The sequence below is a fragment of the Streptomyces sp. NPDC052225 genome (assembly GCF_040679615.1).
In the GTDB taxonomy this organism is placed as follows: Bacteria; Actinomycetota; Actinomycetes; order Streptomycetales; family Streptomycetaceae; genus Streptomyces.
In genome coordinates this window covers 1-98,883 of the sequence record NZ_JBFAVD010000028.1, presented here as the reverse complement: position 1 = coordinate 98,883, position 98,883 = coordinate 1, and the positions used below count along the sequence as shown (strand labels likewise).

At 71.6% G+C, this 98,883-nt stretch carries 81 protein-coding genes and 1 riboswitch; of the genes, 48 read left to right on the top strand and 33 right to left on the bottom strand.

Translation table 11 applies throughout. The features are described 5' to 3' along the window. Positions 1-123: 123 nt before the first annotated feature. The 5 genes from AB0L37_RS31865 to AB0L37_RS31845 form a co-directional block, all read right to left on the bottom strand. Positions 124-1,434 (bottom strand): DUF58 domain-containing protein, encoded by a 1,311-nt coding sequence (locus tag AB0L37_RS31865; protein ID WP_365513235.1) that lies wholly within the window; start codon positions 1,432-1,434, stop codon positions 124-126. Between the two features lie 25 nt (positions 1,435-1,459). Then, positions 1,460-2,449 carry a MoxR family ATPase gene (locus tag AB0L37_RS31860; protein ID WP_365513233.1) on the bottom strand — a complete coding sequence of 330 codons (990 nt, stop codon included), beginning with the start codon at positions 2,447-2,449 and terminating at the stop codon, positions 1,460-1,462. Beyond that, the gene (locus tag AB0L37_RS31855) at positions 2,449-3,657 is read right to left on the bottom strand and encodes a DUF4350 domain-containing protein (RefSeq protein WP_365513247.1); all 1,209 of its coding nucleotides are present in this window, start codon (positions 3,655-3,657) and stop codon (positions 2,449-2,451) included. The genes AB0L37_RS31860 and AB0L37_RS31855 overlap by 1 nt, the downstream gene beginning before the upstream one ends. Positions 3,658-3,743: 86 nt before the next feature. Beyond that, positions 3,744-4,433 carry a DUF4129 domain-containing protein gene (locus tag AB0L37_RS31850; protein ID WP_365513230.1) on the bottom strand — a complete coding sequence of 230 codons (690 nt, stop codon included), beginning with the start codon at positions 4,431-4,433 and terminating at the stop codon, positions 3,744-3,746. 4 nt (positions 4,434-4,437) lie between these two features. After that, positions 4,438-5,748 (bottom strand): glycerophosphoryl diester phosphodiesterase membrane domain-containing protein, encoded by a 1,311-nt coding sequence (locus tag AB0L37_RS31845; protein ID WP_365513227.1) that lies wholly within the window; start codon positions 5,746-5,748, stop codon positions 4,438-4,440. 140 nt (positions 5,749-5,888) lie between these two features. Between AB0L37_RS31845 and mtnA the strand changes: the two genes are divergently transcribed. The 7 genes from mtnA to AB0L37_RS31810 all read left to right on the top strand — a co-directional run bounded on the left by mtnA (position 5,889) and on the right by AB0L37_RS31810 (position 14,604). Beyond that, positions 5,889-7,076, top strand: a complete 1,188-nt coding sequence (gene mtnA / locus AB0L37_RS31840; protein WP_365513224.1) for an S-methyl-5-thioribose-1-phosphate isomerase — start codon at positions 5,889-5,891, stop codon at positions 7,074-7,076. A gap of 4 nt (positions 7,077-7,080) precedes the next feature. Next, positions 7,081-7,770 (top strand): two-component system response regulator MtrA, encoded by a 690-nt coding sequence (gene mtrA, locus AB0L37_RS31835; protein ID WP_199836122.1) that lies wholly within the window; start codon positions 7,081-7,083, stop codon positions 7,768-7,770. Between the two features lies 1 nt (position 7,771). Further along, the gene (gene mtrB / locus AB0L37_RS31830; protein WP_365513220.1) at positions 7,772-9,793 is read left to right on the top strand and encodes an MtrAB system histidine kinase MtrB; all 2,022 of its coding nucleotides are present in this window, start codon (positions 7,772-7,774) and stop codon (positions 9,791-9,793) included. A gap of 5 nt (positions 9,794-9,798) precedes the next feature. Then, on the top strand, positions 9,799-11,652 hold the full coding sequence (locus tag AB0L37_RS31825) for an LpqB family beta-propeller domain-containing protein (protein WP_365513217.1): 1,854 nt from the start codon (positions 9,799-9,801) through the stop codon (positions 11,650-11,652). A gap of 138 nt (positions 11,653-11,790) precedes the next feature. Then, a complete protein-coding gene (locus AB0L37_RS31820) occupies positions 11,791-12,573 on the top strand; it encodes a ComF family protein (protein WP_365513214.1) in 783 nt (260 codons plus the stop codon). 292 nt (positions 12,574-12,865) lie between these two features. Next, on the top strand, positions 12,866-13,606 hold the full coding sequence (gene raiA / locus AB0L37_RS31815; protein WP_365513244.1) for a ribosome-associated translation inhibitor RaiA: 741 nt from the start codon (positions 12,866-12,868) through the stop codon (positions 13,604-13,606). A gap of 242 nt (positions 13,607-13,848) precedes the next feature. After that, on the top strand, positions 13,849-14,604 hold the full coding sequence (locus AB0L37_RS31810) for a response regulator transcription factor (protein WP_365513211.1): 756 nt from the start codon (positions 13,849-13,851) through the stop codon (positions 14,602-14,604). Here the strand turns inward: AB0L37_RS31810 and AB0L37_RS31805 are convergent. Both AB0L37_RS31805 and AB0L37_RS31800 read right to left on the bottom strand, forming a co-directional pair. Then, positions 14,601-15,776, bottom strand: a complete 1,176-nt coding sequence (locus tag AB0L37_RS31805) for a crosslink repair DNA glycosylase YcaQ family protein (RefSeq protein ID WP_365513208.1) — start codon at positions 15,774-15,776, stop codon at positions 14,601-14,603. The two genes, AB0L37_RS31810 and AB0L37_RS31805, sit on opposite strands and share 4 nt — an antisense overlap. Before the next feature lie 68 nt (positions 15,777-15,844). Beyond that, entirely contained in the window at positions 15,845-16,417 is a 573-nt protein-coding gene (locus AB0L37_RS31800) for a GNAT family N-acetyltransferase (protein WP_365513206.1), read from the bottom strand. A gap of 197 nt (positions 16,418-16,614) precedes the next feature. Here AB0L37_RS31800 and secA point away from each other — a divergent pair, with 197 nt between their 5' ends. Next, positions 16,615-19,431 carry a preprotein translocase subunit SecA gene (secA, locus tag AB0L37_RS31795; protein ID WP_365513204.1) on the top strand — a complete coding sequence of 939 codons (2,817 nt, stop codon included), beginning with the start codon at positions 16,615-16,617 and terminating at the stop codon, positions 19,429-19,431. A gap of 84 nt (positions 19,432-19,515) precedes the next feature. Here secA and AB0L37_RS31790 read toward each other — a convergent pair whose 3' ends face one another. Then, on the bottom strand, positions 19,516-19,938 hold the full coding sequence (locus AB0L37_RS31790) for an Rv3235 family protein (RefSeq protein ID WP_365513201.1): 423 nt from the start codon (positions 19,936-19,938) through the stop codon (positions 19,516-19,518). Positions 19,939-20,219: 281 nt separating this feature from the next. On the opposite strand from AB0L37_RS31790, the gene AB0L37_RS31785 reads away from it, so the two are divergent. The 3 genes from AB0L37_RS31785 (at position 20,220) to AB0L37_RS31775 (ending at position 23,851) form a co-directional block, all read left to right on the top strand. After that, entirely contained in the window at positions 20,220-20,741 is a 522-nt protein-coding gene (locus tag AB0L37_RS31785) for a hypothetical protein (RefSeq protein WP_365513198.1), read from the top strand. A 34-nt stretch (positions 20,742-20,775) separates the two neighbouring features. Then, positions 20,776-21,453 (top strand): HAD hydrolase-like protein, encoded by a 678-nt coding sequence (locus AB0L37_RS31780; RefSeq protein ID WP_365513195.1) that lies wholly within the window; start codon positions 20,776-20,778, stop codon positions 21,451-21,453. Positions 21,454-21,568: 115 nt separating this feature from the next. Further along, the gene (locus tag AB0L37_RS31775; RefSeq protein ID WP_365513192.1) at positions 21,569-23,851 is read left to right on the top strand and encodes a LuxR C-terminal-related transcriptional regulator; all 2,283 of its coding nucleotides are present in this window, start codon (positions 21,569-21,571) and stop codon (positions 23,849-23,851) included. 499 nt (positions 23,852-24,350) lie between these two features. On the opposite strand, the gene AB0L37_RS31770 is transcribed toward AB0L37_RS31775, so the two are convergent. Beyond that, positions 24,351-24,917 (bottom strand): DJ-1/PfpI family protein, encoded by a 567-nt coding sequence (locus AB0L37_RS31770; RefSeq protein ID WP_365513189.1) that lies wholly within the window; start codon positions 24,915-24,917, stop codon positions 24,351-24,353. Positions 24,918-25,361: 444 nt separating this feature from the next. Here AB0L37_RS31770 and AB0L37_RS31765 point away from each other — a divergent pair, with 444 nt between their 5' ends. The 4 genes from AB0L37_RS31765 (at position 25,362) to AB0L37_RS31750 (ending at position 33,202) form a co-directional block, all read left to right on the top strand. Continuing rightward, on the top strand, positions 25,362-30,287 hold the full coding sequence (locus AB0L37_RS31765) for an NAD-glutamate dehydrogenase (protein WP_365513187.1): 4,926 nt from the start codon (positions 25,362-25,364) through the stop codon (positions 30,285-30,287). Positions 30,288-30,487: 200 nt separating this feature from the next. Then, the gene (locus AB0L37_RS31760; RefSeq protein WP_365513184.1) at positions 30,488-31,270 is read left to right on the top strand and encodes a polyprenol monophosphomannose synthase; all 783 of its coding nucleotides are present in this window, start codon (positions 30,488-30,490) and stop codon (positions 31,268-31,270) included. Continuing rightward, positions 31,243-31,728 carry a GtrA family protein gene (locus AB0L37_RS31755; RefSeq protein ID WP_365513181.1) on the top strand — a complete coding sequence of 162 codons (486 nt, stop codon included), beginning with the start codon at positions 31,243-31,245 and terminating at the stop codon, positions 31,726-31,728. Before AB0L37_RS31760 ends, AB0L37_RS31755 begins: the two co-directional genes overlap by 28 nt. Continuing rightward, positions 31,712-33,202 (top strand): hypothetical protein, encoded by a 1,491-nt coding sequence (locus AB0L37_RS31750; RefSeq protein ID WP_365513179.1) that lies wholly within the window; start codon positions 31,712-31,714, stop codon positions 33,200-33,202. Before AB0L37_RS31755 ends, AB0L37_RS31750 begins: the two co-directional genes overlap by 17 nt. Before the next feature lie 257 nt (positions 33,203-33,459). Here AB0L37_RS31750 and AB0L37_RS31745 read toward each other — a convergent pair whose 3' ends face one another. After that, a complete protein-coding gene (locus AB0L37_RS31745) occupies positions 33,460-34,083 on the bottom strand; it encodes a DNA-binding response regulator (RefSeq protein WP_365513177.1) in 624 nt (207 codons plus the stop codon). A 73-nt stretch (positions 34,084-34,156) separates the two neighbouring features. On the opposite strand from AB0L37_RS31745, the gene AB0L37_RS31740 reads away from it, so the two are divergent. Then, on the top strand, positions 34,157-35,014 hold the full coding sequence (locus AB0L37_RS31740; RefSeq protein ID WP_365513175.1) for an aldo/keto reductase: 858 nt from the start codon (positions 34,157-34,159) through the stop codon (positions 35,012-35,014). 12 nt (positions 35,015-35,026) lie between these two features. On the opposite strand, the gene AB0L37_RS31735 is transcribed toward AB0L37_RS31740, so the two are convergent. The 5 genes from AB0L37_RS31735 to AB0L37_RS31715 form a co-directional block, all read right to left on the bottom strand. Next, complete coding sequence (locus AB0L37_RS31735; RefSeq protein ID WP_365513172.1) at positions 35,027-36,700, bottom strand: glycosyltransferase family 2 protein; 1,674 nt, start codon at positions 36,698-36,700, stop codon at positions 35,027-35,029. After that, on the bottom strand, positions 36,700-38,889 hold the full coding sequence (locus AB0L37_RS31730; RefSeq protein ID WP_365513169.1) for a CDP-glycerol:glycerophosphate glycerophosphotransferase: 2,190 nt from the start codon (positions 38,887-38,889) through the stop codon (positions 36,700-36,702). The genes AB0L37_RS31735 and AB0L37_RS31730 overlap by 1 nt, the downstream gene beginning before the upstream one ends. Before the next feature lies 1 nt (position 38,890). Continuing rightward, the gene (locus tag AB0L37_RS31725) at positions 38,891-42,469 is read right to left on the bottom strand and encodes a bifunctional glycosyltransferase family 2 protein/CDP-glycerol:glycerophosphate glycerophosphotransferase (RefSeq protein ID WP_365513167.1); all 3,579 of its coding nucleotides are present in this window, start codon (positions 42,467-42,469) and stop codon (positions 38,891-38,893) included. 93 nt (positions 42,470-42,562) lie between these two features. Continuing rightward, the gene (locus tag AB0L37_RS31720; RefSeq protein ID WP_365513164.1) at positions 42,563-43,432 is read right to left on the bottom strand and encodes an ABC transporter ATP-binding protein; all 870 of its coding nucleotides are present in this window, start codon (positions 43,430-43,432) and stop codon (positions 42,563-42,565) included. Further along, complete coding sequence (locus AB0L37_RS31715; protein ID WP_365513161.1) at positions 43,425-44,348, bottom strand: ABC transporter permease; 924 nt, start codon at positions 44,346-44,348, stop codon at positions 43,425-43,427. The genes AB0L37_RS31720 and AB0L37_RS31715 overlap by 8 nt, the downstream gene beginning before the upstream one ends. Before the next feature lie 169 nt (positions 44,349-44,517). On the opposite strand from AB0L37_RS31715, the gene AB0L37_RS31710 reads away from it, so the two are divergent. Next, on the top strand, positions 44,518-45,141 hold the full coding sequence (locus AB0L37_RS31710; RefSeq protein ID WP_365513158.1) for a TetR/AcrR family transcriptional regulator: 624 nt from the start codon (positions 44,518-44,520) through the stop codon (positions 45,139-45,141). Positions 45,142-45,310: 169 nt separating this feature from the next. On the opposite strand, the gene AB0L37_RS31705 is transcribed toward AB0L37_RS31710, so the two are convergent. Both AB0L37_RS31705 and AB0L37_RS31700 read right to left on the bottom strand, forming a co-directional pair. Then, positions 45,311-46,231, bottom strand: coding sequence for a sigma-70 family RNA polymerase sigma factor (locus AB0L37_RS31705; protein WP_365513155.1), 921 nt, complete (start codon positions 46,229-46,231; stop codon positions 45,311-45,313). 45 nt (positions 46,232-46,276) lie between these two features. Further along, positions 46,277-47,365 (bottom strand): NlpC/P60 family protein, encoded by a 1,089-nt coding sequence (locus tag AB0L37_RS31700; RefSeq protein WP_365513153.1) that lies wholly within the window; start codon positions 47,363-47,365, stop codon positions 46,277-46,279. A gap of 324 nt (positions 47,366-47,689) precedes the next feature. Between AB0L37_RS31700 and AB0L37_RS31695 the strand changes: the two genes are divergently transcribed. After that, the gene (locus AB0L37_RS31695) at positions 47,690-48,043 is read left to right on the top strand and encodes a hypothetical protein (protein ID WP_365513152.1); all 354 of its coding nucleotides are present in this window, start codon (positions 47,690-47,692) and stop codon (positions 48,041-48,043) included. 13 nt (positions 48,044-48,056) lie between these two features. Here the strand turns inward: AB0L37_RS31695 and AB0L37_RS31690 are convergent, their stop codons facing one another. After that, entirely contained in the window at positions 48,057-49,238 is a 1,182-nt protein-coding gene (locus tag AB0L37_RS31690; protein ID WP_365513149.1) for an NlpC/P60 family protein, read from the bottom strand. Positions 49,239-49,245: 7 nt separating this feature from the next. Then, positions 49,246-49,428: riboswitch (cyclic di-AMP (ydaO/yuaA leader) on the bottom strand. 208 nt (positions 49,429-49,636) lie between these two features. Between AB0L37_RS31690 and AB0L37_RS31685 the strand changes: the two genes are divergently transcribed. The 3 genes from AB0L37_RS31685 (at position 49,637) to pcrA (ending at position 52,821) form a co-directional block, all read left to right on the top strand. Beyond that, entirely contained in the window at positions 49,637-49,873 is a 237-nt protein-coding gene (locus AB0L37_RS31685; RefSeq protein WP_365513146.1) for a hypothetical protein, read from the top strand. 5 nt (positions 49,874-49,878) lie between these two features. Then, on the top strand, positions 49,879-50,256 hold the full coding sequence (locus tag AB0L37_RS31680) for a hypothetical protein (RefSeq protein WP_365513143.1): 378 nt from the start codon (positions 49,879-49,881) through the stop codon (positions 50,254-50,256). A 93-nt stretch (positions 50,257-50,349) separates the two neighbouring features. Further along, entirely contained in the window at positions 50,350-52,821 is a 2,472-nt protein-coding gene (gene pcrA / locus AB0L37_RS31675; RefSeq protein ID WP_365513141.1) for a DNA helicase PcrA, read from the top strand. 29 nt (positions 52,822-52,850) lie between these two features. Here pcrA and AB0L37_RS31670 read toward each other — a convergent pair whose 3' ends face one another. Together AB0L37_RS31670 and AB0L37_RS31665 are read right to left on the bottom strand one after the other, a co-directional pair. Further along, positions 52,851-54,221 carry a peptidoglycan DD-metalloendopeptidase family protein gene (locus tag AB0L37_RS31670; protein WP_365513138.1) on the bottom strand — a complete coding sequence of 457 codons (1,371 nt, stop codon included), beginning with the start codon at positions 54,219-54,221 and terminating at the stop codon, positions 52,851-52,853. A 208-nt stretch (positions 54,222-54,429) separates the two neighbouring features. After that, positions 54,430-55,359 (bottom strand): alpha/beta fold hydrolase, encoded by a 930-nt coding sequence (locus tag AB0L37_RS31665; protein WP_365513135.1) that lies wholly within the window; start codon positions 55,357-55,359, stop codon positions 54,430-54,432. 347 nt (positions 55,360-55,706) lie between these two features. Between AB0L37_RS31665 and AB0L37_RS31660 the strand changes: the two genes are divergently transcribed. Next, the gene (locus AB0L37_RS31660; RefSeq protein WP_365513133.1) at positions 55,707-56,123 is read left to right on the top strand and encodes a cobalamin B12-binding domain-containing protein; all 417 of its coding nucleotides are present in this window, start codon (positions 55,707-55,709) and stop codon (positions 56,121-56,123) included. Here AB0L37_RS31660 and AB0L37_RS31655 read toward each other — a convergent pair. Together AB0L37_RS31655 and AB0L37_RS31650 are read right to left on the bottom strand one after the other, a co-directional pair. After that, positions 56,120-57,760, bottom strand: coding sequence for a DUF5691 domain-containing protein (locus tag AB0L37_RS31655; protein WP_365513130.1), 1,641 nt, complete (start codon positions 57,758-57,760; stop codon positions 56,120-56,122). The two genes, AB0L37_RS31660 and AB0L37_RS31655, sit on opposite strands and share 4 nt — an antisense overlap. Before the next feature lie 193 nt (positions 57,761-57,953). After that, entirely contained in the window at positions 57,954-59,297 is a 1,344-nt protein-coding gene (locus tag AB0L37_RS31650; protein WP_365513128.1) for an SWIM zinc finger family protein, read from the bottom strand. Between the two features lie 120 nt (positions 59,298-59,417). Here AB0L37_RS31650 and AB0L37_RS31645 point away from each other — a divergent pair, with 120 nt between their 5' ends. The 7 genes from AB0L37_RS31645 to sucD all read left to right on the top strand — a co-directional run bounded on the left by AB0L37_RS31645 (position 59,418) and on the right by sucD (position 68,860). After that, positions 59,418-60,527 (top strand): AAA family ATPase, encoded by a 1,110-nt coding sequence (locus AB0L37_RS31645; RefSeq protein WP_365513126.1) that lies wholly within the window; start codon positions 59,418-59,420, stop codon positions 60,525-60,527. Then, on the top strand, positions 60,524-62,764 hold the full coding sequence (locus tag AB0L37_RS31640) for a DUF5682 family protein (protein WP_365513124.1): 2,241 nt from the start codon (positions 60,524-60,526) through the stop codon (positions 62,762-62,764). Before AB0L37_RS31645 ends, AB0L37_RS31640 begins: the two co-directional genes overlap by 4 nt. 228 nt (positions 62,765-62,992) lie before the next feature. Then, positions 62,993-64,171 (top strand): VWA domain-containing protein, encoded by a 1,179-nt coding sequence (locus AB0L37_RS31635; protein ID WP_365513121.1) that lies wholly within the window; start codon positions 62,993-62,995, stop codon positions 64,169-64,171. A 59-nt stretch (positions 64,172-64,230) separates the two neighbouring features. Beyond that, a complete protein-coding gene (locus tag AB0L37_RS31630; protein WP_365513118.1) occupies positions 64,231-65,127 on the top strand; it encodes a hypothetical protein in 897 nt (298 codons plus the stop codon). Between the two features lie 111 nt (positions 65,128-65,238). Beyond that, on the top strand, positions 65,239-66,342 hold the full coding sequence (locus AB0L37_RS31625; RefSeq protein ID WP_365513117.1) for a hypothetical protein: 1,104 nt from the start codon (positions 65,239-65,241) through the stop codon (positions 66,340-66,342). Between the two features lie 436 nt (positions 66,343-66,778). Then, positions 66,779-67,957, top strand: a complete 1,179-nt coding sequence (sucC, locus tag AB0L37_RS31620) for an ADP-forming succinate--CoA ligase subunit beta (protein ID WP_365513114.1) — start codon at positions 66,779-66,781, stop codon at positions 67,955-67,957. Positions 67,958-67,978: 21 nt separating this feature from the next. Continuing rightward, positions 67,979-68,860: a succinate--CoA ligase subunit alpha gene (gene sucD, locus AB0L37_RS31615; RefSeq protein ID WP_365513111.1), complete on the top strand. Its 882-nt coding sequence runs from the start codon at positions 67,979-67,981 to the stop codon at positions 68,858-68,860. 66 nt (positions 68,861-68,926) lie between these two features. Here sucD and AB0L37_RS31610 read toward each other — a convergent pair whose 3' ends face one another. After that, positions 68,927-70,069 (bottom strand): sigma factor-like helix-turn-helix DNA-binding protein, encoded by a 1,143-nt coding sequence (locus AB0L37_RS31610; RefSeq protein WP_365513108.1) that lies wholly within the window; start codon positions 70,067-70,069, stop codon positions 68,927-68,929. A 122-nt stretch (positions 70,070-70,191) separates the two neighbouring features. Between AB0L37_RS31610 and AB0L37_RS31605 the strand changes: the two genes are divergently transcribed. Beyond that, on the top strand, positions 70,192-71,670 hold the full coding sequence (locus AB0L37_RS31605; RefSeq protein WP_365513241.1) for a DUF6350 family protein: 1,479 nt from the start codon (positions 70,192-70,194) through the stop codon (positions 71,668-71,670). Positions 71,671-71,676: 6 nt separating this feature from the next. Here AB0L37_RS31605 and AB0L37_RS31600 read toward each other — a convergent pair whose 3' ends face one another. Further along, positions 71,677-72,465, bottom strand: a complete 789-nt coding sequence (locus AB0L37_RS31600) for a hypothetical protein (RefSeq protein ID WP_365513105.1) — start codon at positions 72,463-72,465, stop codon at positions 71,677-71,679. 260 nt (positions 72,466-72,725) lie between these two features. On the opposite strand from AB0L37_RS31600, the gene purN reads away from it, so the two are divergent. After that, positions 72,726-73,355, top strand: coding sequence for a phosphoribosylglycinamide formyltransferase (gene purN / locus AB0L37_RS31595; protein WP_365513102.1), 630 nt, complete (start codon positions 72,726-72,728; stop codon positions 73,353-73,355). After that, positions 73,352-74,917, top strand: a complete 1,566-nt coding sequence (purH, locus tag AB0L37_RS31590; RefSeq protein ID WP_365513099.1) for a bifunctional phosphoribosylaminoimidazolecarboxamide formyltransferase/IMP cyclohydrolase — start codon at positions 73,352-73,354, stop codon at positions 74,915-74,917. The genes purN and purH overlap by 4 nt, the downstream gene beginning before the upstream one ends. A gap of 57 nt (positions 74,918-74,974) precedes the next feature. On the opposite strand, the gene AB0L37_RS31585 is transcribed toward purH, so the two are convergent. From AB0L37_RS31585 to AB0L37_RS31570, 4 genes are all read right to left on the bottom strand, one after another. Continuing rightward, positions 74,975-75,547, bottom strand: coding sequence for a peptidoglycan-binding domain-containing protein (locus AB0L37_RS31585; protein WP_365513097.1), 573 nt, complete (start codon positions 75,545-75,547; stop codon positions 74,975-74,977). 87 nt (positions 75,548-75,634) lie between these two features. Continuing rightward, on the bottom strand, positions 75,635-77,047 hold the full coding sequence (locus AB0L37_RS31580; RefSeq protein ID WP_365513094.1) for a serine/threonine-protein kinase: 1,413 nt from the start codon (positions 77,045-77,047) through the stop codon (positions 75,635-75,637). Next, on the bottom strand, positions 77,044-77,799 hold the full coding sequence (locus tag AB0L37_RS31575) for an FHA domain-containing protein (protein ID WP_365513091.1): 756 nt from the start codon (positions 77,797-77,799) through the stop codon (positions 77,044-77,046). Before AB0L37_RS31575 ends, AB0L37_RS31580 begins: the two co-directional genes overlap by 4 nt. A gap of 209 nt (positions 77,800-78,008) precedes the next feature. Further along, entirely contained in the window at positions 78,009-78,659 is a 651-nt protein-coding gene (locus AB0L37_RS31570) for an RDD family protein (RefSeq protein ID WP_365513088.1), read from the bottom strand. Between the two features lie 141 nt (positions 78,660-78,800). Between AB0L37_RS31570 and AB0L37_RS31565 the strand changes: the two genes are divergently transcribed. The 9 genes from AB0L37_RS31565 to AB0L37_RS31525 all read left to right on the top strand — a co-directional run bounded on the left by AB0L37_RS31565 (position 78,801) and on the right by AB0L37_RS31525 (position 90,192). Continuing rightward, a complete protein-coding gene (locus AB0L37_RS31565) occupies positions 78,801-79,664 on the top strand; it encodes a bifunctional methylenetetrahydrofolate dehydrogenase/methenyltetrahydrofolate cyclohydrolase (RefSeq protein ID WP_365513085.1) in 864 nt (287 codons plus the stop codon). After that, on the top strand, positions 79,654-80,070 hold the full coding sequence (locus tag AB0L37_RS31560; RefSeq protein ID WP_365513083.1) for a DUF3017 domain-containing protein: 417 nt from the start codon (positions 79,654-79,656) through the stop codon (positions 80,068-80,070). Before AB0L37_RS31565 ends, AB0L37_RS31560 begins: the two co-directional genes overlap by 11 nt. 345 nt (positions 80,071-80,415) lie before the next feature. Next, on the top strand, positions 80,416-81,438 hold the full coding sequence (locus tag AB0L37_RS31555) for a DUF2690 domain-containing protein (RefSeq protein ID WP_365513080.1): 1,023 nt from the start codon (positions 80,416-80,418) through the stop codon (positions 81,436-81,438). Positions 81,439-81,704: 266 nt separating this feature from the next. Then, positions 81,705-82,697 (top strand): malate dehydrogenase, encoded by a 993-nt coding sequence (locus AB0L37_RS31550; RefSeq protein WP_365513078.1) that lies wholly within the window; start codon positions 81,705-81,707, stop codon positions 82,695-82,697. Between the two features lie 336 nt (positions 82,698-83,033). Further along, positions 83,034-84,536 carry an aldehyde dehydrogenase family protein gene (locus tag AB0L37_RS31545; protein WP_365513075.1) on the top strand — a complete coding sequence of 501 codons (1,503 nt, stop codon included), beginning with the start codon at positions 83,034-83,036 and terminating at the stop codon, positions 84,534-84,536. A gap of 70 nt (positions 84,537-84,606) precedes the next feature. Beyond that, complete coding sequence (locus AB0L37_RS31540) at positions 84,607-86,157, top strand: GMC oxidoreductase (RefSeq protein ID WP_365513072.1); 1,551 nt, start codon at positions 84,607-84,609, stop codon at positions 86,155-86,157. After that, positions 86,157-87,251 (top strand): glycine betaine/L-proline ABC transporter ATP-binding protein, encoded by a 1,095-nt coding sequence (locus AB0L37_RS31535; protein WP_365513069.1) that lies wholly within the window; start codon positions 86,157-86,159, stop codon positions 87,249-87,251. The genes AB0L37_RS31540 and AB0L37_RS31535 overlap by 1 nt, the downstream gene beginning before the upstream one ends. Continuing rightward, positions 87,252-89,225, top strand: a complete 1,974-nt coding sequence (locus AB0L37_RS31530; protein ID WP_365513067.1) for an ABC transporter permease subunit — start codon at positions 87,252-87,254, stop codon at positions 89,223-89,225. A gap of 25 nt (positions 89,226-89,250) precedes the next feature. Then, positions 89,251-90,192 carry an ABC transporter substrate-binding protein gene (locus AB0L37_RS31525; RefSeq protein ID WP_365513064.1) on the top strand — a complete coding sequence of 314 codons (942 nt, stop codon included), beginning with the start codon at positions 89,251-89,253 and terminating at the stop codon, positions 90,190-90,192. A 292-nt stretch (positions 90,193-90,484) separates the two neighbouring features. On the opposite strand, the gene AB0L37_RS31520 is transcribed toward AB0L37_RS31525, so the two are convergent. Beyond that, a complete protein-coding gene (locus AB0L37_RS31520) occupies positions 90,485-90,997 on the bottom strand; it encodes a GNAT family protein (RefSeq protein WP_365513238.1) in 513 nt (170 codons plus the stop codon). A 79-nt stretch (positions 90,998-91,076) separates the two neighbouring features. Between AB0L37_RS31520 and AB0L37_RS31515 the strand changes: the two genes are divergently transcribed. From AB0L37_RS31515 to AB0L37_RS31490, 6 genes are all read left to right on the top strand, one after another. After that, complete coding sequence (locus AB0L37_RS31515) at positions 91,077-91,448, top strand: hypothetical protein (protein WP_365513061.1); 372 nt, start codon at positions 91,077-91,079, stop codon at positions 91,446-91,448. A 47-nt stretch (positions 91,449-91,495) separates the two neighbouring features. Further along, the gene (locus AB0L37_RS31510) at positions 91,496-92,023 is read left to right on the top strand and encodes a hypothetical protein (protein ID WP_365513058.1); all 528 of its coding nucleotides are present in this window, start codon (positions 91,496-91,498) and stop codon (positions 92,021-92,023) included. Between the two features lie 100 nt (positions 92,024-92,123). Continuing rightward, complete coding sequence (locus AB0L37_RS31505) at positions 92,124-92,960, top strand: DUF6461 domain-containing protein (protein ID WP_365513056.1); 837 nt, start codon at positions 92,124-92,126, stop codon at positions 92,958-92,960. 62 nt (positions 92,961-93,022) lie between these two features. Then, complete coding sequence (locus AB0L37_RS31500; protein WP_365513053.1) at positions 93,023-93,427, top strand: hypothetical protein; 405 nt, start codon at positions 93,023-93,025, stop codon at positions 93,425-93,427. 436 nt (positions 93,428-93,863) lie between these two features. After that, positions 93,864-94,373: an ATP-binding protein gene (locus tag AB0L37_RS31495; protein ID WP_365513050.1), complete on the top strand. Its 510-nt coding sequence runs from the start codon at positions 93,864-93,866 to the stop codon at positions 94,371-94,373. A 47-nt stretch (positions 94,374-94,420) separates the two neighbouring features. Then, a complete protein-coding gene (locus AB0L37_RS31490; RefSeq protein WP_365513047.1) occupies positions 94,421-95,023 on the top strand; it encodes a Uma2 family endonuclease in 603 nt (200 codons plus the stop codon). Positions 95,024-95,039: 16 nt separating this feature from the next. On the opposite strand, the gene AB0L37_RS31485 is transcribed toward AB0L37_RS31490, so the two are convergent. From AB0L37_RS31485 to AB0L37_RS31470, 4 genes are read right to left on the bottom strand one after another with little or no spacing between them, the layout of a single operon-like run. Next, complete coding sequence (locus AB0L37_RS31485; protein WP_365513045.1) at positions 95,040-95,561, bottom strand: hypothetical protein; 522 nt, start codon at positions 95,559-95,561, stop codon at positions 95,040-95,042. A 43-nt stretch (positions 95,562-95,604) separates the two neighbouring features. Beyond that, the gene (locus tag AB0L37_RS31480) at positions 95,605-96,348 is read right to left on the bottom strand and encodes an isocitrate lyase/phosphoenolpyruvate mutase family protein (protein WP_365513042.1); all 744 of its coding nucleotides are present in this window, start codon (positions 96,346-96,348) and stop codon (positions 95,605-95,607) included. Further along, positions 96,342-96,791 (bottom strand): carboxymuconolactone decarboxylase family protein, encoded by a 450-nt coding sequence (locus tag AB0L37_RS31475; protein WP_365513039.1) that lies wholly within the window; start codon positions 96,789-96,791, stop codon positions 96,342-96,344. Before AB0L37_RS31475 ends, AB0L37_RS31480 begins: the two co-directional genes overlap by 7 nt. Next, positions 96,788-97,294, bottom strand: a complete 507-nt coding sequence (locus tag AB0L37_RS31470; protein ID WP_365513036.1) for a carboxymuconolactone decarboxylase family protein — start codon at positions 97,292-97,294, stop codon at positions 96,788-96,790. The genes AB0L37_RS31475 and AB0L37_RS31470 overlap by 4 nt, the downstream gene beginning before the upstream one ends. Positions 97,295-97,341: 47 nt before the next feature. Between AB0L37_RS31470 and AB0L37_RS31465 the strand changes: the two genes are divergently transcribed. After that, the gene (locus tag AB0L37_RS31465) at positions 97,342-98,766 is read left to right on the top strand and encodes a PLP-dependent aminotransferase family protein (RefSeq protein ID WP_365513033.1); all 1,425 of its coding nucleotides are present in this window, start codon (positions 97,342-97,344) and stop codon (positions 98,764-98,766) included. Positions 98,767-98,883 lie beyond the last annotated feature (117 nt).

Genomic DNA, 98,883 nt, shown 5'->3' with positions numbered 1-98,883 from the left:
TACTGCAGGGGGGACCCTGTGGGAGAGTAGGACGCCGCCGAACAAATTTTAGGGAAAAGCCCGGACCGGGATACGGTCCGGGCTTTTCTGCGTTTAGGGGCCGGGCTCATTGAGCCCTTCCCGTTAAAGACGGCCGGCTGCCTTGAGGGACAGGTAGGCGTCCGCTAGGGCGGGAGCGAGTTCGGATGGGGTGGCGTCGACGACTGTCACGCCGTGGCGGGTGAGTTGTTCTGCGGTGCGGAGACGTTCCGCCTTTGCCTGGGCTGCTGACGCTGCGTTGTAGAGAGCCTCTGTGGTGCCTCGGGCTGTTGCCATTCTTTCGATTTCCGGGTCCGCGACTGAGGCCACGATGACCGTGTGGCGCTTTGTCAGGCGTGGGAGGACCGGGAGGAGGCCCTCTTCGACGGGGGCCGCGTCCAGTGACGTAAGAAGAACGATGAGGGAGCGGCGGGGGGCCGTGTGGAGGGCAGTTGTCGTCAGGCCGCGGGCGTCTGTTTCGACGAGTTCGGGTTCCAGGGGGGCCATCGCGTTGACCAGTGCGGGGAGGACTTCGCCCGCGGCGCGGCCCTGGACGAGAGCGCGGATGCGTCGGTCGTAGGCCAGGAGGTCCACGCGGTCGCCGGCGCGTGAGGCGAGGGCGCCGAGGAGCAGGGCGGCGTCCATCGAGGCGTCGAGGCGGGGGGCGTCGCCGACGCGGCCGGCGGACGTGCGGCCGGTGTCGAGGACCAGGAGGATGTGGCGGTCGCGTTCCGGGCGCCAGGTGCGGACGGCGACCGCGGACTGGCGGGCTGTCGCTCGCCAGTCGATGGAACGGGTGTCGTCCCCGGGAACGTACTCGCGAAGGCTGTCGAACTCCGTGCCTTCGCCGCGCGTCAACAGACTGGTACGGCCGTCGAGTTCACGTAGGCGGGCCAGTTTGGACGGGAGGTGTTTGCGGCTGTGGAACGGCGGCAGGACGCGGACGGTCCAGGGGGCGCTGTGGGTGCCCTGGCGGGTGAAGAGGCCCAGGGGGCCGAAGGAGCGGACGGTGATGCGGTCCGCTGTGCGGTCGCCTCTGCGGGTGGGGAGGAGACGGGTCGTGACGCGACGGCGTTCGCCCGCGGGGATCGTCACGCGATGGCGGGACGACTCGTACTCCGTGCCCGGGCGCCAGCTGCTGGGGGGCCAGGCGTCGCGGAGTTGGGCGCGCAGGGCGCGGCGCGACGGGTTGGTGATCGTGAGGGTGACGTCGGCCGGGTCGCCGAGGCGTACCGATGTGGCGCCGGAGCGGGTCAGGCGTAGGCGGCGTACGGGGGCGGCCAGGGCGAAGTCGCAGGCGCAGGCGAGGGCCAGGGGGGTGTTGACGGCCAGGATGCCGGTCCAACTGGGCTCCCAGATTCCGATGGGGAGGGAGCCCAGGGCGGCTAGCAGGGCCGTACGTCCGGTGAGGGCCATGTGGGGTCTCTCGTCTCCGGCCTCGTCAGCGGGGGACGGGGACGTGGGTGAGGATCGCGTTGATGACCGAGTCGGGGGTGACGCCCTCCATCTCGGCCTCCGGGCGTAGTTGGACGCGGTGGCGGAGGGTCGGGAGGGCCAGGGCCTTCACGTCGTCCGGGGTCACGTAGTCGCGTCCGGTCAGCCAGGCCCAGGCGCGGGCCGTGGCGAGGAGGGCCGTGGCGCCTCGTGGGGAGACGCCGAGGGTGAGGGACGGGGATTCGCGGGTCGCGCGGCAGATGTCGACCACGTACGCCGTGATCTCGGGGGAGACCGCCGTCTTCGCTACTGCTGCCCGGGCTGTTTCGAGGTCTGCGGCCGTGGCTACGGGACGCAGGCCGGCCGACGCCAGGTCGCGGGGGTTGAAGCCCGACGCGTGGCGGGTCAGGACGTCGATCTCGTCCTGGCGGGTGGGGAGGGGCACGTTCAACTTGAGGAGGAAGCGGTCCAGTTGGGCCTCGGGGAGGGGGTACGTGCCCTCGTACTCGACCGGGTTCTGGGTCGCTACGACCATGAACGGGTCGGGGAGGGGGCGTGCGGTCCCGTCGACCGTGATCTGGCGCTCCTCCATCGCTTCGAGGAGGGACGACTGGGTCTTGGGGGGCGTGCGGTTGATCTCGTCCGCGAGGAGGAGGTTCGTGAACGCCGGGCCCGGCTGGAAGGAGAAGCGGGAGGTGTGGGTGTCGTAGACGAGCGAGCCCGTGACGTCGCTGGGCATCAGGTCCGGGGTGAACTGGACTCGCTTCGTGTCGAGTTCGAGGCTTGCGGCGAGGGCTCGTACGAGGAGGGTCTTCGCCACGCCGGGGACGCCTTCGAGCAGGACGTGGCCGCGGCAGAGCAGGGCCACGACCAGGCCCGTGACGGTGGGGTCCTGGCCGACCACGGCCTTCGCGATCTCGGCGCGCAGGGACTCCAGAGAAGCCCGTGAGCTGCGGGGATCGGTCGTGGGCCCGGCGTTGTCAGTGGTCGGGTCCATCATGAATTCCGTACCTCTCTTTCGAGGGCGTCGAGGTGGTCGGCGAGTGCGATGAGCGCTGCGTCGGTGGTCGGCGGCGGGCCGAAGAGGAGGGTGTGCGGGTCCTGGCCGGGCGTGGGGAGCCGGCGGGTCAGGGCCGGGAGGAAGGTCTCGGGCGAGTGCGCCTGGGAGACGGGGACGCCGATGAGGGGGGCGAGCCGGGTGCGGGTGGAGATACGCAGGGCGGTGGCGGCGCGGTCGCGGGCGTTCGCCTTGCGATAGAGGCGGGCGCGGCCTTCGACGGTTTCGGAGGCGCGGATCGCGACGGGCAGGCGCTCGGGGACCAGGGGGCCGAGGCGGCGTGCGCGCCACAGGGCGGCGAGGGCTGCCGCGATGAAGAGCTGGAGCGTGCCCCAGAGCCAGCCCTTGGGGATCAGGTCGAAGAAGCTGCGGTCGTTCTGTGCGTCGGTGGCCGCGGCTTCGTCGGAGAGGGAGGGGAGGTACCAGACCAGATGCGGGCGGGTACCGAGGAGTTGAAGGGCGAGCGAGGCGTTGCCCTGCTGGTCGAGGCGGTCGTTGAGAAGGATGTCGGGGGCGCCGATGATCACCGTGTCGCCGTCGCCGGTCGCGGCGGGCAGGCGCAGGAGGGTGGCGGCGCCGTCGCTCGGGTAGCAGGAGTCGGCGTCGGAGAGCGTCGTGTCGTAGCGGTGGCCGCCGCCGGTGTCGGCCGTGCCGGCGGTGCGGGCCGCGGGCAGGGAGCAGTCGGGGGCGAGGGCCTTCTCCGTACTGGGGGCGGTGGTCGCGGTGACCCCGGGGGCCAGTCGTTCGACGGAGGCCGCGCCGGGGGCGACGAGGACCGTGCGGCCGCGGGAGTCCGTGGTGGCGGCCTGGATCTGGTCCTGCTGATGGGGCGTGAGCAGGCCGGGGGCGGCGACCAGGAGCGTGGTGTCGGGGCCCGTCGCGGCGCGGGCTTGCGCGGTGGTCGTGACCACGCGCGTGGACACGCCCCGCTCGGCGAGGAGTTGGGCGACCGCGTGGCTGCCGTACTGGCCGGTGGAGCGCGGGTCGAGGCTGCCGTGCTTCTCGCCGGAGCGGACGGCCGCGATGACGACGGCGGCGACCAGGAGGACCACCAGGGCGAGGGCGATGCCTCGGGTGCGGGTCCAGACCTGGCGGGCCGTCGGGGTGATGGAGGTGCCGTCCGGCGCGGGGGCCGGTGGTGGGGGCACGGTGAGGGTGGTCGTGGCGGCTGGGCGGCCGCTCTGATCCGGCTCGTGCTCCGGGTGCTTGGCGGGGTCCGGGGTGCGGGGCTCGGTCACCGGGGCGCTCCCGGGGCGGTGAGGGACGGCGTCGTGCGCTCCACCTCGGTGTCCAGGGCGGTCAGGCGCTGGTACGTCTCGGGGGTCGCGGTGCGGCCTCCGTACGTGACGTCGTCGAAGTCGTGGGCGGCGGTGCGCAGTCGGTCCGCGTGGCCGGGGAGGGGACGGGAGGCCTCGGCGGCCGCCTCGTGGGCGGTGCGGCCGGGGCGCGGGTCGAGGAGGGCGCGTTCCTCCAGGGCGCGGACCAGGGCGCGCATCCGTTCCTGGACGGCCTGGTTCCAGTGGCCCTGGGCGGCGTGCGCCTCGGCGGCCGCGCGGTGTTCGGCGGCGCTGCGGGGCCGGTCGTCGAAGAGCGGGGCGGCGGAGGCGGGGGAGCGGCGGGGGGTGCCCAGGCGCCACCAGAAGGCGGCGGCCACGCCGATGACGCCCAGGACGATGACGAACAGGCCGAGGGTGCCGCCGGGGGCGGCGCCGGACGCGGCGGAGAACAGGTCGTCGACCCACTCCCAGAACTTGTTCAGGGCGCGCATGAACCAGCTCGGGTCGTTCTCGTGGTACGCGGCCTTGGACAGCTCGCGTCTGGCCGCCTCGCGGGCGGGATCGCGCGGGATCGTCACCGGCGGCTCGTCACCGCCGGCCCGCGTCAGCCACGACGCTGCCCTGAGCACTCCCCCGGACGCGCTCACCGCATCAGCTCCCCGGGGTGGCGCCGGGGGTGTCCCCGTAGCCCTGGAGGCCCGCGGCGCGGGCGAGTTCGAGGTCGAGGGCCTCGCGGCGGATGCGCTGGTCGATGTAGAGCAGCACGGTGACGCCGGCGGTGATCGGGAAGGTGAGCGTCGAGCCGATGACGGCGCCGATGCCGGTGACGATCAGGAAGGCCCAGCCGACGTCGCCGGTGGTGTCGAGGATGCCGCTGATGCCGTCGCCGCTGACGACGCCGGCGATGGCGGTGAACGGTATGAGGATGATCTCCGAGACGATCCCGGCGATGAGCGACGCCAGGATCTGGATGCCGAAGACCCGCCACCAGGAGCCGCGTACGAGCTTCACGGAGCGGCCCATCGCCTTGCGGACGGTCTGCTTCTCCAGCATCAGCGCGGGCGAGGCCAGCGAGAGGCGGATGATCATCCAGACCGCGACGACGAAGCCGACGATGCCGCCGATGACCGCGAGCGCGGTGCCCGCGTCGGTGGGGCCGAGTACGGCGACGAGGATGCCGGGAGCGGTGCCCACGAGGACGATGGCGACGGCGATCAGCGGCAGCAGCAGGGTCAGGCCGAGCAGCTTGAGGAGCTGCGGGCGGGCGTCGCGCCAGGCTTCCCCGATGGTGACGTCCTTGCCGAGCACGGCACGGCTGGTGACCATCGTGAGCAGGGCCGTGGCGACGATGGTGCCGAGCAGCGTGACCACGAGGACGACGCCGGTACCGACGAAGATCTCGCCCATCGCGCGGAAGATCTCGCCGGCGGTGGCGTCGGGGTTGTCGAGGGCGTCGGTGGTCGCGGAGTCGTTGAAGAGGAAGCCCTGGAGGAGGACCGTCAGGAGCTGGGTGACCACGGCGACGGTGAGCGAGATGCCGAGGACGGTGCGCCAGTAGGTGCGCATCGTGGACACCGCGCCGTCGAGGATCTCGCCGACGCCGAGGGGGCGCAGCGGGATGACGCCGGGCTTGGCGGCCATGGGCCTGCCCTGCCAGCCGCCCCAGCCGGGGTAGCCGCCGGGGGCGCCGTTGCCGTGGCCGCCGGGGCCTGCGCCCCAGCCCGGGCCGGGCGGCGGGGGCGGCGGCGGCGGGGCCTGGCCGGAGCCGGGCGGCGGGCCGGAGGGGGCGGACCACTGGGCGGGCGGCGGCTGCTCCTTGGACCACTGGGGGCCCTGGCCCGCGGCGTCCTGCGGGCCGGTGCCCTGAGCGTCGCCGCTCTGGCCCTGGCCGTCCTGACGCTTGTCGTCGGGGCCGTCGGAGGGGGCAGATCCGGGCGATGCCCAGCCCGGAGTGTCGTTCATCGTCGCTCCTTCAAGGTGCCCGTCCGCGGTCGCGGCGGCAGGTTGGCTGCCATCGTGCCATGGGGTGGGCACAGGGTGACCTGGCCCCGTAGTGGCTGCACACCTTCAATTGTCGGCCTCCTACGGGGCAGACTGGGCGGATGGCTGATCAGTACGCGCAATCCGGCGAGGACATACGGCTCAGCGAGGACATACAGACCAAGGCCAACGACATACCGGCGCTCCGCTGGGAGGAACCGGCGGAAGGTCCCGTTCTGGTGCTGCTCGACCAGACGAGGCTGCCGGCCGAGGAAGTCGAGCTGGTCTGCACCGATCCGCAGGCCCTGGTGCAGGCGATCCGATCCCTGGCCGTGCGCGGGGCTCCGCTGCTCGGCATCGCCGGGGCGTACGGGGTGGCGCTGGCGGCCGCCCGCGGGTTCGACGTGCAGGACGCGGCGGACGCGCTGGCGGACGCACGGCCCACCGCGGTCAATCTGGCGTACGGGGTGCGCCGGGCGCAGCGGGCCTACCTGGCCGCGCTCGGGAACGGGGCGGGGGACGCGCAGGCGGGGCAGGAGCGGGCCGCCGCGGCAGCGCTCGCCGCCGCGCGTGAGCTGCACCGGGAGGACGCCGAGGGCAGCTCCCGGATGGGCGCGCACGGGCTGCAGCTGCTCGACGAGCTGCTGACCGGGGGCACGCACCGGATCCTGACCCACTGCAACACGGGGGCGCTGGTCTCCGGCGGTGAGGGCACGGCGTTCGCGGTGGCGCTCGCCGCGCACCGGGCGGGGCGGTTGACCCGGCTGTGGGTGGACGAGACCCGGCCGTTGTTGCAGGGCGCGCGGCTGACCGCGTACGAGGCGGCGCGGCAGGCGATGCCGTACACCTTGTTGACGGACAGTGCCGCGGGATCGCTGTTCGCCGCCGGTGAGGTGGACGCGGTGCTCGTCGGGGCTGACCGGATCGCGGCCGACGGTTCGGTGGCGAACAAGGTGGGGAGCTATCCGCTCGCGGTGCTGGCGCGTTATCACCACGTGCCGTTCATCGTGGTGGCGCCGGTGACGACGGTGGACCTGGAGACTCCCGACGGTGCGTCCATCGAGGTGGAGCAGCGGCCAGGGCATGAAGTGACGGAGGTCACGGCGCCGCAGGCGCCGTTGGCCGGAGTGGAGGCGGGAGGCGGAATCCCGGTGGCACCGCTGGGGACGCAGGCGTACAACCCTGCGTTCGACGTGACGCCGCCGGAATTGGTGACGGCAATTGTCACAGAGTGGGGCGTAGTAGCCCCTGTGACAGCTGAGGCCCTGAGTGAGCTGTGTGACAGGTCACGCCAGGCAACGATGAGCTAATGGGATGATGTGGTCCATGAAGGGACGAGTCCTTGTCGTCGACGACGACACCGCACTGGCCGAGATGCTCGGCATTGTGCTGCGTGGTGAAGGTTTTGAGCCGTCGTTCGTAGCTGACGGCGACAAGGCGCTGGCCGCTTTCCGTGAGACCAAGCCCGATCTGGTGCTCCTGGACCTGATGCTCCCCGGTAGGGACGGTATCGAGGTGTGCCGCCTGATCAGGGCGGAGTCCGGGGTTCCGATCGTGATGCTCACGGCGAAGAGCGACACCGTCGATGTCGTCGTCGGCCTGGAATCAGGTGCGGACGACTACATCGTCAAGCCGTTCAAGCCGAAGGAGCTGGTCGCCCGTATCCGCGCCCGGCTGCGGAGGTCCGAGGAGCCCGCGCCCGAGCAGCTCGCCATCGGCGATCTGGTCATCGACGTGGCCGGGCACTCGGTGAAGCGGGACGGGCAGTCGATCGCGCTGACGCCGCTGGAGTTCGACCTGCTGGTCGCGCTCGCGCGCAAGCCGTGGCAGGTGTTCACGCGTGAGGTGCTCCTGGAGCAGGTCTGGGGCTACCGGCACGCGGCGGACACCCGTCTGGTGAACGTGCATGTGCAGCGGCTGCGTTCGAAGGTCGAGAAGGACCCGGAGCGGCCCGAGATCGTGGTGACCGTTCGCGGCGTCGGTTACAAGGCAGGACCGAGCTGACGTGTCCCGGAACAGTGCCGCTTCGGCGCCCGGGAAGCCGGGGTCTCGCACGGAGCGGCCTGTGGGACCGGCGGCCGTGCGCGGCTCCTGGCTGCGCCGGGCCGTGGACGGAGGTCTGCTGCTCAAGGGCGGGATGAACGGCAGCCCGGTGCTGCGTCTGTTCACCCGCTGGGTGAGGCGTCCGCTGCTGCCCGCGATGCGGCTGTGGCGGCGCAACATCCAGCTGAAGGTGGTCGTCACGACGCTGCTGATGTCGCTCGGTGTCGTGCTGCTGCTCGGCATCGTCGTCATCGGCTCGGTGCGCAACGGACTGCTCGACGCGAAGGTGAAAGCATCGCAGAGCCAGGCCGAGGGCGGTTTCCGCGCGGCCAAGGACAAGGCGGACGCCCAGGCCGCCGAGGTGCGGGCCGGGGCGGCCGGTGACAGCCGCACCACCCAGAACTCGAACACCTGGATGAGTGACCTGGTCACGCAGCTGTCCAGTGGCGGCAACGGCGCGTTCGCCGTCGTCACGCTCAGCTCCAAGGACCCCGACAGCGGGAACGGGCGGGCGCTGCGCGGTTCGGGGCTCGTGGAGCCGGACCGCAGCGTGCCCGACGCGCTGCGGGACCGCGTCGACCAGCGCACGGGCGCGTCCCAGGAGTACACGCGGATCGTCTACGACGGCGGCCGCGAGTCGCAGCCCGGCCTGGCCATCGGCAAGCGGCTCAACGACCCGCAGGGCGATCCCTACCAGCTCTACTACCTCTTCCCGCTCACGCAGGAGGAGAAGTCCCTGGGGCTGGTCAAGGGGACGCTCGCGACGGCGGGACTCTTCGTGGTCGTGCTGCTCGGCGCCATCGCCTGGCTCGTCGTACGGCAGGTGGTGACGCCTGTGCGGATGGCGGCCGGGGTGGCCGAGCGGCTTTCCGCGGGCCGCCTTCAGGAACGTATGAAGGTCACCGGCGAGGACGACATCGCGCGGCTCGGTGAAGCCTTCAACAAGATGGCGCAGAACCTGCATCTGAAGATCCAGCAGCTGGAGGATCTGTCGCGGATGCAGCGGCGGTTCGTCTCCGACGTCAGCCATGAGCTGCGGACGCCGCTGACGACCGTACGGATGGCCGCCGACGTCATCCATGAGGCGCGGGGCGACTTCGATCCGGTGACCGCGCGGTCGGCGGAGCTGCTCGCCGATCAGCTGGACCGGTTCGAGTCGCTGCTGGCCGACCTGCTGGAGATCAGCCGGTTCGACGCCGGCGCCGCGGCGCTCGAGGCCGAGCCGATAGATCTGCGGGAGGTCGTGCGGCGGGTCGTCGGCGGTGCCGAGCCGCTCGCCGAGCGCAAGGGCACGCATGTGCGGATCGTGGGCGACGAGCAGCCGGTGGTCGCGGAGGCGGACGCGCGGCGCGTGGAGCGCGTCCTGCGCAACCTGGTCGTGAACGCGGTGGAGCACGGCGAGGGCAAGGACGTCGTGGTGCGGCTCGCCGCCGCCGGTGGCGCGGTCGCCGTCGCGGTGCGCGACTACGGAGTCGGGCTCAAGCCCGGCGAGGCGACCCGGGTCTTCAGCCGCTTCTGGCGGGCCGACCCGGCTCGCGCGCGCACGACGGGCGGCACCGGTCTCGGCCTGTCCATCGCCCTGGAGGACGCGCGGCTGCACGGCGGCTGGCTCCAGGCGTGGGGGGAGCCGGGCGGCGGTTCGCAGTTCCGGCTCACCTTGCCGCGGACGGCGGACGAGCCGCTGCGCGGGTCGCCGATACCGCTGGAGCCCGAGGACTCGCGGCGCAATCGCGGGCTCGGGGACGCGGGCCTGCCGGGCGCCGACGGTTCGAAGCTGGCGACGGTGCCCTCGCAGGCACCGCCGGTGTCGGCGAACGCCCCGATGGCGTCGCGTCACGCGCAGTCGTCGGTGCCCGCGGACCCCACGGCGCTGCCGGGCAGCGGCGCGCGCGTGGTGTCGCGCGGCGGCGCGGCCGGCACGACCGGTGTGCCACGGCAGCCCGCGGACCCGCAGGAGCGCGGTGACCAGGACAGGGGAGCGTGACGGGCGTGGGTGAGCAGCGGGTGCCGCGGCGGCGGCGCGGGGTACGGGCCGGCGCGCTGGCCGGGTGCGGGGCGATCGTGCTCGCCGGCTGCGCGTCGATGCCGGACAGCGGCGGGCTCGAGTCGGTCGAGGCGTCGCAGCGGCCGGACTCGCAGGTGCGTGTCTTCGCGCTGCCGCCGCGGGACGACGCGGGGCCCGAGGCCATTGTGGAGGGGTTCGTCGAGGCGCTGACCAGCGACGATCCCTCGTATGCGATGGCTCGCAAATACCTGACGCCGAAGGCGGCGAAGAACTGGAACCCGATGCAGCGGACCGTCGTGCTCGATGACGGTCCCAGTACGCGCCCGCTCGGCCGGGCCGACACCGGGGACGAGGGGCGCATCTACCAGCTGTCGGGCCGGCAGGTCGCCACCGTCGACACCAAGCAGGCGTACACGCCGGACACCGGCGCGTACACGGAGAATCTGCACCTGAGCCGGGTGGAGACCGCCAAGGGCAAGCAGTGGCGGATCGATTCCCTGCCCAAGGGCGTGGTCCTCGGGCAGTCCGACTTCCAGCGGATCTACCAGTCCGTCAACAAGTACTACTACGCGGTGGATTCGGACCCCGGTGAAGAGGGCTCCGAGAAGCGTCTGGTTGCCGACCCCGTCTTCGTACGGCAGTGGACCGACCCCTTGACGGAGACCGTCAAGGAGGTGCTCGCCGGGCCGACGAACTGGCTGAACCCCGTGGTGCGGACGGCGTTTCCGTCGGATGCCGGGCTGAAGGAGGGCGTCGGCTCGCTGACCCCGGACGACGCGAACAAGCTGACGGTGCCGCTGAACGAGGCGGGCAGCAAGGCCGGGGCGGGCAAGTGCAAGGAGATGGCGGCCCAACTGCTGTTCTCGCTGCGGGACTTGTCGTCGTCGGGCGTGAGGCAGGTCGAACTGAAGCGCTCCGACGGCCGCCTGATGTGCGCGCTGACCGACAACGACGCCGACGCGCTCGTGCCGTCGCGGGTCTCGGGGCGCCTGGACGACCAGTATTTGCTCGACGCCAAGGGCCGGCTCGTACGAATGGCGGGGCACAGCACGTCCAACCGGACCCTCGAGCAGGTCCTCGGGCCGCTGGGCGAGGGCGGGCAGCGATTGCGGTCCGCGGCCGTCTCGCGCGACCAGGAGCGCGCGGCGGGTGTGTCGAACGACGGGCGCTCGCTGTACGTGGCCTCCATGGTCAACGGTGCTTCGCTGGGCGACGCCCTCGTGCACAGCCACGCGAAGTCGGAGAAGGACGGCCTGACGACGCCCAGTTGGGACGGGCGCGGCGACCTGTGGGTGGCCGACCGTGACGCGAAGAGCTCGCGGCTGCTGATGTTCGGTGAGGGCCGCGCCGACCGGATGCAGGAGGTCCGGGTCGACGAGCTGGACGACACCTCGCGCATCGAGTCGGTGAAGATGTCCGCCGACGGGGCGCGCGTCGCGCTGCTCGTGACGGAGAAGGGCAAGACCAAGCTGCGCATCGGCCGGGTGGAGCGCGAGCGCGACGCGAGCGGCGAGACCGTGGCCTCGGTGCACGAACTGCGCCCGGCGGCACCGGAGATGGACGAGGTCACGGCCGTGTCGTGGGCGGGCGGCAGCAAGCTCGTGGTGGTCGGCCGGGCGGCCGGCGGGCTGCAGCAGATCCAGTACGTGCCGAGCGACGGCTCGGCGGCGACGGGGCAGGCGCTGCCCGGGCTGACGCGGGTGAGCGAGATCGCCGCGTCCGCGAACGACGGGCTGCCGCTGCTCGCGCACTCCGACGACGGTGTCGTACGGCTGCCGTCCGGTACGGCGTGGCAGCCGGTGCTGAAGACGGGGACGGCCCCGATCTACCCGGGGTGACGTCCGGCCGGGGCAGGTGCTTTCAGCCCCGTTCCGTCACTCACACGAGTGCAACACCACGTCACTGACGCCGAGTTGTCCACAGGGCGTTGTCCACAGGGGTGGTCTCGCGGCGCGCGTGTTGGCACAGTGGTCGGTATGCGGGGGTGGTGGCAGGACCTCTCCGACCTGGTGCTGCCGGCCCAGTGCGCAGGCTGTGGCAGGTCGCGTACGACGCTGTGTGCGCGGTGCTCGGCGGCGTTGCTCGGCGCTGCGGCGAGCCGGGTGCGGCCGCGGCCCGAGCCGCCGGGGCTGCCCGTCGTGCACGCGGCGGCGCCCTACCAGGACGCGGTGCGGGCCGTGCTCCTCGCCCACAAGGAGCGGGGAGCGCTCGGGCTCGCGGCGCCGCTCGGCGCGGCGCTGGCCGCCGCGGTGCGCGAAGGGCTGCGGATGCCCGGTGGGACGGGTGCTGTCGCGCTCGTGCCGGTGCCGTCCGCGCCCCGGGCGGTGCGGGCGCGCGGGCACGATCCGACGCGGCGGATCGCGTACGCGGCGGCCGCCGAGCTGCGTCGCGCGGGCGTGGCGGTCAGGGTGCTCGCCGTGCTGCGCCAGCGGCGCGAGGTGGCCGACCAGGCGGGGCTCGACGCCCGGCAGCGGCGGGCGAACGTGACGGGTGCGATGGAGGCGGTGGGCGGTGGAGCCGGGCTGCTCACCGAAGTTGGCCGGATTGTGCTGGTCGACGACCTCATGACGACCGGCGCGTCGTTGGCGGAGGCGGCCCGCGCGATACGCGTCGCGGTGGAGAGTTCGCGAACGGGCGGCGCCGTGGGGAGCGCGGGGTCGGCACGCCCCGGATCCGCTTCCGGAATGGCGGGGCCGGTCACGGTACAGGCCGCAGTGGTCGCCGGTTCTCCGGATTCCTTCGAAATAAACCGGAACTGATCGGGAATCTGCATCGTTGCAGGTAGTAAGAGGATCCATTCACCTGAATGGAGGTACGCGTCAGTAGAGGGTGACGACATCCGTCCGGGCGAGATATGTTCGGTTGTGAGGAACTCGGCGTGAAAGCCGGGTGCTGCACCTCGCATATCGGAATGCCGCGCCGTGGGTTTGCACAGAGATTTTCGCAATCATCCGACGCGATGGGGTGGAGATCTTGTCCACGGGGGAGGAGGAGGTGGAAGTCACCGAGTCCGAGGCTCCGGAAGTGGCCGGAGCCTGGTGCAAGAGGGAGATGCTCCGCCAACAGGAGCGGAGCTATCCGGGAACGGAGTTCTGCGTGGACATCGTCGTCAAGGGCCGCAAGACCGAGGTACCGGAGCGGTTCCGCAAGCACGTGGCCGAGAAGCTGAACCTGGAGAAGATCCAGAAGCTCGACGGCAAGGTGATCAGCCTCGACGTCGAGGTGTCCAAGGAGCCCAACCCCCGGCAGGCCGACCGGTGCGACCGCGTGGAGATCACGCTGCGCACGCGCGGCCCCGTGATCCGGGCGGAAGCCGCTGCGAACGACCCGTACGCCGCGCTCGACCTGGCCACGGAAAAGCTGGACGCACGTCTGCGCAAGGAGCACAGCAAGCGGTCCACACGGCGCGGCGCGAAGCGCATCTCGGCAGCCGAGGTCGCCGAGCGCGTCCCGGGCGTCGCCCAGCTCAACGGGGACGGCTCGCTCGCCAAGGACGAGTCCGAGTCCGACGGTGTACCGACCACCAAGATGGGATCGCTCGAGGTCCAGGGCGAAGGCCCGCTCGTCGTGCGAGAGAAGACCCACGTGGCGGCACCCATGACGCTCGACCAGGCGCTCTACGAGATGGAGCTGGTCGGGCACGACTTCTATCTGTTCGTCGACTCCGAGTCCAAGGAACCCAGCGTCGTCTACCGGCGTCACGCCTACGACTACGGCGTCATCCACCTCAGCACCGACCCCATGGTCGCCGAGGTGCGCGGCGCCGACGGGGGCGACGCCATCGGCGGCTGAGCCGGCCGGACGGCCGAGGGTCCGCACCCGACCCGAAGGCTGTCCGAAAACCTACTCATCCGGTGCCCCTGGAGTGCGCGTGCGCCCCCAGGGGCACCCTTGTGCGACCCCCCGGTGCACCGCACCGTCCGCGCGCGCAGGCCGCGGCATGAAATCATGGCCGTGCCGGGTCAACCGGTGTGCTGGCGCCTCGGGTTGGCCCTGCACAGGAAGACGGGCCACGGCCTTCAGGGGGAGGAACGATGGCGGACAGCTTCGGACCGATGCGGGGCGAGGGCGTCGGCGCGGCCGACGACGGCGTCGCGGGACCGGTGCCGGACGCGGGCTCCCCGCGCAAGGAGCCCATCCGGGTCCTGGTCGTGGACGACCACGCTCTGTTCCGGCGGGGCCTGGAGATCGTCCTCGCTGCCGAGGAGGACATCCAGGTCGTCGGCGAGGCGGGCGACGGTGCGGAGGCGGTGGACAAGGCGGCCGATCTGCTGCCGGACATCGTCCTCATGGACGTACGGATGCCCAAGCGGGGCGGCATCGAGGCGTGCACCTCCATCAAGGAGGTCGCGCCCAGCGCCAAAATCATCATGCTGACGATCAGCGACGAGGAAGCGGACCTCTACGACGCGATCAAGGCGGGCGCCACCGGATATCTCCTCAAGGAGATCTCCACCGACGAGGTCGCCACGGCGATTCGGGCCGTCGCCGACGGGCAGTCGCAGATCAGTCCGTCCATGGCGTCCAAGCTGCTCACGGAATTCAAGTCGATGATCCAGCGCACCGACGAGCGCCGGCTCGTGCCCGCGCCCCGGCTGACCGACCGGGAGCTGGAAGTTCTCAAGCTGGTCGCCACCGGGATGAACAACCGGGACATCGCCAAGGAGCTGTTCATCTCCGAGAACACCGTGAAGAACCATGTGCGCAACATCCTGGAGAAGTTGCAGCTGCACTCTCGGATGGAGGCCGTGGTGTACGCGATGCGGGAGAAGATCCTCGAGATCCGCTAGGCGAGGGCTCTGATCAGATCCGCCTTCAGGGCCGGGGGGTCCATGCGCTCCACGCGCACGCTGTCGCAGCCCACCCAGCCCGCCGCCTCGACCAGCGCCTGCGCCACGGCCGGTACGGCCTTCGGGCCGTCCAGGGACACCTGTTTGGCGACCAGCGTCGTGCCCTCGCGGGCCGGGTCCACGCGTCCCACCAGACGGCCGCCCGCCAGGACCGGCATCGCGAAGTAGCCGTGGATCCGCTTCGGCTTGGGGACGTACGCCTCCAGGCGGTGCGTGAAGCCGAAGATCCGCTCGGTGCGCGCCCGCTCCCAGATCAGGGAGTCGAAGGGCGACAGGAGCGTCGTACGGTGACGGCCTCGCGGGGCGGATTCCAGCGCCGCCGGGTCGGCCCAGGCCGGCTTGGGGCCCCAGCCCTTGACTGTCACCGGGACCAGGCCGGTGCCCTCGATCACCGCGTCGAACTGCTCGCTCTTGAGGCGGTGGTAGTCCGCGATGTCCGCGCGGGTGCCGACGCCCAGGGCCTGGCCGGCCTGGAGGACCAGGCGGCGCAAGCACTCGGCGTCGTCCAGGTCGTCGTGGAGCAGGTCCGACGGGATCGCGCGCTCCGCCAGGTCGTAGACCCGCTTCCAGGAGCGGCGCTCCACGCAGACCACGTCCCCGTACATCAGCGCGCGCTCGACGGCGATCTTCGAGTCCGACCAGTCCCACCACTCGCCCTTGTTCTTGGCGCCGCCCAACTCCGTGGCGGTGAGCGGGCCTTCGGCGCGCAGCTGCTTGATGACCTGGTCGTAGGCGCCGTCGGGGAGGTGGTGGTGCCAGTGCGGGCGCGTGCGGTAGGCGCGGCGGCGGAACGCGAAGTGGGGCCACTCCTCGACGGGCAGGATGCAGGCGGCGTGCGACCAGTACTCGAAGGAGTGACCCTCGGTCCAGTACGCCGCCTCGACCTTCTTGCGGCCCACCGCGCCGAGGCGCGCGTACGGGATCAGCTCGTGCGAGCGGGCCAGGACCGAGATCGTGTCGAGCTGGACCGCGCCGAGGTGACGCAGGACGCCGCGCACTCCGGCTCTGCGGTCCGGGGCGCCGAGGAAGCCCTGTGCGCGCAGGGCGATGCGGCGGGCTTCGTCGGCGGACAGGGCGACGGTGGTGGCGGGACGCGGCGAGGTCGTCGTCATGGGCGAAACCCTAGGGGGCGGCACTGACAATCGGCACGGACGATCCGCGGAGGAACGATCAAGGAGCGTCAGGCCGGCGTGGGCAGGTACGGGAGCGGGCACGGCAGGCCCAGGTCCGAGGGCAGGAGGGCGCCGATCCAGCAGTCGCGGAGCACGCCCTTGTTCAGCAGGCCCGAGCGCAGCACGCCCTCGATGGTGAAGCCGGCCTTCTCGGCGACCGTGCGCGAGGCCGCGTTGCCCACTTCGGCCCGCCACTCCAGGCGCGTACAGGCGAGGTCGGTGAAGGCCCAGCGGGCCAGCTCCAGGACCGCCTCCGTCACGTAGCCGCGGCCGCGGTGCTCCTTGGCCGCCCAGAAGCCGACCTCCCACGTGCCCACGCGCGGGTGGTGCAGCGAGATCGCGCCGAGGATCGGGCCGCGCTCGTCCGCGCGTATCGCGAAGGTGTACTCGGTGTCGGCGCGCCAGCCGTCCGCGGCGACCCGGTGCACGAAGTACTCGGCGTCCTCGCGCGCGTACGGCGAGGGGACCGGGACCCAGCGCTGGATGTCGGGATCCTGCACCGCGGCGCACACCTCGTCGATGTCGGCGGCTACGAAGGTACGCAGTTGCAGGCGGTCGGTGGTCAGCGTCACGGGGTCCATTGCCCGATTCTGCTCGGGTACGGGTGGGGACGCCATCACTTTTCGTGGCCGTTACCGGCACCTTCGACGGGCCCCGGCCGTTGGACCTGTTGGCAGACCTCCCGGCGCGGCGGGGTCCTCGCATACGATGGCCGTTGCTCCGGCTGTCGCCCGAGTAACCGACCGTGCCAGGCCCGACCGGCAAGGAGACCAACCGCGTGTCCGTCCTCCAGAAGATCATGCGTGCAGGCGAAGGCAAGATCCTGCGCAAGCTGCACCGCATCGCGGACCAGGTCAACTCCATCGAAGAGGACTTCGAGAGCCTCTCCGACGCCGAGCTGCGCGCGCTTACGGACGAGTACAAGCAGCGCCTCGAGGACGGCGAGACCCTCGACGACCTGCTTCCCGAGGCGTTCGCCACCGTGCGCGAAGCCGCTCGACGCGTGCTGGGCCAGCGGCCCTACGACGTGCAGCTGATGGGTGGCGCAGCCCTCCACCTCGGCTATGTGGCGGAGATGAAGACCGGTGAGGGCAAGACCCTCGTCGGCACGCTGCCGACGTATCTGAACGCGCTGTCCGGCAAGGGCGTCCACCTGATCACGGTGAACGACTACCTGGCCGAGCGCGACTCCGAGATGATGGGCCGCGTCCACAAGTTCCTGGGCCTCACCGTGGGCTGCATCCTGGCGAACATGACGCCGGCGCAGCGCCGCGAGCAGTACAACTGCGACATCACGTACGGCACGAACAACGAGTTCGGCTTCGACTACCTCCGCGACAACATGGCGTGGTCCCAGGACGAGCTCGTCCAGCGCGGCCACAACTTCGCGGTGGTCGACGAGGTCGACTCCATCCTCGTCGACGAGGCCCGTACGCCGCTGATCATCTCCGGCCCCGCCGACCAGGCCACCAAGTGGTACGGCGACTTCGCCAAGCTGGTCACCCGCCTCAAGAAGGGCGAGGCGGGCAACACCATGAAGGGCATCGAGGAGACCGGCGACTACGAGGTCGACGAGAAGAAGCGCACCGTCGCCATCCACGAGTCGGGCGTCGCCAAGGTCGAGGACTGGCTGGGCATCGACAACCTGTACGAGTCGGTGAACACGCCGCTCGTGGGTTACCTGAACAACGCCATCAAGGCCAAGGAACTCTTCAAGAAGGACAAGGACTACGTCGTCATCGACGGCGAAGTCATGATCGTCGACGAGCACACCGGCCGTATCCTCGCCGGCCGCCGCTACAACGAGGGCATGCACCAGGCGATCGAGGCGAAGGAAGGGGTGGACATCAAGGACGAGAACCAGACCCTGGCGACCATCACCCTCCAGAACTTCTTCCGCCTCTACGACAAGCTCTCCGGCATGACCGGTACGGCGATGACCGAGGCCGCCGAGTTCCACCAGATCTACAAGCTCGGCGTCGTCCCGATCCCGACCAACAAGCCGATGGTCCGCAAGGACCAGCCCGACCTGATCTACCGCACCGAGGTCGCCAAGTTCGACGCGGTCGTCGACGACATCGTGGAGAAGCACGAGAAGGGCCAGCCGATCCTGGTCGGCACGACCTCGGTCGAGAAGTCCGAGTACCTCTCGCAGCAGCTCTCCAAGCGCGGCGTCCAGCACGAGGTGCTGAACGCGAAGCAGCACGACCGTGAGGCCTCGATCGTCGCCCAGGCGGGCCGCAAGGGCGCCGTCACCGTGGCCACGAACATGGCAGGCCGCGGTACCGACATCAAGCTCGGCGGCAACCCGGACGACCTCGCCGAGGCCGAGCTGCGCCAGGCGGGCCTCGACCCGGTCGAGCACGTCGAGGAGTGGGCCGCGGCGCTGCCCGCCGCCCTGGAGAAGGCCGAGCAGGCCGTCAAGGACGAGTTCGAAGAGGTCAAGGAGCTCGGCGGGCTCTACGTCCTCGGCACGGAGCGGCACGAGTCGCGGCGTATCGACAACCAGCTGCGTGGTCGTTCCGGCCGTCAGGGCGACCCCGGCGAGTCCCGCTTCTACCTCTCCCTCGGCGACGACCTGATGCGTCTGTTCAAGGCGCAGATGGTCGAGCGCGTGATGTCGATGGCCAACGTGCCGGACGACGTGCCGATCGAGAACAAGATGGTGACCCGCGCCATCGCCTCCGCCCAGTCGCAGGTCGAGCAGCAGAACTTCGAGACGCGTAAGAACGTCCTGAAGTACGACGAGGTGCTCAACCGCCAGCGCGAGGTCATCTACGGCGAGCGCCGCCGCGTCCTGGAGGGCGAGGACCTGCACGAGCAGGTGCAGCACTTCATGGACGACACGATCGACGCGTACATCGGCGCCGAGACCGCCGAGGGCTTCGCCGAGGAGTGGGACCTCGACCGGCTGTGGGGCGCCTTCAAGCAGCTCTACCCGATCAAGGTGACCGTGGAGGAGCTGGAGGAGGAGGCCGGCGACCGTGCCGGGCTCACCGCCGAGTTCATCGCCGAGGCCGTCAAGGACGACATCCACGCGCAGTACGAGGAGCGCGAGGAGCAGCTCGGCTCGGAGATCATGCGCGAGCTGGAGCGCCGCGTGGTGCTCTCCGTGCTCGACCGCAAGTGGCGTGAGCACCTCTACGAGATGGACTACCTCCAGGAGGGCATCGGCCTGCGGGCCATGGCGCAGAAGGACCCGCTGGTCGAGTACCAGCGCGAGGGCTTCGACATGTTCACCGCCATGATGGAGGGCATCAAGGAGGAGTCCGTCGGCTACCTGTTCAACCTGGAGGTCCAGGTCGAGCAGCAGGTCGAGGAGGTGCCGGTGGAGGACGCCGCGCCCGCCACGTCCCTGGACAAGGCCGAGGACACCGTCCCCGCGCAGGCCGGCGCGTCCCGCCCGGAGATCCGCGCCAAGGGCCTGGAGGCCCCGCAGCGCCCGGACCGCCTGCACTTCCAGGCGCCGAACGCCGAGGGCGGTGTCGACGAGGGCGACTTCGTCACCGAGGACGGCCCGACGCGCTCCGAGGCCGACGGCCTGACCCGCGCCGAGCGGCGCAAGCAGCAGAAGGGCCGTCGTCGCAAGAAGTGACGTCGCGCCAGCGAGCGGAAGAGGGGCCGGGCGGCGCATGCCCGGCCCCTCTGCGTTGCGTTGGGCCCCTCTTCGTCGGCGCCCCTATTCGTACGTGTCCCTCGGCGGGCGCGTGTCCAGTTCCACGGCCGTGCAGCGCCAGCGGCGGTCCTCCGTGAAGGTCATGCGGAACGCGAGCGCGTGCAGGCGCGGGCCCACCGCGATCCGGGCGAAGACCTCGTAGACGCCGGTGTCCGGTTGGCACCGGCCGATGTCGTGGACCCTGGGGCGGGGCCCGGTGCGCGGCAGCGGCCGGTGGGCGAGGAGCCACAGCAGGTCCTCGAAGGCGTGGCCGGTGGTGTGGCGGGCGAACCAGTGCAGCGGTTTGTGCCCGGTCAGGACCAGCAGGATCCGGTCCGCGAAGAGCTCGGTGGGGTGCGGCGGTGGCTGGGGCGTGATGCGGGCCGGGCGGCGTGAGTCGCGGCGCGTCGGCGGGCGCGTCGTCCGCCGGGGACCCTGCCTGTTCATGACCTTCTCCACGCTGCCTCCGGGTACCCGTCGGTAACTTCTCGTGGGGATCTTGTACGGGGGCCAGGGCCGGGACGGCAAGGGGCTGCGGGGCCGGTGAGCGGCCCGGGAAACATTCACTCATCAGGGTGGCGAGCGGCCGAGGCGGGCGTGCGGTTGCCGGGTGCGGCCGGGTGAGCGGGCGGCCCGGGGGTGACGGCCCGGGTGTCAGGTCCGACAGCCCGAAGGGGGACTCCCGCACGTATCCTGAGGGTCTTGTCGACTACGAAAGCGGCTGGCCCATGCGTGTGTACGTACCTCTGTCCCTGCCTCGACTCGCAGAGGCGTACAAGACGGGTGAGCTGGGGCCCGCGCCGCTCACCGCCTATGCCGTGACGCCCGCGCTGCGCGAGTGGTACCTCTCCGACGACATCGAGGAGCTGGAGTACGCCGCCCTGAACCGGGCCGCGCTCGCCTCCCTGCGGATGCTGGCGGGGGAGCCGGACGCCGCGCGGCGCCGGGTCGTCGTCGCCGTGGACGTCGCCGACAAGATCGCCGTCGCCGACCCCGACCGCGGGCTGGACCCGACGGCTCTGGGCGAGGTGTCCGTGCGCGAGATCGTCCGGCTGAGCAAGGCGGCCGCCGTGCACGTCGACGCCGATGACGCCGAGGCCGATGTGACGGCCGCCGCCGATGCGCTGGGCGCCGCCGACCAGGGTGACGACGACGCGCAGTTCGTGGTGGACGGGGCCGAGGACCACGAGCTGCTGTGGTTCGCGACGCAGGAGATCCCGAACCTGGTGGGGGCCAAGGACGGGGCCTGAGGGATCGGCCGGTGTGCGGGGTACTTTCTTAGGCATGGGGAAGCACATAGCCGCGCACATCGTCTGGGACTGGAACGGGACGCTGTTCCACGACAACGACGCGATCATCCGCGCCACGAACGCCGCCTTCGCGGAGATCGGGCTCGCGCCGATCACGCTGGAGAGGTACCGCGAGCTGTACTGCGTGCCCGTCCCCAAGTTCTACGAGCGGCTGATGGGGCGGCTGCCCACCGACACCGAGTGGCTCGCCATGGACGAGGCGTTCCACCGGCACTACACCGAGCACTCCGCGGCGTGCGGGCTCGCCGACGGGGCCGAGACGCTGCTCGCCGGATGGCAGGACGCCGGGCGCAGCCAGTCCATCCTCAGCATGTACGGGCACGACCAACTCGTGCCGCTGGTGCGGCAGTTCGGGATCGCCGAGCGGTTCGTACGGGTCGACGGACGGACCGGTCCTTCCGGTGGCAGCAAGGCCGAGCACATGGTGCGGCACATCGGCGTGCTCGCCCGGGAGGGCGTCGCGCCCGAGCGGACCGTCGTCATCGGGGACGCCGCCGACGACGCCGTGGCCGCGCTGCACGTGGGTGCCCACGCCGTGCTCTACACCGGCGGTTCGCACAGCAGGGCCAGCCTGGAGGGTGTCGGCGCGCCCGTCGTGGACAGCCTTGCCGAAGCGGTGGGTGTGGCCGAGGAGATCGCCGCGGCGGCCTGAAGCACTCCTTCCGCCGCGGTCGGCTTTTGAGCGGAGTTCGTTCACGCTCCGCGTGTGGCTGCGTACGCTGTGGTGGGATCGGTGGTGTGGGCATACGTGACGGGGGACGGCAACCATGGGTTTCGGCTTCGGGCAACGGCGCGGCGGTCAACTCCCCGTCGAAGTCACCACGTTCGTCGGCAGGGCGGCCGAACTCGCCCAGGTGCAGGGCGCGTTCGAGCAGGCCAGGCTGGTCACCCTGGTCGGCCCCGGCGGAGTCGGCAAGAGTCGTACGGCGATGCGTGCGGCGGCCGGGCTCGCCGAGCGGTTCCCCGACGGGGTGTGGCTCGTCGAGCTGAGCGCGCTGCGGGACCCCGAGCTCATCCCCGCCACCCTCGCCGCCGTGCTCGAACTGCCCGAGCAGGCGGGCATGGAGCCGCTCGACGCGGTCGTCGCCCATCTGCAGGGGCGGCAGCAGCTCATCGTCCTCGACACGTGCGAGCACCTCGTCGACGCGTGCGCCATGCTCACCGACGTGCTGCTGCGCGAGGCCGCGGGCGTGAGCGTGCTCGCCACCAGCCGGCAGCCCCTCGACGTGCCGGGCGAGCACTGCTGCGCCGTCGCGCCGCTCGGGCCCGAGGACGCGCTTGAGCTGTTCGTGCAGCGGGCGGCGTCCGTCGTCCCCGGCTTCGCGGTCACCGACGCCAACAAGGGGCAACTGGCCGCATTGGCGGGCCGGTTGGACGGTATTCCGCTTGCCCTTGAGCTGGCGGCGGTGCGGCTGCGGGCCGTACCTCTGGAGCAGCTCGTGGAGCGGCTCGGGCACCGCTTCGAGGTGCTCACCGGCGGGCGGCGCACCGCGCTGACGCGGCACCAGACGCTGCGGACGGCCATCGGCTGGTCCCATGAACTGTGCACCCCGCAGGAGCGGTTGCTGTGGGCGCGGCTCTCGGTGTTCGCCGGGTCCTTCGAGCTGCCCGCCGCCGAATATGTGGGCGCCGGTGGCGAGTTGGGGCCCGGTGAGGTCCTCGAACACCTCATCGGGCTCGTCGACAAGTCCGTCGTCCAGCGGATCGGGGAGAACGGCAGCCGCTACCGGCTGCTCGACACCATCCGCGAGTACGGCGCCGAGTGGCTGGAGGAGTCCGGGCAGGGCGCCGCCGTGCGGGCGCGGCACTTCGCGTACTACCGCGACCTCGGGCAGCGCTACTGGGACGAGTTCCTCACGGCCGCCCAGCCCGGCCACTACCGGGTGCTGCGCGCCGAGAGCGCCGATCTGCGGGCCGCGCTCGAATACGCGTACCAGAGTGGGGAGTCGGCCGCGGACGGGCTGTGGCTCGCCTCGCAGCTGGGCCCGTACTGGCGGGCCTGCGGGGCGATCTCCGAGGGGCGGTACTGGGTCGAGAAGGGGCTCGCGCTGCTGCCGGAGACGGGCGAGGAGCAGGCGTGGGGGCGGTTCATGTGCGCCCTGTTCTCCGTGTGGACCGGGGACCTGCCCGGTGCGCTGGAACTCTTCCACCGGGCGGTCGGCGTCGCGCGCGAGGCGGGCAACGACCGGGTGGAGCTGTTCTGCGAGGCGTACCTGGGCGGCCTGAACGCGCTGTGCGGTGACCCTGAGGGGCTCCCCGCGCTGGAGGACGCGCGGCAGCGGATCCTCGCGCGCGGCGACGGGCTCGGCATAGGAGTCATCCACTACGAAGGCGCGCTGGTGCTCGGGGTGCTCGGCGACACCGAGGGCGCCCTGGAGCTGTGCCGTACGGGGCTCGCGTATCTGGAGGGCACCGGCGAGCGGCAGCTGTACGGGTCGACGCTGATGGTGCAGGGCCTGATCCTGTGGCTGACCGGGGAGCGGGAGGACGCCGTCGCGGCCCTGTGCCGGGGTCTGGAGGCCGTCGCCGAGATCGGCGAGGTGCTCATCGCGGCGATGTGCTGCCTCGTTCTCGCGTGGGCGGCGGCGCACGACAAAAGGTTCGTGCGGGCGGCCTGGCTGATCGGGTACGCGGAGAACGCGCGGCGGCTCGGCGGCGGCGACCCGGTCGGGATGCTGCCGTCCGTCTTCGAGGAGCAGGAGAGCGCGCGGCAGGCGGTGCAGCGGGCGCTGGGTGACGCGGAGTTCCGGCGGTGGACCGAGACGGGGGCGCGGCTTTCGGGGGACCAGGTGCTCGAGGCTGTCCGCTCGGGGGCCGAGGTGCCGGGGGCGCCGATGCCTGTGCCTGCGGCGCGGCGGGGCGGGGTGGACGCGTTGACGCGGCGCGAGCGGGAGGTCGCCGCGCTGGTGGAGCAGGGGCTGTCCAATCGGGAGATCGCCGAGCAGCTGGTGATCTCCAAGCGGACGGCTGACGCGCATGTGGAGCACATCTTGGCGAAGTTGGGGGTGGGGTCGCGGACCGAGGTGCAGGTGGAGAGTTCGGGAGGCTGACAGCTCGGGTCGGGGGAGGCGGGGGAGGCGTCGTCGTGTGCGGGTTCGGTGGGGGCTGAGCGCGCAGTTCCCCGCGCCCCTGTCGGCGCGGCTTCGCCGCAGCCTCAAGGGGGGCTGGTCGCGCCCGCGCGGCGGAGCCGCATAGTGGTACAGCCCCGCGCCCCTGTCGGCGCGGCTTCGCCGCAGCCTCAGGGGGCGTCGTCTCCGGGGCCGCGTAGGTATACGGATCACCGCCCCCGCGCCCCCATATGCGTATACCGGTCTTCCGGGATACCGATGCCCCGGGCATTCATCCTGCGGGACGCTGTCCGTGTGCCGGTGCTGCGGGAGGAAGCGGTGCGGCGGGGTGTCGGGCAGTAATGGTCAACTCCCCACGGCTGTCGTGGCAACGGACCTCCGCCGTGGCGCCCGGAGCACGGCACACCGGGGTGGCTGCCCTCGTCGGCGGGGCAGCCACCTCCCCCCTGCACGGCCCGCCCGGACCCCGCGGGCTGCGTGTTCAGAGCGCCGGTGACTTCGCCCGCAGCACCGTGAGGAACTCGCGCATCCACGCCGAGTGGTCCGGCCAGGCGCGGGCCGAGACCAGCGTGCCGTCGACGACCACCTCCGCGTCCTGGAAGGTGGCGCCGGCCGACTGCATGTCCGGTTCGAGCGCCGGGTACGAGGTGACGCGCCGGCCTCGCAGTCCGTCGACCGCCGCCGTCAGGAGCGGGCCGTGACAGATCTGGGCGACGGGCTTGTCCGCGTCGAAGAAGAACTTGACGATCTTGCGGAGCTCGGGGTCGCCGCGCAGGTACTCGGGGGCCCGGCCGCCCGGGATCACCAGAGCGGCGTACTGGCCCGGGTCGACTTCGGAGAAGGCGATGTCGGCCGGCCAGGTGTACCCGGGCTTCTCGGTGTACGTGTCGAATCCGGGCTCGAAGTCGTGGACGACGAACCGCAGCGTCTTGACCTCGGGTGCCGCGATGTCGACCTCGTACCCCTCCTCGCGCAGCCGCTGGTACGGGTAGAGCACTTCCAGCGACTCCGCCGCGTCGCCGGTGACGATCAGGATCTTGGGTGCCATGGGTCACACACTCCCCTCGCCGGACTGGTCCGAGCTGCTCTGCTCACGGTGTCGCCGCCCCTGTCTCCTGGCAAGAGGCCGTGCGTGGCCGCGGTTCTGTGCAGAGTGTCAAAGTTCGACCCCAGGTTTTGTACACATACGGCTCATGACGGGTCCCCCGGGGAGAGCGATAGCCTTGTCCCGTGATCAGCGCGATATCTCGCGGGGGCATCGTCGCCCCCTGCCCGCGCCGGGAGCTCACGGGTCGCCACAGCGACCGTGCCCGGCGCTCAGATGCTGATCGTTTCCGGCGGATGGCCAGTACGTTGAAAATGGCGCATTCCCGTCCGCTCTTCTCTCATTCCGGCATAACGTCGTCGCAGACCGGAGACCCCGCGTCGCGGCGTTACGTCGTACCGATCATTTCTACGTCACGCAACGGCGCGCGACAGGAGCCAGAGGACAATGCAGACCAAGCTGGACGAAGCCAAGGCCGAGCTGCTCGCACGGGCCGCCCGGGTAGCTGAGAACAGCCCGGTAGGGGGGCACCTACCGACTGGGGCGACGGACGAGGGCACTCCTGACCGGGACACCGTGCTCGCGTTCCTCCAGCGCTACTACCTGCACACCGCACCCGAGGACCTCACGGACCGCGACCCGGTCGACGTCTTCGGCGCCGCGTACTCGCACTACCGTCTCGCCGAGGCCCGTCCGCAGGGCACCGCGAACGTGAAGGTCCACACGCCGACCGTCGAGGAGAACGGCTGGACGTGCAGCCACTCCGTCGTCGAGGTCGTCACCGACGACATGCCGTTCCTCGTGGACTCCGTGACCAACGAGCTGTCCCGGCAGGGCCGCGGCATTCACGTGGTGATCCACCCGCAGGTCGTGGTCAGGCGTGACGTCACCGGCAAGCTCCTCGAAGTGCTTCCGGCCGGGACCGAGGCCAGCGGCCACGACATCCTCACCGAGTCGTGGATCCACGTGGAGATGGACCGCGAGACCGACCGCGCCGACCTCAAGCAGATCACCTCCGACCTGCTGCGTGTCCTGTCCGACGTACGCGAGTGCGTCGAGGACTGGGAGAAGATGCGCGACGCGGCGCTGCGGATCGCCGACGAGCTGCCGAGCGAGCCGACCGCGGGCGACCTGCCCGAGCAGGAGGTCGAGGAGGCCCGCGAACTCCTTCGCTGGCTGTCCGCCGACCACTTCACGTTCCTCGGGTACCGCGAGTACAACCTCACCGACGACGACTCGCTGGCCGCCGTGCCCGGCACCGGACTCGGCATCCTGCGCTCCGACCCGCACCACGAGGCCGAGGACCACCACCCGGTCTCGCCGTCGTTCAACCGGCTTCCGGCCGACGCCCGTGCCAAGGCCCGCGAGCACAAGCTGCTCGTCCTGACCAAGGCCAACAGCCGTGCCACCGTGCACCGCCCGAGCTACCTCGACTACGTCGGCGTCAAGAAGTTCGACGCGGACGGCAACGTCGTGGGCGAGCGGCGCTTCCTCGGCCTGTTCTCCTCCGCCGCGTACACCGAGTCCGTGCGCCGCGTCCCCGTCATCCGCCGCAAGGTCGCCGAGGTCCTCAAGGGCGCGGGCTTCTCGCCCGCCAGCCACGACGGCCGCGACCTGATGCAGATCATGGAGACGTACCCGCGCGACGAGCTCTTCCAGACGCCGGCCGACGAGCTGCGCGAGATCGTCACCTCCGTCCTCTACCTCCAGGAGCGGCGCCGGCTGCGCCTGTACCTGCGCAAGGACGAGTACGGGCGCTACTACTCGGCGCTCGTCTACCTGCCCCGCGACCGCTACACCACCGGCGTGCGGCTGCGGATCATCGACATCCTCAAGGAGGAGCTCGGCGGCACCAGCGTCGACTTCACCGCGTGGAACACCGAGTCGATCCTGTCCCGGCTGCACTTCGTCGTCCGCGTCCCGCCGGGCACCGAGCTGCCGCAGCTCTCGGACGCCGACAAGGACCGCATCGAGGCCCGTCTCGTCGAGGCCGCCCGCTCCTGGGCCGACGGCTTCGCGGAGGCGCTGAACGCCGAGTGCGGCGAGGAGCGCGCCGCCGAACTGCTGCGCCGTTACGGGCACGCGTTCCCCGAGGGCTACAAGGCGGACCACACGCCGCGCGCCGCCGTCGCCGACCTGGTCCACCTGGAGCAGCTCAGCCGCGGCGAGAAGGACTTCGCGCTCTCCCTGTACGAGCCGGTGGGCGCGGCCCCCGGCGAGCGCCGCTTCAAGATCTACCGGACCGGCGCGCCCGTCTCCCTGTCGGCCGTCCTGCCGGTCCTGCAGCGCCTGGGCGTCGAGGTCACCGACGAGCGCCCGTACGAGCTGCGCTGCGCGGACCGTACGACCGCGTGGATCTACGACTTCGGCCTGCGCATGCCGAAGCCGGGCAACGGCAACGACCTCGGGGCCGACGGCCGCGAGCGGTTCCAGGAGGCGTTCTCCGCGACCTGGACCGGGCTCGCCGAGAACGACGGGTTCAACGCCCTGGTGCTGCGCGCCGGTCTCAACTGGCGTCAGGCGATGGTGCTTCGCGCGTACGCCAAGTACCTGCGCCAGGCGGGCGCGACGTTCAGCCAGGACTACATGGAGGACACCCTCCGCAACAACGTCCACACGACGCGTCTGCTCGTCTCCCTCTTCGAGGCGCGGATGTCGCCGGACCGGCAGCGCGCCGGGACCGAGCTCATCGACGGGCTGCTCGAAGAGCTCGACGGCGCGCTCGACCAGGTCGCCTCGCTGGACGAGGACCGGATCCTGCGGTCCTTCCTCACCGTCATCAAGGCCACGCTCAGGACGAACTTCTTCCAGGAGGCCGGGGGCGGCCTGCCGCACTCGTACGTCTCGATGAAGTTCGACCCGCAGGCCATCCCCGACCTGCCCGCGCCGCGGCCCGCGTACGAGATCTGGGTGTACTCGCCGCGCGTCGAGGGCGTGCACCTGCGGTTCGGCAAGGTCGCGCGCGGCGGTCTGCGCTGGTCCGACCGGCGCGAGGACTTCCGTACGGAGATCCTCGGCCTGGTCAAGGCGCAGATGGTGAAGAACACCGTCATCGTGCCGGTCGGCGCGAAGGGCGGCTTCGTCGCCAAGCAGCTGCCCGACCCGAGCGTGGACCGGGACGCGTGGCTGGCCGAGGGCATCGCCGCGTACAAGACGTTCATCTCGGCGCTGCTCGACATCACCGACAACCTGGTCGGCGGCGAGGTCGTGCCGCCGGCCGACGTCGTGCGGCACGACGAGGACGACACGTACCTCGTGGTCGCGGCCGACAAGGGCACGGCGACGTTCTCGGACATCGCCAACGAGGTCGCGAACAGCTACAACTTCTGGCTCGGTGACGCCTTCGCGTCCGGTGGCTCGGCCGGTTACGACCACAAGGCCATGGGCATCACCGCGCGCGGCGCCTGGGAGTCCGTCAAGCGGCACTTCCGCGAGCTGGGCGTCGACACGCAGTCCGAGGACTTCACCGTGGTCGGCGTGGGCGACATGTCCGGTGACGTGTTCGGCAACGGCATGCTGCTGAGCGAGCACATCCGGCTCGTCGCCGCCTTCGACCACCGGCACATCTTCATCGACCCGAAGCCGGACGCGGCCACCTCGTACGCCGAGCGCCGCCGCATGTTCGAGCTGCCGCGCTCCTCGTGGGCCGACTACGACAAGGATCTGATCTCCGCGGGCGGCGGCATCTTCCCGCGCTCCGCCAAGGCGATCCAGATCAACGCGCACATCCGCGAGGCGCTCGGCATCGAGTCGGGCGCGGCGAAGATGACGCCGGCCGAACTGATGAAGGCCATCCTGCACGCGCCGGTCGACCTGCTGTGGAACGGCGGCATCGGTACGTACGTGAAGTCGTCGGTCGAGTCGAACGCGGACGTCGGCGACAAGGCCAACGACGCCATCCGCGTCGACGGCCAGGACGTGCGCGCCAAGGTCATCGGCGAGGGCGGCAACCTCGGCGCCACGCAGCTCGGCCGGATCGAGTTCGCCCGGACCGGCGGCAAGGTGAACACCGACGCGATCGACAACAGCGCCGGCGTGAACACCTCCGACGTCGAGGTCAACATCAAGATTCTCCTCAACGGCCTGGTGTCGGACGGGGACCTGACCGTCAAGCAGCGCAACAAGCTGCTCGCCGCGATGACCGAAGAGGTCGGGCACCTGGTGCTGCGCAACAACTACGCGCAGAACACCGCGCTCGGCAACGCCGTGGCCCAGTCGCCGTCCCTGCTCCACGCCCACCAGCGCTTCATGCGCCGCCTGGGCAAGCAGGGCCACCTCGACCGGGGTCTGGAGTTCCTGCCGAACGACCGGCAGATCAAGGAACTCCTCAACGGCGGGCGCGGGTTGAGCCAGCCCGAACTCGCCGTCCTCCTCGCGTACACGAAGATCACGGCCGCCGACGAGCTGATCACGACGTCGCTGCCGGACGACCCGTACCTGCGCCGGCTGCTGCACGCGTACTTCCCGCAGCCGCTGCGCGAGAAGTACCTCGACGCGATCGACGCGCACGCGCTGCGCCGCGAGATCATCACGACGGTCCTGGTCAACGACACGGTGAACACCGGCGGTTCGACCTTCCTGCACCGGCTGCGCGAGGAGACCGGCGCATCGCTGGAGGAGATCGTGCGGGCGCAGCTCGCCGCGCGCGAGATCTTCGGGCTCAGTGAGGTGTGGGACGCGGTGGAGGCGCTCGACAATGTCGTCGCCGCCGACGTCCAGACCCGGATCCGCCTGCACTCGCGGCGACTCGTGGAGCGCGGCACCCGCTGGCTGCTCAACAACCGCCCGCAGCCGCTTCAGCTGGCCGAGACGATCGACTTCTTCAAGGCGGGTGTCGCCGAGGTCTGGGCGGCCATGCCGAAGATGCTGCGCGGTGCCGACGCCGAGTGGTACCAGTCGATCCTCGACGAGCTGACCGGCGTCGGGGTGCCGGAGGAGCTGGCGCAGCGCGTCGCCGGGTTCTCGTCCGCGTTCCCGACGCTCGACATCGTGCAGATCGCCGACCGCACGGGCAAGGACGCGCTGGCCGTCGCCGAGGTGTACTACGACCTCGGTGACCGGCTCTCCATCACCCAACTCATGGACCGCATCATCGAGTTGCCGCGGGCCGACCGCTGGCAGTCGATGGCCCGCGCGTCGATCCGCGAGGACCTGTACGCGGCGCACGCCGCCCTGACGGCCGATGTGCTGGCCGCCGGGAACGGGACGTCGACGCCGGAGCAGCGGTTCAAGGCGTGGGAGGAGAAGAACGCGCCGATCCTGGGCCGGGCACGCTCGACCCTGGAGGAGATCCAGGGCTCGGACGCCTTCGACCTGGCGAACCTGTCGGTGGCGATGCGGACGATGAGGACGTTGCTGCGCACGCATTCGTAGACACGGTGCGCACGCATTCGTAGACACGGTGCGTACGCATTCGTGATCACGCGCTGAAGCGGGGCGTGTCGGGCCGGACGGCTCGGCGCGCCCCGTTTTTTTGCGGCCCATGACCCTCGGCGTCGCCCCGGATATGCCTTGAAAGCGGGCATTACGTCTAAAGTGGACCTGATTGTCTGACTGATTATCAGGGAGAGCCGATGCCGTCGAAGTCGCCGAAGCCGACGAGCCGCGCCGCCGCGCTGCCCCACGACTGGGCCGCGACACCGCTCACCGTCGTCATGCCCACGTACAACGAGGCGGGGAACCTGCCCCGGATGGCCGAGGCGCTGATGGCGCTCGACCTGCCGGGGCTGCGGCTGCTCGTCGTCGACGACGCCAGCCCGGACGGGACGGGGGACATCGCCGAGGGGTACGTCCGCAGATTCGGGCCCGAACGGATGGCGGTCCTGCACCGGGCCGGCAAGGAAGGGCTCGGGCGCGCCTACGCGGCGGGCATGGCCCGGGCCGTCGCCGACGGCGCCCGGTACGTGCTCCAGATGGACGCCGACGGCAGCCACCCGGTGCCAAAGGTCCCCGAAATGCTGGGAGTTGCGCTGTCCACCGGCGCCGGGGTCACCATCGGCAGCCGGTATGTGCAGGGCGGCACCCTCTCCGACGCGTGGGGCGCGCACCGCCGGCTGCTGTCCCGCTGGGCCAACGCGTACGCGGGCACCATCCTCGGCACCCGGGTGCGCGACATCACCGGCGGCTTCAACCTGTGGCGCGAGGACGCGCTGCGCGCCATCGACCTCGGCTCGGTCGACAGCGCGGGCTACAGCTTCCAGGTCGAGATGAAGTACCGGGCGCTGCGCCGCGGTTACGGCGCCATCGAGGTCCCCATCCACTTCGAGGACCGTACGGTCGGCGAGTCGAAGATGAGCCTGATGGTGCAGCTGGAGTCCGTGGCGATGCCGTGGAAGCTGCGCGCGAGGTCCCGGTGACGGTCGCCTCGTTCATGACGCCCCGCCCGGCCCTGCTCCGTCTGCGCCGCCTCTCCTACGAGATCGTGAAGTTCGGCGTGGTCGGCGGCAGCGGCGTCCTCGTCAACCTCGTCGTCTTCAACCTCCTTCTCCAGGGCCTGGGTTCGGGTGCCATGGCGGCGACGGTCGTCGCGAGCTGTGTCGCCATGGGCACCAACTACCTGGGCTTCCGCTACTTCGCCTACCGCGACCGGGCGGCCCGCACCCGCCGGCAGATCCTGCTCTTCTTCGTCTTCAGCGGGCTCGGCGTGCTGATGGAGAGCCTGCTGTTCTACGCGGGCTACCGCGGGGCCGGGATGACCGGGCCGCTCGCGTCGAACGTGGCGAAGGGCCTGTCGATCCTGCTGGCCTCCGCGTTCCGCTTCCTGGTCTACCGGACGTGGGTCTTCCAGCACCGGCACCATGCGCGGCACGGGTAGCGCGCTCGCGCGGATCGGCGCCCTGCTCGTCCTCGTCCTGCTCGTCGGCGTCGTCGTACGTCTGCCGTGGGCCGGTGACCTGGGTATTCATGCCGCCACGGTCGAACGGCTGCGGCACGATCTGCTCGCCCCCGGTGATCCGCTGGTCGCGGCCGACGCGCCGTCCCCGTACTACACGCCGTGGACGCTGCTGCTCGGATGCGTGGCGAAGGCGAGCGGGCTCGGGGTCTTCGTGGTGCTGCGGGTCGCGGCGCTCGTCTCGCTGGCGGTGCTCGCCTCCGGCGTGTGGGCCTTCGTGGGGGTGTTCGCGGAGGCTCTTGCGCGGGGGGCCGGGCGGGGCCTCGCCACCGCGCTCGTGCTGCTCTGCCTGGTGCTGCTGTGGGGCACGACGCTGTTCAGCTGGAGCGGGTTCCTCGGGCTCAACTCCCTTGCCCTGACGGTCGCTTACCCCAGCACGTTCGCGCTCGGCGCCTCCTTCTGGCTGTGGGCGCTGCTGCGGCGGGCGACGGGCTGGTGGCACTTCCTCGGCGCGGGCGTGCTGTGGGCGGTGATCCTGCTCAGCCACCAATTCACCGGCGTCGTCGCGTCGTTGGGGGCACTCGCGATGGTGGTGGGGGTGCGGCCGTGGCCGGCGCGGGCGTACTGGATCAGGCTCGGCGGCGGCCTCGCGCTCGGCCTCGCCCTGCTGGCCGTATGGCCGTACTACTCGTTCTTCGGCCTCTTCGGCGTCGGCGGTCTGGAGGAGATCCACCGGTCGCTTTACCGGGAACTCGCCGGGCGGTTCTGGCTGGTGGCGGTGGTCGGCGGGGCCGCGCTCGTGCTGCGGTGGCGGCGCGAACGGCGCGACCCGCTGGTGCTGTTCTGCCTGCTGGGGCTCGTGGTGTTCGCGGCGGGCGGGGTGAGCGGGCACTGGTCGTGGGGGCGGGTGCTGCCCGCCGTGCTGATCCCCGCGCAGGTCGCGGCGGCCCTGGAGGTGTGCTGCGCGCCGCGCCGCGCCGTGCGCACCGCCTTCGGCTGGGCGGTCGCCGGCGCGCTCGCCGTGGGGGCGTGGACGCAGGCCGGGACGCTCGGCTACGTCGTCCCGCGCGGCGCACTGCCGGACGCGGTCGCCGCCAAGTACCGGGAGCCGTGGGCGGGTTACCACTGGATCACGCGCTGGACGGCGTACGGGGACGTGGTCCTCGCCAAGACGTTCCCGGCCCGGCAGATCCCCGCGTACGGGCCCTACACGGTCGCCCCCGGCTACCCCGACGTCTTCCTCGGCGACGAGGGCGCGCGCGACGCGGCGGTGCGCACGTACTTCGCGGCGGGCTCGACGCGGGCCGAGCGCCTTGCCGTCCTGCGCCGCTACGACGTGCGGTGGGTCGTGGCGTACCGCAGCGACGGCGGCCTCCCGGCCACGGACCCGGCGCTGGAGAAGGTGGCGACGGGGCCGCGGGGGCAGGTCTTGTATCGGGTTGTCGTCAGTCGCTGAGGCCGAGGGGACCGGCGCGGAGCCCTGCCCGCGTCGGCGCTGGAGTCGCTGGTGGCGGTGGCGGTGGCGGTGGCGGCCGGGCCGCGCGGGCGCGTCCTGTCCCGCGTCGTCGTCACCCGGTGAGGCCGGGCGTGCCGGGTTCGCGTGCGGGCGTGGTGTCGGTGGTGTCGGCGTCGAGGGGTCGTGGCTTGCTTCGGTGCTGGGGAGGGTGGTCGTGGGGCCGCGGGGGGGGGGGCAGGCCCTGTGTCGGGTAGTCGTCAGGGGGTGAGGCCGAGGGCGCCCGCTCGTAGGCCGGCCTGGAAGCGGGAGTCCGCGCCCAGGATGTCGAGGAGTTCCGCGACGCGGCGGCGGTACGTGCGCACGGACATGCCGAGGTCGCGTGCGGCCGTCTCGTCGGTGGCGCCCGAGCCGAGCGCCCGCAGGATGCGGCGGGACTCGGGGGACAGCTCCGGCTGCTCGGTGCGCAGCAGGTCGGCGAGGTCCGAGGCCGACTCCCAGGCCGCCTCGAAGAGCGCGTACACCCCGCCGACGAGCGTCGGGGAGACGGTCAGCGTGTACTCCTGACGCGGCCCGGTCAGGATCATCGTGCGCCGGTCGAGGATGATCGTGCTGCGCGGCAGCGGCGTGGCCGCGACCCTGACCTGTGTGCCCTGGTCGGCGATCTGGCGCAGGTGCCTGCGGTGCTCCTCGTTCGCGAGGGCGGCCGGGCTGACCAGTTTGCGGGACCGGTGTGCATGGTGGGTGCGGGGCCGCCGCCGGGCTCCGCGCCATGTGTCGAGATCGCACGCGGCGACGAGGAACTCCTCGGACACCGCGTCGAAGAGGGGCGCCGTGCGGGCGAGCATCTCCTGCTCGCCATGGAGGGTCACGGTCTCTGCCATCGCTCCAGTGTGCCGCATGGCAGGTTGTTGCCACGGGTCGCGGCCGTGGCCCGTACCGGCGCAGGGTGGAGCCATGACCCAGACACTGCGCCTCGGCGGCGATCTCACCGTCCACCGCGTCGGCTTCGGCGCGATGCGCCTGCCCCGCAACAGCTTAACCGGCCCCGCCCGCGACCCGGAGACCGGCCGCGCCGTGCTGCGCCGGGCCGTCGAGCTGGGCGTGAACCACATCGACACCGCCGACTTCTACCGCAGCGGCGGCGACGCGGACGTCCGCGCCAACACCCTGATCCGCGAGGCCCTGCACCCGTACGCGGACGGTCTGACCATCGCCACCAAGGTCGGCCCCGTCTTCAGTGGCGGGGGCCCGGTGGGCGAGGCGGCCCCCGAGCAGTTGCGCGGGCAGGTCGAGGCCAACCTGGAGGGCCTCGGCCTGGACCGGCTCGACCTCGTATACCTGCGGATCGGCAGCTCTCTTGAGGTGCCGCACGGCGACTCGCTCGCCGCCCGCTTCGAGGCGCTCGCCGCCCTGCGCGAGGAGGGCCTGATCCGGCATCTCGGCATCAGCAACGTCGACACCGCGCACCTCGCGGAGGCGCGGGCCATCGCCCCCGTCGCGGCCGTCCAGAACCACTTCAACGCGGTCGACCGGGACGCGGCCGAGCTGCACGCCGCGTGCGCGGACGCGGGCATCGCCTTCGTGCCGTTCGGTTCCCTCGGGATGGGCATGGCCGACGTCTCCTCGACGGCGGTCGAGAAGGTCGCGGCCCGGCACGGCGCCACGGTCAACCAGATCGCCCTCGCCTGGGCGCTGTCCCTGTCGCCGGTGACGCTGGTGATCCCGGGCACGGGGTCGACGGCTCACCTGGAGGAGAACGTGGCGGCCGGTTCGCTGACGCTGACGGACGAGGACCTCGCCGACCTCGGCTGAGCCGTCGTGCCGTCAGCGGGTCACGCTCGCCACCAGCCGGGCCGCGCGCCGCACCCGCCGGCCCACCGGGCCGCGCCCGACCCGCCGGGCGACCGGCCGGACGACCTTCGCGGTCACCCCGACCGGTGCGAACCGCACCTGGAGGCGTCCGGCCCCGCGCCCCTCCGGCTCCACGGTCACGCGGTGCCGGTGGACGGTGGCCGAGAACGCGGGGAAGTCGAGGGGCGCGAGCAGCAGGCCGGTGTTGCGCAGGCCACCCGGTGCCTGGAGCTGGAGCAGGGGGTGGCGGACGCCGTCGAAGCCCTGCGGGGGCAGCGGCGCCGCCCGCAGGTCGAGCACGACCCGCCCCTCGAAGATCCCGGGCCGCACCGGATCGAGCCGGAACCGTACGGTCATCCGCTTGCGCCCGGGGGACAGGAGCAGCGACGCGACCTGCGGGCCCACCGGCAGCCGCAGCCCCGGGTCGTACGTGCGCACGTGCAGCGCGACCGACGCGGGGCCCGGTCCCCGCTCGACGGTCAGGATCTCGTGCCGGAACTGGGCCCGCGGGAAGGGCCGCGCGTCCAACGCCAGCTCGCTCAGGGCGAGTTCGCGCCGTCCGTCCGCCGAGTCGGGCACCCGGTCGCCCCAGTAGACGGCGCCCCGCGCGTCGGCCGAGGTGACCCGCGGGGCGACGCCGTGGCCGAGTCCGCGCGCCGCGAGCCGCGCCTCGTCGAGCCGGCCGTCGCGCACCAGCTGGATCACGACCCGCTCGGGGCGCGGCAGCCGGGCGAAGGCGCCGGGCGCGAGCCGCGCCAGGTACGGGTTCACGAGCGCGGCGAACCCGGTCAGCCACTCCTCGTCGCGGTACGGCAGATCACCGGCGTACATCCGGAAGTCGTGCTTGAGGAACTTGTAGTCCTTGGCCTCGCGCAGCGCCGCGCTGTACCCGCCCTCGGCGAGGAAGTCGTCGATGAGCTCCTGTACGTGGACGCGGTCGCGGACATTGCTCAGCTTGTGCCGCTGGTTGGAGATGGAGGCCGCGGTCTCCTCGACGTACGGCGCGATGTACCAGCGGTAGACCGGCTCCGGGATGATGGTGAAGGACTTCGCGAGGCAGTAGGCCTGCGCGGAGAAGAGCTGGTCCTCGTAGTGGATGCCCTCGGGGAAGCGCAGGCCGTGCCGGTCGAGGAAGGCGCGCGCGTACATCTTGCTCGTCGACAAGTGCTCGAAGAACAGGCCGGGTTCGGCCTCGATCCCGTCGACCGTGCGCCGCTCGGCGACCAGGTGCGGCATCCACAGCGACGTGCGGCCGGTGTCGACGCGGACCCGCTCCACCGCGCCCATCGCGAAGTCGATCTCGCGCTCGCGGTGCGCGGCGAGCAGCAACTCGACCGCGTTGGCCGGGAGTTCGTCGTCGCTGTCGAGGAACATCAGGTACGGGGCGCGGGCGATGTCGAGGGCCCGGTTGCGCGGGGCGCTGCACCCCCCGCTGTTCTCCGGCAGCCGCAGATACGTGATGCGGTGGTCGGCGGCGGCCAACTCCCGTGCGACCTCGGGAGTGTTGTCGGTGGAGTGGTCGTCGCTGATGACGATCTCGATGTTGGGGTGGGTCTGCGCCTGGAGGGAGGCGATGGCGCGGGGCAGGCGTTCGGCGTCGTTGAAGACGATGACCGTGACGGTCACGTCGGGGGTGCGCGCGGGCATCAGCGGGTCGCCTCCTCGGGCGTCGGGGCGGGCGTGCGGGAGTCGACCGGGACGACGCGCGGCAGCGCCTCCTCCGGCTCGCCGAGGAAGACGCGGCGCACCACGCGCTCGGCGGCGCGCCCGTCGTCGAACTCGCAGAACCGGCGCCGGAAGTGCGCGCGGGCCTTCGCCGACGTCTCGTCGCGCCACGCGTCCGTGGCGAGGATCTCCGTCAACTCGTCCTGGGTGCGCGCCACATGGCCCGGCGGCTCGGCCATCAGGTCGAAGTAGACGCCGCGTGTCTTCGCGTACGTCTCCCAGTCGTCGGCGTAGCTGATGATCGGCCGGTCGAGGTTGGCGTAGTCGAACATGATGGACGAGTAGTCCGTGATCAGCGCGTCGGAGGCGAGCGCCAGCTCCTCCACCGGGTCGTACGTGGAGACGTCGATGACGTGGCCGCTGCGCCGCAGACCGGCGAGCGGGGAGGCGGCGCCGCCGTAGAAGTAGTGGCCGCGCACGAGCAGCACCGTGTCGTCGCCGAGGCCGGCGGAGAGCGCGGCGAGGTCCAGGCGCGGGTTCCAGTTCGCCTCGTAGTCGCGGTGGGTCGGCGCGTACAGGACGGCACGCTTGCCGGGCGCGATGCCGAGCCGGTCGCGGACGGCGCGGATGTCGGCCGAACTCGCGCTGTAGTACACGTCGTTGCGCGGGTAGCCGTGGTCGAGGGACGTGTAGTGCGACGGGTAGGCGTGCTCCCACATGCGCGTCGAGTGGCTGTTGGCGCTGACGCTGTAGTCCCACTTGTCGACGCGGGCGAGCAGCGCGTCGAAGTCGAGGCCCTTCGACGCCGTCGGGTGGTCGATCTGGTCGAGGCCCATCTTCTTCAGCGGGGTGCCGTGGTGCGTCTGGAGGTGGACGGCGTCCGGTCGCTTCACGACGGCGTTCGGGAAGTTGACGTTGTTGACCAGGTACTTCGCGCGCGCCATCACCTCCCAGTAGCGGCGGGTGCCGGGCACGACGTGGTCGGTGCCGGGCGGCAGCAGCGGCTCGGTCGCCTTCGACACGACCCATACCGGGCGGATGTGCGGCGCGAGCTCGGTGAGCTTCGCCGCGACGGCGCCGGGGTTGCACGCAACCCCCCGGTCCCAGTAGGCGCTGAATACAGCCAAGTTCGGGTCGACGGGCTCGCGCAGGGCCCGCCGGTAGTAGTGGTCGCGGACCTTGACGCCGACCTGCCGCTTGCGTTCCCGTACGGCCGCCTTGAGGTCGCGCCGCTTGTGGTTCGCGGCCTGGAACGCCCGGTACTTCGTGTACGCGTCCTCTTCCAGCAGCCGGCGCCGCACGCCCTCCAGGCCGCCGGGCCGCCGGTACCCGGCCGGCTCCCAGCGCACCGCCGCGGCCGACGCGCGGTGGAAGAACTCCCGCGCCACGTCGTCCGGCATCGTCTCGCGCGCCACGACCCGCATCGTCTCCGTGGCCATCAGGTCGTACAGGACGGCCCGCGGCCGGGCCGCGGTGCCCCGCCGCTGCATGAGCAGCTGGAGCTTCTCGTACGCGTCGACGAGCGCGTACCGCTCCTCGGCCGTCACCGGCGGCAGACTCTCGGGCCGCAACTCCCGTACGTCGACGATCACTTGCTCCAGGCAGGCGATCCGGTCGGCGAGGACGAGGGCGGCCCGGGCGGCGAACATCTCGCCGGAGCCCCTGTCGTGCGCCCTCCAGAACGAGGAGCGCAGCGCGCGGTTGCCGAGGATCGGCGTGACCCGCAGCAGGTCCGGGGCTTCCGACAGGGGCAGATCGCGGCGGCCGACCCGGGTCAACTGCCGTGCGTCAGGGCTGAGTCCGCCGCTGGAGCGCCACGTCGAGCGGGCGTGGTCGGCGACGACCACGTCCACCGCGTCCGGCACCTCGGCGAGCCGGTCGAGCAGCGCCCGCACCCCGCCCACCGGCAGCCGGTCCTTGGCGTGCACGAACCACAGCCACTCGCCCCGGGCCCGCTCGGCACCGGCGGTCCGGGCGGCGGCGTCCGGCGTCCCGGCCGGCAGCGGCACCACGGCGGCGCCGTGCCGCACGGCGACGTCCTGCGCGTCGTCGCCGACGGCGGCCGCCAACAGCTCGACCTCATCGGCGAGTTGGGCGGTCACGCTGTCGAGGCAGACCCCGAGCAGGCCCTGCACGTCCCTGCCGTACACGACGACACTCAGCTTCGGCATGTCACACCCCGCCCTTCTCCAGCATCCGGTCCACCACGCGGCGCGCCGCCTGCCCGTCGTCCAGGTCGCAGAACGCCGCGCGGAAGTCCTCGTACGCCTTCTCGTACGGGGCGGTGGCCGCCGCCGTGTCCCGCAGCGCCGCGATCAGTGCGTCCGACGTCGCGAGCAGCGGGCCCGGCGCGCGCTCCTCGAAGTCGAAGTAGAAGCCGCGCAGCCGGTCCCGGTAGTGCTCCAGGTCGTACGTGAAGAACAGCATCGGGCGGCCGGTCACCGCGAAGTCGAACATGATCGACGAGTAGTCGGTGACCAGGACGTCCGTGACGAGCAGCAGGTCCATCACGTCCGTGACCCCGGCCTGTGCGGAGACGTCGAAGACGAACCCGTCCCCGGCGCCCGGCACCGGCTCGGCGATGTGCGCGTGCGGCCGGACGAGCAGCACGTGGTCCTCGCCCAACACCCGCTTCGCCGCGTCGAGTTCGATGCGCAGGTCGAGCAGGAAGCCGCCCCGGTGACGCTGCTTGTCCTCGCGCCACGTCGGCGCGTACAGGATGACCTTCTTGCCCTCGGGCAGGCCGAGCCGCTCGCGGACCTCGGCGGCGCGCTTGGCGCGGTCGGGGGCCAGGAGGACGTCGTTGCGCGGGTAGCCCGCCTCGACGAGGTCGCCCTCGTAGCGGAAGGCGCGGCGCAGGATCGGCGTCGAGAACCGGTTCGGGGACAGGAGCATCGACCACTGGTGGCGCTCGCGGTCCAGGTCCTCCAGGTACGCCGTCGACGCGAAGTGCTCGTTGTCGAAGTCGAATCCGATGCGCTTGAGCGGGGTGCCGTGCCAGGTCTGCACGATCTGCTGCCCGGGGCGCCGCGCCAGCCACGTCGGGAAGTGCGTGTTGCCGACGATGTACCGGGAGCGGGCGAGTGCCTCGTAGTACTCGGGGCTGTGCACGCGCAGCGCCCGCGCGGTCGGCGGCACCTCGCACTGCCCGTCGCGCACCACCCACAGGTGGTCCAACTCCTCGCCCCTGCGCACCAGTTCCTCGTGGATGGCGCGGGGCGAGTCGCCGTACATGCGGCCGCCGAAGACGTCGTAGACGACGGCGTCGCGCAGCGGCTCGTGCCGGGCCAGCGGGTACGTGTGCTCGCGCAGCCGGGTCTGGCGGTGGCGGCTGCGCTCGGCGGGCCGCAGTTCGGAGTGGGCGAGCAGGGCGAGCTGGTCGTACTGGCGGGCCTGGAGCTCGATGCGTTTGCCGCCCGCGGTCACCTCGGCCGGCAGGTCGCGCTGGGCGGCCGGGGCGAGCTGCACCGAACTGCGGGTGCCGTCCGCGTGCTCCACCGACGGCCACCAGAAACCGGAGCGCAGGGGAAGCCCCGCGTGCGGCGGCGCCGGGGTGAAGGCCGCGCGGAAGGTGCCGTCGACGGCCTCGGCGGGGAACGCGTACTCGTGCCCCGACCACGTCTGGCGCAGGATCAGGCGCAGGGCGTGCGCGCCGGCGGCCGGGTAGGTGCCGGTCAGCGTGACGGTGCCGTCGGCGTCGGCCGTGACCCGCTCCACCAGCGGCTGGGCGGGCTGGTCGACGAGCTGGAGGTAGCCGCCGGGGGAGCGCCGCGCGTACAACGCCCTCTCACCGTTGGGGAATTGGGCCCCGCTGTACCCCTCGCGGTCGTCGAGCACGAGAGCGAGACGGACGGGCCGCTCGGCGTCCTCGGGCCCGAGGAGCACGGACGTGTCCCAGCGGGCGATCGACCGCTCGGCCTGCGTCGGGCGAAGCCGTTCGTGGCCGGCGCGCGCCTCGCGCAGATCGGCCTCCCGCACCCGCGCCGTGAACGGCACCCGGCCGTCGCCGTCCGGCAGGCCGAGCTCCAGCGGCGCGAGCAGCACCCGGCCGGCCTCGCGGTAGCGCAGACGCAGCGCGGCGGGGCCTTCCGGCGCGGTCCGCAGCACACCTCGTACGGTCAAGTCCCCGTCCTCGTACCGGACGTCGAGGGCGCGGGCCTGTGCCGTCTCCACGCGGAGCTGGAGGATGCCGCCCTGGATCTGCGGGGCGACGCGGACGTCGGGGGAGACCCAGTGGGCGGGCGGCGTCTGGCCGGTGCCGGTGCGGGCGCCGTGCAGCGGGCCGCGGCGGGGCGTCGCATGCGTGCCGCCGACCGCGATCCGCACGTGCCAGATCCCGTCGGTCCACCGGCCGCGCCGCTTGAGCCGCTCCGGGTTGACGGTGGCCGTGAACCCGGCCCAGTCCGCGTGCCGGAACTCCGCGCCCGAGGCGACCGTGGCCTCCGGGTCGTAGTGGCTGCGCGCCGGGACGACGACCTTCTTGCGGCCGCCCTTCTCGCTCAGGACCAGCGTCTTCAGTGACTGCGCGCGTGACTCGGCGCCGAGCTGCCGCGCGAAGGCCCAGCCGCTCAACCGCAACTTTCCGTCGTCCCACGTCGCCGTGTCGAGGCGGCTGCGCAGCCCCAACTCCCGGTGGTCCAGGCGCAGTACGGAGTCCGGCACGGGCCGCGACGCGTCCAGGAACGGGTACGCGGCGCGCGGCTTCAGGACCCCCGCCACCGGGATCGAACCGCCGTGCTTCTTCTCGTACTCCAGGAGCGCGATCAGCTCGTCGACGCGCCGGTGCACCGTCAGATAGATCTTCAGCTTGTGCGGTACGGGCAGCGCACGGACCTTGTCCTGTCCGATGTCCCGCGCGAGCTGCCCCACCTGGTCGAGGAACGCCGTCCGGTACGCCGGGTCCGAGCCCGGCAGCACCTTCCAGAACAGCGGCATCTCCTCGTACAGCGCGTTGTGGTCGTAGACCGCGAGGTGGTCCGCGTACATCGGGTCGGAGCCGGTCCGCTCGCCGAGGAAGTCGCGCACCATCCGGATCGAGCGGACCCGGTCGGTCAGGCCGCGCGGGTCGGTGCGGTTCTGGGTGATGGAGCGCTCGCCGATCTCGCGCTCGCGCCAGTGGTAGATCGGCTCGCTGAGTACGTCGACGGCGTCGGCGAGGTAGTGCGCCGGGATGCTGACCGGCGCGTCCTCGTAGAGCATCCCCTCGGGATACGCGAGCGCGTGCCGCTCCCAGAAGGTGCGGCGGTAGACCTTGTTCCAGGCGGTGCGGTCGGTGAGCAGCGGCCGGAACTTCGAGATGTGCGTGCGCAGGCGGGTCGCGGCGAACGGGGCGCGGTGCACGGGGGACTGCACGTGGCCCGCGGATCTGAACCGCGTCACGTTCCCGGCGGCGAAGTCGGAGCCGGTCTCGTCGAGCGTCTCGACGAGCAGCTCGTACGCGTTCGGCGGGAGGGTGTCGTCGCTGTCGACGAAGGCCAGGTACGCGGAGCCCGGGGCCATCGCGCGCACCCCGGCGTTACGGGCGGCGCCCAGGCCCCGGTTCGGCTGGGATATCAGGCGGAAGCGGGGGTCGCGCGCGGCCCACTCCTCGGCGATCGCCGCGCTCCCGTCGGCCGAACCGTCGTCGACCATCACCACCTCGAAGGCGGTGAAGGTCTGGGCGGCCAGGGACCTGAGGCACTCGTCGAGATACAGCTCGACGTTGTAGACGGGGACGATCACACTCAGCCGGGGGTTGGCCGTGGCCTGCACACGCGCTCCTTGTCCTCTTTTGCTGACCGCTCAGGCGCACCATAGTGGCACTAAACGGACAAAAGGGTAAGTTCGGTGTGCTTCTGATGGGCCTCACGAGGGAAGAGCGGCTTTCGGGCGTTTAGGTTCCGACTTGGGCCTGGATTCCGACTTGGGGTGATTGGTGAACGCCTCGTACTCCTTGAGCACCTCCTCGGTCGGCCCGTCCATCAGCAGCTCGCCGCGCTCCAGCCAGAGCACCCGGTCGCAGGTGTCGCGGATCGACTTGTTGCTGTGGCTGACCAGGAAGACGGTGCCGGCGTGCTTGCGCAGCTCGCGGATCCGCTGCTCGGAGCGCTTCTGGAAGGACCGGTCGCCGGTGGCGAGCGCCTCGTCGATCAGGAGCACGTCGTGGTCCTTGGCGGCGGCGATGGAGAACCGCAGCCGGGCCGCCATGCCCGACGAGTACGTGCGCATCGGCAGCGTGATGAATTCGCCCTTCTCGTTGATGCCGGAGAACTCGACGATCTCGTCGTAGCGGTCGCGCACCTGCTCGCGGCTCATGCCCATCGCGAGGCCGCCGAGCCGGACGTTGCGCTCGCCGGTGAGGTCGCTCATCAGCGCCGCGTTCACGCCGAGCAGCGAGGGCTGGCCGTCGGTGAAGATCTGCCCGTTCTCGGTCGGCAGCAGCCCGGCGACCGCCTTGAGCAGCGTCGACTTGCCGGAGCCGTTGGTGCCGATGAGTCCGATGGCCTCGCCGCGGTACGCGGTGAAGGACACGTTCCGTACGGCGTGCACCTTCCGTACGCCCGCCCGCTGCTCGGCCTTCTTCTTGCCGCCGATGATCCGGCTGAGCGCGGCGGTCGCGGAGCCGCGGCCCGCGCCCGTGCCGTTGACCCGGTAGACGATGTCGACGCCGTCGACGATGACGGTGGGAACCCGCTGGTCGTTCAGCCGGTCCTTGATGTGCTCGGTCTCAGCCACGGCCGTACGTCTCCTCTGCCTTCCAGAAGTAGATGAACCCGCCGACACCGAAGAGCAGCGCCCAGCCCACGGCCAGCGCCCAGACGTGCGGCGGCAGCTGGTCCGCGGAGAAGCTGTCGATCAGCGCGAACCGCATCAGGTCGATGTAGACGGCGGCCGGATTGGCCTTGAGCAGCGCGATCAGGACGGGCGGGAAGTCCTTGCCCGCCGACAGATGCGTCAGGCTCCACATCACGCCGGACACGTACATCCACGTACGCAGCAGGAACGGCATGAGCTGCGCGATGTCCGGGGTGTGCGCGCCGATCCTCGCCATGATCAGCGCGAGCCCGGTGTTGAAGACGAACTGGAGCACCAGCGCCGGGATCACCAGGAGCCAGGACATGGTCGGCGGGACGCCGAAGCAGAGCAGGATGACGACCAGCGCGACCATCGAGAACAGCAGTTGCTGGAGCTGCTGGAGACAGTAGGAGACCGGCAGCGAGGCGCGCGGGAAGTGCAGCGCCCGTACGAGTCCGAGGCTGCCGGAGATCGCCTTGGTGCCCGCCATCACGGACGACTGCGTGAACGTCCACACGAAGACGCCCGTGACCAGGAACGGAACGTAGTCGGGCACGCCCCGGCTGGTCCCCATCAGGACGCCGAAGATGAAGAAGTAGACCGCCGCGTTGAGCAGTGGCGTGGCCACCTGCCAGACCTGGCCGAGCTTCGCCTGGCTGTACTGCGAGGTGAGCTTGGCGGTGGCGAAGGCCGTGATGAAGTGCCGCCGCTGCCACAGCCGGCGTACGTACTCGGGCAGCGAGGGGCGTGCGCCGCTGACGGTCAGCCCGTACCGGGCGGCGAGGACGGCGGGGTCCTCCGCGCCGCTCCCCGTGAAGGAGACCGGTGCGGGAGGCGTGTCCAGGACCTGACTCACATCCGCTGCTTTCGCTCGAAGGGTGGGGGACGACGCCGGAACCCGCTTCTTCGACGTGCTTTTGCTTCCCGTTTACGTCGGGACGGATCCGTATCGTCGTGACGCGAGACTAGGACCATTCGACGTCGGAACGCAACCGTTTCGTCGTTACGGCCCTATGCTTTTCCCCATGACGACCAACGCCGACTCCGCCAAGCCGACGCGTCGCAGGGCCCCCGCAGGTGCGGCAGTACTCCGTGAGGACGTGACGGAAGCCATTCGCGCCGCCGTCTTCGAGGAACTCGCCGCCGTCGGCTACGCGCGCATGTCCATCGAGGGCATCGCACGGCGCGCGGGCGTGGGCAAGACGGCGGTCTACCGCCGGTGGCGCTCCAAGCTCCACCTCGTCCTCGACCTGGTCTCCGCCATAGCGGTGCAAGGCCTGCCCGCCCCCGACACCGGGACCCTGGAGGGCGACCTGCTGCTCCTCTACCAGGTGACGTCCCGCGCCCTGAAGCACCCGGTGGCCGGCCAGATCATCCCCGACCTCCAGGCCGAGGCGGCCCGCAACCCGGAGATCGCCGACGCCATGCAGAAGGCGCTGCGCGAAGGACAGCATGGGGTGGCCAGCGGCATCGTGCGCTCGGCCGTGACCCGGGGCGACCTGCGCGACGGCCTCGACGAGGACCTGGCCCTCGACCTGATCTCGGGCCCGCTGTACTGGCGCTCGGTCGTCGTCCGTACGCCGGAACTCCCCAAGGGCCACCTGAAGCGCCTCGCGGCGGCCACGGCGGCGGCGCTCAGGGTGTTGTGACCGGTGGGGCCGGGGCGGGGACCTCATCGGTCCCGGCCCACTCACCGTCTGAGGCGGTCTCCTTCGTCACGGCAACCACGCACACCTCAGATGGCCGGCCCGCGCCGTCCTGGCCGGAGACGTGACCGCCTGCGCTCCCGGCGCATCCGAGACCGCTCCGCACCGCCCCCTACGCCGCCACGATCTCCAGCTTCTCCAACTCCCCGCGCTCCGCGATCACTTCGATGCCCGTGATCGCCCCCTCCGCGTCGAACGCGAACGTGAGGACCAGGACCAGGTGGCCGGCGCGGGCCATGACCAGGCCGGGGACGCCGTCGATGAGGGCCATGCCCGTGTGGCGGGCCCGGGCGACCGCCGCCATCGCGCTCTCGGCCACCACGCGGGCGCCGGCGAGGCGGACCGGCTGCGGGGTCGGGATGACGGCCGCGTCGGCGATCAGGACGACGTCGGGGGCCAGGAGCGAGAGCAGGGACTGGAAGTCGCCGCCCCGGGTCGCCGCGAGGAACGCCTCCACCACGCCGCGGCGGCGCGACTGGTCGGCGTCCGGCGCGGGCCGCGCTCCCTTGATCCGGCGCCGCGCCCGGCTGGCGAGCTGGCGTACGGACGCGGGGGTGCGGTCGAGCAGCGGGGCGATCTGCTCGAAGGGCACCGCGAACGTGTCGTGCAGGACGAACGCCACCCGTTCCGCGGGGGAGAGCGTGTCGAGGACGACCAGGAGCGCCACGCCGACCTCGTCGGCGAGCAGCGCCTCCTCCTCGGGGTGGCCCTGCTCGTCGGGGCCGAGCTCCGGGTCGGCGGGCCGCTCGTCGAGCGGGTCCTCGCGGCGGGTGGTGCGCGAGCGCAGCATGTTGAGGCAGACCCGGGCGACGACCGTGGTCAGCCAGCCCGCCAGGTTCGTGACCTCGGACGTGTCGGCGCGGGCGGCCCGGATCCAGGCCTCCTGCACCGCGTCGTCGGCCTCGCTGAGCGAGCCGAGGATGCGGTACGCCACCGAACGCAGCCGCGACCGCTGTTCCTCGAACCGCCGCGCCAGCTCGTCCTCGCCGAGCACGCCGAGCGGCTCCGTACCGTCAACGGGCTTGTCCGTCATGCGCGTTCCCCCAGTTCCGAAACTGGGAGAAGTAGATCACGCGGCTCACGCCACGCGCGTGGCCCCTGCGAACGGCATCTGGTCGATCGGCGCGATCCGCACGGGCGCGGACGGGTTCGGCGCGTGGATCATCTGGCCGTTGCCGATGTAGAGGCCGACGTGACTGATGCCGGAGTAGAAGAACACCAGGTCGCCCGGATGGAGTTGGGACTTGGGGATGCGCTGCCCCGCGTTGATCTGGGCGTACGTGGTGCGGGGGATCGAGACGCCCGCGGCGCGGTACGCGGCCTGGGTCAGGCCCGAGCAGTCGAAGGCGTTGGGCCCGGTCGCGCCCCAGACGTACGGGCTGCCGAGGGCGCCCTGCGCGTAGGAGATCGCCGCTGCCACGCGGGAGTTGGACGCCTTGCCGAGGTCGGCGGTGAGGTCGTCGCGGGACGTCGCGCGCGAGGCGTGACCGGAGCCGTCCGTGCCGTACGAGGCGCCCGGGCCGTCCGTGCCGCCGGAGGCGAGCGCCCGGTCGGCCGGGTCGAGGCGGTCGAGGAGCCGCTTCGCCTCACCCAGCTTCTTCGTCACCGTCTTCTTCTGGCGCTCCAACTCCCGCTGTTTCCCGCGCAGTTCGGAGAGCGTGCCGTCGGCTTTCCCGCGCACCTGGTCGATCTCGCGCAGCTCCTTGCGGACCCGCGCGATCGTGGCGGCCTGCCGGGTGCCGACCCGGTCGGCGAGGGCCGCCTCGTCCAGGTAGCGGTCGGGCGTGGAGGAGAGGAGCAGTCGGACGGTCGGGTCGACACCGCCGGTGCGGTACTGCTCCGCCGCCATCGAGCCCAGCTTCTGCCGCTGGGAGTTGAGGGCCTCGGTGCGCCGCGACGCCTCGTCCTGGAGACTGTCGACCTTCTTCTGGGCCTTCTCGGCCTTCTCCTTCGCGCCGTTGTACTTCTCGGTGGCGACCTCCGCCTCCTGGTAGAGCTTGTCGACCTTCGCCTTCACCTCGGTGGGGGAGAGGTGCGGCTCCGCGTGCGCCGTGCCGCCGTCGAAGACGGTGGCGGTCGCCGCGGAGGCGAGGGCGAGGGTGGCCGCTGTGCGGGCCGTACTGCCACTGAGCGAGCGCTGTCGGGGCTTGCGGTGCGCTGCCGGCACGTGACGCCACGTCCTTTCGGAACGTCCTGCTTACGCGTCCGGCGGCGGCCCGCACAGGGGGAGCGGGCCGCCGCCGGACCTTTCTCGGCGGTGGTGTCCGACTGCCGCCCCTGGCCCGGGCGGCGGTGGGGAGCCGGTCACCTGAGGAAGGACGCTAAACCTCGGCGTAACGGGTTGGTGGCGGATTGTTCGCAACTGGCCCGTTTGTTGTGAGCGGTGTCGGAGAGTGACAGTCGCGTGCCCGCGGATGTCCGGGTGGGGTGCGGTGGAGTCCATGGGGGAGCGGTGACGGCCGGCGATCACCGCTTGGCTACGCTCCGCCTCATGGACGTACTCATCCACATCTTCGTCGGCCTGCACATCATCGGCATCGCCTCCCTGCTCGGCGGCTTCCTCACGCAGATGTCCGCGATGGGGCAGGGCGCGGCCCGCTTCAACAAGGCCATGCTGCACGGCGCGCTGACCATGCTGGTGACCGGTGTCGCCCTCGTCGGCCTCAATCAGGCCGACGACAACACCGTGAACAACATCAAGATCGGTGTGAAGCTGGCGATCCTCATCGTCATCCTCGGCATCGTGTACGTGAAGCGCGACGAGGAGAAGGCGGAGAAGGCCCTGTTCGCGACCGTCGGCGGACTCACGATCGCGAACATCTTCATCGCCGTTCTGTGGACCTGAGGGATCCGAGGGGTCAGGCGGGCCGCACCACGCTGTGGATGGACGACGTGCCGTCGTAGTAGATGGACTCCTCGCGGACGTACGCACCCGGCTTCGGCGCGTGGATCATCATGCCGTCGCCGAGGTAGAGGCCGACGTGGCTGATGTCGTCGTAGAAGAAGACCAGGTCGCCCGGCTGGATGTCGGAGAGCGGCACCGTCGTGCCGACCTCGACCTGGTCCCAGGTGGTGCGCGGCAGCGAGATCCCCGCCGCCTTCCACGCGGCCTGCGTGAGCCCCGAGCAGTCGTACGAGTCCGGGCCCGTGGCGCCCCACACGTACGGCTTGCCCTCCTGGGCCTTGGCGAACGCGAGCGCCTTCGCCGCCTTGGTGGCGTACGAGTCGGACGTGTCCGAGGCGGACCCGGAGGAGTCCGACGAGTCCGTGGAGCCCTGCTCCTTGGCGGCGGCCTCCTCGGCGGCCTTCCGCTTCTCCTCCTCCGCGGCCTTCTGCTGTGCGGCGAGCTCGGCGGCCTTCTTCTCGGCCGCCTCCTGCTTCGCCTTCTCGATGGCCGCGAGGCGCGCCTTCTCCTCGGCCGTCAGCTTGGAGAGCAGTTCCCGCGCGTCGGACAGCTTGGTCTGCACGTCCTGCTTGGTGGTCCTCAGCTCGGTCTGCGACGTGGTGAGGTCCTTGAGGCTGGCCTGCGCCTCGGTGCGCTTCTTCGCCGTGGTGCGCTGCTGGACCTGGTAGTCGTCGACGGCCTTCTTCTGCTCGTCGGTGAGCCGGCTCATCAGCTGGCGCTGCGAGAAATAGTCCTCGGGGTCGTCCGCGAGGAACATCGTCGCCGTGTCGCTGATGCCGCCCGTGCGGTACTGCTCGGCGGCGAACCGGCCCAGCTTCTGGCGCGCCGTGTTCATCTTCTCGGTGCGCTGCGCGATGTCGTCGAGGAGCTTGTCGACCTGCTTCTTCTTGCCCTCGGTCCGTTCCTTGGCCGCGTTGTACTTCTGCGTGGACACCTCGGCCTGCCGGTACAGGGTGTCGACCTTCTTCTGCACCTCTTCGATGCTCGGCTTGTGGGGCTGCGTGGGGGCGGCCTGGGCCGTCTGCGAGAGCAGGGCGACGGAGGTGAGCGCGGCGGTCGTGATGCCGACGGCGGGTGTCGTACGAAGGCCGCCGGATATCCGGGACCGGCTGCGCGGCTTGCGGTGCGACGCCAAGGCAGGCGACTCCTTCCATGGTCCGCCTACCGGGTTAGCTGTCGGGTTCGGGCGGGTGGTGCTCGTCGTGCGGAAGGCTGCCCTACGGTCAACTGCCCGGTGCTGCCGGGCCGTTGGGCCGATTCACCCCAAGGTCGGTGGGTCCCCGGTTCCCTGCCTTGCGGCGTACGGAACTCAGCGGGGGCTGTCCGGTCGCCGCGTTGTTCGCGGGCGGGGGGACGGACTGCCCGCGCAGCACCGTAGCCAACTGGTGTTGCTGCTGTGAAGGTTGATGTTCGATATGCCCGATACATTTTCGTGACCTTGGCTACTCCTCGGGCCCGCGCCCGGCCGTACGTGGTCAATCCGGAGGGATCTGCGCCGAATTGTCCGTAGATTGACCGGAGCCTTCCCCGGAGTTGCGGAGTCCGCCGACTTGTCCGCAGTACGGCCCCGCCACCGCGGGAGCGGGCGAGGGCGGCCCCGAGGGCGACACCTGTATCGGCACCTCGGCGGGCGTCGCGAAGCTCGACCAGGACGGCGGCGGGTGCCGGAGGAAGGCGTCGTTCGTCCCCGGGCTGTCGTCGGGCGCGACGAAGGACGGCGGCTTCGCGACCGGCCTCGACGGCGTCTTTGTCTCGGGCGCCCCGTCGTAGCGGACGTGGCGGGCGACGACCTCGTCGTGGTGTCGCCGGGCGGCAGGGCCAAGCCGTTCACCGTCTTCCCGAACCGCAACGGCCACGTGGCCGTCCCCGCCTCGATCGCCCTCGGCCCCGACGGCAACCTCTACGTCGGCGACCTGAACGGCGAGGCCGCCAGGGCGACCGCCCGCGTCTGGAAGGTCAGCCCCGGCGGCAGGATCCTCGGCTGGACCTCCGGCTTCGGCCCGGTCACCGGCGTCGCGGCCGACGGACACGGCGATCTGTACGTCAGCCGGCTCTTCGCCCGGACCGTCACCAAGGCCGACCGCGCCGGGACCGTCCTGGAGGGCGGAAAGAAGTCGCCCGGCGGCCGGTTCCGGCAGATTCTGTCCTTCTGACCTGCGACTTTCCCGGATTCCGGAGTCTGTCTTCCAGCGGTGTCGCAAAGGCGGCGGCGGGGTGTCAGTGGGGCGGCCTAGACTCGTAGGGCGATGAGCAGCCTCTTTGACGACAACTTCCTGGCCAGCCTCCAGAGCGGCGCGGAGGAGCCCCCGCCGCCGCCCGAGGACACCGATCCCGCAGCAGCTCCGGAGCCGATCCCGGACGACCTGTTCGGCGGGAAGTTCGACGTGCCTCCGGCCCGGGACGCCCACTACCGCGACGGTGCGCCGCGCCCGGTCATCGACCCGGCCGCGCTCCTCGACGGGCTGAACGAGAACCAGAAGGCGGCCGTCGTGCACGGCGGCTCGCCCCTGCTCATCGTCGCGGGCGCGGGCTCCGGCAAGACCCGCGTCCTGACCCACCGGATCGCCTACCTGCTCGCCGAGCGCGGCGTCCACCCCGGCCAGATCCTCGCGATCACGTTCACGAACAAGGCCGCGGGCGAGATGAAGGAGCGCGTCGAGTCCCTCGTCGGGCCGCGGGCCAACGCGATGTGGGTCTCCACCTTCCACAGCGCGTGCGTGCGCATCCTGCGTCGCGAGTCGAAGAAGCTCGGCTTCACGTCGTCCTTCTCGATCTACGACGCCGCCGACAGCAAGCGGCTCATGGCCCTGGTCTGCCGCGACCTGGACCTGGACCCGAAGAAGTTCCCGCCGAAGTCCTTCAGCGCGAAGATCAGCAATTTGAAGAACGAGCTGATCGACGAGGAGGACTTCGCCGCCACCGCCGCCGACGGCTTCGAGAAGACCCTCGCCCAGGCCTACGCGATGTACCAGTCGCGGCTGCGCGAGGCCAACGCCCTCGACTTCGACGACCTGATCATGACGACGGTCAACCTGATGCGCGCGTTCCCGGACGTCGCCGAGCACTACCGCCGCCGCTTCCGCCACGTCATGGTCGACGAGTACCAGGACACGAACCACGCGCAGTACGCGCTGGTGAAGGAGCTGGTCGGCCCGGCCGACTCCGACCCCGCCGAGCTGTGCGTCGTGGGTGACGCCGACCAGTCGATCTACGCCTTCCGCGGCGCCACGATCCGCAACATCCTCGACTTCGAAGAGGACTATCCGGACGCGACGACGATCATGCTGGAGCAGAACTACCGCTCCACGCAGACGATCCTGACCGCGGCCAACGCGGTCATCGAGCGCAACGAATCGCGCCGCCCCAAGAACCTGTGGACGAACGCGGGCGCGGGCGCCCGGATCACCGGCTACGTCGCGGACACCGAGCACGACGAGGCGCAGTTCGTCGCCGAGGAGATCGACCGGCTCACCGACGCGGGCGACGCGAAGGCGGGCGACGTCGCCGTCTTCTACCGGACGAACGCGCAGTCCCGTGTCTTCGAAGAGATCTTCATCCGCGTCGGCCTGCCCTACAAGGTCGTCGGCGGCGTCCGCTTCTACGAGCGCAAGGAGGTCAGGGACGTCCTCGCGTATCTGCGCGTGCTGTCGAACCCCGAGGACTCCGTCCCGCTGCGCCGGATCCTGAACGTGCCGAAGCGCGGCATCGGCGACCGCGCCGAAGCGATGATCGACGCGCTCTCGCAGCGCGAGAAGATCTCCTTCCCGCAGGCGCTGCGCCGCGTCGACGAGGCGTACGGCATGGCGGCCCGCTCCACGAACGCCGTCAAGCGGTTCAACACGCTGATGGAGGACCTCCGTACGATCGTCGAGTCCGGCGCAGGACCGGCCACGGTCCTGGAGGCCGTGCTCGAACGGACCGGATATCTCGCCGAGTTGCAGGCCTCGACCGACCCGCAGGACGAGACCCGGATCGAGAACCTTCAGGAACTCGCCGCCGTGGCCCTGGAGTTCGAGCAGGAGTCCGGCGCGGCCGAGGAGAACCAGGACCAGGAGGACGTGAGCGGCGGAACGCTCTCCGACTTCCTGGAGCGCGTCGCGCTCGTCGCCGACTCCGACCAGATCCCGGACGAGGACGACGACGGCAGCGGCGTCATCACGCTGATGACCCTGCACACCGCGAAGGGCCTGGAGTTCCCGGTCGTCTTCCTGACCGGCATGGAGGACGGCGTCTTCCCGCACATGCGCTCGCTGGGCCAGACCAAGGAGCTGGAGGAGGAGCGGCGGCTCGCGTACGTCGGCATCACGCGTGCGCGCGAGCGGCTCTACCTGACGCGCTCCTCGATGCGCAGCGCCTGGGGCCAGCCCTCGTACAACCCGCCGTCCCGCTTCCTGGAGGAGATCCCGGAAGCGCACCTGGAGTGGAAGCGCAAGGGTGCCGCGGCGCCCGCGCCGTCGACGAAGAGCATCGGCGGTGGCATCGCCGCGTCGCTGTCGTCGTCCCGCTCCCGTACGACGCCCGCCTTCGCGACGCGCCGTACGAACGAGAAGCCGGTGGTGTCCCTCGCCGTCGGCGACCGCGTCACGCACGACCAGTTCGGACTCGGCACGGTCGTGGGTGTGGGCGGCTCGGGCGGGAACGCGGAGGCGACGATCGACTTCGGCGACCCCAAGCCGAAGCGGCTGCTGCTGCGGTACGCGCCGGTCGAGAAGTTGTAGCCCGGGTTGTCGCGGGCTGCGAGGGGGGCTTACGTCGGGTCGAGGCCGTGGCTGCGCAGCCACGGCAGCGGGTCGATCGCCGAGCCGCCGCCCGGCCGTACCTCGAAGTGGAGGTGCGGCCCGGTCGAGTTGCCGGAGTTGCCCGAACGCGCGATGACGTCACCGGCCTTCACCGGGCCGCTCATCACGGTGTGCGCGGAAAGGTGGCAGTACCAGGTCTCGGTACCGTCCTTGGCGGTGACGATCGCCATGTTCCCGTATGCGCTGTTCCACTGCGTGCGCACGGTGCCGTCCGTCGCGGCCATCACCGGAGTCCCGTACGAGACCGGGAAGTCGATGCCGGTGTGCACGGACATCCAGTTGATGCCGGCCTGGCCGTAGTAGGCGCTCAGGCCGTGCTCCTTCACCGGGAGCGCGAACTTCGGGCGGGCCGCCTCCTTGCGGGCGGCCTCCTCGGCGGCCTTCTTGCGGTCGGCCTCCTGCTTCGCCTTGAGGTCGATGCGCTCCTGGGTGCGGCTCGCCCGGTCGGCGAAGTCGCCCGCGTCCGCGGAGAGATCCTGAAGCTGCGTGTCCAGCTTGTTGTTGACGGCGGACGGCTTCACGGCGGTCGCGTCCGGCACCGACGCGGCCTGCGTCTCCTTGCCGTCGTCCCCGCCGCCCATCACCGACGCCGCTGCCGCTCCGGCCACGCCGATCACGCACACCGAGGGCACGGCGACGGTCAGCAGCGCCGAGCGCTTGGTGGGGGTGCGGCGGCGGGCCCGGCCGCGGGACGCCGAGCGGGGGGTGAACTCGGGCTCGGGGGAAGGGGGTTCGGGTTCGGGTTCGTGGCCCGGGGCGTGCTCGTCATGGGGCTCGGCGTGGTCGACCGGGCTGTACTGGTCCGGGATCTGCTCGTGCTCGCCGGTCGTGGCGGGATCGGCGGATCCTGCGGCGTTCCAGGCCGTGGCGTCGTACGCGCCCGAGTCGTAGGGCGTCGTGCCGAAGACCGGCGCCTCGAAGGTCTGGGTGTTCTGCGCGGCGTAGGCCTGCGTGTCCCACTGGCCCGTGTGCTGCTGCTCGTAACCGGCGCTCGCCCAGACGGCGGTCGTGTCGTAGCTGCCGGTGTCGTAGGAACCTGTGTCGTAAGCGTCGTACGTGGCCGTGGCGTACGGGTCGGCGTACGAGGCCTGTTGTTGCTGCTGGGCTGCCGTGTGCCACTGGCCCGTGTCGTAGCTGCCGGTGTCGTAGGAACCCGTGTTGTAGGAACCCGTGTTGTAGGAGCCCGCTTCGTGGGAACCCGTGTCGTACGGGTCGTTGCCAGGAAGGTCACCGAAGAGTGGATCGGTGGCGAAGCTGGTCGTGGAGTAACCGTCGTAGGTCGCGTAGTGCGCGGTCCCCGACGGATGACGGTCGTTCACCAACTTCTCTTTCGCCTCGACAACAGGGGCTGCCAGAGCAGTGCGGTGACTGTACCCGGCGGTACGCGGGCACGACAATCTTCGTCAGGTTTCACGCATTGCGGAAACGGGCAATCGGCCGTCTTTCGGTGAACTGTGGGCACTCTGTGGGCAGAGCTTGGCTCTGAGTTCGAGAACCGTTCGAGGTCGGACCGGCGTCAGGCCACCGTCAGGCCACCGTCAGGCCGCCGACCGAGTCGGCGGCGAGCGCTCCTTCCGCGGGCTCGGCATCGAGCGCCTGCCGGATACCGGCCGCCACGGCGGGGTGCACCGGAAGCGCCAGATGTCCGATCCCGGTGACCCGCACGTTCTGCACGAGCAGATCGGGGTGGTCGATGCTCGCCGTCTCCAGCGGCACCATCAACTGGTCCAGATCGCTCCAGAAGCTGACGAATCGCGTCCGGCATCCCGGTGCCGGCCGCTTCAACTCCTCGACCACCGACGAGGCCGGACGCATCTGCCGTACGAGCGGGTGCGCGTCGGCGAGCGGCGCCACGCGCGTCCCCGCGTGCGGCGTGCCGAGCGTGACGAGGGTGCGCACGCGCTCCTCGCCGCCGAGGCACTGCACGTAGTACCGGGCTATCAGGCCGCCCAGGCTGTGCCCCACGATGTCGATCCGGTCCTGGCCCGTGCGCTCGCACAGCTCCTCCACGTGCCGGGCGAGCAGCGCCGCCGCCGCCCGTATGTCGCATGTGAGAGGGGAGTAGTTGAGCGACTCGATCTGGTGCCGCCCGTGCTGCGCGAGGGAGCGGCGCAGCAGGACGAACACCGAGCGGTTGTCTATGAATCCGTGCAGGAGCAGCACCGGGGGTTTCGCCGGGGCCGGCAGGCGCGGTGCGTCGGCCAGTTCCTGGAGGTCTTCGGCCACCGGGCCCTCGTCGGGGGAGGAGCCGGGGGAGGAGGGGTGAGGCGGTCCGGGTGGCAGGGGGTGCGGGTGCCTTCGTTCCGGGAGGATGCCCGAGGGGTAGAGGAGCAGATGCCCCGCGAGGATCGCCAGCTCCAGCGCCGTCGCCTTCAGGAGCGCGATCGAGAGTCCGGCCAGTCTGGCGGGCGTCAGGTGGCAGAGCGGGCGAAAGGGCAGGGCGCTTGTGACCTTCATCGGTCGACCTCCCGTCGGCACACGGGAGAACAGCTCCGACCCCCGTGTGCGCTCATGGGGAGCCGGTCGGAGTGGTGACCAAGGTCCGGGCCGGTGTGCCGACCCAGCGGCCCGTGCGATGGCCGAAAGCACCGTGCCACCGCGCCTTGCGGCTGTCGGCGCGGTGGCACGGCGACCTCGTAGCGGCTCCCCTCGCGCCTGTCCCGGATGCGGCTCATGTGCCGCCTGATGGGTGCGTGGCGCGCAGCGAACGTGTCCCACCGTGTGATTTCCCCCTCGGTCCGCACCGCGAAACGGCCGGTTGCGGGATGCTGTCGATAACGTTCGTTCACTTCAGGGAGGCAGTGATGGGTGTGGCAGCCGGTCCGATCCGCGTGGTCGTCGCGAAGCCGGGACTCGACGGCCACGATCGCGGGGCCAAGGTGATCGCGCGGGCGCTGCGCGACGCCGGTATGGAGGTCATCTACACGGGCCTGCACCAGACGCCCGAGCAGATCGTGGACACCGCGATCCAGGAGGACGCCGACGCGATCGGGCTCTCCATCCTCTCCGGGGCGCACAACACGCTCTTCGCGCGCGTCATCGAGCTGCTCAGGGAGCGCGACGCCGAGGACATCAAGGTGTTCGGCGGCGGGATCATCCCCGAGGCCGACATCGCGCCGCTGAAGGAGAAGGGCGTCGCCGAGATCTTCACGCCCGGCGCCACCACCGCCTCCATCGTGGACTGGGTCCGGGCCAACGTGCGGCAGCCTGCCGGGGCTTAGGCCGTTTCCCCAGGGCCGGTTCCGCGCGGACCGGCTGGGGGTGGGGTCGGGGTGGTGGCGTGCGGGGTCAGTTCGTCGCGCATCGCCTTGCGCAGGCGCAGCGTTCCGACCAGGCGTTGGAACGCCTCCGCCCAGTAGCCGCCGGCCCCGGGCGCCGCGTCCTGCGGGTCCTCGACCGTGGCCGTGAGCCCTTCCAGGCGCACGGCCTCCTCGGGGTCCAGGCAGCGCTCCGCCAGGCCCATCACTCCGCTGAAACTCCACGGGTAACTCCCCGCATCCCGCGCGATGTTGAGCGCGTCGACGACCGCCCGGCCGAGCGGACGCGCCCAGGGCGTCGCGCACACCCCGAGCAGCTGGAACGCCTCGGACAGGCCGTGCGCCGCGATGAACCGCGCGACCCACTCGGCTCTTTCCTCCGCGGGCAGCGCCGCGAGCAGCTTCGACCGCTCCGCCAGGGACACCGCTCCCGGGCCCGCCGCGTCGGGTGACGTCGGTGGGCCGAGCAACGCCCGCGACCAGGCCGTGTCCTGTTGGCGTACCGCCGCTCGGCACCACGCCGCGTGCAGTTCGTCCCACCAGTCGTCGGCCACGGGCAGGGCGACTATGTCCTCCGGGGTGCGGCCGCCCAGTCGTGCCGGCCAGCGGTTCAGGGGCGCTGCTTCTATCAACTGGCCCAGCCACCAGGATCGTTCGCCTCGTCCCGCGGGGGGCTTGGCCGTGATGCCGTCCCGCTCCATCGCCGCGTCGCACTCGTGCGGGGCCTCGACGGTGATGGTCGTCGTCGTGGTGGTGGTCGTGAGGTCCAGGGATACGCAGGTCAGGGCGCGGTCCGCCATGCGTGCGGCCAGGGCCGAGTTCGGCAGGGCCGAGAGGAGTTCGGCCGCCGTCGCTCTGACGTTGCGGCTGCGGTCGGTCAGGGCCTGCTCCAGGAAGGGCTCGTCGGCGTCCGTGAGTCCCGTGCGGAGGGAGTCGAGGAACATCAGGCGGTCCTCGGCGCGCTCGGTGGACCAGGTGCCGGCGAGGAGGGTGCGGGCCGCTTCCGGGGTGTGGGCGCGGACGGCGGCCAGGAGTGCGACCCGTTCGGCGAACAGGCCCTCCTGCCAGAGGAGTTCGACCTGTTCCATGTCGTCCGGGGCGGGGAGGGCGGTGCCCGCGCCGGGTGTCGCGCGCAGGGCGAACTTCCAGTCCGGGTTGAGGTGGGCCAGCCACAGGGCGCGCGGGCCCGCGAACGTGAGAGCTTGCGGGCGCAGGTCCGTGCGGCCTCTGGCCGCGTCCAGGAGGGCGGGCAGGAGTTCGGGCGGGGGTGCGTAGCCCTGGGCGTTCGCCGTGGCGAGCCACTGGGGGAGGAGTTCCAGGAGGTCGGGGGCGGAGCCTCGGCGGGTGGTGGCGGTGCCGGGGCGGTCGGCGAGCAGGGTTGCCAGGCGGTGGCGGGCCGGGGTGGGCAGGGGTGGGCGGGGGTCCGGTGCGGCCGGCTCGGGGTGGGGGGCGGCCGTGGCGGGGCGGAGGCCTGCGCGGCGGCGGACCGTGTTCAGTGCCGCCTCGTCCAGGAGTGCCCGGGGGGTGTCCGGGGTGGTGCCCCGGCGGCGGTCCGTGCCCAGCAGTGCCGTGGTGACCAGGGTTTCCCAGGGTGTGTTCACTTTGCTCTCCGTTGTTCGCCGTCGGTCGGTGGGTGGGGGCGGGGCCGTGTCGGGGTACCTCCTCGGCCGGATTGGTGTCCTCGTTTCCGGACGACCAATGTCGGTTCGGGTGCGCTGAGTGCCTGCGGTGTCCTGCGGGGGCACCCCGACACGTCCCCTCCCGTTGACTTGCGACTGCGGGTGCGTCGTCGTGTCAGCGGAGGGGGATCACTTCTGGGGCGGTTGTCGGCTGCCAGGTGGACAGGGGGGTGAAGCCCCTGTGGCCGCATTCGCCGAAGACGGTGACGGGGGCGCCGGCCGAGAGGGCCACCAGGCGCCAGAGGCCGGGGTGAGTGGCGGCGTGGGGGGTGAGGGGGAGGGCCGTTTTGCCCTCGGCGTCCGCCAGTTGCCAGTCGCCCTCGGGGGTCTGGGTCGGTATGACGTCCGACAGCGTTGTCGGCCAGGACTCCAGCCATGGGTCCTGGGTGAGGGCGTGGGCGTAGGTGGTCAGGGCTGTTGTCGTGTCAACTCCTGGGGGGTGGGTGGTTGTTGGGTGGGGGGTTGTGTGTTGGTGCAGTAGGTCTGCTCTGTGTGTGGCCGGGCCTGGGTGGGGGCGGATCTCGGCGTCCAGGGTCAGGCCCGGGGGGAGGGCCAGGGTGGGGGCGCGGCCCGCTGCTCCGTAGTTGAGGAGCAAGGCCGTGCGGGTCGACCGGGTGCCGTAGAGCCAGATGCGGCGGGTGGTGAGGTGGCCCTCTGTTGCGTCGTGTTGGGAGAGGATCAGCCAGTGGTCGCGGGTGGTGGGGGTGGTTGTGGTTGTGGTTGTGGGGAGGCCTATGTGGGTGCGGACTGTGGTGGCCAGGGGTGGGGGGAGGGTGTCGCGGTGCAGCCAGCCCTGGGTGAGGAGGTGGGTGAGGGCGCATTCCTCCAGGAGGCGGGTTGGCCAGCCCGGGCCTGAGGCCGGGATGGCGCCCAAGTCCCTTACGCGGGAGGCCAGTCCGGGTGCCTGCGCGTCGACCATGCGGGCCGCTGTCTCCTCCCACAGGGCGTAGCCCGACTGCTCCGTCTGGGCGAGGCCGCCGCGCAGGAGGTCGGTCAGGCGCTGTTCAAGTTCTGTGGCGCCGGACGTGATCCGCTGGGCCCGTCGTTCGGCCCTGCGGCGCGCCGCCTCGGGGTCGGCGGGGGGTGGCGGGGCGTCGGGTGCCGGCTTTGCGCGTGCCCGGCGGGCGTTCAGCCACTCGGCCGCCCAGTCGGGTGGGGCTTGGGTGGGTGTGTGTGCTTCGTTCGCTGACCAGAGGAGCAGCAGGCCCAGTGCGTGTTTGCACGGGAACTTGCGGCTCGGGCAGCTGCATGTGTAGGCCGGGCCGCTGATGTCCACGATCGTCTGGTACGGCTTGCTGCCGCTTCCCCTGCACTGTCCCCATACCGCCCCCTCGTCCGAACTCCCGGTCTGTGACCAGGGTTCCGCTGTACCGAGCTTGCTTCCCGCTTTGCGCGACGCCGGGTCAGGTGCCAGTGCGAGCACCTGGTCCGCCGTCCAGCGCACCCCCTGCTGAGTCATGTCTTCGACGGTAGATCCCGCCACTGACAATCGGTTTGACCTGCGGGAACGGTCGATTGTCAGTGGCGTGGTGCACCGTGGAATCCAGCGTGAGCCACGTGAGTTGGAGGGGGATGCGTCATGACCGTTTCCGTTGAGGACCAGGTTGACGGCGGGGTGCTGCGGCCGCATGCCGAGGATGCGTTCGCGGGGGAGCTGGCGGCGCTGGCCGCGCAGGACGACCGGCCGCGGCCGGCGCGTTGGCGGCTTTCGCCGTGGGCCGTCGCCACGTATCTGCTGGGCGGCACGCTGCCCGACGGCACGGTGATCACGCCGAAGTACGTGGGGCCGCGGCGGATCGTCGAGGTTGCCGTGACGACCCTGGCGACCGACCGGGCGCTGCTGCTGCTCGGGGTTCCCGGCACCGCCAAGACCTGGGTGTCCGAGCACCTCGCGGCCGCCGTGAGCGGGGACTCCACCCTGCTCGTGCAGGGCACGGCCGGCACGCCGGAGGAGGCCATCCGGTACGGGTGGAACTACGCGCAGTTGCTCGCGCACGGGCCCAGTCGGGGCGCGTTGGTGCCCAGCCCTGTCATGCGGGCGATGGCGGAGGGGATGACCGCTCGGGTCGAGGAGCTGACGCGTATCCCCGCCGATGTGCAGGACACGCTGATCACGATCCTGTCGGAGAAGACCCTGCCGATACCGGAGTTGGGGGAGGAGGTGCAGGCCGTGCGGGGGTTCAATCTGATCGCCACGGCCAATGACCGGGACCGGGGGGTCAATGATCTGTCGAGTGCGCTGCGGCGGCGGTTCAACACGGTGGTGCTGCCGCTGCCGGCGACCGTGGAGGACGAGGTCGACATCGTCTCGCGGCGGGTCGAACAGGTGGGGCGGTCCTTGGAGTTGCCCAGCGCTCCGGAGGGGGTCGACGAGATCCGGCGGGTCGTCACCGTCTTTCGCGAGCTGCGTGACGGGGTGACCGCTGACGGGCGGACGAAGGTGAAGTCGCCCAGCGGGACGTTGTCGACGGCCGAGGCCATTTCTGTGGTGACGAACGGGCTCGCGCTCTCCGCCCACTTCGGGGACGGCGTGCTGCGGCCGTCCGACATCGCCGCCGGGATCCTCGGCGCGGTGGTGCGCGATCCGGCGGCGGACCGAGTCGTCTGGCAGGAGTATCTGGAGGCCGTGGTCCGCGAGCGGGACGGGTGGAAGGACTTCTACCGGGCCTGCCGCGAGGTGAGCGCATGACAGCCCCGCTGCTGCTCGGGGTGCGGCATCACGGGCCCGGGTCCGCGCGAGCCGTGCGGCGCGCCCTCGGGGCCGCCGCGCCGGGGGTGGTGCTGATCGAAGGGCCGCCCGAGGCCGACGGGCTGGTCGCCCTCGCCGCCGAGGAGGACATGCGGCCGCCCGTCGCGCTGCTCGCCCATGTCGTGGACGAGCCGGGGAAGTCGGCGTTCTGGCCGTTCGCCGAGTTCTCGCCCGAGTGGGTCGCCCTCCGGTGGGCCCTGGAGCACGAGGTGCCGGTTCGCTTCATCGATCTGCCAGCGGCCCACGGTCTCGCGATGCGGGAGGCCGAGGAGGGGGGTGGGGAGGGAGACGCCGATGTGCGGGTCGATCCGTTGCGGGTGCTCGCCGAGACCGCCGGGTACGACGACGCGGAGCGGTGGTGGGAGGACGTCGTCGAGCACCGGGAGGGCGATGCGTTCGCCGCCCTCGGTGAGGCGATGAGTGCGCTGCGCGAGTCGTACGGGGACGGCGGGCACGGCCGTGATGCCGTGCGCGAGGCCTATATGAGGCTGCAAGTGCGCGCCGCTCAGCGGGAGTTCGGTGACGGTGGTGGCGTTGCGGTCGTGTGCGGGGCTTGGCATGTGCCCGCGCTGCGGCAGAAGACCACGGTGGCCGCCGACCGCGCCCTGCTCAAGGGGCTGCCCAGAGCGAAGGTCGACATGACGTGGGTGCCGTGGACCCATCGCCGCCTCGCCCGCGCCAGTGGGTACGGGGCGGGGATCGAGTCGCCCGGCTGGTACGGGCATCTGTTCAGCGCGCCCGACCGGCCCGTCGAGCGCTGGCTGACCAAGGTCGCCGGGCTGCTGCGCGACGAGGACCGCATCGTGTCGTCCGCCCATGTCATCGAGGCCGTACGGCTCGCGGAGACTCTCGCCGTGATGCGCGGGCGGCCGCTCGCCGGCCTGACCGAGACGACCGACGCCGTGCGGGCCGTGCTGTGCGAGGGCTCGGACGTCCCGCTGTCGCTCATCCACGACAAGCTCGTCGTCGGCGATGTTCTGGGGGAGGTGCCGGAGGGCGCGCCCGCCGTTCCGTTGCAGCGCGACCTCACCCGGCAGCAGCGCAGCCTGCGGCTCAAACCGGCAGCGCTGGAGAAGGAGTTGGACCTCGACCTGCGGGGCGACACGGACGCCGCGCGCAGTCGGCTGCTGCACCGGCTGCGGCTGCTCGGCGTCGCCTGGGGCGAACCGGCCACGTCCGCGCGCGGCTCCACCGGCACGTTCCGGGAGACCTGGCGGCTGCGCTGGGAGCCCGAGCTGTCGGTGCGGGTCGCCGAGGCCGGCGTATGGGGCACGACCGTGGACGCGGCGGCGACCGCCAAGGCCGAGTCCGACGCCGTCGCCGCGCCCGCCCTCGCCGACGTCACGGCACTGGCCGAACTCTGCCTGCGCGCGGGCCTGTCCGAGGCGCTGCCCGTCGTCATGAGCGTGCTCGCCGACCGCGCCGCCCTCGACACGGACGTCGGCCACCTCGCCAGGGCCCTGCCCGCCCTCGTTCGCGCCCTGCGCTACGGCGATGTGCGCGGCACCGACACCGGCGCCCTCGCCGAGGTGGCGACGGGCCTCGCCCACCGCGTCTTCGTCGGCCTGCCCCCGGCGTGCGCGGGGCTCGACACGGACGCGGCGACCGAGATGCGCGGCCACGTCGACGCCGTGCACTCCGCGGTCGCGCTCCTGGAGGACGCCGAACTGCACGACCGCTGGCGGGTGGTGCTGCGCACGCTCGCCGTGCGGGACAGCGTGACCGGGATCGTCCGGGGCCGGTGCGCGCGGATCCTCCTCGACGAGGGCTCCCTCGGCGAGGAGGAGGCGGCGCGCCTGATGAGCCTCGCCCTCTCGCCGGGGACGCCGCCGGTCGAGGCCGCCGCGTGGATCGAGGGGTTCGTCGGGGGCGGTTCGGGCGGGCTGCTCCTTGTGCACGACGAGAGGCTGCTCGGGCTTGTGGACGCGTGGCTGACGGGGGTCGGGGCGGAGGCGTTCACCGACGTGCTGCCGCTGCTGCGGCGCACGTTCTCGGCGTACGAGTCGGGGGTGCGGCGGACGTTGGGCGAGCTCGTCCGCCGCGGGCCCTCCGGAGGTTCGGCAGAGGTGGGGTCGGGGTCGTCGCGGGGGTTCGGGGAGGAGTTGGACGTGGGGCGGGGGGACGCGGTGGTGGGGGTTGTGCGGTTGCTGCTCGGGGCGGGGGCCGGGGCCGGGTGAGGGGTGGGGTGGTTGGGGTGCGTTGCCGGGTGGGGCGTGCGTCGTGGCTGGTCGCGCCCCGTGGCGGAGCCGCCGATGGCACAGCTCCGCGCCCCTGAAGCATGCGTTGCGCGCAGCTTCCCCAGGGGTGCGGGGAACTGCGCGAGCGACCCCCACCCACCCGCAGGCGCGGACGGACCGCACCACGCAGATGGACAGGGCTACCAACGACCAGATGGAGGCGGGGAGATGACCGGGAGCACGTTGGACGGGGACGAGCGGCTGCGGCGGTGGCGGATGGTGCTCGGGGGAGATGCCGCCGAGGGGACCGGGTGTGCGCTCGGGGGGCGGGACGCCGCGATGGACGGTGCCCTCACCGCGCTGTACGGAGGCGGCGACGGGTCGGCCCGCGGAGCCGATCGGCGCGCCGGGCTCGGGGCCTCCGCCCCGTCCGTCGCCCGCTGGCTCGGCGACATACGCACGTACTTCCCGTCGTCCGTCGTCCAGGTCATGCAGCGCGACGCCATCGACCGCCTCGGCCTGTCCGCGCTGCTGCTCGAACCGGAGATGCTGGAGGCCGTGGAGGCCGACGTGCACCTCGTCGGCACGCTGCTCTCCCTCAACAAGGCGATGCCGGAGACGACGAAGGAGACGGCGCGGGCCGTCGTGCGCAAGGTCGTCGAGGACCTGGAGCGCAAGCTCGCCACCCGTACCCGGGCCACGCTCACCGGCGCCCTCGACCGCAGCGCCCGCGTGAGCCGCCCGCGCCACCACGACATCGACTGGAACCGCACGATCGCGGCCAACCTCAAGCACTACCTGCCCGAGTACCGCACCGTCGTGCCCGAGCGGCTCATCGGGTACGGGCGGGCCTCGCAGTCCGTGAAGAAGGAGGTCGTCCTCTGCATCGACCAGTCGGGCTCGATGGCCGCGTCCGTCGTCTACGCCTCGGTCTTCGGGGCCGTGCTCGCCTCGATGCGGTCGATACGGACCCGGCTGGTCGTCTTCGACACCGCCGTCGTCGACCTCACCGATCAGCTCGACGACCCCGTCGACGTCCTCTTCGGCACCCAGCTCGGCGGCGGCACCGACATCAACCGGGCGCTCGCGTACTGCCAGTCGCAGATCACCCGGCCCGCCGAGACGGTCGTCGTGCTGATCTCCGACCTCTACGAGGGCGGTATCCGTGACGAGATGCTGAAGCGGGTCGCCGCGATGAAGGCGTCCGGCGTCCAGTTCGTGACGCTGCTCGCGCTCTCCGACGAAGGCACGCCCGCCTACGACCGGGAGCACGCGGCGGCGCTCGCCGGGCTCGGCGCGCCGGCGTTCGCCTGCACGCCCGATCTCTTCCCCGACGTCATGGCCGCCGCCATCGAGAAGCGACCGCTGCCCATACCGGATGAAGCAGACATGAGTACCCATCGGTAACAAGGGGTGACACGGGGCTTGCGCAGCCTCCCGCGTGCCGTGCGAGGATCGGCGGCACCGTGACTCCCTCGACGACTCCTCCCGCACCCGCCGCGCGCCTGTTGCGCACGGCGGCCGGGCGGCGCGCGCTCCAACTGGCGCTGCTGCTCGGCGGGTTGGTCGCCCTCGGCCTTCTCTGCGGCGGCCGGGCCCACGCGGACGACACCTCCACCGCGCTCGCGCCCCGCGCCGCGGCGGTCGGCGAGCGTGTGGCCGAACCCGTGGAGCGCGTGGCCGAACCCGTGCGCGAGGCGCGGGCGAGGGTCGTCGAGCCGGTGCGCGAGAAGGTCGTGCGGCCCGCCGTCGACACGGCGCGGAAGGTGACGGAGCCGGTCGGTGACGCGGAGCTGATCCATGCCGCCACCGACATCGCCACCGGTGTGACCGGCACGGTGTCCCGGGTGACCGGAGACGCCGTCGGCGGCCTCGCCTCCGTAACCCCCGAACCCCTTCCGTCCGGCGCCGCGGACCTGCCCGCGCTGCCCGAACTCCCCGCGCCGCCCGGCCAGTCCGAACCCCCGGCCGCGCAGCCCGCGCCCGCCCCGCCCGCATCGCCGGCTCCGCACCACGCGGACCCGGCGCCTCGGTCCGGGGCGCGTCCGGCCGAGGCGCCCGCGGGCCCGGCGGCGTACGGCACCGCGTGGTTCGGCGACGTACACGGGACGCACCCGCACCACGCGGATGCCGCCGGGCGCATCGCCGTACACCCCGCCGAGCCCGGCGTTCCGGCGCGGCCCGACGGGATCCCCTCGGCCAACGCGTCCGCGGGGGACGGCGGTTCGACCCGGCACGGAGATCTGCACGCGGCGGCGTTCGGCGCCCGGGTGCCCGTGCTGCTGCCGCCCGGCGCGCTCGCGTCCGGCCGGCCCGCGCCGGTGGCCGACCGGCATCGCGACATTCCCGAATTCCCCGGCTAGGGCAGCCAGTTCCCCGCTCGTGACCTGCCGCGCGGGGGCGGAACAGGTCTGCCCACCCCGGACACCCCCTCCGTCCGGGACAGCCAGGAATTCGAAGGAACAGACGTACCCATGAACAAGAACATCCGCCGCTCGATCGTCATAGCCGCCGGCGTCTCCGGTGCCTGGGCCCTCGGTTCGGCCGTCGCCAGCGCCGACGAACTGCCCGCGCACGCGGTGTCGGTCCCCGACGTGGCCGGCGACATCGTCTCCGACGCGCAGGACACCATCGCGCAGGACACCACCCTCCAGGACACCACCCTCCAGGACACCACCCTCCAGAACACCACCCTCCAGAACACCACCGTCCACGACACCGCCTCGCAGGCCACGGCGAAGGTCACCGAGGCCAAGGCCACCGGCAACAAGGTCACCGGCAACAAGGCCACCGCCACCACCGACGCCGTCAGGAAGCACGTCACCCCCGCCACCGCCGACGCCGTCGCCGACCCCCGGGGCGACGTCGACTACCTCTTCGGCCCGCTCGCCGCCTTCGCCCCGCACCTGGACGAGACGACCACCGCCGCGGGCCCCGTCGTCGACGAGACGGCCGCCGCCGTGCTGCCGCCCGTCGCCGCCACCGCCGTGCACGGCGTGGTCCCGGTCGCGGGGCAGGCCGTCGGGGACGTGACCGTGCTCGCGGACGGCGCCGTCGCGGACGTCACTCCGTTCGTGTCCACGGTCGTCGGCGACGAGGTCGCCCCCTTCGCCACCGGCGTGACCGGGCAGGTGCGGCCGCTGGCCGGCGGGGTCGCCGGTGAGGTCGGGCCGTTCGCGCGGGGTGTGGTCCTCGGTGACGTGGCGCCGTTCGCCGGCGGCGTCGTGGGCTCGGTGTCGCCGCTCGTGGAGACGGTCGTCGACCAGGTCCGGCCGGTCGTCGACGGCGTCGGCACCAGCGCGCACGGGCTCGCGCGGGGTGTCACCGGTGAGGTGGCGCCGTTCGCGTACGGAGTGGCCGGCGAGCATGTCGCGCCCTTCGCGCAGACCGTGGTCGGCGAGAACGTGGCCCCGCTCGCGGGTGGCGTCGCCGGCGAGGCCGTCCCGTTCGCCCAGGACCTGACCGGCACCGTCACCTCTGACGCCCACCCCCTCGCGGGCAACGCGGTCACCGGCGTCCAGGGCGTCGCGGACTCCGTCGCGCCGAGCTACGTGCGCGGCTACGTCCAGCACATCTAGCCACCCCCCCAGTAACCCCCCAGCACCCCCCAGAAAAAAGCAGCCCCGAAGCCGACGCCGGTGGCCCGGACGGCCGAAAGCCGTCGGCCCGATCCGGACAGTGACCGGCGAGGGGTGGGCGGCCCGTGGGGACGGGCCGCCCGACCTGGGCCCCTTTGTGGAAGTACGGGGCCCTTCGGGCGGCCTCATCGCACGTACCCCCGTGCGGTGAGGCCGCGCAAACAGGACGCTCTGTGACCGGTATCACCGCTCAGGTGTGATCTGCGATTTAGAAGGCATAGCTGCGCGGCGATAACCTGCGAGACGGACATGCCGCGTACCCGGCCACTGTGTACGCCTCGTACGCCTCCCTAGTGACAGCGGAGTCACGTTGCCCATTCGCGGCACGCCCACGCAGGAAATCGAACCGCGAGATCACTGATAGGGACGGACGCGCGTGGACCTGTTCGAGTACCAGGCGAGGGACCTCTTCGCCAAGCACGGTGTACCGGTGCTGGCCGGTGAAGTCATCGACACGCCTGAGGCAGCCCGCGAGGCGACCGAGCGTCTTGGCGGCAAGTCTGTCGTCAAGGCCCAGGTGAAGGTAGGCGGCCGCGGTAAGGCCGGCGGCGTCAAGCTCGCCGCGAACGCCGACGAGGCCGTGGCCCGTGCCACCGACATCCTCGGGATGGACATCAAGGGCCACACGGTCCACAAGGTGATGATCGCCGAGCTGTCTCCGGAGATCGAGGCGGAGTACTACGTCTCGTACCTTCTCGACCGCACCAACCGCACCTTCCTGGCCATGGCCTCGGTGCAGGGCGGCATGGACATCGAGGAGGTCGCGGAGAAGACCCCCGAGGCCCTCGCGAAGGTCCCGGTCAACGCCGTGGACGGCGTGGACATCGTCAAGGCCCGCGAGATCGTGGCCCAGGCGAAGTTCCCGGCCGACGTGGCCGAGGGCGTCGCCGAGGCCCTGGTCACCCTGTGGGACACCTTCGTCGCCGAGGACGCGCTCCTCGTCGAGGTGAACCCGCTGGTCAAGACCAAGGACGGCCGCATCCTGGCGCTGGACGGCAAGGTGTCCCTGGACGCCAACGCCGACTTCCGTCAGCCGGAGCACGAGGCCCTCGAGGACAAGGACGCGGCCGACCCGCTCGAGGCCGCTGCCAAGGCCAAGGGCCTCAACTACGTCAAGCTCGACGGCGAGGTCGGCATCATCGGTAACGGTGCCGGTCTGGTCATGTCGACGCTGGACGTCGTCGCGTACGCCGGTGAGAACCACGGCGGCGTGAAGCCGGCCAACTTCCTCGACATCGGTGGCGGCGCCTCCGCCCAGGTGATGGCGAACGGCCTGGAGATCATCCTCGGCGACCCGGACGTCAAGTCCGTGTTCGTCAACGTCTTCGGCGGCATCACCGCCTGCGACGAGGTCGCCAACGGCATCGTCCAGGCGCTCGCGCTCCTGGAGGAGAAGGGCGAGAAGGTCGAGAAGCCGCTCGTCGTGCGCCTCGACGGCAACAACGCCGAGCTGGGTCGCAAGATCCTCTCCGACGCCAACCACCCGCTGGTTCAGCGCGTGGACACCATGGACGGCGCGGCCGACAAGGCCGCCGAGCTCGCGGCCGCGAAGTAAGGGACGAGGGACAGAACAGCCATGGCTATCTTCCTCAACAAGGACAGCAAGGTCATCGTCCAGGGCATGACCGGTGCCACGGGCATGAAGCACACCAAGCTCATGCTGGCCGACGGCACGAACATCGTCGGTGGCGTGAACCCGCGCAAGGCGGGCACGTCGGTCGACTTCGACGGCACCGAGGTCCCGGTCTTCGGCACCGTCGCCGAGGCGATGGAGAAGACGGGCGCCAACGTCTCCGTCCTCTTCGTCCCGCCGGCCTTCTCCAAGGCCGCCGTGGTCGAGGCGATCGACGCCGAGATCCCCCTCGCCGTCGTCATCACCGAGGGCATCGCCGTCCACGACTCCGCCGCCTTCTGGGCGTACGCGCAGTCGAAGGGCAACAAGACCCGCATCATCGGCCCGAACTGCCCCGGTCTCATCACCCCGGGCCAGTCGAACGCCGGCATCATCCCGGGCGACATCACGAAGCCGGGCCGTATCGGCCTGGTCTCGAAGTCCGGCACGCTGACGTACCAGATGATGTACGAGCTCCGTGACATCGGCTTCTCGTCGGCCGTCGGCATCGGTGGCGACCCGGTCATCGGCACCACGCACATCGACGCCCTCGAGGCGTTCGAGGCGGACCCCGACACCGACCTGATCGTGATGATCGGTGAGATCGGCGGCGACGCCGAGGAGCGTGCGGCGGACTACATCGCCAAGCACGTCACCAAGCCGGTCGTCGGCTACGTCGCGGGCTTCACCGCCCCCGAGGGCAAGACCATGGGCCACGCCGGCGCCATCGTCTCCGGTTCGTCGGGCACCGCCCAGGCGAAGAAGGAGGCCCTGGAGGCCGCGGGCGTCAAGGTCGGCAAGACCCCGACCGAGACCGCCAAGCTGGCCCGCGAGCTGCTTTCGTAGTCCGTACGCCGTGACGCCAGTGGGCCCGCACCTTTTCGAAGGTGCGGGCCCACTGGCGTCACGGGACTACTCGGCGGCCGGTGCGAGCCGTTCCGGGCCGCCGCTCAGCTCGGCCCGCAGCTTGCGCCGCAGCTCCCGCTCGTGCTCCGACAGAGGCCCGGGCCCGGTCAGGGCGGGGACACCGCTGATCGGGGCGCCGGGCGCGGGCACCGGCTCGTAGTGCGTCGGCGCCACCCGCAGGGTCAGCGCCGTCGCGCCGACGATCACGACGGTCACCGCGATCGCGGCCCGCGTCCAGAACCGGACGCGCTTCTCGCCGCCGGTGCGCACCAGCGTCGACCCCGGCGCGTCGAGCTTCTCCGCGCCCGCCAGCTCGGTGAGCCGCCGGTGCAGCTGCTCCGGCACGGCCAGCTCGGGGAACTGCTCGGCGACCGCCTCGCGGGCGTGCAGGATGCGGTTGGCGGCGGCCGGGGTGGAGGCCTCCGTCTCGGCGGCGGTCTCCGGCAGGTCGAGACCCACGCCGTCGTAGAGCAGCAGGGTGCGCCGGTACGCGGGCGGCAGGCTCAGGAGTACGTCGAGGAGCTTGCGGTCCTCCGGGTCGGCGGGCGGCGCGTCCGGGTGGCGGTGCGCCGGGCGCATCCGGTGCCACGGCGACATCGCGTACTCGTACGCCGCCGCCCGCACCCAGCCCGCCGGGTCCGGGTCGACGGCGACCTCGGGCCAGCGCTGCCAGGCCAGCTGGAAGGCGCGCTCCACGGACTCGCGGGCGAGCGTGCGGCGGCCGGTGAGCAGGTAGGTCTGGCGCACGAGGAGATGGGCGGTGTGCGTGTAGAGGAGGTCGAAGGCCTGGGCCGGGGTCATCGGGGGAGCCGGGTCGGCCTCGGGCTCGGGTTCGAGGCGTGCCTTTCGGGGCGGCGTCCGCTTGGCCAGGTCCACCGGTGGAGCTGCCGACGATGCCGTCGCCGCCGCCGGTGCCGCCGCGACGGACACCAGCTCCGGTTGCGGCTTGCCCGCCGGCTCCGTGAGCAACCGCGCGTAGACCTCCCGCTTGCGCCCTCTGGGGGAGGTGCGTCCGGTCTCCCAGGACCGGACCGTTTCGCGTGTCACGCCGACCTTCGCGGCGACCTGAGCCTGCGTCAGGGACTTCGCCTCGCGGAGCCTGCGGCGCTCCTTGGGCGTCGGCAGTGGGGTGGCAGGGCTCTGCGTCATGGGGAACTCCACACACCCTTTCGCGCGAAAAAGTACATAAACGTATCTTGAGCGACACATCCGTACTTCGCCTGTTACAGGGCGAAAGCGCGTGTCGTTGGGAGCATGGGCCCGTGACCCAAATGACCGGCCGTGGACTGTCGTTGCCCCTGCTTCTGACCCGGGTGCGGGAACGCTCGCCCGGACCCGCCGCCGGAGTGTTCGGGGGCGCGGTGGCCGCGGGCCTCGGGCTCGGCGCGTTCACGGTGCTCGTGATGGTCCTGTGGATCAGTTCGCCGTATCCGGACAGCGGGCCGGGCGGCGCCCTGCACACCGCCGCCGCGCTGTGGCTGCTCGCGCACGGCGCCGACGTGGTCAGGACGGACACGCTCTCGGGGGTGCCCGCGCCGCTCGGGGTGACCCCGCTGCTCCTGCTCGCGGTGCCGGTGTGGCTGGTGCACCGGGCCGCACGGGACGCCGCGGAGCCGGACCCCGACGACCCCGGGAGCGCCGACGCCCCCGAGGTGCCCGCGGTCGCCGCGTGGGGCGGGGTCGTCCTCGGCTACCTGCTGGTCGGCGCCGCGGCCGCGTGCTACGCCTCCGGTGGTGAACTGCGCCCCGCGTGGCTGAGCTGCGTGGCGCATCTCGTCCTGGTGACCTTCGCCGCGGCCGCTGCCGGGGTGTGGACCGCGCACGACCGCCCGCGCGGACCGCTGCCCGCGCCCCTGCGCCGTGCGGTGGACCGGCTGCCGCAGGAGCTCGTACGGGAGGTGCTTCCGGCCGCCGCGCGGGCCGCTGCCGCCGGGGTCCTCGTCCTGGTCGCCGGGGGCGCGCTGGTGGTGGCGGCCGGGCTCGCGGCGCACGGGGGTGCGGTGCGGGAGTCGTTCCTGGAGCTGACGGCGGCGTGGTCGGGGCGGTTCGCGGTGCTGCTGCTCTGCCTGGCCCTGGTGCCGAACGCCGTGATCTGGGGCGCCGCCTACGCGCTCGGCCCCGGCGTCGTGATCGGGGCCGGGCACACCGTCGGACCGCTCGGCGCCGCGGGCGGCCCGCTGCTGCCCGCGTTCCCGCTGCTCGCGGCGTTGCCCGCGGCCGGCCCCGGGACACCGCTGACCTGGGCGGCCGGGGCGGTGCCGGTGGCGGCGGCGGTGACCGTGGCCTGGTTCACGGCGGGCGAGGCGCGGCTGCGGGACTGGTCGCGGGGGCGCCTCGCCCAGGCGGCGGGGGCCGCGGCCGTGCTGTGCGGGGCGGCGATGACCGGGCTCGCGGTCGCGGCGGGCGGTGCGCTCGGCGTCGCGGCGCTCGCCGAGTTCGGGCCCGTCGGGTGGCTGACCGGGCTTGTCACGGCCGGGTGGATCGCCGGGATCGGGGTGCCGGTGGCGCTCGGGGCGCGGTGGTGGCGCGGCCGGGAGTCGGCGGTGCGGCCGCGGGTGACGGCGTGGGCCGCGTCGGTGGTGGCGGCGCGGCGCCAGGCCCCGCCCGAGCCCGAACCCGGCCGGGAGCCGGCCGGGTTCGAGCCCTACGACTTCTTCGACGAGACGTCGCGGGACGCGCGCTGGGCGCTCCTGAAGGAGGCGTCCGCGATGGAGCAGCGGTCACGGGCCCCGGAGGGACCCGGGACCTGACAGGCCCTAGTCGCTGCCGAGCAGGGGCCGCAGCTGCTTGGGGAGGAGGTCCTCGCAGGACTTCTGCGCCGCGTTCGTCAGGGCGTCCGCCCGGCACTCGTAGTAGTCGCTGTAGACGAGCTTCGCCGTGAACAGGGACGCCACCATCGCGAGCGCGAGACCGCCGGTGACCAGGCCGCTGATCGCCGCGGTCGTCTGCGGGCGCGACTGGTCCTGGGGGACGGGCGCGGCGGGTGCGCCGGGCTCGCCGGGGGTCTTCTTGCGGGGATCGGCGCGCAGCGAGCTGATGCCCCAGTACAGGGCGAGCGCGCCGAGCAGCAGGGCCACGGACGGCACCCCGAAGAGGATGAAGAAGAACCCCCACATGCCGGCCAGGAGGGCATAGCGCGCGCGGCGCTGGGCCGGGTCCGTCGGGTCCCAGCGCATGCCGCCGCCGGGGCCCTGGCCCTCGGGGCCGCCCTGTCCGCCGTTGTTGTTGTTCCCCGGGCGGTCGCCGAAGAGGCCGCCGCCCTGGGCGCGGCCCGGCTGCCGGTCGCTCCACTGGTTGCCCCAGGGCGAGGAGTCGGAGGGTTCGTCCGAACCCTCCGGGCGGCGCGGCTGCCACGGGCGGTCCGGGGCGTCGTCGGCGGGCGGCGCGAACGGATTGTCGTCGGCGGGCGCCTTGCCGGGGGCTTTGTCGGAGACCTTGTCGGAGCCCGAGTCGGAGCCCTTGGGCGGCGACGGCGGCGTGGGTCGGCCTTCGCGCGGCAGGACGGCGCCGGCGGGCAGCGTGTGGCGAAGGCTTCGGTCCTGCATCAGGTGTGCGTCTTCCCCTAGGTCGGCGGTCACGTACGTCTCGCGGTGCGGCTTGCTTCGTTCTTCTGTGCAACGCCCGATGGCCGCGCAGCGTTCCGTGACGATGACGCTACCTGGCGGCTGTGCCCCCGTCCCGTGGGGCCCGTCGAGTGTGCCGGTATCGTTGCTGCCGGTCGGCCGCTTCGTAGGGTTCCCCGTATCGGGGGGCGCGAAGCCTTCGTACGACCGTACAAAGAAGCTCCGCGAGAAAGGGCCCCGCCGTGGCCAAGGCCAAGCGCCTCGTCGTGCTGGTCTCCGGATCAGGTACGAATCTGCAGGCACTCCTTGACGCCATCGCGGCCCGGGGAGTGGACGCGTACGGCGCCGAGGTCGTCGCCGTCGGCGCGGACCGGGACGGCATCGCCGGCCTGGAGCGCGCCGAGAGCGCCGGGATCCCGACCTTCGTGTGCCGGGTGAAGGACCATGCCACGCGCGAGGACTGGGACCGCGCGCTCGCCGAGGCGACCGCCGCGTACGAGCCGGACCTGGTGGTGTCGGCGGGCTTCATGAAGATCGTGGGCAAGGAGTTCCTCGCCCGATTCGGCGGCCGGATCGTGAACACGCACCCGGCCCTGCTGCCCAGTTTTCCCGGTGCGCACGGGGTGCGGGACGCGCTCGCGTACGGCGTCAAGGTCACCGGATGCACCGTCCACTTCGTCGACGACGGCGTCGACACCGGCCCGATCATCGCCCAGGGCGTGGTCGAGATCGTGGAACCGGACACAGCGGACGGCGAGAGCGCTCTGCACGAGCGCATCAAGGAAGTCGAGCGCACGCTGCTCGTCGATGTCGTGGGGCGTCTGGCCCGTAACGGCTTCAGCATTGAGGGACGAAAGGTAGTTATCCCGTGAGCACCGCCGAGAGCACCAAGCGGCCCATTCGCCGGGCGCTGGTCAGCGTCTACGACAAGACCGGTCTGGAGGACCTCGCACGCGGGCTCCACGAGGCGGGCGTCGAGCTCGTGTCGACCGGGTCGACGGCCGGGAAGATCGCCTCCGCCGGGGTGCCGGTCACGAAGGTCGAGGAGCTCACCGGGTTCCCGGAGTGCCTGGACGGGCGCGTGAAGACGCTGCACCCGAAGGTGCACGCGGGCATCCTCGCCGACCTCCGTCTGGAGGATCACCAGAAGCAGCTCGCCGACCTGGGCGTGAAGCCGTTCGACCTGGTGATCGTGAACCTGTACCCGTTCAAGGAGACCGTCGCCTCCGGCGCGACCCCGGACGAGTGCGTCGAGCAGATCGACATCGGCGGTCCCTCGATGGTCCGCGCCGCCGCCAAGAACCACCCCTCGGTGGCCGTGGTCGTGAACCCGGCCGCGTACGGGGACGTGCTCAAGGCCGTCGCGGACGGCGGGTTCGACCTGACCGCCCGCAAGCGCCTGGCCGCTGAAGCGTTCCAGCACACCGCCTCGTACGACGTCGCGGTCGCCTCCTGGTTCGCCGCGGACTACGCCGCCGCCGACGACAGCGGCCACCCCGACTTCCTGGGTGCGACGTACGAGCGCAAGAACGTCCTGCGCTACGGCGAGAACCCGCACCAGGGCGCCGCTCTCTACGTCGACGGCACGGGCGGCCTGGCCGAGGCCGAGCAGCTGCACGGCAAGGAGATGTCGTACAACAACTACACGGACACGGACGCCGCGCGCCGTGCCGCGTACGACCACGACGACCCCTGTGTCGCGATCATCAAGCACGCCAACCCGTGCGGTATCGCGGTCGCGTCCAACGTCGCCGAGGCCCACCGCAAGGCGCACGCCTGCGACCCGGTCTCCGCGTACGGCGGCGTCATCGCCGTGAACCGCCCGGTGACGAAGGAGATGGCGGAGCAGGTCGCCGACATCTTCACCGAGGTCATCGTCGCGCCCGACTACGAGGACGGCGCCCTCGAAGCCCTCACCAAGAAGAAGAACATCCGCGTGCTGCGCGCCCCGAACGCGCCGTCCGCGCAGGTCGAGACCAAGCAGATCGACGGCGGCGCGCTCCTCCAGGTCACCGACCGCCTCCAGGCCGACGGCGACAACCCGGCGTCCTGGACCCTCGCGACCGGCGATGCGCTGTCGCAGGGCGAGCTCGACGAGCTGGCGTTCGCCTGGCGGGCCTGCCGCGCCGTGAAGTCCAACGCGATCCTGCTCGCCAAGGACGGTGCCTCCGTCGGCGTCGGCATGGGCCAGGTCAACCGCGTCGACTCCTGCAAGCTCGCCGTCGAGCGGGCCGGCGAGGAGCGGGCACGGGGTTCGTACGCCGCCTCGGACGCGTTCTTCCCGTTCCCGGACGGGCCGCAGATCCTGATCGACGCCGGTGTCAGGGCGATCGTCCAGCCCGGCGGTTCGATCCGTGACGAGCAGGTCGTCGAGGCCGCCAAGAAGGCGGGCGTGACGATGTACTTCACGGGGACGCGGCACTTCTTCCACTGAGCCGCGGTGTCGTACGCAGCAGGGCCCACCGGCCGTGACCGGTGGGCCCTGCTGCCGTCAGTCGCAGGAGTTGTAGTCGTAGCCCGCGGTCCTCACGGCCCCGGCCGGGACGGTGAAGGAGTACCGGCCGTTGACGGGGCGCTGGAGCTCGAACGCGTGGACCAGGCCGTGGTAGCGGACGATGAGCGTGCCGTTCGGCTTCTTCCCGACGACCTCCAGCTTGCCGCCCGGGTCCCGCCGGTACTTGCCGTCGGCCTTCCCGAAGGTCTTGCCCCCGACGGCCCCGTCCACCGTCACCCCGTGCCGCTTCTGCCAGTTCCGCGTGGCGAACCAGGTGTTCTTGCCGAAGTGGCCGTCGATGTCGGACACATCGAACCGGGTGCCGTTCTGCTCGATCGCGCCGTCGGCGTACAGGATCACCTGCCACAGGCAGCCGGCGTTGGAGCTGCTGTGCGACGACGACGAAAGCGTCCCCTCGTCACCGAAGTCGTCGTAGACGGACGAGCCGCCGCTGACGTACCCGTCGGACGCCGAGGCCGACGCGGGGGTGGCGCCGAGTGCGAGTGCCCCCGTGACGAGCGCGGCGCAGACACCCCCGGTCAGGCGGCTTCGTGTCGTACGGACGTTCATGGGTGTTCCTCCCCGTTGACCGCGTTGCGTACGGCATCACTGTGCGGGGGACCCGCGGCGGGCGGTACCTGAAATGTTCCAGGGTGCTCAGTCCGTCGGCCCGTCGCCGCAGTGCTCGATCCAGCGGTGGGACAGCGGGGCGTACGTGCCGGCCAGGTTGCCCTGGACCCGTTGGGGCGTGCAGCCGGTGCGGCCGCGGGAGTTCGGGCGGGTGACGTCCTCGCCGACCGGGGTGAAGTCGCGGCCACGGTAGTAGGCGACGCCGCCCTGGCCTGTGGTCTCGTCGCCGTTGTTGAAGATCGAGCGGACGGGGTCGTCGCGGGTCCAGGGGCAGGTCTCCGCGCCGGCGAGCCAGTCCGGGTCGTCGCCCTTCCACCGGCACATGTCGCCCATGCCGTTCTGCTCGCTGAAGAAGCACACGTGGCCGGTCGGGCAGCGGCCGTAGCCGTAGGTGAGGCCGTCGCCGCCGTTGTCGCGCGCGATCACGTACGTCACCGCGAGGGCGGTCGCCATCAGGGCGGCCAGCGCCGCGCCGAGGATCGCCGGCCGGCGCCGGCGGCGGCGCAGCCGGGGCAGGCGCGGGGAGGGAGCCGTGCCCGCGGCGGCCTCGACGCGGCGCAGCAGGGTCGCGGAGCCGAGGGCGGCCCGTTCCTCGTGGCGCGGCGCGAGGCAGTCCGTGACGATCTCCCGCCAGACGGGCGGGAGTTCGGGGTGCAGGCGCAGCTGCTCGGCGCCGCGGGCGTAGCGCGTCGCCGCGTCGACCCGGGCCGTCGTCGTGGCGCCCGGCAGCGGATATGTGCCGGTGAGGACCAGGTGGGCCAGCACGCCGAAGGCCCAGATGTCGGCGGTGGGGCGGATCCGCGCGCCGCGTTCGTCCATCTCCGGCCACAGGAGTTCGGGCGGGGTGAAGTCGGGGGTGGCGAAGGCGGGGGAGTAGGCGTGGGTGCCTTCGAGTTCCGCCGCGAGGTTGAAGTCGGCGAGACGGACGGAACCGTCCTTCATGAGCAGGACGTTGGCGGGTTTGAGGTCGCCGTGGATCCAGTCGGCGTGGTGCAACTGCCGTATCCCGGCTGCGACTTGGGCGAGCACGGCCGGTCCGGACGCGGGCCGGGGTCTTCGCTCAAGGAACGTTTCCAGGGACTGCTCGGCCCGTTCCAGTACGAGGACGGTGGCGCCGTCGAGTTCGGGGTGCTCCGGGTCGTCGACGGTCAGGGTCTCGTACATGCGGATCAGCCGCGGTGCCTGTACCCGGCGGAGCAACTCCACCTCCCGCTCGGCCAGTTCGCGCAGATGGTGCAGCTGGCGCGGGGTGCGGGTGCCCGTGGGCAGGAACTTGAGGGCGACGGTGCGCGGCACGCCGGGGGCGGGGTCGTCGGCGCCGGTGCGGCGGGCCGCGTACACCGTCGCGAACGCGCCCGACGCGAGGAGTTCGCGCACCTCCCAGGGGCCGACGCGATACCCCTTCGGTACGGCGACGGCGTACTGCTCGTGGCCGCTCACCGGGCGACCTCGCTCGCGGCGGCGGGGGCGAGCACGATCAGGTCGTCCTCGCGCACGAGGTCGAAGCGGAGCGCCAGCGAGACCAGCGACTCCTTCTTGCCGCTCAGGCGCCGGCCGGGCTCCGCGTCCTCGGGGCCGGGGCGCAGCCGCAGCTTGAGGGTGAGGTAGTCGATGTTCCAGTAGACCGAGGAGCGGCTGACCGTCGGCCAGGCCGGGCGCAGGCGTTCCACCAGCTCTTCCACGGTGGGCAGCGGCGCCTGGGGCGCGCCGCGCAGCCGCGGTTCGCACAGGGCGGCGAGCACCGCGTAGTACCGCTTGGTGCGGTCGAGGGTGAACGCGGGGGCGGTGGCGTGGCCCGGCAGCGCGTGCCGGTCGGCGGCACGGAAGGCGTGCCGCGGCGCCCACACGTCGAAGGTCAGCAGATCGCCCGCAGCGGGCAGCACGACCCGGGCGAACTCGAACGGCACGGGCGCGTCGAGCCGCCCCGGCGCGACCTTGAGGTGCTCGCCCGCGCCCTCCGGGTTCTCCACCACGTACGTCTGGTCCGCGCTGAAATTGCTGAGCAGCCAGAACTGGCGGTGCGCGGTGATCTCCCCGGCCGCCCGCGACACGCCCTCGTGGGCGATGACCATGCAGGGCTCCGCGCCGCGCTCCGGCACGGACCGGCCGAACGCGAGCCGCTCGCCCGATCCGATCCTGAGCTGGTCCTCGGGACGTTCACACTTCGGTGGCACGACGATGACGCTGAACATGGAGTTGTCCCCTCCCCCGGCCAATGGGCAGCAGGGTAGGGGAGGTTGTTGTGCATCTTCGCGGCTTTCGCGCGCCTCGGCGGGTCTGTGGAGCAGCCGTGGTCGAAGCGCTTCGAAAGCTTCACGGGATCGGGCGCCCCGGACACGAATAACGGCCGCAACTCCCGTTTCGAGGCGTGGGAGTTGCGGCCGTCGGCGTTTTCGGGACGTCAGCCCTTGACGTGCACGACCACCGTGCTCGCGACCTTGTCGTGCCAGCCCTGCTTGCGTCCCGACTTGTCCCACAACGGCGAGAGGTAGACGACGAGCTGGCCGATGCCGCAGGCGAACGCGCCCACCGTCGGGATCACCCAGCGCAGGAAGGCGCCGCCGACGCCCGGCTTCTCGCCCGTCTCGGCCTTCAGGACGCGGATGCCGACGGCCAGCTTGCCCAGGGTCGCGCCGACGAAGGCGATCAGCAGGATCTCGTAGGCGAGGACCAGGACCATGAAGGCGGCGGCGAGCGGCAGCATCGACGACTGGAAGTCGGAGAAGGCGTCGTTCACGCACGAGTCGTACGTGGACGACCCCGAGTCGCAGGCCCGCACGTCGTCGATCAGGGACATGATCTTCGGCGCGAGGAACACCGCGTAGACGACGGAGAACAGCACGCCGTCGATCAGGCGCGCGCCGAGCCTGCGGCCCATCCCGGCCAGCGGGGGGACGCCCGGCATCGGGGCGGCCGGCTGCGGCTGGCCCGCGTACTGCTGCTGCGGGTGGCCGTAACCCTGCTGCGGCACGCCCTGCGGGGCCTGCTGCCCGTACGGGTTGTCCTGTGGCGGCTGCTGGCCGTAGGGGTTGTTCGGGTCGCCGAAACTCATGGCGGGGTTCCTCCGGGGACGGTGAGGGGAGCGGTGTCGATCATGTTTCTGGGCCCGGCACCTCCCTGTCCAGCGGCTGTCCCCGCCTGTTGTGCAAGTGCAACTTGGGTGAACCAGGGCCGCCCTGAAAGAATGGGTGGCATGACCGCCCAGATTCTCGATGGCAAGGCCACCGCAGCCGCGATCAAGTCCGATCTGACCGCCCGCGTGGCGGCGCTGAAGGAGAAGGGCGTCACGCCCGGCCTCGGCACGATTCTCGTGGGGGAGGACCCCGGAAGCCAGAAGTACGTGGCGGGAAAGCACCGTGACTGCGCCCAGGTGGGCATCGCGTCCATCCAGCGCGAGCTGCCCGCCTCCGCCACGCAGGAGGAGATCGAGGCGGTCGTCCGCGAGCTGAACGAGGACCCGGCCTGCACCGGCTACATCGTCCAGCTGCCGCTGCCCAAGGGCATCGACGAGAACCGCATCCTCGAACTGATGGACCCCGACAAGGACGCCGACGGCCTGCACCCGATGAACCTGGGCCGCCTCGTCCTGAACGAGCCGGGTCCGCTGCCCTGCACCCCGTTCGGCATCATCACGCTGCTGCGCAAGCACGGCGTGGAGATCAACGGCGCGGAGGTCGTGGTCGTCGGCCGCGGTGTCACCATCGGCCGCCCGATGCCGCTGCTGCTCACCCGCAAGTCCGAGAACGCGACCGTCACCCAGTGCCACACCGGTACCCGTGACCTGGCCGCGCACCTCAAGCGCGCCGACATCGTCGTGGCCGCCGCGGGCGTCCCGCACCTGATCAAGCCCGAGGACATCAAGCCGGGCGCGGCCGTGCTCGACGTCGGCGTCTCGCGCGACGAGAACGGCAAGATCGTCGGCGATGTCCACCCGGGCGTCACCGAGGTCGCGGGCTGGATCTCCCCGAACCCGGGCGGTGTGGGCCCGATGACCCGCGCCCAGCTCCTGGTCAACGTCGTGGAGGCCGCCGAGCGGAACGCGAACGGTGTTCGCTGACGCGTCGGGGGGCAAGAAGCGGGGCACGCGGCGCTTTCCGCTGTGGACGCGGGACACCGCGCGTCCCGAGGGCGGCGGCCGCGCCGCCCCGGGTGACGCGCCGGCGCCCGCCCGCCAGTGGCCGCTGATCGCCGTCCTCACGCTCACCGGCGTGGGCCTGCTGATCACCGCGCTCGACCACTTCCGCATCGGCTGTCTGCTGATCGGCGCGGCGCTGCTCGGCGGTGCCGTCCTGCGCTGGGTGCTGCCGGGCGTCGGCATGCTCGCCGTCCGCTCCCGGTTCACCGACATGATCACGTACGGGATCCTCGGCCTCGCCATCGTGCTCCTGACGATGATGGCGCAGCCGCACCCGTGGCTGACGATCCCGTTCCTTCAGGACACCCTGCACTTCACCGTGCGATGAGCGGGGCGGGAGCGGCGTGAGTGACGGGCGGGGCGCCGGCACCGGAGTCCCGCCGTCCTCGTGTGGTGATGTCCGGCCGACTTCGGGGATTTTCTCGTACGAGGCTGGACAAGGCACATAGCCTGGGCAATCGGGACGCTCCCGGACGTCCCGGGCCCGGATCGTGCAAGGGGGCGCGATTCGGTGCCGTCTGCTTGTCGAACGCTGTCGAATGCCCCCGTGCGCCCTCACCCGGGGAACTGACATCCTGGCTACTCGCATCCCATTGGGTAGCCAGTGGGGGCGAGTGCGCTGGCGCGGCGCAGGGGGAATTCAGGCACGTATGGGGGGAATAGGGGGAACGCAATGCCTCGTTGGAGGGCGCTACCGGACGAACTCGACCCGCAGGTCAAGGAGTTCGCCAGCCAGTTGCGCCGGCTGGTGGACCGCAGCGGGCTCGGGATCGCCGCACTGGCGGACCGCACCGGGTACAGCAAGACCTCGTGGGAGCGATATCTGAACGGACGGCTGCTGGCACCCAAGGGCGCGATCGTCGCGCTCGCCGAGGTGACCGGCACCAGTCCCGTTCACCTGACCACGATGTGGGAGCTCGCGGAGCGTGCGTGGAGCCGTTCCGAGATGCGCCACGACATGACCATGGAGGCCATCCGGATCTCCCAGGCGCGAGCGGCGCTCGGGGAGTTCGGCGGTCCTGCCCCGTCCGGCAAGGGCGGCGGCAAGAACGGCAGCGCGACGGCGGCCCGCCCCACCGGGATCGCCGGACCCGCCGGGGTCTCGCCGACCGTTCCGCCGCAGGCACAGGCGCCGAGCGTGGACCGGTTCGGGCCGCCGTCGGCGCCGTCGGCGCCCTCGACCCGGTCCGCGCCGTCCGGCGGCAGGCGACGGCTGACGATGTTCCTGGCGGGCGTGCTCGGCGCCGCGATCGTCGTGCTCATCGCGTACGTCCTGACCAGCGGCGGCGACGGCGACAAGGGCGACGACGCGAAGCCCACGCCCTCGCCGACCACCAGCGCGCCGCAGCTGCCCGCGGGGGTGCAGTGCGTGGGTGCCGACTGCACCGGCAAGGACCCGGAGGCCATGGGCTGCGGCGGCGACCTCGCCGACAGCTCCGCCAAGGCCACGGTCGGCGCGGGCACGGTCACCGTCGAGGTCCGCTACAGCAAGACGTGCAAGGCGGCCTGGGGCCGGATCCAGGGCGCGACGCCCGGCGACAGCGTCACTCTCGGCGTCGGCGCCAAGACGTCGAAGAAGGGCCTGGTCGGCGCCGCGGACACGGACGCGTACACCCCGATGATGGCCGTGGGCTCCGCCGCGGAGGCCAAGGCCTGCGCGACGCTCGGCGGGGGGCAGAAGGGCTGCACGAAGTAGCCCGTACGTGTGCATGGGGGCCGCGCTTCGGGGAAGGCGCAGCAGTACCCCCACGGGAGTGGTCACGGAAGTGACATCCCACGGCGGCCGCCGAGCCCACTCTCCCGGGCCGGCGGCCGTCGCCGTCCGCGCTCTGTGCCGGGTGGGCTGTGGGGCGGGCCACACGAACCCGGGGGTGCGGCCCGGGCGGGGCGCGATAGCCTGACGAGCGGATCTCTTGATGTAGAGAGATCGATCAAAAGACCTGCTGTCATACGGAGAACGCCATGACCCGCACTCCCGTGAACGTCACCGTCACCGGCGCCGCCGGCCAGATCGGCTACGCACTGCTCTTCCGCATCGCCTCCGGCCAGCTGCTCGGCGCGGACGTGCCGGTCAAGCTGCGCCTCCTGGAGATCACCCCGGCCCTCAAGGCCGCCGAGGGCACGGCCATGGAGCTGGACGACTGCGCCTTCCCGCTCCTCCAGGGCATCGACATCACCGACGACCCGAACGTCGCCTTCGACGGCACCAACGTCGGCCTGCTCGTCGGCGCCCGCCCCCGCACCAAGGGCATGGAGCGCGGTGACCTCCTCGAGGCCAACGGCGGCATCTTCAAGCCGCAGGGCAAGGCCATCAACGACAACGCCGCGGACGACGTCAAGATCCTGGTCGTCGGCAACCCGGCGAACACGAACGCGCTCATCGCGCAGGCCGCCGCGCCGGACGTACCGGCCGAGCGCTTCACCGCGATGACCCGCCTCGACCACAACCGTGCGCTGACGCAGCTCGCGAAGAAGACGGGCTCGACCGTCGCGGACATCAAGCGGCTGACGATCTGGGGCAACCACTCCGCCACCCAGTACCCGGACATCTTCCAGGCGACCGTCGCGGGCAAGCCGGCCTTCGACGCGATCGGCGGCGACGAGAAGTGGCTGGCCGAGGACTTCATCCCGACCGTCGCCAAGCGCGGCGCGGCGATCATCGAGGCGCGCGGTGCGTCGTCGGCGGCGTCGGCCGCCAACGCCGCGATCGACCACGTGTACACCTGGGTCAACGGCACGGCCGAGGGCGACTGGACGTCGATGGGTATCCCGTCGGACGGCTCGTACGGTGTTCCCGAGGGTCTGATCTCGTCGTTCCCCGTGACGACGAAGGACGGCAAGTACGAGATCGTGCAGGGGCTGGAGATCAGCGAGTTCTCGCGTGCGCGGATCGATGCGTCTGTCGCGGAGCTGGCGGAGGAGCGCGAGGCGGTTCGCGGCCTCGGGCTCATCTGAGTCTCGGTTGCCGTAGGGCTTTTCACCGCCCGTGGTGGGTCGTATTCGACTCGCCGCGGGCGGTTTTGTGTGGGTGGGTGAGTGCGGGGTTCGTCGTGGCTGGTCGCGCAGTTCCCCGCGCCCCTGAAACGCAGACGCTTCGCGTCGCATTTCCCCGATGAAGGCTGCGCGCAGCGCATGCCTTCTAGGGGCGCGGGGAACTGCGCGACCAGCCCCCACCGGACCCGCAGACAAACCGCAGCCGTGACCCCGCCCACTTTCGCGGAGCGATCACGCATGCTTTCCGGCCCCCGGGGCAGGGGCTTCCGACATCCGGAACGGAAGGCAATACAGGACGTGTCAGCACAGAAGACCATCCACGTAGGCGGCGAGTGGCGCGGGGCCGCTTCAGGGGCCACCCGCGACATCATCGATCCCGCGGATGCCAAGCCGTTCGCCGTGATCGCCGAGGGCGGCGCCGAGGACGCGGACGCCGCGATCGCCGCGGCCCGCCGCGCCTTCGACGAGGGCCCGTGGCCGGCGACCCCGGTCGCCGAGCGGGCCGCGCTGCTGCGCCGCGTCGCCGACCTGCTCGTACGGGACCGGGAGAAGATCGGTCTCCTGGAGAGCCGTGACGCGGGCAAGACCGTCGAGGAGGGCCGCGTCGACGTGGACTGCGTCGCCGACGCCTTCCGCTACTTCGCCGACCTCGTGATCGGTGAGGGTGCGGGCCGGGTCGTCGACGCCGGGTCCGACGAGATCCACAGCGTCGTCGTGCACGAGCCGGTCGGTGTCTGCTCGATGATCACGCCCTGGAACTACCCGCTGCTCCAGGCGAGCTGGAAGATCGCCCCGGCGCTCGCCGCGGGCAACACCTTCGTCATCAAGCCCAGCGAGATCACCCCGCTGACCACGGTGGTGCTCGTGGAGCTGCTCGTCGAGGCCGGGCTTCCGGCCGGGGTCGCCAACATCGTGACCGGGCCGGGGGCCACCGTCGGTGCGCGTCTCGCCGACCACCCCGGCGTCGACCTGGTCTCCTTCACCGGCGGCCTCGTCAGCGGCACCAAGGTCGCGCAGGCCGCCGCCGCCGACGTCAAGAAGGTCGCCCTGGAACTGGGCGGCAAGAACCCGAATGTCGTCTTCGCCGACGCCTGCGAGACGGAGGAGGGCTTCGACACCGCCGTCGACCAGGCGCTGAACGCCGCGTTCATCCACAGCGGGCAGGTCTGCTCCGCCGGGTCCCGGCTCATCGTCGAGGAGTCGGTGCGTGAGCGCTTCGTCGCCGAACTCGCCCGCCGCGCCGAGAAGATCCGGCTCGGACGGGGGACGGAGGAGGGCGTCGAGTGCGGCCCGCTCGTCAGCGAGCCGCAGCGTGCGAAGACCGAGGCGTACGTCGCCTCCGCCCTCGCCGAAGGGGCCGTGCTGCGGTGCGGCGGCAAGCGGCCCGAGCCCAGCGACGTACGCCCCGCCACCGGCTACTTCTACGAGCCGACCGTCCTCGACCAGTGCCACCGCGAGATGCGGGTCGTGCGCGAGGAGACCTTCGGGCCGATCCTGACGGTGGAGACGTTCCGTACGGAGGACGAGGCCGTCGCCCTCGCCAACGACACCGAGTACGGGCTCGCCGGCGCCGTGTGGACCGCCGACGCGGGCCGCGCCCGCCGCGTCGCCGGACGACTGCGCCACGGCACCGTCTGGATCAACGACTTCCACCCCTACCTGCCGCAGGCCGAGTGGGGCGGGTTCGGAAAGAGCGGTGTGGGACGGGAGCTGGGGCCCGCCGGACTCGCCGAGTACCGCGAGAGCAAGCACATCTACCAGAACCTCGCGCCGAAGCCGGTGCGCTGGTTCGCCGGCTGAGCCCCGCCGCCCCCTGATTCCCGTACGACCTCATTACGCGAAGTACCTTGCTAAGCCTTGGAGTTGACGCATGACTGAGCAGAACGACCTGCCCGAAACCACGTACGACTACGTCGTCGTCGGCGGTGGCACCGCTGGATCGGTGATCGCCTCCCGGCTGACCGAGGACCCGGACGTCACCGTCGCCGTCATCGAAGGCGGCCCCAGCGACATCGACCGCGACGACGTGCTCACCCTGCGCCGCTGGCTCGGACTGCTCGGCGGCGACCTCGACTACGGCTACACCACCACCGAGCAGCCGCGCGGCAACTCGCACATCCTGCACAGCCGCGCGAAGGTCCTCGGCGGCTGCTCCTCGCACAACACGCTGATCTCGTTCAAGCCGCTGCCCGGCGACTGGGACGAGTGGGCCGCCGCGGGCGCCGAGGGCTGGGACCACAAGGCGATGGACCCGTACTTCGGCAAGCTCCGCAACAACATCGTGCCGGTCGACGAGAAGGACCGGAACGCCATCGCCCGCGACTTCGTCGAGGCCGCGCGGAAGGCGACCGGTGTGCCGCGCGTCGAGGGCTTCAACAAGGCCCCGTTCAAGGACGGTGTCGGCTTCTTCGACCTCGCGTACCACCCGGAGAACAACAAGCGCTCCAGTGCCTCGGTGGCGTATCTGCACCCCCACATGGAGGCGGGCGACCGCCCCAACCTGACGCTCCTGCTGGAGACGTGGGCGTACCGGCTCGACTTCGACGGTGACCTGCGGGCGCGCGGCGTGCGCGTGCGCGCCAAGGACGGCTCCGAGTCGCTGATATCCGCGCGGCGTGAAGTCGTCGTCTGCGCGGGCGCCGTCGACACGCCGCGACTCCTGCTGCACTCCGGCATCGGCCCCAAGGCCGACCTCGAAGCCCTCGGCATCCCCGTCCTGCACGATCTGCCGGGTGTCGGCGAGAACCTGCTCGACCACCCGGAGTCGGTCATCGTCTGGGAGACGGACGGGCCGATCCCCGAGAACAGCGCGATGGACAGCGACGCGGGGCTCTTCGTCCAGCGGGACCCGCAGGCCGCCGGGCCCGACCTGATGTTCCACTTCTACCAGATCCCGTTCACGGACAACCCGGAGCGGCTCGGCTACGAGAAGCCCGAGCACGGGGTGTCCATGACGCCGAACATCCCGAAGCCCCGCAGCCGCGGCCGCCTCTACCTGACCAGCGCGGACCCCGAGGCCAAGCCCGCCCTCGACTTCCGGTACTTCACCGACGAGGACGACTACGACGGCCGCACCCTCGTCGACGGCATCAAGATCGCCCGCGAGATCGCGAAGACCGAGCCGCTGGCCGGCTGGCTGGGCCGCGAGGTCTGCCCCGGCCCCGACGTCGTCGACGACGAGGCGCTGAGCGAGTACGCCCGTAAGGTCGCTCACACCGTCTACCACCCGGCAGGTACGTGCCGCATGGGTGCCGTGGACGATGAACTCGCCGTGGTGGACCCTGAGTTGAAGGTGCGCGGGCTGCAAGCCATCCGTATCGCCGACGCGTCCGTCTTCCCGACGATGCCCGCGGTGAACCCGATGATCGGGGTGCTCATGGTCGGGGAGAAGTGTGCCGAACTGATGGGTGGTGATGCGTGATGAGTACGACCACTGCTCCTGCCGTCACGAAGAACGAGACCGTCTTCTCCGTCCGCAACCTGTGGAAGGTCTTCGGGCCGAAGGCCGAACGGGTCCCGCGGCAAGCCGAGTTGGCGTCCCTGGACGCCGCCGAACTGCGTGCACGCACCGGCTGCACCGCCGCCGTCCGTGACGTCTCCTTCGACGTCAGGCGCGGCGAGGTCTTCGTCGTCATGGGCCTGTCCGGCTCCGGCAAGTCGACCCTCGTACGCTGCCTGACCCGGCTCATCGAGCCGACGTCGGGGACCCTGGAGATCGACGGCGAGGACGTCCTCGCCATGGACAAGGGCCGGCTGCGCGCGCTGCGCAGGCACCGCGCCGCGATGGTCTTCCAGCACTTCGGGCTGCTCCCGCACCGCACCGTCCTCGACAACGTCGCCTACGGCCTGGAGATCCAGGGCATGGGCCGGGCCGAGCGCCGCGCGAAGGCCGCCGAGGTCGTCGCGAAGGTGGGCCTGGAAGGTCTGGAGGCGCGCCGCCCCGGCCAGCTCTCCGGCGGCCAGCAGCAGCGTGTGGGCCTGGCCCGCGCGCTCGCCGTCGACCCCGAAGTCCTCCTCTTCGACGAGCCGTTCAGCGCGCTCGACCCGCTGATCCGGCGCGACATGCAGGAGGAGGTCGTCCGGCTGCACCGCGAGGAGGGCCGCACGATGGTCTTCATCACGCACGACTTGAACGAGGCGCTGCGCCTCGGCGACCGTATCGCCCTCATGCGCGACGGCAAGATCGTGCAGCTCGGTACGCCCGAGGAGATCGTGGGCTCGCCCGCCGACGACTACGTGCGCGAGTTCGTCCGCGACGTGCCGCGCGAGCAGGTCATGACCGTCCGCCGGGCCATGCGGCCCGCCGACGCCGACGAGGCGGAGCGCGGCGCCGCCGTCGCCCCCGACGCCACCGTGTCCGAGGCCATCGAGGCCGTCGCGCGCACCGGGTTCGCCGTGCGCGTGATGGACGACGGGAAGTGCCTGGGCGTCGTCGACCACGAGCGGCTCATCTCCGTCGTCGGCGGTGGTGTGGCCCCGGGCGCCCCGAGGACCGCGGGCGAGGAGGCGGTATAGATGACCGCCGCAGCCACCACCGCCCCCCTCAAGGAGAGCGCGGGCCCGCTGGACGCCCTGCGCCGCAACCGCGCCGTCGGCAAGCTCCTGCTGCTCGCCGTCGCCGCGGCTGTCCTCGTGCCCGTGGCCAACTCGCACTGGGCGAGCGGCACTTGGCCGCACGCTCTCACCGTCGACCTGACCGAACCGCTCGGCAAGACGACCGACTGGGTCATCGACAACCGCGACAGCCACCCGCTGTTCCTGTACTTCCTCGGCCACATCAGCAACGCGATCGTCGTCTCCATCCGCGCCGTCTACCTCGTCCTGCTCGCCGCGGGCTGGGCCGGCGTCACCGCGGCCGCCGGCCTCGTCGCGTGGCGTGTCGCCGGCTGGCGGATGGGCGCCGGAGCCGTCGTCGCGTTCCTCGCGTGCGGCGCCCTCGGCATGTGGATCCCCACCATGCAGACCCTCGCGCTGATGGTGATCGCCGTCCTCGCCTCGGTGGTCCTGGGCGTCGCGCTCGGCCTCGCCGCGGGCCTGAGCGACCGCCTGTACCGCGCCCTGCGCCCGGTCCTCGACACCATGCAGGTGCTGCCCGCGTACGCGTATCTGCTCCCCGTCGTCCTCGTCTTCGGCATGGGCGTCCCGGCCGCCGTCCTCGCCACCGTCGTCTACGCCGCTCCGCCGATGGCCCGGCTCACCGCGCTCGGCCTGCGCGCGGCCGACGGCGGCGTCATGGAGGCCGTCGCCTCCCTCGGCGCCACCGCCCGCCAGCGCCTGTTCACGGCACGGCTGCCGCTGGCCCGCAAGCAGATCCTGCTCGGCCTCAACCAGACGATCATGATGGCGCTCTCCATGGCCGTCATCGCCTCCGTCATCGGCGCGGCCGGCCTCGGTGACCGCGTCTACCAGGCCCTCGCCTCCGTCGACGTCGGCGCGGCGCTCGCCGCGGGCATCCCGATCGTGCTCCTCGCGGTCGTCCTCGACCGTGTCACGGGCGCGGCGGGCGAACGCCTCGGCTCCCAGGAGACGTCGTCCGTCCACTGGAAGTGGGACGTGCTGGCCGTCGCCGCCGGCACCGCGGTCGTCGCCCTCGCGGGCCGCTTCGCCGACCGCCTCGACTGGCCCGACTCCTGGGTCGTCACCATCGCGACGCCCGTCAACGACGCCGTCGACTGGATGACCGACCACCTCTACACCGGCGTCCCCTACATCGGCGGCACCGCCGACTGGGCCGCCCACTTCACCACCTGGATCCTCGACCCGGTCCGCGACGGCCTCACCTGGCTGCCCTGGTGGTCGGTCCTGCTGATCGTCGCGGCGCTGGCCTGGCTGATCGGCACGTGGCGCACCGCCCTGACCGCCGTCCTCGCCATGGCCGCGATCGGCGTACTCGGCGTGTGGAAGCCGTCGCTCGACACGCTCTCGCAGGTCCTCGCGGCCGTCGCGGTGACGCTGGTCCTCGGCTTCGCGATCGCGGTGGCGGCGGCCCGCAGCACCCGCGTCGAACGGCTGCTCCGCCCCGTCCTCGACGTCTTCCAGACGATGCCGCAGTTCGTGTACCTGATCCCGGTCGTCGCCCTGTTCGGCGTCGGCCGCGCCCCGGCCGTCGCCGCGGCCGTCGTCTACGCGCTGCCCGCCGTCGTCCGCATCACCACACAGGGTCTACGAGGCGTCGACCCGGCCGCGATGGAAGCGTCCAGGTCCCTGGGCGCGACCCCGGGCCAGCAGCTCCGCCAGGTCCAGCTCCCGCTGGCCCGCCCGGCGTTGCTCCTCGCCGTCAACCAGGGCGTCGTCCTGGTCCTCGCCGTCGTCATCATCGGCGGCCTGGTCGGCGGTGGCGCGCTCGGCTACGACGTCGTCTTCGGCCTCGCCCAGGGCGACCTCGCCACGGGCCTCGTCGCCGGCGCCGCGATCGTCTGCCTCGGTCTGATGCTTGACCGGGTGACCCAGCCGACGGAACGCCGCACGCGGGACGGAAAGGAGGCCTGAGATGACGCGAACTCGTAGGTCTCTCATGGCAGTTGCAGGCGCGGGGGCGCTTCTGGCCGTCACCGGCTGCGGCGCCGCCGACATGACCAAGCAGGCGTCCCCGTTCGCCAACGCGCAGGGCGCGAAGACGGTGACCCTCTCGGTCCAGTCCTGGGTGGGCGCCCAGGCCAACGTCGCGGTCGCCCAGTACCTCCTGGAGCACGAGCTCGGCTATCGCGTCGACACCGTCCAGGTCGACGAGGTCCCGGCCTGGGACGCGCTCAGCCAGGGACGCGTCGACGCGATCATGGAGGATTGGGGCCACCCCGACCAGGAGCAGCGCTACGTCAAGGACAAGAAGACGATCGTGAACGGCGGCGACCTCGGCGTCACCGGACACATCGGCTGGTTCGTCCCGACGTACTTCGCGAAGCAGCACCCGGACGTCACGAACTACAAGAACCTCAACAAGTACGCGTCGCAGATGAAGACGGCGGAGAGCGGCGGCAAGGGCCAACTCCTCGACGGCTCACCGTCGTACGTGACGAACGACAAGGCGCTGGTCAACAACCTGGACCTGGACTACCAGGTCGTCTTCTCCGGTTCGGAGGCGGCGCAGATCACGCAGATCAAGCAATTCGCGAAGCAGCGCAAGCCCTTCCTCACGTACTGGTACCAGCCGCAGTGGCTGTTCAAGAAGGTCCCGATGACGGAGGTGAAGCTCCCCGCCTACAAGGAGGGCTGCGACGCCGACCCGAAGAAGGTGGCCTGCGCGTACCCGAAGACGCCGCTGCAGAAGTACCTCAACGCGGACTTCGCGAAGAAGGGCGGCAAGGCCGCGGGCCTCCTCAAGAACTTCAAGTGGACGACGGAGGACCAGAACGAGGTCTCCCTCCTGATCGCCGACCAGAAGCTCACCCCCGAGCAGGCCGCGAAGAAGTGGGTCGACACCCACCGCTCGACATGGAAGGCGTGGCTCGCGAACTAACGGGGCAGAACGACTTGGTGCCGGGCGCTTTTCCTGACGGGGGCGCCCGGCACCGTCATGCGCGGCCGGGCCTCCGTTTGCCCGTAGTGACCTGCGAACCGTTCTTCAGTGCCGCGAGTACGGAGGTGAACATGTGCCCTGGGCTGTTGATCGACGACGAGAAGACTGCTGGTGTGGTTCCTGGCCACCGGCAGCCAGTGGGAGTGCACCTCGGATCCGACCATGAACCAGTCGTCCCCGTCGGCGCGTGCTCGGCCAGCCAGTGGTCGAGTTCGGTGAGGGTGCGCGAGGCCTACTCCAACTCCTCCGCCAGCAGGTCCATCAGCAGCCCGTCGTGCCAACTGCCGTCCGGGCCGCGCTCGTACTGCCGTATGATGCCCACCGGGCGGAAGCCGACCTTGCGATAGCAGCGGATGGCGGGGGCGTTGTCGGCGGCCGGGTCGATCACCAGCCGGTGGTATCCGTGATCGTCGATCAGATGGCGAGCCAGGGTGCGGACGGCGTCAGTGCCGAGGCCCTTCCCGTGCACCGCGGGGTCGAGGTAGATGTCGATGTTGGCGTGCCGGTAGTCCGGATCGTCCTCGGCACCCCACTGGACGGCACCGACCACCCTGCCGTCATGCTCGACCACGAAGGTCCGCACCGCGGGATCTTCGAGGTCCTGGGTCACCGCGGCCGTCAGGTCGTGGCCGCCCCGCCAGCGCGCGTACACCTCGGGCGTGGTCCGGATCGCGGTCAGGGCGGGGATGTCGCCCGGCGTCGACGGACGAAGGGTCACCAGGGCTCCCCGCAGGACCGGCTGCATACCCCTGATGATCCCGGACTTCGGAGCCACTCGTCCAGTCTCACGATTAGTCCTGGCCGAACCGCAAGGAGCGCCACCCGTGTCATACCCGCAACAGCGCACGCCCGAAGAGCAACTCGCCGCTGCGAAGCAGCTGTTGGGCCTTCCTCATATCGTCGCGATCTGCGGCTCGACCCGCTTCATGGCCGAGATGAACGAGGCCGACGTACGGGAGACCGAAGCCGGAAGGATCGTCGTCAAGCCGAGCTGCGGCCTGGGCTCTGCCGAGGCCGCGGCGTTGAAGCCCCGGCTCGACGCTCTGCACCGGGCGAAGATCCGGCTCGCCGACGAGGTGCTCGTCGTCGGCGACTACGTCGGAGACAGCACCCGAGCCGAAATCTTCTACGCCCGCTCGCTGGGCAAGCCCGTACGGTTCACGCACCCCGAAGCTGACCCTGCCGGCGGAGCCTGAGTACGCGTACTCAGGCTCCGCCCGCAGACCTCGGCCACACTCACGCCATGCCCCCGCGCAGAATCACAGCCGCCCTCGTCACCGCTACCGCCGCACTGGTCCTGACCGGATGTTCCGGGGACGATCTCTTCTCCAACATGAACGGAACCCGCTCCGCCAGCGCGGAGCCGCCCTCCCCGGCAAGCAGCCGGCCGCCGATCGCCGATGCCCCGCCCAACTACGGAGACAACAGCCGAGTTCGCCGGCCGAAGCCGATGACGCCCCGGGACGAGCAGGCGGCCACGCATCTGGCGCGGGACGTCAGGCGTGTTCTGGAGACGCAGCGAGAGCAAGGGCGCATCTCCCCGGCAGAAGTGCGCCGAGTTCTCGAAGACCTCGTCGCGCCCGCACGGCTCGATGTCGGCAACCGCAGGACCGGCACCGCTCCGGCCGTGCAGGCGGACGGCAGCACCTTCGGTGTCTTCGTCGACAGCACTGCTTGCGTCAACGGGGCGGTGAGCGAGCGGCGTGTCTGGGTCAGCGTGACAGGCCACTACCCGGAGACGGGTTGCGTCGAGCCGCTTGCCCCCCATTAGCGCCCGGGGCGCAGGCCGGAGCGGATGAGCCCGATGGCGTCGGAGCGGCCCGCTTCGCTCAGGGGAGGCATTGTCAGAGGCAGCAGCCACACTGCGCCGTATGAACTTGGTGACTGCGCACGACTACGCCTGGATCCGCACCTCGCCGCTCTTCCGTCGCATGTCGGCGAGCGGATACACCTTGACGTTGATACGGGGGAGGACCCCGCAGGAGGTGCTGCGCACGACGGGGGCGGAGCCGCGCGGCACCGGGGAGGGCGCGGCCGGGCTGACCGAGGCGGATGACGCCCACCGTGACGAGATAGCTGGCGACTACTGGGACGAGTCCTACGTCGCGGGCGCCTTCAAGGCCGCGGGCGAGCAAGGCGACTGGACGGTGGTCCTCGCCTTCGACGGTGGCCTTGGGCTACCGCACATGGGGACGCTGTCGGAGGGCGGCCGGGTCGTGGCCCACTCGACCAACGGCGGCAAGCCCATCGACCTCTTCCACTGGTTTGAGGACGGTGAGCTCCGTACGACATTCGAGGGCCCCTCGGCACGCGACGGCAGCAGCCCCGATGAACTGGTCCCCCTGTTGCGGGAAGTCGGCTTCCCCCTGACTCCTGACGGGGAGCACAACGAGAGAGCCTCGACGGTTGGCGGGAAGGCGGCGGTCCTCGCTCTGGCCGAGAGGCTCACCGGCGTGGGCATCACCGAGTCACTCCTTCAGGACGCCACCTACGAACTGGGGCTCGTCCCCGAACAGCCTGCCGAGGAGTGGACCGGCCTGGTGATCGACATCACCGACGCCCATGGAGAGCGTTTGTACGAGGAATGGACCTACGAGGAGACCGCGACGGCGTTCGACCGCGCACGGGCGGAGGCGAACGCGCCGGTCGTGACCGTCTACAACGAGCCTCGCGCCCAAGGTCGTTCGGAGGACGAGACGGAGGAGTAGGAAGTGGGTGCTTTCGAGGACCGAGGCAGACGACGACTCTCTACTCTTGCGATGCTGTCGGGATGATCCCTTGGACCCTGATCGATCTGGACCGTGCCCTGCGCGCCAGTTGGGCTGCTGACACCTGCTCTCCGGACGACCTTGCCCGCTCGGGCTGGCAGTCGGAGAATCCGGCCTGGGGCCACTGCGACATCACGGCCCTGATCGTCCATGACGTCTTCGGTGGCGACCTCATGGCCGGTGAAGCGCACGTCGACGGAGTCCAGCACGGATTCCACATGTGGAACCGGCTGCCCAGCGGGGTCGAGCTGGACCTGACGCGTGAGCAGTTCCAGCGTGGCCAGACGGTCTCCGAGGGCTGGGTGGTCGAACGTCCGCCTGGCCCGCTGCGCCGCTGGGACGAGTACCTCCTCCTTCGCGAGCGGGTCATGGAGCGCCTCGGTTCGCTTCCCGAGCCTGCTCTATAGACGGCTTGGGCGTCGCCTGGGCGACTGGCGGCGTTCGCGTCCGCGAGCTGGTCGACGCCGAGTGCGAGGCGCTCGTGCCGGAAAAAAACGGCGTCCTGCCCGCCGACCTCGTCACCTGCAACCGCCCTTGTAGCGCCAGTAGAGGAGTGCGGTTGCGACCAGAAGGACCACAAAGCCAGCGCGGGCAGCGGTGTTACCTCGTCCGCGAAGCGGGTGCGGAGGGCGGGGGCGTCGCCCGGCACGCTGATCGCCTTGAGGACCTGCAGGTTCACCTTGCTCGGCGGCTGCAGGAGCGGGTGTGTGGGTCGGGCGAGACCCCGGGTGACCTCGGTGGTGAGGAAGGCCCCGTTCTCGTACGGGAGTTGGCGCGTGACCTGAGTGACGTACTGCTGATCGCAGAGTGTCGTGGTGACCGCCTCGGCCTGTCGGGCTTGGAGTGGGGCGGCGAGGTGGGCCGCTATGCGCCGGTGGAGGCCCGGATCGCCGATGTCGCCCACGCCCTCGGCTCTTCTGCGGGAGAGGCCGTCACGCTCATGTCCTTGTCCGGGCATCGCTTGCCTCGGCAGGCGATGCGCGTCGTCACGTACGGGGCGCGGTCGACGGATGGGGACTGGGGAACGGGACGGCGTATGCGGTGGAGGCCGTGACCGGGGAGCTCGCGGCCAACGCAGTGTCGTACGGCGGTGTCGGCGAGATCACGGTCGCGGTCGCGCGGCGCCGGGGAGACGCGGTGACCGTGTGCGTGGTGGACGGCGGGTGCGCCGAGGGCGGAGGCGGCCGCGGGCTCGGCCCCCTCAGCCCGGTGGGCGAAGCGGCCTTCGACGCCGAGTCGGGCAGGGGTCTCGCGATCGTGGAAGCGCTGGCTCATCGGTGGGGGTGGTGGGCCACCGGGCGGGGCGGGCTCGTCGTCTGGGCCGAGGTCGACACCGGGAAGGAGGTGCGATGACACGCTCGCGCTGTGCGCCTGTGGCGATACTGGGGGCGGGAGGCCCCATGACACGGCAGCAGACGACCCACTACCGGCAGCTGCGCGAGCTGCGAGACCACTTCACCCCGCCGCCGGGCTTCGCCTGGCCCGAGATCAGCGACGGACAGCTCGTGATGATGATGAATCCGCGTCCTCGCCATCAGCTGACCGCCAAGTTGGTCACCAAGCAGCTCGACCCGCAGCTGCCGGAAGGGCATCTCGCGTTCGAGGCGACGGATGTCGACGACGACGCGCTCGGCAAGCTTCGTGTCCCGGACATCCTTGTCTGCCCGCAGGACGCCATGGAGACCGACGACCCCCTTGATCCCCGTGAGATCACCCTCGCGATCGAGATCGTCTCGCCGTCGAACCCCGGCAACGACTACGAGAACAAGACGCGCGACTACCCAGCCATGGGCATCCCCCACTACGTGATCCTCGATCCGCGGGACGGGACATGGACCTACCAGTGGGAGATCGGCCGGGCCGACGGCCGTCCCGCCTACGAGAACCGGCTGCACCTCCCGTACGGCAAGACGGTCACCGTCGCCACGGACCTCGGCGCCTGGACCATCCGGACCGAAGGGCTGCCCCGTTACAGCGCGAAGGACCTGGGGCTCGCCGAGTAGCCGGTCCCGGCCCGGGCTAGGGGCGGGCGGCCGTGTCGAGGGTGTGTTCCTTGAGGAAGGCGCCCGCGTGGGCCGCGGCTTCCTCCGCCGTTGCGTGGCGCGTCCCCTCGGTGGATGCCCCGTCGGCGCCCGTGCCCGTCCAGCTCCAGTCGCCGGAAGGCGTCTGCGTCAGTTCGGCCGTCCCGCCGAAGAGGGTCAGCGTCCTGCGGCCCGCCGTCGAGCGGATGACGGCGTCGGGCCATTTCTTGCGGGCGCCCTGGCGGGTGATACCCCACACGGCACCCATTTGCTCGTAACTCGCGCCGTAGGCGCCGGCGGTCCCTGCCGCCTGGGCGGTGAGGCGCTTGACCTCGGCGTCCATCACCTTCCAGGCGGCCAGGACGGACAGCGCCACGTCGACCGGCTGTGCGTCCCACATGCGGTCCGCGGGCTGCCCGGTCTGGCGGGAGCGGATCGCCGAGGCCAGCGGATTCAAGGCGTCGTACAGCGCCTTGTCGAGTTCTGCCTGCTCTTCCGGGGTGATCTCAGAGGCCGTCATGCGACAACCTTAGTTCACGAAGACCCGGTATGGAAACTAAAGTTTACGTACTGACTTGCCTGAGTTCCGTCGCGATCTCCCGCAGCGCCGCCGTCGCCCTGCGCTGCAACCCCGGGCCGAACGTGATCCGGGTCGCGCCCAGTTCGCCCCACTCCTTGAGCGAGGGGCCGCCCAGCGGGGCGCCGATGTTGATCGGGCCCTCGATCTCCGCGCGGAGGCGGGGGAGTGCCTCCGGTGGGGCGCCGATCGGGTAGACGCAGTCGGCGCCGGCCGCGATGTAGAGGCGGGCGCGTTCGATCGCCTCGGTGACCGGGTCGGCGGCGCCCCTGATGAACGTATCGATACGAGCGTTCAGGAAGAGCTCGTCGCGCGGAGCCGCTGCTCTTGCCTCGGCGAGCCGATCGGCGTGCTGGGAGGGGTTGCTGAGGGTTCCGTCGGGGCCCGTGTCCTCCAGGTTGCAGCCGACCGCGCCCGTGTCGAGGAGGCGGGCCACCAGGTCCTTCGGCGGCAGGCCGTAGCCGGCCTCGATGTCCGCCGACACCGGGATCGAGACTGCGCGGGCGATGTGGCGGATCGCCGCGAACATCTCGTCCGCGGGCGTTTGGCCGTCCTCGTAGCCGAGTGACGCCGCGACTCCCGCGCTCGGCGTCGCCAGCGCCGGGAAGCCGGACTCCTCGAAGACGCGGGCGCTCGCCGCGTCCCACGGGCCGGGCAGGACCAGGGGGTCGCCGGGGGCGCGGTCGTGGTGCAGGGTGCGGAAGGTCCGGGCCTTCACCGCCGTCACCATGCCGGGCCTCCGGGCTCGATGCGGCGGCTGACCATCAGGCGGTTCCAGGAGTTGATGACCGTGATCGCCCCGATGAGGTGGGCGAGTTCGGGCTCCGTGAAGTGCTTCGCCGCCTGCGCGTAGACGTCGTCCGGGACGAAGCCGTCGGTCAGGACCGTGACCGCTTCGGTGAGGGCGAGCGCCGCCCGCTCCCGCTCGGTGAAGGCCTCGCCGGCCTCCTGCCAGGCGTTCAGGAGCGCGATGCGCTTCGCCGTCTCGCCGTGCTTGGCGACCGCGATGTCGACGTGCATGTCCAGGCAGAAGGCGCACGCGTTGAGTTGCGACGCGCGGATCATCACCAGTTCCGCCAGGGCCGGGTCGCCCAGGCCCTTCTTCGCCGCCGCGCTCAGCGCGGACATCGCGTTCCGGACGGCCGGGTCCAAGTACGTGGTGCGCGCGGTCACTTGTAGTCCCCGGGGGTGTAGTGGCCGGGCGACTGGCGGGTGGAGACGCCGAAGCGGTTCCAGGCGTTGATCGTCGTGATCGCGGCGATCAGCTGGGTCAGCTCGCGCTCGTCGTAGACCTTCGCCGCCTGCTCGTACACCTCGTCCGGGACGAAGCCGTCGGTGAGCACGGTGATCGCGTCGGTCAGCGCCAGGGCCGCGACCTCCCTCTCCGTGTAGAAGTGCTTGCTCTCCTCCCACGCGCTGAGCTGGATGATCCGCTCGACGCTCTCGCCCGCGGCCAGCGCGTCCTTGGAGTGCATGTCGAGGCAGAGCGCGCAGCGGTTGAGCTGCGAGGCGCGGACCTTGATCAGCTCGGCGGTCTTCGGGTCGAGGCCCGCGCGGGACGCCGCGTCCAGCTTGATCATCGCCTTGAAGACCTCGGGGGCGTGGCGCGCCCAGTCGAGGCGGGGGGTGTGCTCGTGGACGTACGGGGTGGCGGGGGTGTTGTTCGTGGTGGTCATGTACGCAAGGCTACGGAGGCATTTGCCCAGGGGTATGGTCCATTTCCATGGCAGAAAACTGGGCCACTTCGGCCTCCGGGCAGGCGCTCGGGATCGACCTGCACGTCGACGTCCCCGGGCCCTCCGGGCTGCGCCGCGGCCTCACCGACGCGCTCCGCGAAGCCGTACGCGGCGGACGCCTCGCCCCCGGCACCCGGCTGCCCTCCTCGCGCACCCTCGCCGCCGACCTGGGCATCGCCCGCAACACCGTCGCCGACGCCTACGCCGACCTCGTCGCCGAGGGCTGGCTCACCGCACGCCAGGGCTCGGGCACCCGCGTCGCCGAGCGGCCGGTGGAGGCCCCGCGCCCCGCGCCGGGCCCGAGCCGCCGCGCCGCCGGAGGGCTGCGCCACGATCTGCACCCGGGCACGCCCGACCTCGCCTCCTTCCCCCGCGCCGAGTGGCTCAAGGCCGCCCGGCGCGCCCTGAACGCCGCCCCGAACGACGCCCTCGGCTACGGCGACCCCCGCGGCCGCCCCGAACTGCGCACCGCCCTCGCCGGCTACCTCGCCCGCGCCCGCGGCGTCCACGCCGACCCCGAACGCATCGTGATCTGCGCCGGGTTCGTGCAGGGCCTGATGCTGCTCGGCGAGGTGCTGCACGCCAGGGGAGTGCGCGACGTCGCCGTGGAGTCGTACGGGCTCGACGCGCACTGGAACGTCCTGACCCGGCCGGGCCTTCGCTCCCGCCCGCTCCCGCTCGATGAACTCGGCGCGGACATCGGCCAGTTGGACGCCTGGTCCGGCGTCGGCGCCGCGCTGCTCACCCCCGCCCACCAGTTCCCGCTCGGTGTCCCGCTCCACCCCGACCGGCGGGCCGCCGCCGTCGACTGGGCGCGGCGCACCGGCGGGCTGATCCTGGAGGACGACTACGACGGGGAGTTCCGCTACGACCGCCAGCCCGTCGGCGCGCTCCAGGGCCTCGCCCCCGACCGCGTCGTCTACCTCGGCACGGCCAGCAAGTCCCTCGCTCCCGGGCTGCGGCTCGGCTGGATGGTCCTGCCCGCGTCCGTCTCCGACGAGGTCATCGAGGCGAAGGGGGCCGGCGACTGGTCGTGCGGGGTGCTCGACCAGCTCACCCTCGCCGAGTTCCTCGACTCCGGCGCCTACGACCGCCACCTGCGCGCCGCCCGTCTGCGCTACCGGCGCCGCCGCGACCAGCTCGTCACCGCCCTCGCCGAACACGCCCCCGCCGTCCGCGCCACCGGCATCGCGGCGGGTCTGCACGCGGTGCTCCAACTCCCGCCGGGCACCGAGCAGTCGGTGATCCGCGCTGCCGCCTGGCAGCGGCTCGGCGTGGCCGGGCTGTCCAGCTTCCGGCACGAGTCCGCGGCGCGGGCGGAGGGCAGGGACGCGCTGGTGGTGGGGTACGGGACGCCGGCGGACCATGCGTGGGCGGGGGCGCTGGAGATGTTGTGCCGGGTGCTGCCGTAGGGGGTGTATGGGGGTGCGGTTTCGTCTGCGGGTGAGTGGGGGCTGGTCGCGCAGTTCCCCGCGCCCCTGAGATGCGCACCTTCGGTGCGGCATCTCCCCGATAAAGGCTGAGCGGCG

Bases quoted from the DNA above. Each gene is read 5' to 3' on its own strand.
- mtrA (WP_199836122.1), top strand. From the start codon at position 7,081: ATGATGTGGTCCATGAAGGGACGAGTCCTTGTCGTCGACGACGACACC.
- AB0L37_RS31845 (WP_365513227.1), bottom strand. From the start codon at position 5,748: ATGAACGACACTCCGGGCTGGGCATCGCCCGGATCTGCCCCCTCCGAC.
- AB0L37_RS31485 (WP_365513045.1), bottom strand. From the start codon at position 95,561: ATGACGGCCTCTGAGATCACCCCGGAAGAGCAGGCAGAACTCGACAAG.
- AB0L37_RS31605 (WP_365513241.1), top strand. From the start codon at position 70,192: ATGACCGGCCGTGGACTGTCGTTGCCCCTGCTTCTGACCCGGGTGCGG.
- AB0L37_RS31740 (WP_365513175.1), top strand. From the start codon at position 34,157: ATGACCCAGACACTGCGCCTCGGCGGCGATCTCACCGTCCACCGCGTC.
- AB0L37_RS31575 (WP_365513091.1), bottom strand. From the start codon at position 77,799: ATGTTCAGCGTCATCGTCGTGCCACCGAAGTGTGAACGTCCCGAGGAC.
- AB0L37_RS31550 (WP_365513078.1), top strand. From the start codon at position 81,705: ATGACCCGCACTCCCGTGAACGTCACCGTCACCGGCGCCGCCGGCCAG.
- AB0L37_RS31555 (WP_365513080.1), top strand. From the start codon at position 80,416: ATGCCTCGTTGGAGGGCGCTACCGGACGAACTCGACCCGCAGGTCAAG.
- AB0L37_RS31465 (WP_365513033.1), top strand. From the start codon at position 97,342: ATGGCAGAAAACTGGGCCACTTCGGCCTCCGGGCAGGCGCTCGGGATC.
- AB0L37_RS31650 (WP_365513128.1), bottom strand. From the start codon at position 59,297: ATGACTCAGCAGGGGGTGCGCTGGACGGCGGACCAGGTGCTCGCACTG.
- AB0L37_RS31705 (WP_365513155.1), bottom strand. From the start codon at position 46,231: ATGACGGACAAGCCCGTTGACGGTACGGAGCCGCTCGGCGTGCTCGGC.
- AB0L37_RS31785 (WP_365513198.1), top strand. From the start codon at position 20,220: ATGCGTGTGTACGTACCTCTGTCCCTGCCTCGACTCGCAGAGGCGTAC.
- AB0L37_RS31660 (WP_365513133.1), top strand. From the start codon at position 55,707: ATGGGTGTGGCAGCCGGTCCGATCCGCGTGGTCGTCGCGAAGCCGGGA.
- AB0L37_RS31625 (WP_365513117.1), top strand. From the start codon at position 65,239: ATGAACAAGAACATCCGCCGCTCGATCGTCATAGCCGCCGGCGTCTCC.
- AB0L37_RS31610 (WP_365513108.1), bottom strand. From the start codon at position 70,069: ATGACGCAGAGCCCTGCCACCCCACTGCCGACGCCCAAGGAGCGCCGC.
- AB0L37_RS31745 (WP_365513177.1), bottom strand. From the start codon at position 34,083: ATGGCAGAGACCGTGACCCTCCATGGCGAGCAGGAGATGCTCGCCCGC.
- AB0L37_RS31805 (WP_365513208.1), bottom strand. From the start codon at position 15,776: ATGACGACGACCTCGCCGCGTCCCGCCACCACCGTCGCCCTGTCCGCC.
- sucD (WP_365513111.1), top strand. From the start codon at position 67,979: ATGGCTATCTTCCTCAACAAGGACAGCAAGGTCATCGTCCAGGGCATG.
- AB0L37_RS31860 (WP_365513233.1), bottom strand. From the start codon at position 2,449: ATGGACCCGACCACTGACAACGCCGGGCCCACGACCGATCCCCGCAGC.
- AB0L37_RS31800 (WP_365513206.1), bottom strand. From the start codon at position 16,417: ATGGACCCCGTGACGCTGACCACCGACCGCCTGCAACTGCGTACCTTC.
- raiA (WP_365513244.1), top strand. From the start codon at position 12,866: ATGCTCCGCCAACAGGAGCGGAGCTATCCGGGAACGGAGTTCTGCGTG.
- AB0L37_RS31540 (WP_365513072.1), top strand. From the start codon at position 84,607: ATGACTGAGCAGAACGACCTGCCCGAAACCACGTACGACTACGTCGTC.
- AB0L37_RS31775 (WP_365513192.1), top strand. From the start codon at position 21,569: ATGGGTTTCGGCTTCGGGCAACGGCGCGGCGGTCAACTCCCCGTCGAA.
- AB0L37_RS31565 (WP_365513085.1), top strand. From the start codon at position 78,801: ATGACCGCCCAGATTCTCGATGGCAAGGCCACCGCAGCCGCGATCAAG.
- AB0L37_RS31570 (WP_365513088.1), bottom strand. From the start codon at position 78,659: ATGAGTTTCGGCGACCCGAACAACCCCTACGGCCAGCAGCCGCCACAG.
- AB0L37_RS31695 (WP_365513152.1), top strand. From the start codon at position 47,690: ATGGACGTACTCATCCACATCTTCGTCGGCCTGCACATCATCGGCATC.
- AB0L37_RS31810 (WP_365513211.1), top strand. From the start codon at position 13,849: ATGGCGGACAGCTTCGGACCGATGCGGGGCGAGGGCGTCGGCGCGGCC.
- AB0L37_RS31865 (WP_365513235.1), bottom strand. From the start codon at position 1,434: ATGGCCCTCACCGGACGTACGGCCCTGCTAGCCGCCCTGGGCTCCCTC.
- AB0L37_RS31535 (WP_365513069.1), top strand. From the start codon at position 86,157: ATGAGTACGACCACTGCTCCTGCCGTCACGAAGAACGAGACCGTCTTC.
- AB0L37_RS31820 (WP_365513214.1), top strand. From the start codon at position 11,791: ATGCGGGGGTGGTGGCAGGACCTCTCCGACCTGGTGCTGCCGGCCCAG.
- AB0L37_RS31730 (WP_365513169.1), bottom strand. From the start codon at position 38,889: ATGCCGAAGCTGAGTGTCGTCGTGTACGGCAGGGACGTGCAGGGCCTG.
- pcrA (WP_365513141.1), top strand. From the start codon at position 50,350: ATGAGCAGCCTCTTTGACGACAACTTCCTGGCCAGCCTCCAGAGCGGC.
- AB0L37_RS31645 (WP_365513126.1), top strand. From the start codon at position 59,418: ATGACCGTTTCCGTTGAGGACCAGGTTGACGGCGGGGTGCTGCGGCCG.
- AB0L37_RS31490 (WP_365513047.1), top strand. From the start codon at position 94,421: ATGACACGGCAGCAGACGACCCACTACCGGCAGCTGCGCGAGCTGCGA.
- AB0L37_RS31750 (WP_365513179.1), top strand. From the start codon at position 31,712: ATGCGCGGCACGGGTAGCGCGCTCGCGCGGATCGGCGCCCTGCTCGTC.
- AB0L37_RS31500 (WP_365513053.1), top strand. From the start codon at position 93,023: ATGATCCCTTGGACCCTGATCGATCTGGACCGTGCCCTGCGCGCCAGT.
- AB0L37_RS31505 (WP_365513056.1), top strand. From the start codon at position 92,124: ATGAACTTGGTGACTGCGCACGACTACGCCTGGATCCGCACCTCGCCG.
- AB0L37_RS31770 (WP_365513189.1), bottom strand. From the start codon at position 24,917: ATGGCACCCAAGATCCTGATCGTCACCGGCGACGCGGCGGAGTCGCTG.
- AB0L37_RS31530 (WP_365513067.1), top strand. From the start codon at position 87,252: ATGACCGCCGCAGCCACCACCGCCCCCCTCAAGGAGAGCGCGGGCCCG.
- AB0L37_RS31640 (WP_365513124.1), top strand. From the start codon at position 60,524: ATGACAGCCCCGCTGCTGCTCGGGGTGCGGCATCACGGGCCCGGGTCC.
- AB0L37_RS31665 (WP_365513135.1), bottom strand. From the start codon at position 55,359: ATGAAGGTCACAAGCGCCCTGCCCTTTCGCCCGCTCTGCCACCTGACG.
- AB0L37_RS31760 (WP_365513184.1), top strand. From the start codon at position 30,488: ATGCCGTCGAAGTCGCCGAAGCCGACGAGCCGCGCCGCCGCGCTGCCC.
- AB0L37_RS31585 (WP_365513097.1), bottom strand. From the start codon at position 75,547: ATGAACGTCCGTACGACACGAAGCCGCCTGACCGGGGGTGTCTGCGCC.
- AB0L37_RS31520 (WP_365513238.1), bottom strand. From the start codon at position 90,997: ATGCAGCCGGTCCTGCGGGGAGCCCTGGTGACCCTTCGTCCGTCGACG.
- AB0L37_RS31470 (WP_365513036.1), bottom strand. From the start codon at position 97,294: ATGACCACCACGAACAACACCCCCGCCACCCCGTACGTCCACGAGCAC.
- AB0L37_RS31600 (WP_365513105.1), bottom strand. From the start codon at position 72,465: ATGCAGGACCGAAGCCTTCGCCACACGCTGCCCGCCGGCGCCGTCCTG.
- AB0L37_RS31480 (WP_365513042.1), bottom strand. From the start codon at position 96,348: ATGGTGACGGCGGTGAAGGCCCGGACCTTCCGCACCCTGCACCACGAC.
- AB0L37_RS31780 (WP_365513195.1), top strand. From the start codon at position 20,776: ATGGGGAAGCACATAGCCGCGCACATCGTCTGGGACTGGAACGGGACG.
- AB0L37_RS31635 (WP_365513121.1), top strand. From the start codon at position 62,993: ATGACCGGGAGCACGTTGGACGGGGACGAGCGGCTGCGGCGGTGGCGG.
- mtnA (WP_365513224.1), top strand. From the start codon at position 5,889: ATGGCTGATCAGTACGCGCAATCCGGCGAGGACATACGGCTCAGCGAG.
- AB0L37_RS31525 (WP_365513064.1), top strand. From the start codon at position 89,251: ATGGCAGTTGCAGGCGCGGGGGCGCTTCTGGCCGTCACCGGCTGCGGC.
- AB0L37_RS31735 (WP_365513172.1), bottom strand. From the start codon at position 36,700: ATGCCCGCGCGCACCCCCGACGTGACCGTCACGGTCATCGTCTTCAAC.
- AB0L37_RS31710 (WP_365513158.1), top strand. From the start codon at position 44,518: ATGACGACCAACGCCGACTCCGCCAAGCCGACGCGTCGCAGGGCCCCC.
- AB0L37_RS31765 (WP_365513187.1), top strand. From the start codon at position 25,362: ATGCAGACCAAGCTGGACGAAGCCAAGGCCGAGCTGCTCGCACGGGCC.
- AB0L37_RS31510 (WP_365513058.1), top strand. From the start codon at position 91,496: ATGCCCCCGCGCAGAATCACAGCCGCCCTCGTCACCGCTACCGCCGCA.
- AB0L37_RS31790 (WP_365513201.1), bottom strand. From the start codon at position 19,938: ATGAACAGGCAGGGTCCCCGGCGGACGACGCGCCCGCCGACGCGCCGC.